This window comes from Pectobacterium betavasculorum, from assembly GCF_000749845.1.
Classification (GTDB): domain Bacteria; phylum Pseudomonadota; class Gammaproteobacteria; order Enterobacterales; family Enterobacteriaceae; genus Pectobacterium; species Pectobacterium betavasculorum.
The window spans coordinates 1,499,457-1,614,799 of sequence record NZ_JQHM01000001.1; the positions used below are offsets into that span (position 1 = coordinate 1,499,457).

Sequence of the window (115,343 nt, forward strand, 5' to 3'; positions counted from 1 at the left end):
GGCCGTTGCGAAAGCCGTGCGACATTTTGCCATCCGGCTTGGGCAGGAGCGCGGCGATACTGCGGTGATTCTGGCCGCACAGTCAATTCGTGCCGTCGCGCTGGGCGTGGTAGTAACGGCCATCGTACAATCAGTGTTAGGCGGAATCGGTCTTGGGCTGTCTGGGATTCCTTACACCACACTATTAACCGTTCTGATGTTTCTGTGTTGTCTGGCGCAACTGGGGCCGCTCCTGGTACTTATTCCAGCCATTATCTGGCTGTATTGGACGGGCGATAACACCTGGGGCACCATCCTGCTAGTCTGGAGTTGCGTCGTTGGAACGATTGATAACGTGATTCGTCCAATGCTAATTAGAATGGGTGCCGATCTTCCTATGTTACTGATTCTTTCCGGCGTGATTGGCGGATTGCTGGCGTTTGGCATGATTGGGCTGTTTATTGGCCCGGTCGTCCTCGCCGTTTCCTATCGTCTGCTGTTTGCCTGGATGCGCGAAATCCCCGAGCCGCAGAGCATCCTCTCGGTTAATGCGGCCAAGACACCCAATAAAAATTCATAGCGGTAAGTCCACCTCTTTTCTTTCCGTGAGCGGTACACCGCTCACGGATTTTCTTCTCTCAACATCGCTTCTTATGACTCTTTCTTTTTGTCTCGATAGGTAAAAATAACTAATGATTAATCATCTATTGCCAGGGATTAGTCCTAAAATTTTTATTACCATTTCTCTAATGCATCAATATTATTGACAATATAAAAACTCTGATAAGAGAACCCTTAAAAAATAATTAACTATTAGGATGATTCTTAATGACTAAGGAGGGCATAATCCATAGGATAAGTATCGAAGCTAGTATTAACCTACTGTTTGTCAATGAGGTTTCCTCCTCGTCAGAGTTAGTAACGAATTGCTGTGTGTAGTCTTTGCCCATCCCCTGAGATGGGCATTTTTTTTCCTTTCATTTCTCTTTCATTCAATTACGCCTGATTCCTTTTTTGCTACTCTCCTGTCTGCCCACCTTCGGTTCAGATTTTTCAGGAGTTTCTCATGACGTCTCTCGCCGCGAAGAGATTACTACTCTGTGGCTTATTCAGCCTTCTGACAGCCTGTGATAACCCGACACCTACAGCACAGCGCCCCTTGTTGACCATCGAAGGCAAAACCATGGGGACGTTTTACAGCGTAAAAATTAGCGGCAATGTCACTGAAGATAAAACACAGTTGCAACGGGAAATTGATGCTCTGCTGGAGCAAGCCAATAACGATATTTCTACCTACCGCGACGATTCCGTCCTATCCCGCTTTAATCAGCATCGGGGAACGGATCCACAGCCTATTAGCAATGGCATGGCAGATATTATTCTGGCCGCGCTGCGTATCGGTAAAGCCACTCACGGCGCGATGGATATCACAGTCGGCCCGTTGGTTAACCTCTGGGGATTCGGCCCGCAGAAACAGCCGACACGGATTCCCAGCCAACGGCAGATCGATTTAGCACGGCACAATGTCGGGCTACATCACCTGAAACTGATCGGTGACGAAAAAGGAGAATGGATTCAGAAAGATCTGCCGGATTTGTACGTCGATCTCTCCACGCTGGGTGAAGGATACGGCGCAGACGTTCTGGCACAGTTGATGGCGCGTAAAGGAATCACCAACTATCTGGTTTCCGTTGGCGGTGCGATTTCCAGCCGTGGCGTGAACGCCGAAGGAACGCCGTGGCGCGTAGCGATTCAGAAACCCACCGATCAAGAAAACGCAGCGCAGGCGGCAGTGAATTTGCAGGGTTACGCGATTAGCACGTCTGGCAGCTATCGAAATTATTTTGAACAGGACAGCAAGCGCTATTCTCACGTTATCGATCCCGAGACGGGTAGGCCGATTACCCATCAGTTGGTTTCTGCCACCGTGATTGCGCCTACCGCGCTGGAAGCGGATGGTTGGGATACGGGTTTGATGGTGCTGGGAACGGAGAAAGCATTAAAGCTGGCGGAGCAGCAGGGATTGGCGGTTTACCTGATTACCAAAACGGATAAGGGTTTTAGTGCCGTGATGACGCAACAGTTTAAGTCATTCCTGATTTCAGCACCGTAAGAAACGCCAAAACCAACAGCAACCCCATCGCGATGAGATCGAGATACACGGGGCGACCACGAAGTGAGGCATCCCTGCGGGAACCTCATCTCCGTGTTTCCCCTAAAATCTGACATCGTCGGTTACCATGACGCCCGGCAATCACCGAGCGTCATAGCTCTCACCGTACTAATTACTTTTGCTCAGCCAAATTCAGCCAGGTTTGCACCACGGTATCCGGGTTGAGTGACAGGCTATCGATGCCCTGCTCCATCAGCCAGATCGCGAAATCTTCGTGGTCTGATGGGCCCTGCCCGCAAATACCGACGTATTTACCCTGTTTCTTCGCCGCTTTAATTGCCATCGATAGCAGCGCTTTCACCGCATCGTTGCGTTCATCAAACAGCGCCGATACCACGCCGGAGTCGCGATCCAGACCCAGCGCCAGCTGCGTCATGTCGTTTGAACCGATGGAGAAGCCATCAAAGTGTTGCAGGAACTCATCAGCCAACAACGCGTTGGACGGAATCTCGCACATCATGATGATTTTCAGACCGTCTTCGCCACGGCGCAAACCCTGACTCGCCAACTCAGCAATCACCGCTTCCGCTTGCGCCACGGTACGAACAAACGGGATCATGATTTCTACGTTCTTCAGACCCATCACGTTGCGCACGCGTTTGACCGCTTCACATTCCAACGCGAAACAGGCTTTAAAGTCTGGTGATACGTAGCGACCTGCGCCACGGAAGCCTAGCATCGGGTTTTCTTCTTCCGGCTCATAGCGCTCGCCACCGACCAGATTGGCGTATTCGTTCGATTTAAAATCGGACAGACGGACAATGACGCGCTTCGGCGCGAATGCCGCAGCCAGCGTCGCAATCCCTTCCGTCAGGCGACCTACATAAAACTCGATCGGATCGTCGAAGCCCTGCATCAGCGTTTTGATTTCACGTTGCAGTTCTGGAGTTTGTTGGTCGAATTCCAGCAGCGCACGCGGGTGCACGCCAATCATGCGGTTGATGATGAATTCCAGACGCGCCAGACCGACGCCATCGTTTGGCAAGCAGGCAAAATCAAACGCGCGGTCAGGGTTACCGACGTTCATCATGATTTTCAGCGGTAACGTAGGCATTTCATCAATCTGTGAGCTCTTCACGGAGAAGTCCAGCAGATCCTGATACACATAGCCCGTGTCGCCTTCCGCACAGGAGACCGTCACTTTCTGCCCTTTGCGCAAACGTTCGGTCGCATCGCCGCAGCCCACAACCGCCGGAATGCCCAGCTCACGCGCGATAATCGCTGCGTGGCAGGTACGTCCGCCGCGATTGGTAACAATCGCGGCAGCTTTCTTCATGATCGGTTCCCAGTCTGGGTCGGTCATGTCGGTCACCAGCACATCGCCCGCGTTGATCAAATGCATCTCGCTGATGTCCTGAATCACTTTCACTTCGCCTGCACCGATACGGTGACCGATCGCACGGCCTTCCACCAGCACCGTCCCACTGGCTGGCAGGTGGTAGCGCTCCATAACCTGTCCGTTAGAACGTACCGTTTCAGGACGTGCCTGAACGATATAGAGTTTACCGGTGTGACCATCTTTCGCCCATTCGATGTCCATCGGGCGGCCGTAGTGTTTCTCAATCAGCAGAGCCTGACGCGCCAGCGCCTGCACTTCGTCGTCTGTCAGGCTGAAACGCGTCGTTTGTTCTGTCGGTACATCTTCAATCCGCACCTGCTTGCCATGTTCCTGACTCGCGGCATACACCATACGGATTTTTTTCGATCCCATGTTACGGCGCACAATTGCAGGCTTGTTGTTCTGCAAGGTCGGCTTGTGAACATAAAACTCATCTGGGTTCACTGCCCCTTGCACCACCATTTCACCTAAACCGTAAGCCGACGTAATGAACACGACCTGATCAAAACCGGATTCGGTATCAATGGTAAACATCACACCCGCGGAAGCCAGATCGGAGCGCACCATGCGCTGTACGCCTGCCGACAGCGCCACGCCACGGTGGTCATACCCCTGATGCACGCGATAGGAGATAGCGCGATCGTTAAACAGCGATGCAAAGACGTGCTTCACCGCGACCATCACTGCGTCAATGCCTTGCACATTCAGGAAGGTTTCCTGTTGGCCAGCAAAAGATGCATCTGGCATATCTTCCGCGGTGGCGGAAGAACGCACGGCAAACGAGGCCTCTTTTTCGCCATCAGCCAGTTGCTGATAAGCATCACTGATTGCTTGCTCCAGCTCTGGCTGGAACGGCGTATCAATAATCCACTGGCGAATCTGCGCACCGGCGCTGGCCAGTTGGCTCAGATCGTCAATATTGGTGCGATCGAGCAGCTCATAAATACGCTGGTTAATCCCGCTTTGATTAAGAAAATCATTAAACGCCTGCGCCGTTGTCGCAAAACCGTTGGGAACGGCTACGCCTAAATCTGAAAGGTTGGTGATCATTTCACCCAAAGAGGCATTTTTGCCCCCCACCCTTTCAACATCGTGCATACCGAGCTGGTTATACCAAAGGACATTACGCAAATCAGGGCCGTTATTGGACATCGAAAATAATCCTTTCTGCATACAATTAGGGTATGAAAGAGTTCGGTTGAGAATCGCCTCAACGCAATCAGGTTAGCATAGCGTTTTGATGAACATGGACAGGTGAATCGATCAACCTATGAAAAAAAACTGATTTCACGGCAAACGATTGCTTAACGCGGTAAAAATCCAATATCGTAGAGGATTAGTATTCTTTATCATGAAGATAATGAAATGCTGTTTTAATAAAAGTATTCTTGAAACGCAATTTTTGACGAGGTTGACGTGTTCGAGCTGTCGGAAATATCACAAGGGGGTTATGTGGAAAGAAGCGTGTTTTATGTCTCGGATGGTACGGCCATTACGGCAGAAGTGCTGGGTCATGCAGTGCTGTCCCAATTCCCCGTGAACACGGTTAGCTATACCTTACCTTTCGTTGAAAGTGAAGTCCGTGCTAAAGCGGTGTGTGAACAAATCAATACGCTGTATCAGCAAACTGGCGTACGCCCGCTGGTGTTTTACTCCATTGTCACGCCGACCGTTCGTAATATTATTACCAGCAGCGAAGGATTTTGTCAGGATATCGTACAGGCGCTAGTTGCCCCCTTGCAGGAAGAATTGAACACCCCGCCAACACCGATTGCTAACCGCACTCACGGTTTGACGGCCAATAACCTGAGCAAATACGACGCCCGTATCGCCGCCATTGATTACACGCTGGCACATGATGACGGTATTTCGCTGCGCAACCTCGATCAGGCTCAGGTTATTCTGCTGGGCGTGTCACGCTGCGGTAAAACACCGACCAGCCTGTATCTGGCAATGCAATTTGGTATTCGTGCTGCCAACTACCCTTTCATTGCCGATGATATGGACAACCTGCGCCTGCCCGATGCACTGAAACCGTTCCAGCATAAGCTATTCGGGCTAACCATTGATGCCGAACGGCTAGCAGCAATCCGTGAAGAGCGCCGGGGCAATAGTCGCTATGCTTCCCTGCGCCAGTGCCGTATGGAACTCAGCGAAGTCGAAGCGCTATTTCGCAAACATCAAATTAAATATCTCAATACCACCAATTATTCTGTTGAGGAAATCTCCGCCAAAATCATCGACATTCTCGGCATGAGCCGAAGGATGTACTAGTACATGGTGGTTTTTTTGTTTTGATGCGGTTGTAATGTGCGCTATTTCGTTTATTGTGTGCTCCATCACTTCCCGGCATTTCGCCGCTGCGAAGCAACCCTTTAGTTGAAAATATCGCTTGAAAACAGGGTCTGAAACACGTTCAGGTCAATGCTTTTTCGGTGAACACAGATTTTCGACTTGACCGTATTCAGAGACAAAAAATGCTACAAACAGATGAACTGCGGAGCACGCGCATCGAGAGTCTGGTTACGCCCCAAACGCTACTTGCCAGACTCCCGATTACCCCTGACGTTGCCGAAAATGTCACCTCCTCACGCAAGAAAATTGAAGCCATTCTCACTGGCCACGATCCCCGTTTACTCGTTGTGATTGGCCCCTGTTCGATCCATGACACCGACAGCGCTTTGGACTATGCACGTCGTCTGGCTGCGCTACGCACGCAGTATCAGGACAGGCTGGAAATTGTCATGCGCACTTATTTTGAAAAGCCGCGCACCGTCGTCGGCTGGAAGGGACTCATTTCCGATCCCGCGCTTAATGGCTCGTTCCAGGTGAACGAAGGGCTGGAAATTGCGCGTCGCCTGCTGCTGGACGTCAATCAGCTTGGATTGCCGACCGCAACGGAATTCCTCGATATGGTCACCGGCCAATATATCGCCGACCTAATTAGCTGGGGGGCGATTGGCGCGAGAACCACGGAAAGCCAAATCCACCGCGAGATGGCATCTGCACTATCCTGCCCTGTCGGCTTTAAAAATGGGACAGATGGCAATACGCGCATCGCCGTCGATGCAATCCGTGCCGCACGCGCCCAGCATATGTTCCTCTCGCCGGATAAGCGGGGTTTCATGTCAGTCTACAAAACCCAAGGCAACCCGTTTGGCCATATTATTATGCGCGGCGGAAAAAAGCCGAACTACCACTCGGAAGATATTGTCGCCGCCTGTGCTCATCTCAGCGAGTTTTCTCTGCCCGAGCATCTGGTGATCGATTTCAGCCATGCCAACTGCCAGAAACAACATCGTCGCCAGCTTGATGTTGCCGATGACGTCTGTCAGCAAATTCGCGCCGGTTCACGCGCCATTGCGGGCATCATGGCGGAAAGTTTCTTAATCGAAGGGAGCCAGCCTGCAATCAATCCTCTGGCGTTGACATATGGGCAATCTATTACCGATCCTTGCCTGAGCTGGCACGATACTGAAACGCTATTGGCGCGTCTGTCAGACGCTGTCGATAGCCGATTCCAAGCTTGATCCCTCCCCTGTGGTTCACCGCCACAGGGGATATAGAGCATGCATTCCCTCCGATGGCAGCGCGACGCACTCATCTTTCCTCCCTCTTTCAGTTGATGAATAATATGACAATATTAGTTTTCAGACTTATTTTTCGCAGGAAAACAATGTTCGGGCGTAGTGTTTCCCTGAAAACTATAAGTTGACCATATAAAACCATAGAGTAAAGTCATTAATAGAATCCAGAATAGGATTCATAACTTATGTTTATTTGTCCATGCACGACAAGGCTTATTCTTATTTCTGTACAGCGGCCTACTGGTGATATGGCATGGCTGTTCTCATTCAGCCAAATTATAATTTAAAATATGTGGTTTAATTACTATGACGATACTGACTACTCGAATGACGCTCAGCGCAATGCTAGCGGCAGGATTATCATTCTCAGCCGTTAATTACGCAGCAACAGATCATAATCAGCAAGATACTCAGGCGGTAGTAGCCGTTAATGATGGCGTTTCTGCGCATCCAGTGTGGTGGAAAGAGGCCGTGTTCTATCAGGTTTATCCCCGCTCATTTAAAGACAGTAACGGTGACGGGATTGGCGATCTGAAAGGGCTGACTGAAAAGCTCGATTATTTAAAAGCGCTTGGCATTAATGCTATCTGGATTAATCCCCATTATGATTCGCCGAATACCGATAACGGATACGATATTCGTGATTATCGCAAGATAATGAAAGAATATGGCACAATGGATGACTTTGACCGCCTCATTGCAGAAATGAAAAAGCGTGATATGCGATTAATGATAGATGTTGTCGTTAATCACAGCAGTAATGAACACAAATGGTTTATCGAAAGTAAAAAATCAAAAGATAATCCTTATCGCGACTATTATATTTGGCGTGATGGCAAAGATGGCACACCGCCTAATAATTATCCTTCCTTCTTCGGTGGCTCCGCCTGGCAGAAAGATAACGCAACACAGCAATATTATCTGCATTATTTTGGCGTACAGCAACCCGATCTGAATTGGGATAATCCCAAAGTACGTGAAGAAGTGTACGACATGCTGCGTTTCTGGATTGATAAAGGGGTTTCCGGGCTGCGTATGGATACCGTGGCAACCTTTTCCAAGAACCCCGCTTTCCCCGACCTGACGCCAGAGCAGCTGCAAAACTTTGCCTACACCTACACGCAAGGCCCTAATCTACATCGTTACATTCAGGAAATGCACCAGAAAGTGCTGGCAAAATATGACGTCGTTTCCGCAGGTGAAATTTTCGGTGTACCGCTGGAGGAAGCAGCACCGTTTATCGATCAGCGCCGTAAAGAACTCGATATGGCCTTCTCATTCGATCTTATCCGTCTCGATCGCGCCGTAGAGGAAAGATGGCGACGGAATGACTGGACGCTGTCCCAGTTCCGTCAGATCAACAATCGACTGGTCGACATGGCCGGGCAACATGGCTGGAATACCTTCTTCCTGAGCAACCATGACAACCCGCGTGCGGTATCACACTTCGGTGACGATCGCCCCGAGTGGCGCACCCGTTCCGCTAAAGCGCTGGCGACGTTGGCATTAACGCAGCGCGCAACTCCGTTTATCTATCAAGGGGACGAATTGGGCATGACCAACTACCCGTTTACGTCCTTGTCTGAATTCGATGACATTGAAGTTAAAGGCTTCTGGCAGGACTTTGTAGAAACCGGAAAAGTGAAACCTGATGTCTTCCTGGAAAACGTGAAACAAACCAGCCGTGATAACAGTCGCACACCGTTCCAATGGAGCAATACGGCACAGGCAGGCTTTACTACAGGTACTCCCTGGTTCCGTATTAACCCCAACTATAAGAACATCAATGCAGAGGAACAAACGCAAAATCCAGACTCCATCTTCCATTTCTATCGTCAACTGATCGCATTACGTCATGCCACGCCAGCGTTCACCTACGGAACTTATCAGGATCTCGATCCGAATAATAACGAGGTACTTGCTTATACTCGTGAACTCAACCAGCAACGTTATCTGGTTGTGGTGAACTTTAAAGAGAAACCCGTACATTACGTTCTGCCGAAAACGCTTTCCATCAAACAGCCTTTACTGGAAAGCGGGCAAAAAGATAAGGTAAAACCGAACGCGACGACGCTTGAGTTACAACCGTGGCAATCTGGTATTTATCAATTGAACTAATCGGTACGCCCGCACGTCGCATTGCGGCGAGCGGGCAAATTTACAGCGAAAGCTTATTACGCTGCATATAAAAGCTAACCTGATAATCATGTACGTTATAAATCATAATCGAAAAATCAAGGTACGCACCCTCAACCGATTGCGATAAAGATGTCATTTGTAGCAACGGTGCGCCCTCGCTCACGCTCAATAAGCGCGCTACCGACGCATCGGCCAAAATCGGCGAGAAAACCTCGTAGCAACCGGCAATCTCAATATGTTTTTCGTCCTCAATATAAGCGAATTTCGATCCCTGCAAATGCTTTACCGATAGCTCAGGAAAGGGAGCAACCGGTAAATAGCTGTCTTCCAACATACAGGATTTACCGTCCACGTAGCGAATACGGCGGGCAAAGTAGATCTTTTCATCTGCCCGAAGCCGCAACTGTCGGGCAATCGCTGGCGGCGCGGGGATAATACGAAAATCCACGACGTCATTGGTCGTCGTACGACCAATCAAACGCATATGTTCGGCAAAACTGTTCAGCGCGTGACTCTCATGCTGAACATCTTTTTGCAGAATATAGGTTCCACTGCCGTGGCGACGATCCAGTAACCCTTCAGCCACCAGCAGTTCTAGCGCTTTACGCACGGTCATTCGCGAAACAGAGAATTCTGCCGCCAGATGTTTCTCCGCTGGTAACGCTTCACCAACGCGAAACTCTGCGGAATTAATGCGTGAACGAATCTGTTCAGCAATAAATTTATAGATCACTTTTAGACCTCCCTTTCCTCTTGCCAATGCCATCAGATTCACCTGACGTCCTTGATTTTTATTTTCTAATCATAGTATTACGTTTATCTCATCGCCAACGCTTTCTCACATAGAATAAACAGGTCTGCAAGACGACCAAAAGCTGTACCTCTTCCCACGCGCCAACATGTTGATTGAGTTCACAAATCATCGATACATATTCTGTTTGTGTAAACCAACCTGCTTATTCTCACTACAGAACGCGTTATCTAGGCCAAAAAAATAAATTTCCCTACAAACATAAAAATGAAGGACACCATTATGCTCAGTCAAATTCAGCGGTTTGGTGGCGCCATGTTCACACCCGTGCTGCTATTTCCTTTTGCCGGTATCGTCGTCGGATTAGCGATCATGCTGTCGAACCCCATACTTGTCGGTGAGTTAGCCAACCCGGACAGTCTATTTTTCCAGATAGTTTATGTGATTGAAGAAGGCGGATGGACCATCTTTCGTAATATGCCACTGATTTTTGCGTTTTGTCTGCCGATTGGGTTAGCAAATCACTCACCTGCCAGAGCGTGTCTTGCAGCACTGGTTTCTTACCTGACTTTTAATTATCTTATTCAAGCAATGGCGACCCAATGGGGCGGCTATTTCAATATTGATTTCAGCGCTGAGATCGGCGGCATCAGTGGATTAACGTCGATCGCAGGTATCAAAACGCTGGATACCAGCATTATTGGCGCTATCGTCATCTCCGCCTTTATCACCGCACTTCACAACCGTTATTACAATAAAACGCTGCCAGTTTATCTCGGTATATTTCAAGGCACTGCTTTTGTAGTGATCATCAGCTTCCTACTGATGCTACCAGCCGCCTGGTTGACCTTACTTGTCTGGCCTAAAATCCAGATGGGAATCGCATCCCTTCAGGGATTGCTTCTGGCATCGGGCGCTGCCGGAGTCTGGGTATACACGTTTCTGGAACGCATTTTAATCCCCACCGGACTGCATCATTTCGTTTATGGTCCTTTTATCTATGGCCCAGTCGCAGTAGAAGGCGGTATTCAGGTTAACTGGATCGCAAACATTCAGGCTTTTAGTCAGTCCACACTGCCACTGAAGACGCTCTTTCCCGTTGGTGGATTCGCGCTGTTTGGCAACGCTAAGATCTTTGGTGCCATTGGCATCGCCGCAGCCATGTACGCCACAGCCAGCCCTGAAAACAAAAGCAAAGTTGCTGGCCTATTGATCCCCGCCGTACTGACTTCCGTGCTGGTTGGTATCACCGAACCACTTGAATTCACGTTCTTGTTCATCGCCCCAGCTCTGTTCGCGATACATGCTGTGTTGGCCGCTACGATGGCAACCGTGATGTATATGCTGGGTGTAGTCGGCAATATGGGCGGCGGACTGATTGAAATCGCTACGCAAAACTGGCTCCCCATGTTCCACCATCACGCCATGAATATGGTCATCCAAATTAGCGTCGGCATCCTGTTCTCCTTTCTCTATTTCCTGATTTTCCGCGCCGTGATTTTGCGTTTCAACATCAAAACACCGGGACGGGAAGACAGCGAAATTCGCCTCTATTCAAAAGCGGATCTTGCTGGAAAAACTACGCCTCAACACGCAGCACAACAGGACGAAGCCAAAGCCTACCTGACCGCGTTGGGCGGAACGGAAAACATCACCAGCCTCACCAACTGCGCCACCCGTTTACGCATCACGCTGGCAGACCCAGCGCTAATGCAGTCCGATGACGTATTCCGCCAACTCGGTGCACACGGCGTCGTCCGCAACAGTCACGCCATTCAGATTATCGTCGGCCTGTCGGTTCCTCAGGTACGCGATCGTCTGGAAACTCTCATGCAAAACACACACCCTATGGAGGTTCAACCATGAAAAAATTTTCAATTTTAATCGCAGGCGGCGGCAGTACTTTTACCCCTGGCATTGTTCTTATGCTGCTGCAAAATCAGGATCGTTTTCCGATCGGTACGCTGAAATTTTATGACAACGACAGCGCGCGTCAGGAAACCGTCGCCGAAGCCTGCAAAATTTTGCTGCAAGAGCAAGCGCCCGAAATCAAATTCAGCTATACCACCGATCCACAAACGGCATTTACCGACGTGGACTTTGTGATGGCACACATTCGCGTTGGTAAGTACCCCATGCGCGAACTGGATGAAAAAATTCCGCTGCGTCACGGCGTGGTTGGGCAAGAAACCTGTGGCCCAGGCGGGATTGCCTACGGTATGCGCTCCATTGGAGGCGTGCTTGAATTAGTGGATTACATGGAACAGTACTCACCACAGGCGTGGATGCTAAATTACTCCAACCCAGCGGCGATCGTAGCAGAAGCCACCCGCAAGCTACGTCCTAATGCAAAAATACTCAATATCTGTGATATGCCAATCGGTATAGAAGGCAGAATGGCAGACATTCTTGGCCTGAAATCACGCAAGGAGATGACGGTACGCTACTACGGGCTGAATCACTTCGGCTGGTGGACATCGATTCAGGATAAAGACGGTAACGAGTTACTGCCAACTATCCGCGAACATGTCGCGCAACATGGCTATATTCCACTGACGGTTGAGAACCATAACGAAGCAAGCTGGAACGACACGTTCGCCAAAGCGAAAGATGTCTGCGCACTCGATCCGCAGACGCTGCCCAATACCTACCTGAAATATTATTTCTTCCCCGATTATGTCGTGGCGCATTCCAATCCTGACTATACGCGAGCCAATGAGGTTATGGCCGGACGGGAAAAACAGGTGTTTGGTGCCTGCCACGCCATCACTGAAGCGAAATCGGGTTCGGCTGGCGATCTCGAAATCGATGAACACGCGTCTTATATTGTCGATCTGGCACGCGCTATCGCATTTAACACGCGAGAAAGAATGCTATTGATTGTTGAGAACAACGGCGCGATACATAACTTTGATCCTAGCGCGATGGTGGAAATTCCGTGTCTCGTCGGCAGCCACGGGCCAGAGCCGCTGCAAATAGGCGACATCCCTACATTCCAAAAAGGATTGATGAGCCAGCAGGTTGCCGTCGAAAAACTGGTGGTTGAAGCCTGGGAAGAAGGATCGTATCAAAAACTGTGGCAAGCGCTGACATTGTCCAAAACGGTTCCTAGCGCAAGCGTCGCCAAAGCCATTTTGGACGACCTGATTGATGCCAACCGCGATTTCTGGCCTGAATTACACTAATCGTAAACAACTTCCCGCCCCTTCTTATCGCGAAGGGGCTTTCTCCTGCCACTCTTCGCGTTATTTCGCGACACATAGACTCCTCTCCCAATTTCCCTTATACCACTTATTAAGAAAACTTCACTTGAGGTTGCGTTTTTGTTACATGAAAATGATTCTCATTCATTGCTATAATCTCTACGACAACGATTAAGGGAACGAACGAGATGCAGACGTCCATTTACCAACAGTACCTCCAGGCTAAAGTTGAACACCCGCGTAAATACGCACGCGATCTGGCTGCACTACTCGGCATTAGCGAAGCGGAATTGACGCATGCTCGCGTTGGACACGATGCGCAGCGCCTACAGGGTGACGCCAAAGTTTGGTTAAGTGCGCTGGAGCAGGTTGGTAATACCAAGTCGATCACTCGCAACGAATACGCCGTGCATGAGCATACTGGTTACTACCAAAACCAGACGCTTGATGGCCACGCCGGTCTTATCCTCAATCCGCGCGAGTTGGATCTGCGTTTGTTCCTTTCTCAATGGGCATCCGCCTTTGCGCTACGTGAAAATACCGCACGCGGTGAGCGTCAGAGCATTCAGTTCTTCGATCATCAGGGTGATGCCATTCTGAAGGTCTACACAACCGACACCACGGACATGGCCGCCTGGCAGCTATTCGTTGAGAAATTTACCAGCAGCGAAAACCCGGCGTTGGCGTTTCGTCCAGCAGGTAACAATGCAGCAGCCAAGCAGGCCGTTGCCCACAATTCTCAGTTTGAAGCAGACTGGCGGGCGATGACAGATGTACATGATTTCTTCATTCTGCTTAGGCGCTATAACCTGACACGTCAGCAGGCGTTTAACTCGGTCGCTGACGATTTAGCTTACCGCGTAGAAAACGATGCGCTGTCACAAATTCTGTTTGCCGCACGTGAAGATCAGAACGAGATCATGGTGTTCGTTGGTAACCGTGGCTGTGTGCAAATCTTCACCGGCACGCTTGAACGTGTAGAGCGCATGGAGCAACACGCAGAATGGATTAATATCTTTAATAAAGATTTTACTCTGCATCTGATCGAAGGCGCGATTGCTGAAAGTTGGATTACACGTAAACCGACGGCCGACGGTATCGTGACCAGTCTCGAACTGTATGCCGCAGACGGTACTCAAATTGCACAGCTCTTCGGGCAACGTACCGAAGGGACGCCGGAACAACAACAGTGGCGCGACCAGATCGACGCCCTGAAACCGCGTAAGGATCTTGCCGCATGAAAAACTGGCTATTCCCCCTGTTATTAACACTCCCCCTGGGAGTGTCGGCTACCGAACGTGTCGTTTCTATCGGTGGCGACGTCACGGAAATCATCTACGCGCTGGGCGCAGAGAAAAATTTGGTTGCACGCGACAGCACCAGCCTGCACCCGGAAGCCGTGAAGAAGTTGCCTGATGTGGGCTACATGCGTCAGCTCAACACCGAAGGCATTCTGGCAATGAAACCTTCTCTGGTTGTCGCCAGCGATCTGTCTCAGCCATCTCTCACCTTGCAGCAGGTTGCGGACAGCGGTACTAAAGTAGTTCATGTGACCGCCGAGCCGTCGCTGGATGCGGTGCCGAAGAAAATCGGTGCTATCGCTCAGACGCTAGGAAAAGAAGCAGAAGGTAAAAAACTGGCGGAAGCCTATCAGCAAAAATTAGCGGCAGTAAAAACATCACCACTGCCGGTTAACGTGCTGTTCATTCTCAGCCACGGCGGTATGACCGCGCTGGCGGCGGGTAAAAATACCCCGCCAGACACCATTATCCGCAGTGCTGGATTGAAAAATGCCATGCAAAACGTTGAGCGCTATCAGCCGCTGTCGCAGGAAGGCGTGATTGCGAGTGCGCCGGATCTGATTCTGATTTCCAGTCAGGGGCTGAAAACGCTGGGTGGTGAAGCGCAAGTCTGGAAATTACCCGGTCTGGAACTGACGCCTGCGGGCAAGAACAAGCGTCTGTTGGTGGTCGACGACATGGCGATGCTCGGCTTTACGCTAGAAACCCCAGCGCTGATGGCAACGCTGCGTCAGACAGCCGAAGCGATAAAATGACATCACGGTTTCACCCGCGCTCTTGGTTGATCGCACTGCTGTTACTGATGGTGGCACTGATGGTTGGTGCCGCCAACATGGGCGCACTGAGCCTATCGCTCAACCTGCTCTGGCAGACGCCGTTTGACGACCCAATCTGGCATATTTGGCTGAATATCCGCGTTCCCCGCGTGCTGCTGGCGATACTGGTCGGCGGGGCGTTGGCCTGTTCCGGCGCGATTATGCAAGGGTTGTTTCGTAATCCGCTCGCTGACCCCGGCCTGCTGGGTATCAGCAGCGGTGCCGCCCTCTGCGTAGCGCTGACTATCGTGCTGCCGCTCGGCCTGCCTCCCCTGTTGGCGCTTTACGGTCCGATGTTCGCCGCTTTCGTGGGTAGTCTGGCAATTACAGCTATCATCTTTATCCTCAGCCGTTCCGAACAGGGTGGGTTAACACGACTGCTGCTGGCAGGTATCGCGCTCAATGCGCTGTGTCTTGCTCTCATCGGCGTCTTGACCTACCTCAGTACCGATCAACAACTGCGCCAGTTCTCACTGTGGGGTATGGGAAGTCTTGGACAGGCACAGTGGCCCATGCTGCTCGTCGCCAGCACGCTCGTTATTCCTGCCATGGTTGCTACCTTATACTACGCGCGCCGTCTGAATCTATTGCAGTTAGGGGATGAAGAGGCGCACTACCTCGGCGTTAACGTGAAGCGCACCAAATACACGTTACTGTTGCTAAGTTCACTGCTGGTTGGTGTGGCAGTCGCGGTCAGCGGCGTGATTGGGTTTATCGGGCTCATCATCCCGCACCTGATGCGCATGCATCTGGGTGCTGACCATCGCTGGCTCCTCCCTGGTTCTATCCTCGGCGGTGCCTGCCTGCTGTTGTTTGCCGATACGCTGGCACGCACGTTACTTTCTCCGGCAGAAATGCCCGTTGGCCTGTTAAGTAGCCTGATTGGTGGACCCTATTTCTTATGGCTGATCGTTCAGCATAAAGGACGCGGCAATGACTGACTCAGCGCTCGACAGAACCTTAGTCGCCCGAAAGCTACGCTTTCAGACCAACGGACGCTACCTGACCGATGATGTTTCTCTGGAACTGAACTGCGGGGAGATCGTGGCAATTATTGGTCCTAACGGCGCGGGAAAATCTACCCTGCTCCGTTTACTGACCGGATATTTGACTCCCGATGAAGGCGAGTGCCTGTTAGCCGGACACCCCTTTTCGCACTGGCAGCCCGGCGCACTGGCAAAAACGCGGGCGGTGATGCGTCAGTATAGCGGCATGGCGTTTGCGTTTAGCGTGCAGGATGTCGTCGCGATGGGGCGATCTCCACATGGGCGTTACCCGAAAAATGATGACGTTGTTCAACAGGTCATGGCGCAAACGGGCTGTCTGGAACTGGCGACGCGCGACTATCGCCATCTTTCCGGCGGAGAGCAACAGCGCGTGCAACTGGCTCGTGTGCTGGCACAGTTGTGGCACCCAGAACCAACGCCGGGCTGGTTATTTCTCGATGAACCGACCTCGGCGCTGGATCTGTACCATCAGCAGCATCTGTTGCGACTGCTCAAGCAGCTGACGCGTGAACAGCCCCTCGCCGTGTGCTGTGTGCTGCACGATCTGAATCTGGCGGCGCTGTATGCCGACCGCATTCTCCTGCTGCACGAAGGCAAACTGGTCGCACAAGGCTCGCCTGTGGACGTGCTACAAGCAGAGACGCTGGCTCACTGGTATCGCGCCGATCTTAGCGTGGGTTCGCATCCTGACTACGCCATCCCACAGGTTTATCTGCGCCAATAGTCTGCCCCCCTGCTCCGGCTTAGCTGGAGCAGGATATCTCCAGATGCTTACCCCACTCTGGCGGTAGCGCCGCCAAATCATTGTTATCCGGTTGTTCATCAAACGGCCGACACAGTGTCTGATGCAGACGTGACAGCACGCTGGTGTCATCACTTTCCGCTCGTTCAATCGCCATTTGTGCCAGATAATTACGCAGAATATATTTCGGGTTCGTCGCATTCATCAGACGACGACGTTCCTCATCGCCCTGCTCTTCCTGCATTAGCCTCTGGCGATAGGTAGCAAACCAGCTATCGAATGCCGCTCTGTCGATAAACTCATCACGCAGCGGCGAATGTGGTGCCAGCTTCTCGCTGTCTGCCAGTAGACGGAACGTACGGGTGTAATCGCTGCCTTCCTGCTGCATCAGACGTAACAGCCCAACCAGCACGTCATTGTCGTCAGCACTCGCGGTAAATAAGCCCAGCTTGGCGCGCATCAGCGTGCCATAGTGTTGCATCAATGCCGATTCATAGCGAGCAAGCGCGCGCTCCAGCGTGTCGGTATCCATCAACCCCGACAGCGCTTGCGCCAGACGATGCAAATTCCACAACCCCACAGCGGGCTGATTATCAAACGCGTAGCGACCGCGATAGTCGGAGTGATTGCAAATGAAGCCCGGCTGATAGGCATCTAAAAAACCATAAGGCCCGTAGTCGATGGTCAGCCCCAGAATCGACATATTGTCCGTGTTCATGACACCGTGTGAGAACCCGACCGCCTGCCAGTGTGTAATCAGCCGGGCAGTACGTTCTACCACATCGCCAAACCACAGCTCATAGCGACGTTCGTCGTTTTCCCACTGCGGCCAATGACGGGCAATCACATACTCCGCCAACTGACGTACTTTTTCCGGCTCACGCCGATAGTAGAAGTGTTCAAAATGACCAAAGCGCACATGGCTTTCCGCCACGCGCAGCAGCATTGCGCCCTTTTCTTCCTGCTCACGCTGCACCGGATGTTCGCTGGTGACAATCGTCAGCGCCCTTGTAGTAGGAATTCCCAGATGGTGCATCGCTTCCGAGGCCAGAAACTCACGTATCGCCGAACGCAGCACGGCACGACCATCTCCCATACGCGAATATGGCGTTAGCCCGGCACCTTTCAAGTGCCAGTCCATGCTGCGACCATCCGCCAGCTGTTGTTCCCCCAGCAAGATGCCACGCCCGTCGCCCAGTTGACCGGCCCACATGCCAAACTGATGGCCACTATACACCTGCGCCAGCGGCTCCATTCCCGGCAGCAAACGTTCGCCGCTCCAGATGGCATCCTGTTCTGGCGTAAACCAGTCGGAAGATAAACCAAGCTCAGCAGCCAGGCCTTCACTGTGATAAAGCAGGCGAGCCCCCTGTAAAGGCGTCGGCTGTAACGCGGTATAGAACCCCGGCAACTGATGAAAGTAGTGGTTTTTAAATAACGGTGTTTGCTGCATCTTGTCCCCCTAATACCACCCTGCTCAGGTGAAGAGAGCCACACGCTCACCACACAACGACTAACGGGTATGCAGAAAGTGTAGAGGGATGGCAACGAAATTAACACGGAGGAAACACAGGGGTATTATTTTCACAGCTTATATTCATGGGGAGCCATCGCCCTGAACGCGGTGGATCTATTGCATTAGCCGATAAGCGCCGTGCGCTGCTCAAGTCGCTCGAAATGCACGGCTGGCCACATCTGACCTTGTACGGCATCAATGTTCAACTGTTTCATTTTATTGAGGATCGTCAGAGTATCGATCTCCTGGGCGACGATACTGATGCCTGAATAGCTGTTTTTAATTGCCCGTAATAACGGCTCCATCATCAGCGTATTGGTCGGCCGCGACAAAAGTTGCCCGATAAACTGACGATCCAGCTTCACGCCACGCACTAACCCATCGTGCAAAGGTTTAAGCGTGCTCTTTCCAGAACCAAAATTATCCAGCCATAACGGAACCGATTGACTCAGATTCAGCAAGGCAGCGTTTTCTTTTCCCTGCGATAGCTGCGGGAAAAGCTCATTAATCTCCAACAAAACAAAATCGAGGTGCTTAATTTCGCCACGCAGTACGTCGGACTTAATTAACATTTCTGTTATCTGACACCCTACCTTCAGCACCAGTTGAATGTGATTATCGATAAACCATGCGGATTTTTCTTTGATAAAAAGAAGCTGTTCGTGAATAAAATCATATTGTTGTTGCGGACTTAACTGCATGAGGAGAATATCGGCGGGCATGCTCAACTTACCCGCGAGGCCGTTAAAATGGCTTATCATTTCCACAGCCAATAGCGTTCCATCCAGCCTGAATATCGGCCAAAAAACGTAATCACTGGTGTAATCAACAGCTAGATGAATACGCATGATTCTGTACTACACAGAAAAAATAATAATCACATTAAGTTATTATTATAGGCAAATCTACAACACTCGTTCGTACTAAGCACGAAAAGCGCCTTTCTGTCATGCTGCCCGTTTATTCAGAGTTTGACCTATCATTCTAGCGTAAGCTTTGCGTCAGCCAATCCGCCAGTTCCTGCAATTCGTTTTGCTGTTCAGGAAAAGCAGTAATCAGTTCCTGGCACGCAGCCGTCAACGCTTCCGGACGATACGGCGTTCCCTGTAATATCGACGCCAGTGCTTCTAACGGCGCGGGATTCAGGCTATCAGTATAAATTTGCGCCCGAACAATCACGCCGCGTTCCACATCGAAATGTAATTCAACGCCGCCCCAGGTAAAGCGATTGTCGAGTAAGTGAGAGAAATCCGGTGCCTGACCGAAGTTCCATTCCCAACTACTTTGGCGTGCAAATTGTTCACTGAACCCCGGTAAATCCGGGTAGGCAGAAGGCGAGATGATTTCCGGTTCGCACTGTTCGCCAAAATAATCAAAAAAGGCCTGCGTTACGGCCTGACAAATTACCGGATGATCGACAGAAGGCAGTAATTCCACCAGATTGGCGACACGGGAACGTACGGACGTAATCCCTTTCGCCTGTAACTTTTTAATATCTGGGTTCAAATAATCCGCTAAACGATTGAGATCTGCGTTCAGCAGCAGTGTGCCATGATGGAAACCGCGATCTTTCGTTTCGCGATACGCAGAGCCGGACACCTTGCGCACGCCGTCAGCAGTTTCCACCACCAGATCGTTACGCCCAGACGCACCGGCCTTTAACCCAAGCGAGCTGAGTGCATCCAGAACAATCTGCGTTGAGACGCTTTTATCGTATTCCGGCTTACCGGCCATAAAGGTAAAGCAGGTATTGCCGAGATCGTGAAAGACCGCCCCGCCGCCGCTGCTGCGTCGCGCCAGCTTGATGCCATCCTCTTCCATCCGCCGCGTATTACACTCCTTCCACGGATTCTGGGCGCGGCCAATGACTACGGTTTCTGCATTCCTCCACAAAAACAGCACCCGCTGCGTGGTGGGCATCTGGCGAAAGATGCACTCCTCAACGGCTAGGTTAAACCAGGGGTCGTAAGAGTCGGAGATGAGTAAACGCAAAGAGGACGAGGACATGAGCAGCTCGAATTATCTAGGGTATATAAGTAAAATAAGGAAGGCGTTAGATACGGCGAGCCTGCCAATAAGCCCGTTTCCAATATACGTTATCCAGCGACGAGCGGATGACGCCCTGACTGGTAGACGCGTGAATGAACTGGTCGTCTTTATCATATATTCCAACATGCAACCCGCTGCTACCGCTGCCTGTTTTGAAAAAGACCAAATCGCCCGGCAGCAGATTATCGCGATCAATGCGCTCACCCAGTTCGGTTTGTTCTTCCGTGGTGCGCGGCAACTGCAAGCCAAATTTATCGCGAAACGTTAGGTAGACGAAACCGGAGCAATCGACGCCGTTACGATCCAGACCGCCATAGCGATAAGGCGTTCGGTACCATTGTCCCAGTTGATCGTTTAGCTCCACCATCACCATGATTGAATCGCTCAGTCGCGCATTCGGCGGCGGGTTATTATGCCGACTACTGCTACAGCCGACCAAAATCAGGCTGGCGAGGAGCAACCCATATCGTAGGGTCAAACTATATCGTAGGGTCAAACTATATCGTAGGGTCAAACTATATCGTAGGGTCAAACCCTGTCGTAGAGAAAAACCAGGCCGTAAACGTATCATGCGCAATTACCATAAAAACCGCCGAGGCCAGGAGCCTCTCGCGTTCGAAATGCTAGGTATTGGATTAATTTAGCGTTTAATCAGTGCGACTGGCAAGTAAAGGCGATTTTTCCTATTTCTGGCGGCACCTATTTTCTAACGATAAAGGTTAGGCGCTGCGAGTAATGATCCAATTTCTGCCATCAACCACGTGACGCTGAAATTCAACACCGAAGACCGGAGACAGCACCTCCGGCAGCATGACATCCGCCGTTTTACCCTGTGCCACCAGCACGCCCGCTGACAGCAGCCACACGCGATCCGCATGGTGGGCGCTGTGATTGAGATCGTGTGCGCAAACCACGGCGGCAACCCCTAAGCGACAGAGTTCGCTCAGTAACGAATCCAGTGCCACCTGCTGAGCCACATCCAGACTGTTGGTGGGTTCGTCCAGCAGCAGCAGACGCGCGTGCGGGTTGATCGTCGGCCAAATCTGCAACAGCGCCGCCACCAGCCGAACTCGCTGCCACTCACCGCCCGACAGTTGCGTAAGCGGACGCGCCAGTTTGTCGGTTAACATCAGGCGTTCCGCCAGAAAATGCACCACCTTTTCAACCGCGTATTCGTGAGCCAGCGGCGGTTGATGAAGTTGCCAATACTGAAACACTGGCATCAGCGCCAATGGCGGTTGCTGCTGTGCCAGATAGGCGCGCCGCACGGCAAGATCCGCTGCCGTATACTGCGACAGCGCCGTGCCAGCCAGATAGACCTCGCCCTCACCCGCCAATAAACCAGCCGCTCTTGCCAGCAAGGTGCTCTTTCCCGCGCCATTCGGGCCAATGATGTGAAGCAGTTCACCGCAATGAAATTCCGCTGTCGTTGGCGATAAACGCGGCAAGACGCTAGCCTGCCGCAGTTGCAATACCGGGGAAGTCTGCTGCGTCAATTATTTTGCCAACGCCGCTTCTATCGCTTTGACGATGGTGTCATGGTCAGGCGACATATCCGGTGCAAAGCGCTCAATCACGCGCCCTTCGCGATCCACCAGAAACTTCTCGAAGTTCCACAGGATGTCTTCTGGATTCTTGGGTTTACGGCCTTTGTTGACCAAACGAGCAAAAAAATCACTCTTCCAGGTGCCGTTGGCCTCGGGTTGCTGGCGAATCAACAGTTGATACAGCGGGTGGCGATTCTCGCCGTTCACTTCAATCTTGCTGAACATGGGGAATTGAACACCAAACGTTCCACGGCAGAATTCTTGAATCTCTTCTTCTGAACCCGGTTCTTGCCCCGCAAATTCATTGGAGGGGAATCCCAGCACGACCAGGCCTTTGTCGCGATAGGTTTCGTAGAGTTTTTCTAATGCATCGTATTGCTTAGTCAGGCCGCATTGAGAGGCGACATTGACGACTAAAGCAACCTGCCCTTTAAACGCGTCGAACGTTGTCGCTTTCCCGTCAATGGTTGTCAGCGGAATAGCATAGATTTCAGTGCTCATCGTTTTGCTCCCTTCAGTGATAAAACAGCGTTGATCAAACAAGAGTAGGTAACACAAGACGTATCGCTACAGTCGATTACGTAACAACAGCCAGATAAACCATGGCGATCCCAGCGTAGCGGTAACCACGCCTATCGGCAACTCGGCTGAACTCAACGCCACGCGCGCGACCGTATCCGCCAGCAGCAGAACACCACCACCGGCTAACGCACATCCAGTCAATAAATAGCGCTGATCGGTCAGCCCGCACAGTCGCAACATGTGCGGAATCACCAATCCAATAAACGCGATGATACCGGCAAGTGCCACACTCAGCCCAACCTGTACGCCCATGACCAGCACCAGAACTGTCCGCCAGCGGTAAACCGGGATGCCCAACTGACGCGCCTGAATCTCACCCAGCGTCAACCTATTCAGCATCGCACCCTGACGACTCAGCCACAAGAGCAGCGGTAAGAGCGTCAACATCAACCAGCCGTGTCGCCAGTCAATGCCGCTGAAACCGCCCATCATCCAGTACATTAACTGGCGCAAATCAAGGCTGGTACTGAAGTAGACCGCCCAGGTCATTACCGCGCTACAGATAATCCCGAGCGCAATGCCGATGAGTAACAAACGGGTATTGGAAATATGACGACGGGAAAAATGGAGTAATAGAAAGGTAATCAGCAGCGCACCGGCAATGGCGCTCAAGCTTAACACCCAGACAGGCAGTAATCCCTGCCCCAGCAGTACCGCTAGCACCAAGGCTACGCCTGCGCCGTTCGCCACACCCAACAGCCCCGGTTCAGCCAACGGATTATCAAAGACGGCCTGCATGACAGTGCCAGACATGGCCAGACTAGCGCCCACTAGCATCACGGCCAGCGTTCTGGGTAACCGCAGTTGCCAGACAAAGAGTTGCTCAGCATCATCCAGCCAGGCAGTCGGCCAAATCCAGCGTTCCCCGGCGCACAGGCTTACCACCAGCGTTAACAAGAGAAATGCCAACAGCAGTGCCAGACTCCGACGATCGCGCCTGCACTGCTGTTGTTTTAGCTGGCTGTAATGGGGCAATGGCGTCGCGTGTTTTCGCGTGATATCACCCGGCGGTAATGGCTGCATTGTTCACCGTAACAAAGAATTCAGCGCAATAAAAAAGCGCAATTAAGAGAACGCACGATGACAATTGCAACCGCACAAGACTTCTCTAAATACTGTCACGTATGGTAAACGATTTCGCCCGCCTTACACGCTTTTTCCTTGTTACCGCTATGCAATCAAAATGAATAAGATCACTACTTCGTGCTGCATACCGCAATATAGTTAAGCTGGTTTCTATTGCGGCGGAAGGTATGAAACATGTTGAAGAACATGCTGCGGTTTTCTTTTTTCAGCGCATTTTTTACGATGCGCACCGCACCCGCTACGCCTTCATCATAAATCAGCCCTTGTGGCGTCAGCAGCGTCATCGCGCCGTTATCATAGTTAACCTTGCTAAAACCACACTCCTGAAACAGCGTAACCCAGCGTTCACGCAGCATCGGCTGCGCGTGTACATTGATCGCTTTATGCATCTGCTCCACCGCCTGCAATGCTCCGGTATCCTTTTCGGAAAGCAGCATGATGTCGTGGGTAATCAGGCGACCGCCCGGCTTCAGCACGCGATAATACTCGGCAATAATGCGGCTCTTGGCCTTGTCGGCATACATGGTCAGCATGGCTTCATTAATCACCACGTCAAAGTGATTATCGGGAAAAGGCAGTTCCAGCGCATTCGCCTGCATAATCGTGACCTGCGAGGCCAGACCGTTCGCTGCGACATTTTCCTGCGCCTTTTGTAACGCCACTTTATCCATATCCGCACCGATGACCTGACAGCCAAAACGACGCGCGATTTCCATCGCCGTCGTGCCCATATTGCAGGCGACTTCCAATACTACGCTGTCCTGCCGGAACCCCGCCTGACTCAGCAACCACTCCGTTGCCTTTCTGCCGCCGGGGCGCAGGCGTTTTTTCCCCAATCGAGCCAGGAATTTATGTCCTGCTTCATGATCGCTCATACTGTCACTCCTTCATTCAGCGTTATCGCAGTAGCCATTTACTGAGCTTTCAGCGTCTTCAACATGGTCAGCAACATCCGTGACGACTGCTGCGCATCGACGGCGTGAGGGATATTGGCAGGCATACGTACCAGCGTGCCGGGCTGTGCGACGATGGGTTCCCCCCCGATCGTCAGCAATAATTCACCTTCAAGTACCATAACCAGTGCATCATAAGGCGCACTGTGTTCGCTCAACCCCTGCCCTTGGTCGAAGGCAAACAGCGTGACATTGCCGCCGTCGGTACGGGCCAGCACGCGGCTGGCGATACCGTGTTCAGTTGGGGTAATCAACTCATGGATAGCCAGCGCTTGTGCCGCCGGAAGGGTATTGTCTTTCATGGAAACGCTCCGCTATTTTCGATTCAGCGTGCCGTATTTTGCTTGCTGAATTCATGCAAGTGATTATTATTTTCATTTACTAGTTTGATGGTAATACCAGGCTCTGGGAGGGCAAATGACATTTGTCAAAAAGGCACTATCGCCCGATGAATACGGCGACGTGTTGTTTCAGCATGACTGGATGCGCGGTGAACCCAGCGACGTGGTGTGTGAACTATTAGCCAAAAGCGAGCGCCTGTTTTTCCGGCAGGATGACGTTCTGTTTCGCGAAGGCGACAAAATGCAGCACTGTTTGCTGGTTGAAACGGGAAAATTGCAGGCTTTTCGCCATACCTATGGCGGAGACGAGAAAATTTTCGGGCAGTTTGAATGTGGAGAGTTTGTCGCGATTGCCGCCGTCTTTATGGATCACGGCCGCTTCCCGATGAATATCCGTGCGCTAAGCGATGGCCACACGCTGATGATTCCGCGGCAGGATATTCATCAGTTTTGTTTGCAACGCCCGGAACTGGCGCTGCGTCTGCTCAACTACCTGGGCAAAAAACTCTACTCGACAATCAACCAAATCGACTGGCTGACCTCCAGCTCCGCGCCACAGCGTCTGGCAGATTACCTTCTGCGGCAGCATCACATTCAGCAAACTCAGCACCTGACATTGCCAGTGAGCCGCGGCCAGCTCGCCACGTCATTGGGGATGCGTGGTGAAACATTGAGTCGATTAATGTCGGACTGGAAGCGACAGGGCCACATTACCTATCGGGGCCATCAGGTGGAATTGTGCGATCTGAATTATCTGAAAGAACTGGCTGCCGAGGCCAGAAGGACATTCTGACGGAGATAACTGGTGGTGCTAAGGCTTAGTAAAATGAAGCATAGCGGTTCTATAGAACAATTTTGGATATGTATTTTGACAATTGTCATTCCCCCATCATCGGATTATCAACTACGCTTAGCTTACATTGATGAGAGCGATTTACATATGTAAGTAATTCTCATTAACATCGTAATGAGATACCGTGAGGGTAACGCTATGCTGGGCTTTTTCCGACGAACCTTATCTCTTCATGGAGCACGGTCACCCCATGCACTGTCACGTCATGACAGCCAGCAGCCACCGCAGACGGTCTCCCCGACGGAAACCGCTGCGCATGCTCGCTGTAGCGAGAGTGAATATTGTTTCTTTAACCACGCCGCCATGTTGCCATTCGATCAACTTGACGAATGTTGCTACAGCAACGATCGGCAAGAGAAAACGTCATCCTCACACGATTAATGACGCTTTCACTTTTTGTTGGCGCTTAAAACGTGATGCTTTTGCCACGCGTCAGCCAGGCACTGACAAACTCGGGCACCACGGTACTCGCAGGACCGTAAATTTTTTCATCAAACTGGCTTTCTACCTGGCTAGGCTCCAGATTCAGCTCCAGCGTGTAGGCACCGTGCGAGTGGGCTTCATGGACAAAACCAGCGGCGGGATAGACGTGCCCGGACGTGCCAATCGCGATAAAGTAATCCGCCTGCGACAGCGCCTGGTAAATCTTGTCCATGTGCAGCGGCATTTCACCAAACCATACAATATGCGGGCGTAACGGCGCGGGAAATTGACAGCAGTGACAGCGTTCACCGACGGCAAGATCGTCCGTCCACTCAAAAATCTGTCCACTTTGGCTACAGCGTATTTTCAGTAGCTCGCCGTGCATGTGGATCACGCGCTGGCTACCAGCACGCTCATGCAGATTATCGATGTTCTGTGTGATCAGTTGGAAATTGTCTTCCAGCATCGCTTCCAGATTCGCCAAGGCCAGATGCGCGGCATTCGGCACAATTTCCGGCTGCTGTAGTTGACGACGACGGGCATTATAAAATTCTTGCACCAGCTCGGGGTTGCGCTGAAAACCTTCAGGTGTAGCGACATCCTCAACGCGGTGTTCTTCCCACAGGCCATCGGCTGCGCGAAAGGTACGAATGCCCGACTCCGCCGAAATGCCTGCGCCCGTCAATACCACAACGCGCGGCTTTTTCACTTCGCTTGCGGCCAGATAATCACGATGGAAAATACGCGCCCGAAGACGCTGTTGCCGCATACGCTTTCCCTTGTGAAAACGCCCTAATCGTTGACGCGTATACATACTTTCTCCAGCTAGTTATCCATTAAATGTAGCAACGCCGCACCACGGACACCGCCCGCATCGCCATGACGCGCCTTCTCTATGCGTGGCAGTTTCGCAATCGGTAAAAGCCGCGAAGGAAGACGCGTTGGCAAAATTTGATAGATTTCGTCAAAATTCGACAAACCGCCGCCCAATACCAACAAATGCGGATCAAACAGGGTCAGCAGATTGCCCAGACAGGCCGCCAGCAAATCCATAAAACGGTCAACAAACTCCCGCGCTTTTTCCTCTCCGCCACGATAGTGCCGGATGATGGTCACAGCAGGCAGGGCTTCGCCATACAAGTGCTCGTATAGCCATTCAAAGCCACGGCCAGAAATATAATTCTCGATGCAGCCCAATTGTCCACAGCCGCACTTCACACGGGGAATATCCACACCGATGATATCCAACGCGTCGGACGGCAGGCGGAAATGACCGAATTCACCCGCGATGCCGTTACGCCCCTCCACCAGACGCCCGTTAATGACCAGACCACCACCCAGTCCCGTGCCAAGAATCAAACCTAGCACGACAGGATAGGTACGAAATTCTGCGTCCCAGGCCTCCGACAGCACAAAGCAGTTGGCATCGTTGCTGATACGAATATCTCGCTGCAAACGCCGTGACAAATCCGTACGCAGCGGTTTTCCCATCGTCGCAGGCAGATTAGCAGTGAATAGCGCCGCGTCCTCTCCCGCCTCCATTCCCGGTACGCCGAGACCGACCTTCCCTTGTACGCCAATCTGTGCGTCAGCTTCATGCACCAGATCGACCAACGTGGTGAGCAGGTCATCATAATTATTGCGCGGTGTCGGCACTCGCTTTTGCCACACCTTGTTCAACTCTGCGTCGAACACGCCCAGCTCAATTTTTGTGCCGCCCATATCAAAACCGTAGTACATGACTGCTCCTTAGGGTGTGTTTGCTTTCCCACACGATAGGGAATATCCCCGTCATATATCAAGCCGCATGTACGTTCGCTTACTGCCCACTCAACACACGGGCAGGATCAATCCGGCTGGCGCGCCGCGCCGGATACCAGCTGGCAATCAAACTCAGCACCAGCGATGTTCCTAATACGCTAAAAACATCCATCAGATGCAATTCCGACGGCAGAAAATCGATAAAGTAGATATCACCGGACAATAATTTATGGCCAATAAGCGCTTCAATACCGTGAATAATCGGCGTCAGTTGCAAGGTCGCGATCACGCCGACCACAGCCCCTATCGCGCTACCCAGCAGCCCGGCCAATAGACCGTACCAAACAAAGATAGCTCGAATCAGTCCGTCTGACGCCCCCAGCGTACGCAGAACGGCGATATCGCTGCTTTTATCCTTCACAGCCATCACCAGCGTTGACACAATATTAAAACAGGCCACGCCGATCACCAATATCATCGCCAGATACATGATGGTTCTCACCATCTGAATGTCCCGATACATATAACCATAGGTGCCAATCCAACTGCGAATAGTGACATAAGCATTCGTAACCATACCCGCATCACGCACCAGCTTATTAGCGGAGAACACATCGTGGGCTTTGATGGCGATACCCGTTACGCTCTGCCCCATGTCAAGATATTGCTGGGCATCCGCAAGCGGAATCAGCGCTAAACCGTGATCGAGCTGACCACTCAATTGTAAAATGCCGCTAACATGGAGCCGGATGCGTTTAGGCTGCATCAGTTTCATTTCCGGGTCGCTATTAGGGATCATTACCGTAACCCAATCCCCTTCTGCCACATTCAACGTTTTCGCCACGCCCTGACCGATAATGACCTGCTGCTCGCCTGCGCGAAATCGCTGCCAGGCATTGTTGATAACATAATTGGGCAGCGCGCTGAGACGTTTCTCCTGCTGCGGATCGACGCCTTTTACCTGCACCGCCTGAAGTTTGGCACCGTTCTCCAGCAGCCCGGTGAAATTGATATAAGGCGCTGCGGCCGCAACGCCAGGCACCTGTTCTATTTTCAGAAGAATGTTCTGCCAGCCAGCAAAAGGCTGATTAACGGGTGCAATCTCGCCATGCGGTACCACCGCGAGGATACGGTTATTCAGTTCGCGCTCAAACCCATTCATCGCACTAAGACCAAGAATCAACACCGCCACACCGAGGGCGATACCCAGCGTCGAAATGACTGAAATCAGCGAAACCATGCCGCCACGCCGACGGCCACGGCTAAATCGCAGGCCAATCTGCAACGAGAGCGGAGGAAATGTCATTGCCGCGCCCCCATCAGGGTCAGTTCCTGCTGCAACTGACCGTCACGCATTTCAAGTTGGCGATTCAGTCGGCTAGCCAGTTGCAAGTCATGCGTCACCACCAGAAAGGCGGTTCCCTGCCGGACGTTCAGTTCCCCCAGCAGTTCAAAAATAGTGTCTGCCGTACGCTGGTCGAGGTTGCCAGTCGGTTCATCCGCCAGTACCAGCGATGGGCTGTTGACCAGCGCTCTGGCAATAGCAACACGCTGCCGCTCACCGCCGGACAGTTCCGACGAACGGTGATGGCTGCGCGCCTCCAGCCCAACGGCAGCCAACATTTCACGTGCTTTATCCTGCGCCTGTGAAGTCGGCACTTTGCCAATCAGCAACGGCATCGCCACATTTTCCAGTGCGGTGAAATCCGGCAGCAGGTGGTGGAATTGATAAATAAAGCCCAGTTCACGATTGCGCAAATCTGCTTTTGCTGCCGCCGAGAGCGTGCTCAGCGGTTGACCTTTGAAGATAACCTCACCTGACGTTGGGGTATCTAATCCGCCCAGCACATGCAGCAGCGTACTTTTGCCCGAGCCAGAACTCCCGACTATCGCCATCATCTCTCCGCAGCTCATCTCAAAAGAGACATCACGCAGCACGTCGGTAGACAGCTTGCCGTCCTGATAACGCTTGGACAGATTAGTACACTGCAATAATGATAAATCACTCATAACGTAAAGCCTCAGCGGGTTGAACGGTGGCAGCGCGCCATGATGGGTAAAGTGTCGATAAAAGGGCAATCACCATCGCAGAAATGGCGATCGTCACCACCTGCGTAGGGTCAATATCCACTGGCAGCGCGGCACCATCCAGCAATACGCCCAGCACGGGCATCAGCGTATTCAGTTGGCTGGCCAATAATGCCCCCAGCAATGCGCCTAGCAATGCGCCAACAACGCCAGCGCTGCCCCCCTGCACCATAAACACCGCCATAACCTGACGTTGAGTCAGCCCCTGTGTTTGCAGAATGGCGACTTCTCCCTGTTTTTCCATCACCAGTAAACCCAGCGAGGTAATAATATTGAAGGCAGCCACGGCCACGATCAGGCTAAGCAACAGCCCCATCATGTTTTTCTCCATGCGCACGGCCTGAAAAAGCTCACCTTTACGCTCGCGCCAGTCTTTCCAGACCGTGCCTTCCGGCAACGTTTGCGTACTCAACGTATCAACCGACAGTGGCTTTTCCAGCCACAAACGCCAACCGGTAATCTGGTTCGCCGGATAGCGCATCAGCCGTGAGGCATCCTGTTGGTTCACCAAGAGTTGGTAGCTATCCACTTCACTGTTGGCGGCAAAGGTTCCGGCAACGGTGAAGATACGCTGGCTGGGAATACGCCCCATCGGCGTCAGTTGGCTAGCGCTCGTCACCATCATGCGCACCTGATCGCCCGTCTTCACACCCAGTTGTTCAGCCAGTTTCTCACCCAAAATGGCCTGATACTGACCGGGTTGAAGCTGCTGCTGTTTGACGTTGACCAGATAGCGTGAAAGCGGTTCCTTTTCGTCAGGGTCAATCCCTAACATCACGCCAACGGCGACGCTGCGGGCGCTTTGCAGCACCACATCGCCCGTCGTCAACGGCGCAATACGCGTTACGCCGTCCAGCGAGTCTAAGGAGGAAGCGGGAATCAGCTCCGGGTTCAGTGAACCTTGCGGCGTAGAGATCACCGCCTGAGGCATCACGCCCAGAATGTTGCCTTCCAGTTCACGCTCGAAGCCATTCATGACGGAAAGCACGGTGACCAGCGCCATCACACCCAGCGTGATACCAATGGCAGATAGCCAGGAGACAAACCGGCCGAAGCGGTCTGATGCACGCCCACGCATATAGCGCAGGCCAATAAATAAAGCGACAGGTTGATACATGAAATCCGTCTGGATAAGGTTGCCAAAGCAAAGTGATCAAGGATAATAAAGGGTAGTACTGCTTTATGGAACCCTAACACCCTCACTCTACGGCTTTTTCTTGGCCGGATGCAGGGAGGCGAGACCCGATAATCAGATGATGCCTGAAAATTACCGTTATTCGTTGCCACCCAAAGCGGGCGAGCAACGCCTGTTGGGCGAGTTAACCGGCGCTGCCTGCGCCGTTGAATGTGCAGAGATCATTGAACGCCACGCCGGGCTGGTGGTGCTTATCGCGCCCGATATGCAAAACGCCCTGCGATTGCGTGATGAAATTCAGCAATTTACCGACCAGCACGTCACCACCCTGCCTGACTGGGAAACGCTGCCCTACGATAGTTTCTCACCACATCAGGAAATTATTTCGACTCGACTTTCCACGCTCTATCAATTGCCCAACATGACGCGCGGCGTTCTGATTCTGCCGGTCAACACGTTGATGCAGCGCGTTTGTCCGCACAGTTTCCTGCACGGGCATGCGCTGGTGTTGAAGAAAGGCCAGCGCCTCTCGCGCGATAAGCTACGTTCACAGTTGGAACAGGCGGGCTATCGTAGCGTCGACCAAGTGATGGAACATGGTGAATATGCCACGCGTGGCGCGTTGTTGGATCTATTCCCAATGGGGAGTGAAGAGCCCTACCGTATTGATTTTTTCGACGATGAGATCGACAGCCTGCGTCTGTTCGATGTGGATACGCAGCGAACGCTGAATGAAGTGCCGCACATTAATCTGCTGCCCGCACATGAATTCCCGACTGATAAAACCGCAATCGAACTTTTCCGCAGCCAATGGCGCGAACAGTTCGAGGTACGACGTGATGCTGAGCACATTTATCAGCAGGTCAGCAAGGGCGTCTGGCCCGCCGGGATCGAATACTGGCAGCCGCTATTCTTCAATGAACCACTGCCGTCGCTATTCAGCTACTTCCCGAACAACACGCTGATCGTCAACACGGGCAATATTGAACAGAGCGCCGAACGCTTCTGGCAGGATATTCAGCAGCGTTTTGAAAGCCGCCGCGTCGATCCGATGCGCCCCCTGTTGCCATCGGACTCACTCTGGTTACGCGTCGATGGCCTATTCACAGAGCTAAAAGCGTGGCCGCGCGTGCAGCTAAGAACCGATACGCTGCCAAAAAAAGCCGCCAACGTGAATCTGGCCTACCTGCCGCTACCGGATCTGGCAATTCAGCATCAGCAAAAATCACCGCTGGATGCACTACGCCGTTTTATCGAACAGTTCGATGGTCAAGTCATTTTCTCCGTTGAGAGCGAAGGCCGTCGCGAAACGCTACAAGAACTGCTGGCACGCATCAAACTGAACCCTAAGCTCATCAATACGCTAGAGCAGGCACAAGGGCGTGGCACTTATCTGATCATCGGTGCCAGCGAACATGGTTTTATCGACACGCTACGTCAGCGCGCCTTAATCTGCGAAAGCGATCTGTTGGGTGAGCGCGTCAGCCGTCGCCGTCAGGATAGTCGCCGCACAATTAATACCGATACGCTGATCCGCAACCTGGCAGAGCTGCGTCCGGGGCAGCCCGTTGTTCACCTCGAACACGGCGTTGGTCGTTATGTCGGGCTGACCACGCTAGAAGCCGGTGGCATCAAAGCCGAATACCTGATTTTGACCTATGCGGGTGAAGACAAGCTGTACGTCCCCGTATCTTCGCTGCATTTGATCAGCCGCTACGCGGGCGGTGCCGATGAGAATGCGCCGCTGCACAAACTGGGTGGTGAAGCCTGGTCACGTGCGCGGCAAAAAGCGGCAGAAAGAGTGCGTGATGTCGCCGCCGAACTGCTGGATATTTATGCTCAGCGTGCGGCGAAAAGCGGCTTTGCCTTTAAACATGACAAAACGCAGTACCAACTGTTCTGCGAAAGTTTCCCTTTCGAAACGACGCCCGATCAGGCTCAGGCCATCAACGCTGTACTGAGCGACATGTGCCAGCCGCTGGCGATGGATCGTCTGGTGTGTGGCGATGTCGGCTTTGGTAAAACCGAAGTGGCAATGCGTGCCGCGTTTTTAGCGGTTGAAAATCATAAGCAGGTTGCCGTTCTGGTACCGACAACGCTGTTGGCACAGCAGCATTTTGACAACTTCCGCGATCGCTTTGCCAATTGGCCGGTGAAGATTGAAATGGTCTCCCGTTTCCGCAGCGCACGTGAGCAAACCCAGATTCTTGAGGAAACCCAGGAAGGCAAAGTCGATATTCTGATCGGCACCCATAAGCTGTTGCAGAGCGACGTACGCTGGCGCGACTTAGGGCTGCTCATTGTCGACGAGGAACACCGCTTCGGCGTGCGCCATAAAGAGCGCATCAAAGCGATGCGGGCGGATGTCGATATCCTGACGCTGACCGCTACGCCAATTCCGCGAACGCTCAACATGGCAATGAGCGGGATGCGCGATCTGTCGATCATCGCCACGCCTCCAGCACGCCGTCTGGCGGTGAAAACGTTCGTGCGCGAATATGACAATCTGATGGTACGTGAAGCCATCCTGCGTGAAACTCTGCGCGGTGGGCAAGTGTACTATCTGTATAACGACGTCGAAAATATCGAGAAAGCCACCCAACGGTTGGCGGAACTGGTGCCGGAAGCACGCATCGCTATCGGTCACGGCCAGATGCGCGAACGCGAGCTGGAACGGGTCATGAACGACTTCCATCACCAGCGTTTTAACGTGCTGGTGTGTACCACCATCATCGAAACCGGGATCGATATACCGAGCGCCAACACCATCATCATTGAGCGTGCCGATCACTTCGGTCTGGCACAGTTGCACCAGTTGCGTGGTCGTGTGGGCCGTTCCCACCATCAGGCTTATGCCTATCTGTTGACGCCGCCGCCCAAAGCAATGAGCACTGACGCGCAGAAACGGCTGGAAGCGATCGCGTCATTGGAAGACCTCGGCGCAGGTTTTGCGCTGGCAACACACGATCTGGAAATTCGCGGCGCGGGCGAGCTCCTCGGTGACGATCAGAGCGGACAGATGACCAGCGTCGGTTTCTCGCTGTATATGGAACTGTTAGAAAGCGCCGTAGACGCCCTGAAAGCAGGTCGGGAGCCATCACTGGAGGATTTGATTAACAGTCAGACCGACGTCGAACTGCGTTTGCCTGCCCTGCTGCCCGACGATTTCATCCCCGACGTCAATACGCGCCTGTCGCTATACAAGCGTATTGCCAGCGCGAAAACCACCGCCGAGCTGGATGAGTTGAAGGTTGAGCTGATCGATCGCTTCGGTCTCCTTCCCGATGCAAGCCGCCATCTGTTGCAGATTGCCGCTCTGCGTCAGCAGGCACAGGCGCTGGGTATTCGCCGTATAGAAGGGAATGAAAAAGGTGGTTTTATCGAATTCAGCGAGCAAAACCGCGTCGATCCGTCCCACCTTATCGGCCTGTTACAGCGCGATCCGGGCACCTACCGCCTTGATGGCCCGACTCGTCTGAAATTTATGAAGGATTTGAGCGACCGTCCGCAACGCATCGAGTTTATCGGTTCACTGCTGGGGAACATGGCGCAGCATACGCTGGCGGCGTAATCCACCTTCACGATAAACAAACGGGAACCTTTGGGTTCCCGTGAGGTTGCTGACAAAGTCCGCGGTTCGGTAAATAGGTTTGTCATCAGTCTTCCGTTGCATCCACCTTTACAAGCACTGCCTTAACGCAGTAAAGTCGCCAACCTTTTTTAGGGCTCGCCATCCTTGGCGGCACCCTTCCGGGCCGTCGCTGGTGCGACGTTAAAAGTTTCTCCCGGAAATTTTTTCATGGCATGGGACCTCACTATGTTTATCGGTTTTGACTACGGCACCGCCAACTGCTCCGTGGCGGTTATGGATGCAGGGACACCTCGCCTCCTGTCGCTGGAAAATGGCTCGCCTTATCTTTCTTCCCTGCTGTGCGCACCCGTGCGTGAAGCCGTTAGCGAATGGTTATGGCGACACCATCAGGTCAATGCCGAGGGCGAAAACGCGCTGCTGCTAAAACGTGCCATCAGCTACAACCGCGAAGAAGATATTCGCGTACAGGCCGATAGCGTGAAATTTGGGCGCGAGGCGTTACGCCACTATATGGATGACCCTGAAGAGATATGGTTCGTTAAATCGCCGAAATCCTTCCTCGGAGCCATCGGGCTGAAAGCACAGCAGATCGCACTATTTGAGGATTTGGTCTGCTCCATGATGCTGCATATCCGCACGCAGGCAGAAAACCAGCTTGATCAGCCGATTCGTCAGGCCGTCATCGGCCGCCCGATTAACTTTCAAAGTATCGGCGGCGAAGACGCTAACCAGCAGGCACAAGGAATTTTAGATCGTGCCGCACACCGCGCCGGGTTTGAAGACGTCGTCTTCCAGTTTGAACCCGTGGCTGCCGGGCTGGATTTTGAATCTACACTGACGAAAGAAACGCGGGTACTGGTCGTGGATATCGGCGGCGGAACCACCGACTGCTCCATGCTGCTGATGGGGCCAGAGTGGCATAAGCGGCACGAACGTTCGCAAGGTCTGTTAGGCCACAGCGGCTGCCGCGTTGGCGGTAACGATTTGGACATCATGCTCGCGTTCAAACAGCTAATGCCGCTGCTTGGCATGAATAGCGAATCAGAAAAGGGCATCGCCCTTCCGATTATGACCTGGTGGAATGCGGTCGCCATTAACGATATTCCGGCGCAAAAAGAGTTTCATAGCACCACCAGTCGCACGTTAATCAACGAAATGATCCGCGATGCTCGCCAGCCCGAACTGGTGAAAAGATTGTTGACCGTTTGGCAAAAACGCCTGAGCTACCGCCTGATCCAACTGGCGGAAGAGAGCAAAATCGCGCTTTCCAACCAATCGGAAACAGCAGCCGATTTGCACTTCATCGAATCAGGTCTGGCAACGCGCATTCATGCTGATGAGCTTAACGCCGCGATCGATAATCCGCTCACGCGCATTCAGCAACAGGTAACACTGGCCTTAGAAACTAGCCAGACCCGACCGGAAGTCATCTACCTGACCGGCGGTAGTGCAAAATCCCCCCTGCTGCGTCAGGCGATTCAGCAGTTACTGCCTGATATTCCTATCGCTAGCGGCAACGATTTTGGCTCCGTTACCGCCGGGCTGGCACGCTGGGCGGAAATAATCTTTCGCCGCTAAACCAAGATCGTGCTGTAGGCTGGTATTTGCAATGCTGGTATCGTGCATGAAAAAAACCGCGAGTACCTTATTCAGGCATCTCGCGGTTTTTAGAGATGGTGCCAGCGCAAAAACGTAGACGTCAGGGTAAATCAGCTCTGTTGATTCAGTACTAACTGACCGTTCCTATCCACTGGAATTTGTGTACCCGGATCGCGATCCATACGGATTTTACCTTGCTGGTCGCCGATTTTATAGGTGACATCATAGCCAAGAACTTTTTGTGATTTGTCGTACACCGTCTGACAACGCTGCTGCTGTGTCGTGTATGTATCATTTTCCTGCATGCCGCTTTGTACACGGTTACCCGCGTAGCCGCCTGCCAGCGCACCCGCTACCGTCGCGACATCTTTACCGCGTCCGCCACCGAACTGATGCCCCAGAACACCACCCGCCACAGCACCCAGTACCGATCCGGCAATCTGGTTTTCATCCTGCACCGGACGACGGTGGGTCACGTTTACGTTACGGCACTCTTGGCGAGGCGTTTTGACCGTTTCTTTAATAGGTGTTGCCGTAAGCACCTGTGCATACTGAGGTTTAGAGGAAAAGACATCCATACTCGCCACCGCCGCAACACCCAATGCCGCAGCCACACCAATACCTACACCCGCTAACATTGATTTGTTCACAGGATACCTCCCGAATCTATTCTCACGCATTCCCCATCTGCAACCCTGTCGTAAGATTTGCTTTACGTCAGCTCGCGTTTAACGCGATGAGTCCAATGGTTCCTTCTGAATAACAACACTCAGAATTTTCGGCGTGCGTGCTACGCCATCTGTAAACAGTGGGAAGTCTGCACAATGTTTCACGCTCTCGCAATAAGACTAACTAACCAAAAGTGTCGGATTCGTAACATAAAACCGTTATTTGGGAATTGTCTTAACTGGAATTGCTAATAGGACAATATTTTATACTGTTATTTCAAGGTGCTCAGTGGCATAGCGAAAAGACGCTAACTTAGGGGACGGAGTCTTATGAAAACGTTAATGGCAAGGCACGTCTTTCCAAACAACCAGAACAGGCTGGTGGTAAAAAGAATACGGGCGCGAAATCGCGTTCACGCCCGTAATCAGCAGGATGTCAGTCGTTGCGAATTAATGCAGTTTGAGGCGCGGGCGTATCACCCTGTTGATGCCACCGACCAACATCATCAAGCCCGTTTTAACATAGCCGTGCAGGGCAACCTGGTGCATACGATAGAGGGAGATGTAAACGAAGCGAGCAATCCGTCCTTCTACCATCACAGAACCCCGCATCAGATTCCCCATCAGACTACCTACCGTACTGAATTTAGACAGCGAAACCAGCGAGCCGTGATCTTTGTAGACGTAAGATTTCAGCGCCTGCCCGTTCAACAACGCGATGATGTTGCTGTGACACCGCGATGCCATCTGGTGAGCCGCCTGTGCGCGCGGCGGCACGAAACCGCCGCTTTCCTGCGGGCAGGATGCACAGTCGCCGATGGCAAAAATGTTCGGGTCGCGTGTCGTCTGCAACGTAGGTTCAACGACGAGCTGATTAATCCGGTTCGTTTCCAGACCAGCAATATCTTTCATTGCATCCGGCGCTTTGATTCCTGCCGCCCAAACCATCAGATCGGCTTCGATAAATTCACCGTCTTTCGTATTCAGACCGCCGCTTTCCGCACTGGTCACCATGGTTTTCGTCAGCACGCGGACGCCAATATTATTCAGCTCCTGATGTGCTGCCGCTGAAATACGTGGCGGCAGCGCTGGCAAAATACGTTCGCCCGCTTCAACCAGCGTCACATTCAGTGTTTGATTATCTAACCCGTCAAAACCATAACTGTGGAGTTGTTTCACCGCATTATGCAATTCCGCAGACAGCTCGACGCCAGTCGCCCCACCGCCCACAATCGCAATATTTACTCGCTCTTTTTCATCCTGATTTGCTGTGAATTTCAGGAATAAATTCAGCATTTCATTATGGAAGCGACGGGCTTGTTTCGGGTTATCCAGGAAAATACAGTGATCTTTCACACCCTGCGTACCGAAGTCATTTGAGGCGCTGCCTAATGCCACCACCAGAATGTCATAGGGGATGCGGCGCGCCGCAACCAGTACGTCACCTTGATCATCACACACTTCGCCCAGTTGAATCTGCTGCTGTTCACGATCGATATCCGTCAGCATGCCCAGTTGGAACTGGAAATGGTGATTGCGAGCATGCGCCAGATAGCTCAGCGCATCCATATCGTCGTCCAGCGAGCCCGTCGCCACTTCATGTAACAATGGTTTCCACAGGTGGCTATGGTTACGATCCACCAGCGTGATGTCCGCTTTTTTCTTGCGTCCTAACTTGTGACCCAAACTCGTTGCGAGTTCAAGACCGCCAGCTCCCCCGCCGACAATGACAATTTTTTTGGTTGGTGATGTCAAAATGACCCCCTAAAATGTGAACCAATCGTTAATAAAGAGTAAAAACAATATCCTTATATAACATAGGGTTCGCGTAAGTTAAGCCTGATATCTGCTGCAAGAATAGCACGCTAGGTTATTTGGTCATACCAAAATTGATATATATCAATTTATTTTACGGCGCGGGTTTTTACCAAGAAAATTCCATCTTTATTTCAGTCAATTAGCGGAAGTCTGCGTGAAGGGAAAATGCTGAATCGTGCGCTTATGCACGTTTGTACGAACGAAGAAAAGTAATTAATTGCGTCATTCCCCCTGATATCCCTCTCAAACAGAGACATCAGAAGGAATACCAAGCCATTAACGCCGCATGCTAACCGAGTGTTTTGAACGCTTTTATTCGTTGTAGATGGGGAGAGATACTTTTAAATTTATGCGTCTGTATATCGTCCCAAACGATCTCATAATATTCTCCCAGCGCTTGCGCACTACGCTGGCTGTCGAGCATTTCATCCTGGCGGGAAAGCATTACCATGCAGCGATCGCGATTCTTTTCACGAAAATTCGCGACACACTTCGTGGCGATATCCAGATACTCTTCCGGCCGATCAATTTTCCCGCTCATATTTTCCTGCGGGAAAAGGTTAGGATTGACGATGACTTGTCGTATATCACACAGAAAACCGACGCGCTCGGCCCAAAAACCGCCCAATCCCACGCCACAAATCAGCGGACGATCGTCATTAGAATGCTGCATCATCTTATCCACCTGCTTTAGCAGATGTTGCATATCATGGCGCGGATGCAGCGTGCTATAGCTAATCAGCCGAACATCTTCATCGATAAACTGAAGTTGCAAGACTTTTTCATGGTTACCGGGGCTGGTCGAGTCAAAACCGTGTAAATAGATAATCATCTTTTATCCTCACCACTGACTAGGTTGCCTATTTCTCGCCATTTTTATATCCGTCATACTTCAAGCTGCTTGTGCGTTGGCAATACTCGGCTCATCTCCGAGCCTCGCCCTTAGAGGGCCAACGCTTTGGCGTTGTTCAAAACGCTAGCGTTTTGTCACGCAACTCGAATTATTTAGTGTATATGCGCCTGCCAGCGCTCGCTGAGCAATGTGAGCGCCTGATTTGCCTGCTTCCAGCGCGACGAATCCAGCAGTTCCCGACGAGAAAACGAACCCTGATGATATAGGCGCGTTAGTTGCTCCGCTTTGACCGGGGACAGGTTATCCAGCACGCTGACCGCTCCTTCACGATGATTGCAAACCAGAATCATGTCACATCCCGCCTGCAACGCGGCCTGCGCCCGCTCTGGGTAACTTCCCATTACAGCCGCACCTTCCATCGACAGGTCGTCGGAGAAAATGATGCCATCAAAGCCTAACTCTTCACGCAGTACGGTTTTAAGCCAATAGGGAGAACCGCTGGCCGGACGTGGATCGGCCTCGGTGTAAACCACATGGGCAGGCATGATCGCATCTAATTGCTGGTGCTGGATCAGTGCTTTAAAAATCAACATATCGTGAGCACGAATCTCTGTGAGCGGGCGTGGGTCGCGCGGCGTCTCCTTATGTGAATCGGCGCTGACAGCACCGTGACCGGGGAAGTGCTTACCCGTGACCTTCATGCCTGCGCTATGCATACCGCGAATAAAGCTCTGTGCTACAGCCAACGCAGTCACGGGCTGTTCGTGAAACGAACGCTCACCAATCGCCGCACTCTGGTGACCGATATCCAGCACGGGTGCAAAACTGATGTCGATATCCATCGCGATCATTTCTGCCGCCATCAGCCAGCCGCCCTCTTCCGCCAACTTTTGAGCCTCTGACAGGCTATTTAATGCAGCGAACGCCTGCGCGGCAGGCAACCGGGTAAAACCGTCACGAAAACGCTGAACGCGCCCACCTTCCTGATCCACGGAAACCACGAGACGTTCGCGCGACGCAGCGCGGATTTGGCGTACTAATTCACGTAGCTGCGCCACATCATGAAAATTACGAGTGAACAGAATAACGCCGCCAACCAGCGGGTGTTGCAGCACTTCACGATCTTCTGCATCCAGCTCGTAGCTGGCGACATCTAACATTACCGGACCCACAAAAACCTCATTCTTTAGATAGTACTACTGAGTAAAATGACCACTACCGCAAATGCTACTGGGATAATTCACACCATCAGCCTAGCTTTAACCGATGGCGTAACGTGGGAATTTCCGCTAAAAATTCCGGGTTCTTCGTTTGCTGCCAGCGTATTTCAAACCACATCAATACCAGATAATCAACCCAGGGAAACCACTGCTTCACCTGTTGCTGAAGACGGCTCACGGAAAATCCTCGTCGGTGTCGCTGGTAGCTCTGTAGAAAATACGTTTGCGCCACACTGTCCATCTGGCTGGCTCGGACAATGAACGCCAGTTCAAAGGCGATATCGCCATCTGAGGCATATTCCCAGTCGATCAGCATGGTTCCTTGCTGCGTAATCAGTAGGTTCTCAGCATGCACATCCAGATGGAGGGGAGCCAACGCCATAGAAGTGGGTAGCGCAGCACGTTGAAAATGATGGTGGGCACGCAACAACGCTGGCGAACGACGGTGCGGATCCATCAGTTGCCAGTGTTGAGCAAATAGCGTTTTGAGATCGAGAGGGTAGCCACTAAGCGGCTGACGATGAAGCTGAGATAATATGCTCGCCACTTCTCCATTAGCCAGCATCATCAGGAACTCATCTGTTGTGGCAATACGTCCCGGCACCCACTCGACGATTAGCCAGCCGTCACGCCACAACAGTGGATGTGGCGCGAGCCCTATCGCAGACATTTTCCGCAGTAGAGCACACTCTCGCTGGCGATCGACGCCCATCTTTCGCTCGGCTGACGACTGTCGTCGCGCCAGCCATTCGATGCCCGCCCCATGAATACGCCAGCTTTTACTACTTAGCCCACCAATCAGTTCAAAGCGAATATCCGCCATTTCCAAGGCAGGGAAATGTTTCTGGATTGTCGCAGTCAGCTGTTGCTGGATGCCTGCCAGTTTAATGCTGAACGGCGCCATTGCCTGACCAAACAATTTCGCCGGTCTGCACCAGCATCAATTGCATGTCGATTTGCGGTGATTTCACGTCACCACTGACGTCGCTGTACAGCACATACTGCGCACTGACATAACGTGCCAGGCCAATCGCCTTGCTGCGCGATCCTAAGCTGTCATCAACTGACAGGCCCAACGTTTGTTTCGCAGCGGCCAGTTGCTCGCGTGGTACCAGCGTAAAGGCCTTGCCGGAGGATAACGCGTTGTACAGCGCGCTTGTCGCTTTCGCTATTGGCAGTGAACCATTGGTGTTGTTTTTCACGCTATCCACCAACAGTATGCTGCCCGGCGTAACGCCATCGGCTTTCAGCATCTGTGCCACCAGCGGGTTGATGCTGGCTTCCCAGTTCAACGTCTGGATTTTAGGCGGTTGCGGTACAGACTCACCCGGCGGCAACGTTGGCGTAGTTGGCACTTGAGGCTCAACTGGCTCAATAGTTGCTGGTGGCTCAGTCGGTTCCGGCGGACGACTGGGGCACCCTGTTAGTACCAATGCCGCCAGTATCACCCCTAGATACTTTTTCATATTTTCTCTCTCAAGACACCATTACAAAAACAGATGAAGACGAACCTGACGCGCATTAGGACTGCTACGCGTTGAAAAAACCGTCATTTCCGTCTGTGACGGGATTTCAATGGACTGCACCTCTTCAAAAGGCAGCACATCCAGCCCGTTTTCATCATACCAATAGAAACGGTAATGCACTGCCACCGCGTGTGGGGCATCGTTGCTGACAGCGGAAGAAGCCCGCAGCCTGCCATTTTCTGAATCCAGCGACGGATTCCCCGCCGTAATGCCAGCCGACAACACAGGAGCATCCAATACCAGTGTTTGTCGTTCATTGATAGTCAGCACTTTTGGCGCACTACAGCCCGCCAGCAGTCCCACCATCAGACATGTAGACAGAAAAAGCATCAGGTTACGCATGGTTTACTCGCATGATGGTTTTCTCATCTGATTATCAAACTTAATCCGCCAGCAAAGGCCCTAATGCACGACCGCCAACCAAATGCATGTGGATATGATATACCTCCTGCCCGCCGTGTCGGTTGCAGTTAATAATCAGGCGATAGCCGTCCTCTGCAATGCCTTCCTGCTGTGCAATCTTACCCGCAACCGTCACCATACGTCCCAACGCTGCTTCATGCTCTGGCGCCGTATCGTTAACGGTTGGGATTAATACATTCGGGATAATCAGAATATGTGTTGGCGTGCGGGGCGCGATATCACGGAAAGCGGTGACCAGTTCATCCTGATACACGATATCGGCAGGAATTTCCCGGCGGATGATTTTACTAAAGATGGTTTCTTCAGCCATGATTGATTTCCTTGTTAGCTGGCATTGAACGACGTCATGTAGGCAGTATGAGTGACATATTCCATTTCTTTCAACCTTCTTCGTCTATTTCTGGTGCAGGTGGTCAAAATACGACTCTTAGAAAAAATCTGTCTGATACCGAAACAATCACGCAATCGCTGCTACGGCAAGGGTTTGACCTCACTTAACAAATTTCCACCCTTTCCGTTGCTTTGTTAGTTAGACGACTGCGGCGTTCTCACCAACATCATCAACAGGATGCAAACCAGCAAAGCGGCACCTACGTTATAGAGCATCCCCGTAACAAAGGCCGAAACGTATTGACCCGCTTGCGCAACGGCACTATCGCCTTCGGCCAGCACGGTGCCAAACAGGATGCCAACCACAGCGACGCCCAACGCCGCCCCAACCTGCTGAACCGTCGAGATTACACCTGATGCCATACCTGCCTTAGCTTCATTTACAAAGCCCAAAACCAGATTCAATAGCGGGGTCATGATAAAACCCTGGCCAGCACCGACGACCACAAGCACAGGAATCAGCCGTATGGCCACCAGATTCGCCCCCGCTAGCTGCACCTGCATAATCAATAGCCCGATGGAAGCAGTATATACCAGCGCCCCCGCGACGATGGCAACGATCCCCCAGCGGGCGACCAGACGCGGCGCAACCAGCGATGCCAGAACGAATCCCACACTGCAAGGTGCAAAAATACTACCCGCGAGGAAGGGATCAAGCCCCAACCCAGTTTGCACCAGCAGGGCAAAACACAAGAAAAATGAGCTGGATGTGGAATACACCAGCAGCACGAGTAACACGCCCAACAGGAAACGACGCTGCGCGAGCAGACGCATATCAACCAAGGGAAGATGCCCCGCCAGTTGGCGCTGTTCCTGCTGACGGTAAAAAATGATCAACAGGATAGCCGCAGTGGCAAGCATCCACAGGCTCCATGCAGGCCACCCTTGTCCCGGCCCTTCAATCAGCGGCACCAGCAGCAGCGTAAGCCCAACGCTGACCAGCAGCACCCCCATCCAGTCCAGTGAAGGACGCAGCGACGTACAGGATTCAGGAATAAATCGCGCCGCCGCGATCGCTAACAGACCAATAGGAACATTGATAAGAAAGATGCTGCGCCAGCTCAGCCCGAACAGATTAGCATGTACCAGCCATCCTCCCAGTACCTGACCCGCGATAGCAGCTAACCCCAGCGTCATCCCCAGCAGACCGAAGGCTCGGCGACTATCGTTCCCATCGAAATTGACGCGGATAGAAGCATAGACCTGTGGGAACAATAACGCAGCCGCAAGTCCCTGCAAGATGCGAGCGCTAATCAGAAACCCCGCGTTAGGCGCTAAACCACACAGCGCAGAAGCAATCGTAAATCCAGCCATGCCCACGATAAACAGGCGGCGTCGCCCAAACACATCCCCCAATCGGCTCCCCGTAATCAGCAGCACACCGAAAGCCAGTTCGTAACCTGCTACGATAAAGCCGATCTGAGCGAAGCTGGCTCCCAGATCGACCTGCATACTCGGGATCGCGATATTAACCACGAACAGATCGAAGATCGTAACAAAGCCCGCCATGAGTAGCACAGACAGCCCGAGCCAAGGCGGACTCTTGGCCGTCGTCGCTAAAGCCGAAGCACGATAAGTTGAGTTCATTTTGTCTATCCTTGTGTATGGTAGATTTTTGTATGAAGAGTCATCGCGTCATCATTCTCAAATCCTTTTTAAACAATTACAATTTAACCATTTATGCTATTACTAAAAGCAATGCGGTAACCGATGAGAACATTGGAAAGAACTCGCCATGATCTGGCTGCATTTTTGCGCGCGCGTCGAGAACGAGTGTCACCCGCTGACGTGGGCTTGCCCAGCGGTGGAAGACGACGTACGCCAGGGCTGCGACGCGAGGAAGTGGCCGCACTAGCCGGGGTTGGCGTGACCTGGTACACCTGGCTCGAACAGGGGCGCGATATTGGTGTATCAGCAGCATTTCTGGACAGCCTGGCACGAGTGCTTAAACTTGATGCGGCCGAACGCCGGCATCTATACCTGCTGGCACACGAACGGCCACCTGTCGAGCCGGGTAAGACGTGGTGCGTGGTTCCACCACTAGTACGGCGTCTGATGCACGATCTGGCTCCCCATCCGGCCTATATTCTCAACCTGCGCTGGGATGTGCTGACCTTCAATGAACCGGCGAATCAGCTTTTCAGCTTCGACGCTCATCCTTCCGAAAGGCGTAATCTGCTCTGGCTCTTGTTTACCGATCCGTTACTGCATGAACGATTCATCGGCTGGGAGCAACAGGCTCCGCAGATGCTGTCGAGTTTTCGCCGCGATTTCGCACGTGCGACGCAGGAAGCGGACATTCATGAACTGGTGGACGAACTGGAGCAGGTATCGCCAGATTTCAAAACGTGGTGGCGCCAGCATGATGTGCATGCCCCGTGCAGCGGCGTGCGTCAACTGATGATCGACGGCAAAGCTGAAGCCTTTGAGCATACGTCGCTAACCATCGATGAAGTTCGACATCTGCGTTTGGTGGTTTATGCTCAGCAATCTCAGAGAGAGGAGTGATGTTGCGGTATCAGAAAGATAGACAAATTATGTTGCAGGATCTCGCTACTTAAGCAGATAAAAGCCTCGCCGTTTAGCACGAATGTTTTGGAGGCAGTTTGATGCTAACCATAAAAAAAGGGGCTTTCGCCCCTTTTTGCCACTCCCCAACAACCCATCAGTGGTTACGGATGTAGTCGTCCATATCGGTTTTCAGGTTATCGGATTTCGTACCGAAAATTGCCTGAACGCCGGAACCTGCCACAACCACACCGGCTGCACCCAGTTTTTTCAGGCCAGCCTGATCAACTTTAGTCACATCGCCTACGCTAACGCGCAGACGGGTGATGCATGCATCCAGATTAGTGATGTTTTCTTTACCACCAAACGCGCTAACCAGTGCAGCAGCCATTTCGGTGCTGTCCTGCGAAGTTTGCTCAGATGAGCTATCTTCACGACCCGGCGTTTTCAGATTCAGCTTGGCAATCAGAACGCGGAAGATAGTGTAGTAAATCAACGCATAGCACAGGCCCACAATCGGGAACAGCCACAGGTTGCTACCGTTGCCGCTCAGTACCACGAAGTCGATCAGACCGTGAGAGAAGCTTGTACCATCACGCATACCCAGCAGGATACAGATTGGGAACGCCAGACCCGCTAGAATCGCATGGATCACATACAGGATCGGCGCAACAAACATGAATGAGAACTCAATTGGCTCAGTGATACCCGTCAGGAACGAGGTCAGCGCCGCAGAGATCATAATACCGCCCACTTTCGCGCGGTTTTCTGGTTTCGCAGAGTGCCAGATAGCAATAGCCGCTGCCGGCAGACCGTACATTTTAAACAGGAAGCCGCCAGACAATTTACCCGCAGTCGGGTCACCAGCAATGTAACGCGGGATATCACCGTGGAAAACCTGACCCGCCGCATTGGTGAATTCACCCACTTGCATTTGGAAAGGTACGTTCCAGATATGGTGCAGACCAAACGGTACCAGAGAGCGTTCAACAACCCCGTAGATACCGAATGCCAACATCGGGTTCTCATTCGCTGCCCAATGTGAAAATGTTTGGATAGCGCTACCGACCGGTGGCCATATGAAAGACAGCACCACACCGGTAACGATCGCAGTCAGACCGGAAATGATTGGCACAAAGCGCTTACCGGCAAAGAAGCCCAAATACTCAGGCAGTTGAATGCGGTAGAAGCGATTAAACATATACGCGGCAATCGCACCGGCAATGATCCCGCCTAGAACACCGGTATCCGCCAGGTGCTTCGCTGTAATCTCGGCAGCCGGTAGATTAAGAACCAGCGGTGCAATCGCAGCCATGGTTTTCACCATGATGCCATAAGCGACCACTGCCGCCAGTGCGGAAACACCGTCGTTATTAGTGAAGCCCAAGGCAACACCAATAGCAAAAATCAGCGGCATGTTGGCAAACACCGAATCACCGGCCTGTGCCATGACGCTGGAGACAATTTCAGGTAGCCAGCTAAAGTTGGCCGAACCGACACCCAGCAGAATACCTGCAATAGGGAGTACGGATACGGGCAGCATTAGCGACTTACCTACTTTTTGCAGGTTTGCGAATGCATTCTTGAACATAATTGAGTGTGCTCCTGAGTAATAGTGCTTTTACTTCTGATACTTCATATAAGCAAAGACGGGGAGGATGGCCCTTGCGAGTTGGGGTGTCTTAGCCCCCTTTAATTTTTACGCAGAGTAAAATAAATAGCGTTCGCAATGTTTGATTGCTATCACGTTTCCACAAGCCAACAGGTTAAGATCGAACAGATATTGCACTTTTCAGTGATATATCGCTAAAAAACACGTTCCCCTGAAGAGGAAAAACCTAATCAAGGGATTTATGGAGCGCTATTAATTACACGGGTAAAAAAAACTCGGCTATTCTCAGCCACTATTGCGCTGCGGTCAACCGAGTTGGATCGATGTGAAACAGGCGGGAAAAGTTTTCTGTCGTGGCAGCGGCGAGAGTTTCCAGCGACGTGCCTTTCACTACGGCAAGGTATTCCGCTACATCACGCACATACGCAGGCTGGTTTTCCTGACCCCGGAACGGGACAGGTGCTAACCAAGGGGAATCCGTCTCAATCAGCATCCGATCCAACGGCACGTAGCGCGCTACGTCACGCAATTCTTCTGCATTACGGAATGTCACGATCCCAGAAAACGAGATATAGAATCCCATATCCAGCAAGGCTTTTGCCGTGACCAAATCTTCCGTAAAACAGTGCAGAACGCCGCTGCATTTTTCCGCGTGCTCCTCACGCAAAATCGCCAGCGTATCTTCACGGGCGGAACGTGTATGCACGATGACAGGCTTGTTCAGATCATTGCCAATACGAATATGTTCACGAAACGACGCCTGCTGCTGGGCTTTTGTCTCCTGCTGATAGAAATAATCCAGCCCCGTTTCCCCCATCGCCACCACACGGCTGGCGGTGGCTAGCTCGCGCAACTCGGCATAATCGTAAGGGGCTTCCTGATTGAGCGGATGAACGCCGCAGGAAAAGACCACGTTATCGCGTTCGCCGATTAACTCCACCATCGCCCGATAGCCGGGCAGCGTTGTCGCCACAGCCAGAAGGAAACCGACATCACGACGCTTCGCTTTCTCCAGCACGTCGGAGACATCTTTATGCAATGACTGATAATCCAAACCGTCAAGATGACAGTGGGAATCCACTAACAACATGATATTTACTCGATATTAATTAAACAGAAAAAGGATGGCTGTCGCGCTTAACTGACGAAGCAAGCGTACGCTCACCATCGAGCAACCGTTCCGTCAGCAGTAACTCGCGGTTAACCCCCGTGACGGTCAGCAATTTTTGTCGGCAAGCCATCCACTGTTGCAACTCATACAGCCAATGTCCAGACGGCTCGCGTGCCAGACGCTCAACCAGTTCGATCTGATCCTGATTCACCAAATGCTCACTGGCTCCCTGCTGCCACTTCATGGCATCCAGCAGTAGCGCGGCCAGCCAGTGAATTCGCACATCCGCATCATCATGATTCAGTTGAGGTATCAACGAAAGCAGATCCCGCGAAGTCAGCGCGGCAGAAAATGCCTGACACAGCCCGGAACGCTGCTTCCAGCGTTCCGGCTGCAATAACGCTTCGGCAGCCAAAGGGGCGCCCGATTGCAATCTTAATGCCGTACGCAATGCCTTACTATCATGACGATGACGCGCATTCAGCCAGAGCACGCTCTGCGTCTCATTCGGCACATCCAGATAGTGATATAAGCAGCGACTGCGTAAAGTTGCTAACAAACGCGCAGGCTCACGGCAGCCGAATAAAAAGAAGGTATTCTGTGGCGGTTCTTCCAACGTTTTTAGCAGCGCGTTCGCTGCCGCTTCAGTCAGTTGCTCAGCGGAAGCCAGCCAGATCACTTTTGCTCCGCCTTGTCGGGAGTGTTGATACACTTTTTCCACGACGTCACGCACCGGATCGACGCCCAGACTCTGTTTACCTTTCTCCGGGCTAAGCACATGCCAGTCTGGGTGCGTACCCGCTGTCATCAGGTTACAAGAGTGGCACTGGCCGCAGCTTTTCATTCCATCTGGTCGCTGGCAGATCAGCCAACGACTCAGCGCATAAATAAGCGATTCATCGCCCATGCCCGGCAACGCATGCAACAACACCGCATGGTGGCCTCTACCCGCCTGATATTGACCGATAAGCTGCCGATAAGAGGCATTCAGCCACGGATACCAATCCATCAGTGCTGTCCCTGCTCGACAGGCTGCAATCCTTGTTGCTGCAACCACTGCTGTAATGCGGCCTGAATATCTGCACTGACAGCATCAATAGATTGTGAGGCATCGATCGTCAGGATGCTGCTATCCTCCGCCGCCAGTTCCTGATAGCGGGAGCGGGTACGATCAAAGAAAGCCAGCGACTCCTGCTCGATTCTATCCAGTTCGCCGCGTTGACGCGCGCGCTGCAAACCGATAGCTGGCGGTAAATCAAGATAAAGCGTCAGGTCGGGACGAAAATCGCCCAGCACGGTATCGCGCAGTGAGCGTAGCAGTTGCTGATCGATCCCACGCCCTCCCCCCTGATAAGCCTGTGAAGAGAGATCGTGCCGATCGCCGATAACCCATTTTCCATCTGCCAACGCAGGTTTAATGACGTTATCCACTAGTTGCACTCTGGCAGCGTAGAGCATCAGCACTTCCGCTTTGTCGGTGACCTTCTCATCGGCCATCCCTTGCTTAATGAGTTCTCGCAGTTTCTCCGCCAGCGGTGTGCCGCCGGGTTCCCGCGTGAACACCACCTCTTGCACACCGTGTGATCGCAGTGTTTCTACGACGATATTGCGCGCGGTGGTCTTCCCTGCGCCTTCCAATCCTTCAATAACGATAAATTTACTGTTCATCCCGTTCCTTTAACGCTGAGCGGTATACCTTTACAGCACGATTATGGTCTGCAAGGTTAGTGGTAAAACTGTGCCCACCTTTTCCATCCGCCACGAAATACAGATACGACGTTTTGGCTGGATGTGCTGCCGCATCCAATGACGCTTTCCCCGGCATCGCGATCGGCGTCGGCGGCAAGCCGGAGATGACATAAGTATTGTAAGGCGTCGGCGTATCTAATGCTTTACGAGTTATCACGCCTTTGTAGTCATCCCCCATGCCATAAATCACCGTGGGATCCGTTTGCAACCGCATACCAAGCCGTAAGCGATTGACAAAAACGGAGGCGACCTGCGTACGCTCTTCATTGATTGCCGTTTCTTTTTCAATGATTGACGCCATCGTCAGCAACTCGTCTGGTGTCTTGTACGGTAAACCTTCTTCACGCCCTTTCCATACGTCATCCACCGTTTTTTTCATACGCTGATGCGCACGCTGCAATAGGGCGCTATCACTCGTGCCAGCCGTGTATGAATACGTGTCAGGATAAAACCAACCTTCCGGGTTCGCCTTATCTTTGATTTCCAACTGAGTGGCGATGTCCTGTTCAGTTTTCACGGCCAGAGCATGCTTGATATAAGGTGCCTGCTGTAATGTGACGAGCCACTCTTTCAGGCGCGAACCTTCGACGAAGCGAATGGTGAATTGCGCTTCCTTTCCGCTGGACAATAAGGCCAACATCTCGCGGACGCTCATACCGGCAGTAAAGCGGTACGTACCCGCTTTGAATTTTGCCAATTCCGGCTCGATACGCAACAGCCACGGAAAAAACGGCCCATCGGTAATAATTTTCTGATCGAGAAGCAGTGTTTCCAGCCCTTCTCTTCCCGTACCAGCCGGAAGCGTAAAGATAGTTTCCTTTTCGATAGCCAATGGAGAATCAGCAAAACGCTGCATTTTCTGCCACACGACCAGAACTACCAGCACAACGGCAGCGATAATCAGCAAACCAATTTTCTTTTTCTTCATAAATCAACCATCTACTAGCAGTCAGGACTTAGGAATTGATAAAGCTCTCGGGAGTGATAACGCCAGACATGCGCCTGATTCACGGGGACTATCGGCATCAATGCGTTACAAATCAGCACTTCATCCGCATCGGTCAGTGTAGTAACAGGCTCACTGACGATTTGTAGCGCGAAGTCAGACTCTGCCAGTAAGGCAATAATATGCTGTCGAGCAACGCCATCCACACCTGACTGAGATAAATCCGGCGTATAGACCCGATGTCCCTTACGCCAGAATAAATTAGCGGCACAGCATTCCACTAGCGCATCTGAGGTGTCAAGCACGAGGGTCTCATCGGCTGAGGTCTGGTCAAGATGCGCACGAATCAACACTTGTTCAAGCCGATTCAAATGTTTTATTCCCGCCAACAGCGGGTTTTTAGCTAACGCCACAGGACTCAGATTCAGGCTAATACCTTGCTCACGCCAGTCGGCATAATGCGCAGGATAATCTGCCTGCATGACTATTCGGGTTGGCTGTACACAACCTTGCGCACCATAACCACGCCCACCGACGCCACGCGTTAGCATGACTTTCACTACGCCGCTCGATAGTCCCTGCGCTGACAAAATCATTTCAGCACGCAGATTTTCCCAGTCAATGAGTGGAAATAATAAGCGGGTAGCAGCCTGTTGCAGCCGCGCAATATGCCGTTCTAGCCAAACAATCTCGCCATTACATACTCTGGCTGTCGTAAAGCAGCCGTCACCATACTGTATTCCCCGATCGAGAGCAGAAAGCTGTTCTGTTAACTTGCCATTAATCCACAACATAATAAGCTCCGCGTCATTCATCGTCGTCAGCTTGCCAGTAAAGCAACATCGCACACAAGCAGGTGTGTCTGATTTTATTAAGGCAAAAAAAAACCCGGAAACCGGGTTTTTTAATACGCTATTGCAATCACACTTTACGGAAGATCAGAGAACCGTTGGTTCCACCGAAACCGAAAGAGTTGCAGAGTACGTATTCCAGGTTGCTGACCTGACGAGCCTCGTGCGGCACGAAATCCAGATCGCAGCCTTCATCTGGATTATCCAGATTAAGCGTTGGCGGAACAGCCTGATCGCGCAGCGCAAGAATACTGAAGATTGACTCTACCGCACCTGCCGCACCGAGCAAGTGACCCGTCATAGATTTTGTCGAACTAACCAGCACACTGCTGGCGTCTGCACCAAATACGGACTTCACTGCCTGTGTTTCGGCTTTATCACCCGCCGGCGTAGAAGTGCCGTGCGCGTTGATATAACCGATCTGGCGCGTTGACACACCCGCGTCACGCAGCGCGTTTTCCATCGCCAGGGCTGCACCCGAACCGTTCTCCGGCGGAGACGTCATATGATACGCATCGCTACTCATGCCAAATCCAACGATTTCTGCATAGATTTTCGCACCGCGCTTTTTCGCGTGTTCATACTCTTCCAGCACAATGAGGCCAGCGCCGTCGCCCAACACAAAACCATCACGACCTTTATCCCACGGACGGCTTGCCGCCTGAGGATCGTCATTGCGTGTTGACAACGCACGAGCGGCACCGAATCCGCCGACACCTAATGGCGTACTGGCTTTTTCTGCCCCACCGGCCAACATGACATCCGCATCATTGTAAGCAATGATGCGTGCTGCCTGACCAATATTGTGCACGCCAGACGTACAGGCCGTAGCAATAGAGATGCTCGGGCCACGCAGTCCGTACATGATAGTAAGATGCCCAGCCACCATATTGACAATGGTTGACGGCACGAAGAACGGACTGATTTTACGCGGGCCGCCGTTCACCAGCGCAGTGTGGTTCTCTTCAATAAGACCCAGACCGCCGATGCCGGAACCAATCGCCGCACCGATACGCGGGGCGTTCTCTTCCGTTACTTCTAAACCGGAATCCTGCATGGCCTGAACGCCCGCAGCAACACCGTATTGAATAAAGGCATCCATTTTGCGAGCTTCTTTACGCGAAATGAATTCTTCAGAATTAAAATTCTTTACTAAGCCAGCAAAACGCGTTGCGTAGGCACTAGTATCGAAATGGTCGATCAGGCTGATACCACTCTGACCGGCAAGAAGAGCACTCCAGGTAGACTCAACTGTATTGCCGACAGGAGATAACATGCCAAGTCCGGTCACAACTACTCGACGCTTAGACACGCTTATCCTCCAGGGAGGGAAAAAAGACACTGCGGGACAAAAAAAACTTAGGCGGTCGAATGACCGCCTAGATATGTTCGCTTACTGCTGGTTAGCCTGAATGAAATCAATGGCTGCCTGAACAGTCGTGATTTTTTCAGCTTCTTCGTCTGGAATCTCAGTATCAAATTCTTCTTCCAGAGCCATAACCAGCTCAACAGTGTCAAGAGAATCAGCGCCGAGGTCATCAACGAAAGAAGCATTGTTTACGACTTCTTCCTGCTTAACACCAAGCTGTTCAACGATGATTTTCTTAACGCGTTCTTCGATAGTGCTCATACTCTTAAATTTCCTATCAAAACTCGCTTTCGCGATGGTTTTCGTAGTGTATAAAATGTTTGAAAAGATGCAACAAAATCTCGGCTGGTCGAACCACGATTTTGTGCTATTTTGCGGTTATCACCGCAAATAATGCAAATAGTTTTCGAGCTTTTTAGATCATATACATGCCGCCATTGACATGCAATGTTTCGCCAGTAATGTAAGCAGCTTCATCAGAGGCTAAAAATACAACAGCACTGGCGATTTCTTTAGCATCACCGAGTCGGTTAGCTGGAACCGACGTCAAAATGCCTGCTCGCTGTTCTTCTGTCAATGCCTGAGTCATATCTGTTTCGATAAAACCAGGCGCGACCACGTTGACCGTAATACCACGAGAAGCCACTTCACGCGCGAGGGATTTACTGAACCCAATCAGTCCCGCCTTCGCTGCCGCATAGTTAGCTTGTCCTGCATTGCCCATCGTTCCCACAACGGAACCGATGGTAATGATCCGGCCAAAACGTTTCTTCATCATGGCACGCATCACTGCTTTAGACATGCGGAATACCGACGTTAAATTGGTATCCAGAATATCGTGCCATTCATCATCTTTCATACGCATCAGCAGGTTATCACGAGTGATGCCCGCGTTATTGATAAGAATATCAACTTCCCCGAATTCTGCGCGAATTTCTGCTAACACGCTTTCTACTGACGCTGCATCAGCAACATTCAGCATATAGCCTTTACCGTTCTCACCCAGCCAGTTGCTAATAGCTTCAGCACCCTTTTCGCTGGTCGCAGTACCAATGACTTTTGCCCCGCGGGCAACCAACGTCTCGGCGATGGCACGTCCTATACCACGGCTTGCACCGGTAACCAGTGCAATTTTCCCCTCAAAACTCATTGTCTTCTCCGTTCTTATTTCTCAATCGCCGCTGATAGAGAAGCAGGATCGTTCACCGCAGCTGCTGTCAGGGTATCGACGATTCGTTTGGTTAATCCTGCCAATACTTTACCCGGCCCGACTTCTAACAGTGATTCAACGCCCTGAGAGGCTATGAATTCAACACAGTCAGTCCAACGCACTGGACAATAAAGTTGGCGCACCAGCGCATCGCGAATAGCTTCTGGTGTGGTTTCGATGCTTGCATCGACATTGTTTACCACTGGGATGGCCGGAGAATTAAAGGTCACGGACTCCAGCGCCACAGCAAGTTTCTTCGCGGCGGGTTCCATCAACGCACAGTGTGAAGGCACGCTGACAGGCAGCGGCAGCGCACGCTTGGCACCGGCAGCCTTACACGCAGCGCCTGCACGCTCAACGGCGTCTTTATTGCCCGCAATGACTACCTGACCCGGTGAATTGAAGTTTACTGGCGACACCACTTGCCCCTGCGCGGATTCTTCACACGCTTTGGCAATGGCATCATTATTAAGTCCGATAATGGCATACATCGCGCCTGTGCCTTCCGGCACCGCTTCCTGCATCAGTTTGCCACGCAATTCAACCAAGCGAACGGCCTGTTGGAAATCCAGAACACCAGCGCAAACCAGGGCTGAATACTCACCGAGACTATGGCCAGACATCAACGCAGGCGTTTTTCCTCCCTGCTGCTGCCAGATACGCCAGATAGCAACAGAAGCGGTCAGTAACGCAGGTTGTGTCTGCCAGGTTTTATTCAACTCTTCAACTGGCCCTTGCTGGGTAAGCTGCCACAAGTCATAACCTAATGCTTCAGAAGCTTGAGCAAACGTTTCGGTGACGATCGGGTATTCTGCCGCAAGCTCAGCCAACATCCCTATCGTCTGCGATCCCTGACCGGGAAACACCATTGCAAATTGCGTCATATCACAATCCTGTTTAATTAAAAACGAACCAGCGCGGAACCCCAGGTAAAACCACCACCGAAGGCTTCAAGCAGCACCAGTTGCCCTGGTTTAATACGCCCATCGCGTACCGCTTCATCAAGCGCTGAAGGCACGGAAGCCGCAGAGGTATTACCATGACGATCCAGCGTCACAACCACTTTGTCCATCCCCATGCCCAGCTTTTTCGCCGTGGCGCTGATGATTCGCAGGTTAGCCTGATGAGGCACCAGCCAGTCTAATTCACTTTTGTCCAATTGAGCCGCTTGCAGCGTTTCTTCAACAATGTGTGCCAGTTCAGTCACAGCCACTTTAAAGACTTCATTACCTGCCATCGTCAGGTAAGCAGGCGTATCCTGGTGGGTACGATCCTGATGCGGCAGCGTCAACAACTCGCCATAGCGACCATCGGCATGCAGATGGGTAGACAGAATACCCGGTTGCTCAGACGCCGTTAATAACACAGCACCCGCGCCGTCGCCAAATAGAATCAGCGTGCCGCGATCTTCAGGATCCAATGTTCGAGACAACGTATCGGAACCGATCACCAGCGCGTATTTCACCGCACCACTTTTAACATATTGATCGGCAACGCTCAGCGCATAGGTAAAACCCGCACAGGCAGCGGCCAGATCGAAGGCGATCGTGTCTTTGATCCCTAATAAGTGCTGAACCTGGCAGGCTGAGCTAGGGAAAGCGTGGCTTGATGAGGTTGTAGCAACAATAAGAAGGCCAACCTCAGAAGGATCGACGTTCGCCATTTCCAGCGCTTTCTGCGCAGCATGGTGTCCCATGGTCGCAACGTTTTCATCCGGCGCAGCAATACGGCGCTCACGGATTCCAGTTCGTGTGACGATCCACTCGTCCGTTGTTTCCACCCTCTTTTCTAAATCAGCGTTCGTCCTGATTTCTTCAGGCAGGTAGCTGCCCGTTCCGATTATTTTTGTATACATGTACGCTTAGTCACTCTTGGGTAATACCGCTTCTAGACGAGCGGCAATCCGCTCGGGAAGCTGCCGCCGTACCGTCTGCATTGCCTGTTCAATAGCAACCGCAAACGCTCTCTGGTTTGCTGCGCCGTGGCTTTTGATTACAGTTCCCCGCAATCCTAGCAGGCATGCGCCATTATATTGATCGGGATTCAAATGACCGAAACGCTTTGATAAGCGTTTTTGTAACAAACGTCCCAGCCATTTCAACCACCAGGATCGCTTTTGTTTTTGCTCTGGACCTGAAGCCGGAGACTTCAGCAGTGACAGGAACATCCTTACCACGCCTTCCACCGTTTTCAGTGTGACATTACCCACAAAGCCGTCACAGACCATCACATCCGTTTTTCCCGTCAGCAGATCGTTGCCTTCCAGATAACCGATATAATTTATTGATGGTGCCTCTTTTAGCTGTGCCGCGGCTTCACGGATAGTGCTTAACCCTTTGCTTTCTTCTTCACCGATATTCAACAACGCGACCCGGGGATTAGTCAGTTCCAGCACTTCTTCCGCCATCACTGATCCCATCACAGCAAACTGAACCAACATCGTACTGTCACAGTCAACATTTGCTCCCAGATCCAACACGACGGTTTTTCCGTGTTGCTGATGAGGTAACACTGACACCAACGCGGGTCGCTCAATTCCTTCCAGTGGCTTAATCAGGAGCTTAGCCAGCCCCATAAGTGCCCCTGTATTGCCAGCACTCACGCAGGCCTGTGCTCTACCGTCCTTAATCAACTCAAGTGCAATGCGCATTGAGGTACCACGGCTGGCACGAATAGCCTGCGACGGCCTCGCATCACTAGCAATAACCGACTCCGCCGGAACAATTTCTAAGCGGGAGAGTAAATCAGAATCGATTTTGGCAAGTAATGGAGTAATCGCGGCAGGATCGCCGACTAATAACAAATTGAGAGCTGGATTAGAAGCCAGTGCCTGCAATGCAGCAGGCACTGTGACGCAGGGACCGAAATCCCCACCCATCGCATCTAACGCCAGAGTTAGGCGTGTCAAAGTATTGCCTTGCAAATAATTCGCAAGAATTACTTAGCAATGACCTTGCGACCGCGGTAGTAACCATCCGCAGTGATGTGGTGACGCAGGTGAGTTTCGCCAGAAACTTTATCTACGGATACAGAAGCGGTAGTCAGCGCATCATGTGAACGACGCATACCACGTTTGGAACGGCTAGGTTTGTTTTGTTGTACGGCCATGGACCTTACTCCTTAATTACTTACGCTTTAAACTGGCTAATACGGCAAACGGATTTGGTTTTTCCGCCTCTGCAGGCAGTTGACCAAAAACCATGTCCGCTTCGGACACTTCACAGTGTTCAGAATCATGCACCGGGGCGATAGGCAACATCAGAATAATTTCATCTTCAATCATTGCCAGCAGATCGACTTCGCCAAATTCATCAACGCCGATCGGCTCATACGCTTCCGGTAACGCTTCGGCCTGTTCATCATTGACGACCGGGCTGAAACAGAATGTCGCATGGACTTGATGTTCAAACGGCTTGCCGCAACGCTGACACATCAGTGTGACCGTAACGTCAGCGTTACCGTCAATCACCGCCAGACGCTGATTATCAATATTGAAAGATAAAGAGGCCTGAACATCACTATCCACACTCACCACTGATTCGGCAACACGCTCTACTTGTTCAGCTGAATAGATACCAACGTAATCTAAACGCTTCTGAGCAGTGCGGACCGCATCAAGAGTTAAGGGTAATTTTACCTTTTGCATAGGGCGCGCATATTAACGTCGTAACGACATAGAGTCAAAGAAAAAGGCAGTGATACACCACCTTTCACCAATATTCGCTTCCAGAGCGGCGCACAGTTTAAAATGCCTTTCATCATTACGCTACGGTTTATCAAAAAATTATGCAGCAGATTATTCTCGCCTCGACCTCACCTTATCGCCGGGCCTTGTTGGAAAAGCTGGCGATCCCCTTCGTTTGCGCATCGCCAGACATCGATGAAACCCCTCATCCCGGCGAAAACGCCATCGATCTTGTGATCCGTCTTGCTGAAAACAAAGCGCAAACGCTGGCCGCGCACTACCCTAATCATCTGATTATTGGTTCCGACCAAGTTTGCGTGCTGGGGGATTCCATTACCGGAAAACCGCATAATAAGATTAACGCAACAAGGCAACTACAACAGGCTAGCGGAAAATGCGTGTCCTTCTTTACTGGGTTAGCGCTCTTTAATAGTGCAACCCGTTCTATACAAAGCATCGCAGAACCCTTTGATGTGTATTTTCGTACACTAACGGAAGCAGAAATTGACGGCTATCTGGAGAAAGAACAGCCGTGGAACTGCGCGGGGAGTTTTAAAAGTGAAGGATTAGGCATTACCCTCTTCGAACGATTATCCGGGCGAGATCCTAATACGCTGATTGGATTGCCGCTGATCGCGCTGACGCAAATGTTGCAAAAGGAAGGTCTGAATCCATTAACGGTTTGAAATAAATCGGGATAGTTCGATGAAACGCTATCCCGATAGATAAAACATGCAAGAAATGAGTAGTTAGATTTTTGTCTTGCGTAACACCTGTAGACAGCGACGTAATCCACTATCCAATGGTGCTTCGACTCTCAATGTCTCGCCGGTGTTTGGATGTTCAAAACGCAGCGCCTGCGCATGCAGAAAAAGACGTTTTAAGCCCGTCTCCGCCAGTTGCTGATCGAATTCACGATCGCCGTAACGGTCATCAAACGCTATCGGATGCCCGGCATACTGGGCGTGTACACGAATTTGATGTGTACGCCCAGTAACAGGGCTTGCCCTCACCAGGGTCGCATGTTCAAAGCGTTCTTCTATTTTAAAACGTGTTTCTGATGGTTTACCTTCGCTGTTTACCCGAACGATGCGTTCACCGCTCTGTAAAATATTTTTCAACAGCGGTGCCTGAACAACCTTGCAGTGAGACTGCCACTGGCCGCGAACCAGCGCCAGATAGTCTTTTTGCATACCTTTCAGCCGTAACTGTTCGTGCAGAGAACGTAAAGCCGAGCGTTTTTTTGCGACCAGCAAAACACCCGACGTATCGCGATCGAGACGGTGTACTAACTCCAGAAAACGCGCTTCGGGACGTAAAGCACGCAGCCCTTCAATCACGCCGAAACTCAGACCACTGCCGCCATGCACCGCAGTACCTGAAGGCTTATTCAGCACCAACAGGTAGTCATCTTCATAAATAATGCACTCGGCCAATGCCGCCACTTTGCCAAGACTGGCAGAAACAGGAGTTTCATCGCGTTCTGCTTGTCGAACCGGCGGAATACGAATGACATCACCATCGAGCAATTTATACTCAGGCTTGACCCGTTTCTTATTTATCCTTACCTCACCTTTTCGCAAGATACGGTAAACCATGCTTTTAGGCACACCCTTTAAGTGGGTATGCAAAAAATTATCGACGCGCTGCCCCGCTTCATCTGCGGATATCGTCACAAATTGTACTGAAGGATTATCTGTTTTCATGATGCGCGATTCTAAATAGAGCAACCGGATAGCGCCACTTCTTTTTCTGTGCTTAACTGTGTGTCTGACTTATGAAGATATTGTTGCACTATCGGGAGAGTAACGGGTGAATTGCGCTCTAGCATCAAACCCTGTCCTTTTTGGTGATAACAAAAGAACTATCTTTATACAGACAGGCAAAGTCACCTTGCTATAACGGTATCAGCAGTGGAATAATGCTTTTGCGTTTCCCACGCGGATTTCCGATAAAACACGGGGAAATTGCGAAATTATTAAATTTGCCTGATGACGCACACACGCAGCAATGGCGTAAGACGTAATGCGAAATCAAGCAGTTAGCGGGCTGCGGATTGCAGCTTGGCCGGCAAATGGAATCAGATCTGGCGACATTCTTCAGAAGCTGTTCCCTCAGTAAATGTGCTGTTTTCCATCAGGAAACACAGGCTACCGAAACATGCGTCTCTATGCAGGCGACAACCGGGAGGTTGACGTCCCTGCGATAAGCCACGAGGCCATCGGTTCACTCCGGTCATGCGGTTCTTTTGTCCGCAGCTCTATCAATAATGCAAGTAAAAATAACGAGTAAGTTGAAGATGAAAAGAATGTTAATTAACGCAACTCAGCAGGAAGAGTTGCGTGTTGCCTTGGTTGATGGTCAACGGCTGTATGATTTGGATATCGAAAGTCCAGGTCATGAGCAGAAGAAAGCAAATATCTACAAAGGTAAAATCACTCGCATCGAACCCAGTCTTGAAGCGGCTTTTGTTGATTACGGCGCGGAAAGACATGGTTTCCTTCCTCTTAAAGAAATCGCCCGCGAATACTTCCCCAACAATTATGCTTCCCATGGCCGTCCTAACATTAAAGACGTGTTACGTGAAGGTCAGGAAGTTATTGTTCAGGTAGACAAAGAAGAGCGTGGCAACAAAGGCGCAGCGCTGACCACGTTTATCAGTCTGGCTGGTAGTTATCTGGTCTTAATGCCGAATAACCCTCGAGCAGGCGGCATTTCACGCCGAATCGAAGGAGACGATCGTACAGAGCTCAAAGAAGCTTTGGGATCGTTGCAACTGCCTGATGGCATGGGACTCATTGTTCGTACTGCTGGTGTGGGTAAATCCGCTGAGGCACTGCAATGGGATCTAGCTTTCCGTCTGAAACACTGGGACGCGATCAAAAAAGCCGCTGAAGGTCGCCAGGCACCGTTCCTGATTCATCAGGAAAGTAACGTGATCGTTCGTGCTTTCCGTGATTATCTACGCCCAGACATTGGCGAGATTCTGATCGACAACCCAAAAATTCTCGATCTGGCGAAAGAACATATTTCTGCACTGGGTCGCCCCGATTTCAGCAGCAAAATCAAATTGTATAGTGGTGAAATCCCACTTTTCAGCCACTATCAGATCGAATCGCAGATTGAATCGGCTTTCCAACGTGAAGTTCGCCTGCCGTCCGGTGGCTCTATCGTTATTGATACTACCGAAGCGTTGACGGCCATTGATATCAACTCCGCCCGCGCAACGCGCGGTGGTGACATTGAAGAAACCGCATTCAATACCAACCTTGAAGCGGCAGACGAAATTGCCCGTCAGCTGCGTTTGCGTGACCTTGGTGGCCTGATCGTTATCGACTTCATCGATATGACTCCGGTTCGCCACCAGCGTGAAGTGGAAAACCGCCTGCGCGATTCCGTTCGTCAGGATCGCGCACGCATTCAGATTGGCCGCATTTCCCGCTTTGGTCTGCTGGAAATGTCACGTCAGCGTCTGAGTCCTTCGCTAGGCGAATCCAGCCATCACGTCTGCCCACGCTGTAGCGGGACAGGTACGATTCGTGACAATGAGTCGCTCTCACTGTCGATTCTTCGCCTGATTGAAGAAGAAGCGCTGAAAGAAAATACCAAAGAAGTTCACGCTATTGTTCCCGTCCAGATTGCCTCTTATCTGCTGAACGAGAAGCGTGATGCGGTTAACGCCATTGAGACACGTCAGGGTGGTGTGCGCGCTATCATCGTGCCACACGACGGCATGCAAACACCGCACTACTCCGTGCTTCGTGTCCGTAAAGGTGAAGAAAAACCGACGCTCAGCTATTTGTTGCCTCAGCGTTTGGAAACAGAAACGCAGCAGCTGCAAGACGAACAAACGATCGAGCGTAAACAGCCTGAACAGCCTGCTTTAGCAACGTTCAGCATGGCTGAAATGCCAGAAGAAACCACGCCATCGGTTGCCAAAGCGACTCCTGCTGTAGCAAAAACGGCAGAAGAAGCTCAACCAGGTATAATTAGCCGTTTCTTCAGTGCGTTAAAAGGCGTCTTTGCTTCTGAACCAGCCGTAAAAGCAGTCGATAGCGTTGACGAGAAGAAAGCCGAAGAAGAGAAAACTAGTGAAGGTCAGCGTTCTGAACGTCGGAATTCACGCCGTCAGGGTAATAATCGCCGCGACCGCGGCTCTCGTGACAATCGTGACAATCGTGACAATCGTGACAATCGTGACAATCGTGAACAGCGTGATGATCAGCGCCGTAATAAGCGACAAAACGACGAAGCAGTTGCTGACAGCCGCGCTGCGGAAAATGTGGAGAAAGCCGGTTCGGAAGAACAGTCACGCCGTGAACCACGTGCTGAACGTCAGCGTCGTCGCCAAGACGAACGCCGTCAGCCTGCTACTGAGGCAAAAACGCAGCCACCAGCGGATGATTCAGATGACAATGCAGCCGAGCAGGATAAACCTGCCCAGGTGATGCAGCGTCGCCAACGCCGTCAGTTGACTCAGAAAGTACGCGTCCAGTCTGAAACTCAGCAGGATACCCTTTCTGATAACACGGCACCGGTTGCTGAAGCACCTGAGCTGGTCCAATCTTACGTTAAGCCAAACGACGTTACGGTAGACAATAACGAGAGCGACAACGAGCAAAACGATGCAAATCGTGCCAATGGCGAAAATGGCGGTATGCCGCGTCGTTCACGTCGTTCTCCTCGCCACCTACGCGTCAGCGGTCAGCGCCGCCGTCGTTATCGTGATGAGCGTTATCCGTCCCAGTCGCCGATGCAGTTAGAGTTTGCCGCCGCGTCACCGGAAATGGCATCAGGAAAAGTGTGGGTTAGCTACCCTGTTGCACAGTCACAACAGGCTGAAAATCACCAGTTGGAAGAAAATGCAACGGCCATCGAAACACCGCTGTTGCCAGCCGTTGTCGACGCTACAGTGACAGCACAAGCTGATACAGCTGAATCCAACGTGATTGAAAACGTTGCGATTACTGAACCCGTCGTTCAGGAAGAGGCCGTTGTAACCGCAACAGCGCAATCCGCGGATGTTATTCAGGATAGCAACGTAGCGGATGTCGAAGTGAGCACTGCCGACGAAGATACTGTCGTTGAGCCAATCACCGAAAACACGGCTATCGATGATGTCATCGCTGCGGTTGCCGTGAGCGCGGTTGAGGAAGCTAAAACCGTTGAGGCTGATGACATTGCGATGCAGGTAATCGAAGACGCACAGACCGTTGAAACTGCTGTTGCTGAAGAAAAGCAGGCAGATAACAGTGGGGAAGTGACTGAGACAGCTAATGTTGCAGAGCCGATTTCTACCGCGGAGATTCCAGCAGTAGAGGAAGTCCACCAGCCACAAAGCGTCCAGGATGAGCCAGTAGTCGCTGCCAGTTCACAGCCTACTGTGGAAAATCCCGTCTCGGTCGTGACAAAATCAGCGCCTGTTGTTGATAATCATGCTGTTGTTGAACCGCCCCGCTATAAACTCCATGCAACGGCACCCATGACTAAAGCTCCGGCTCCGGCATACAACGCAGAGCCTGCTCGACACAGTGATTGGGTACGCCCGGCCTATCCGTTCTCAGGAAAAGGCTCGGCAGGCGGCCATGCTGCTGTGAATCAATCCACTGCACCAGCAACCAAGCCTACGCCAGTCAACGAGTAATTTTGACCTTTATAGAAAACACCCGCCAGTTGGCGGGTGTTTTTTGCTAAAGAACGGCTATTAGCCTAAAACATTCAATAGCTTGATATCTACGCTCTCTGTTTTGCCATCCAGTTCCGCGAGCAAATTTTTAAAGTGAGCGCTCTGCTCATGTAATGCCAGAGCATCACGATCTTTCCAGCGTTCGAAGAATACAAACGAGCCGAGTTTATCCATAACGGCATGCAGATCATACTGCACATTACCCGCTTCCTGTCGACTGGGCGATACGACACGTTGTAGCGTAGCGGTAACATCAGCAATAAACTCAGCCTTAGCCTGAATAGTGGCAACAATACGAATTTCCATATACATCCCTTATTTATCAATGAAAAGATAGAGCATATCAGATGCCAATCTGCGTTTAATTTCAAGCATTCATCAACAAACGGATGCATTCAAATGGCTTTACGCTTATCCTTATCCCCCGCCGTATCAGTCCCAAAACCAACCGAAAGACGATGTTTTTCTACTGACCGCCGGAGCGCAATTCCATGACCGCACAGCCTACTATTCTTAAAATCCGTCGCCCTGACGATTGGCACATTCACCTGCGTGACGATCGGATGCTGGAAACCGTCCTCCCCTATACCAGCCGTTTCTTCGGCCGTGCGATTGTTATGCCTAACCTGACGCCACCGATTGCTAGCGTAGCCAGCGCTATCGCCTATCGTCAGCGTATTTTAGCCGCGATCCCGCAAGGCGATGACTTTCATCCGCTGATGACGTGCTATCTGACTGATGCGTTAGATGCCAATGAGATCGTGAGTGGTTTTGAGCAAGGCGTCTTTACCGCAGCCAAACTCTATCCAGCCAATGCCACAACAAACTCCAGCCATGGTGTCACTAGCGTCGCCAATATCTCCGGCATTCTGGAGAAAATGCAAAAAATGGGTATGCCGTTACTCATTCACGGTGAAGTCACCGATCCCGCTATTGATATTTTCGATCGAGAAGCTCGCTTCATCGAAACCATTTTGGAACCGTTGCGTCAGAATTTCCCTGAACTGAAGGTCGTCCTCGAACACATTACGACGAAAGAAGCAGCGCAATATGTTGTTGCAGGTAATGATTATCTCGCTGCAACCATTACACCTCAGCACTTGATGTTTAACCGCAATCATATGCTGGTCGGCGGCGTTCGCCCTCACCTGTATTGTCTGCCTATCTTAAAACGCAACACACACCAGCAAGCATTGCGTGAAGCCGTCGCCAGCGGCTGCGACCGACTTTTCCTCGGTACAGACTCAGCACCTCATGCAAAGCACAGAAAAGAGTCCAGTTGCGGCTGTGCTGGCGTGTTCAATGCTCAGGCAGCATTAAGTACCTACGCCACCGTTTTTGAAGAAATGCACGCACTTGATAAACTCGAAGCATTCTGTTCCCTGAATGGCCCACGATTTTATGATCTGCCGGTAAATGACGGCTGGATTGAACTTCATCGTGAAACCGTCACATTCCCGGAAGAAATCTCTCTCGGCGACGAATCGCTAATCCCCTTCTTAGCCGGGCAAACCCTTAATTGGTCAGTTCGCTAGAAAACAAGCCCATTTGCATGATGCTGATGGGCTAAATTTTATTGCGCGTATTGTTCTCCACATGCAATAACTGTATAAATAAACAGTTTGAAATTTGGAGGTCAGCATGCGCGTAGAAATCACACTTACAAAGACAACACCGTTACCTGCCGGTGCCATTGAAGCGCTCAGGCATGAGCTGGAAAAGCGTATTCACAAAATTTACCCTGATACGCCCATTCAGGTTCGTTATGCAGCCACAAATAACCTGACCGTGATGGGAGCAGGTAAAGATGACAAAGATCGTATCTCTGAAATTTTGCAAGAAACATGGGAAAGTGCCGATGACTGGTTTACTGCAGAATAATCTAAAGCTTGAAAGATAATGAAGATATAGGCTGTAATGGCAGTTTAAAGCGGCATTTCGCCATGTGTTATGACCGAGGATATCTGTGATGACGGTAGAAAAACCAGAAGAAGCAATGACATTCGGGGAACTGCTGGAGGTGATTGGCGAGCAACAACGCAAGATCGATGCTCTGGAACTCGCCTTTTCGTCTCTGGCTTTCTGCCTCGATGAAAAAGCAAACAAGCTGATGATTCACAATTTAACATTAGAATCTCAAAATGAGAATCGTGATCCAGCAATGAAAAAATATCTTGCCCGTATTGCTGCCGCATTGGAGAAAAATTCAGGGACTGCTGTGGAATAAAGTTCTATTGTACCTGTAACAACATCTTCGGGATGAAGATCTATTCGTCCCGATATTTTAATTTTGCCCTTCGCCATACCTGCTGGTGTAATGTTTTTTACGAAAAATTGAAAATATTTCCCATAAATTAAATAAGCCACAGTATACTGATAATGCTTGTTTAAAAATGATGAGCCACCTGAAGCCTCGTTAGTCACTCATGTTAGTAACTAGTCAATAAGGGGTATTTATGGATAGAAAAAATGAAGTTATTCAGACACATCCTCTTGTAGGTTGGGACATCAGCACCGTTGACAGTTATGATGCCATGATGATCCGGTTACACTACTTATCCACCGCGGATCAAGCACCAGATGAAACGCACGTAGACCGTACGCTTTGGCTAACGACCGATGTTGCAAGGCAACTGATATACATCCTTGAAGCAGGTATTGCAAAGATCGAATCAACAGACTGTGACGTCAGTGATTACCGGAAACATTAGTAATTGATAACGTTATTAATAATATATTCACTACTGATTAATTTCTCTCAATCATATCGGTTTTAATCGCACTTACGCTCATAACAACACCGCTTTATTAGCGGTGTTGTTATTTTAGGTATATTCTCATTTATTTTTATATTTACTAAGCAATTAAGTCATGTTCAACGACGTTTAACCAATAATCACTCACTACATAGTTATTCAACTAACAGAGCGTTTTCCGTCGCTTTAATTTGTTTTGCTATCGTCTTTATTCACCCTTCATCTAAAAACAGGCATCAGAAACATTTATTCCATTAAAGAACTTCCATAATCAAATTGAATAAATTATGAAATTAAATTCAAAAAAACTGCTCACACTTATGATAATGTTATGATTTGAAAGTTTATATTGCTTTTATGTTTCTTCCTGTTAAATTTTTTCCGGATTAACTACGTTACCGTTTTGATAAGGAACTATCACTATGCTTTGGCGTAATACCTCCTCCCGTTATGGCCATATCAGCATTCTTTTGCATTGGATTGCAGCGTTGACCGTTTATGGCATGTTCGCCTTAGGTCTTTGGATGGTCACATTAGGGTACTACAATATCTGGTATCACCGAGCCCCGGAGATCCACAAAGCCATTGGCGTGTTGCTCTTTGCCATCATTATTTTTCGCGTGGTGTGGCGCTTTATTTCCCCACCGCCGCCACCGTTAAAAAGCTACTCCACATTGACTCGCGTCAGCGCGACACTGGCGCATATTGCGCTTTATGTCATCCTTTTCGCCATTCTCATTAGTGGATATCTCATTTCCACGGCAGAAGGGCATGCAATCTCAGTTTTTGGCTGGTTTTCTATTCCGGCCATTGTCAGCGGCTTGACGGATCAGGCCGATATAGCTGGCGACGTGCATCTTTATCTTGCATGGGCGGTGGTTGCCTTATCAGCGCTGCACGGTTTAGCCGCATTAAAACACCACTTTATCGATGGTGATAACACGTTGAAACGGATGTTGGGCCGCAACGTTCCTTAACTTTCTGGATTTATGGAGAAATACTAATGCTGAAGAAAACACTACTGAGCCTGACCGCAGTATCCATGCTTGCTTCTGCCGGTTCTGCACTGGCGGCAGAGTACAAGTTCGATAAAGAAGGCCAGCACGCGTTTATTGAATTCCGCATTAAACACCTCGGTTATAGCTGGCTTTATGGCAGCTTTAATGACTTCGACGGTGCTTTTACCTTTGATGAGAAAAACCCAGCAGCGGATAAAGTCAATGTCACTATCAACACCAACAGCGTTGACACTAACCACGCTGAACGTGACAAGCACCTGCGCAGCGCAGAATTCTTAAACGTGTCCAAGCATCCGCAGGCAACGTTTACCTCAACGCAAGTGAAGAAAGACGGTGAGGATTACGATATTACCGGTAATCTGACGTTAAATGGCGTGACCAAGCCTGTTAAGTTGGATGCCAAACTCATCGGTCAGGGGGATGACCCGTGGGGTAACTATCGTGCAGGATTTCAGGCCGAAGGGACTATCAAGTTGAAAGACTTCAATATTACGACCGATTTAGGTCCCGCTTCACAGGAAGTTGAGCTGATTATTGCCGTTGAAGGCGTTCGTCAGAAATAAGGCACCGCCACGCGGCTAACAGCAAAAAGCCCTTTCCTTTGGAAAGGGCTTTTTATTATTGATGAACGCCAGTTGGCTATTCAGCGTTATCTTTCGCTACAGGTGCCGAAATATGTAACGTTGACTGCAATAATCCTTTGGATTTATTGAAAATCTTCATTCCATTTTCACGCCCGCTGCGTATTGCTCTTTGTTCTTCTAACGGCAATTTCATCTCATCCTGACATTGCGTGCTACAACAACCTTCGTATTTTGCGGCACAGCTCGGACATTGGATAAATAGAAGGTGGCACCCTTCATTGCGACAGTTAGTGTGGCTATCACATGAAGCACCGCACTGATGACAATGTGCGATAACGTCGTCAGAAATACGTTCTCCCATACGTTCATCAAACACGAAATTCTTACCAATAAACTTCAGCGGTAATCCTTGTGCTTTAGCCTGGCGTGTATATTCAATAATACCGCCTTCTACGTGATATACATTCTTAAAACCATGGTGCAGCATGTAGGCGCTGGCCTTCTCACAGCGAATACCACCGGTACAATACATGACAATATTTTTATCACGCGCATCATCAAGCATATCCACTGCCATCGGTAGCTGCTCACGGAAAGTATCCGATGGCACTTCCAGTGCATTCTCAAAATGACCGACTTCGTATTCGTAGTGGTTACGCATATCGACGAATACGGTATCAGGATCGTCGGCCATCGCATTAACCTGATCGGCCTTCAGATATTGTCCAACATTCGCTGGATTAAATGTGGGATCATCGATTCCATCGGCGACAATCCGTTCACGTACTTTCATACGCAATACCCAGAATGACTTTCCGTCATCTTCCAGAGCGATATTTAAGCGAATCTGATCAAGTGCTGGATGCACCTTGAACAATGCGGCTTTAAAAGCGTCGAACTGATTATTGGGTACACTGATTTGGGCGTTAATCCCTTCTGTTGCAATATAAATACGTCCGAAGACCTTATATTGTTCAAGCTGGATATACAGGCGATCGCGAAATGCTTTTGGATCGTCAATCGTAAAATATTTATAGAAGGAAACTGTGGTACGTGGCTCGGTTTCCGCAAGCATACGCGCCTTCAGTTCCTCATTGGAAACCCGGTTATGTAACACTGGCATGGTGTACGTTCCTGTCTTCATTGAGGTTAGCGTGTAACATTCATTGCCGGGCTATAGCCTGACATATTGAATCGCCCGGCATCATACCTGATAGCGGAGAAGCTGTCAGGGCATGAAATGAATAGCGAAACGATAAAGAGTGATCTACCGTAAACAAATGACTTCTGGGATTCACTTGCGCTTTCATGAAGTATCATCATCGAAGGATCTGTCATTATGAGCCAGCTTTTCTCCCCCGTATCTCTTGGTAAACTCGAACTGCCCAACCGAATATTGCTCCAATGTCAATATTCGGCTGAGGACGGTAAGGCGACAGCTTGGCATACCATGCACTTAGGTAACCTGTCGCATTCTGGAGCAGGGCTGCTCATCACGTTACGCCAGAGACATTTTCAAGCAATAGCGGTAAATATGATACGTGGGAGCTCCTATTAGAGTCGCCCCTTACCCCGCACCACCACGTGGTATGCCACCAAAGGTCAAAACTCATTCTCTGGGCATGATACGATCAAGTGTTTTTTGCATAAAAATCAGTCAATAAGATGGCAATAATTTGTTTTATTGGCAAAGCACCGCAATAATCTATCTTGCACTTAACCATTAGCTCGATTCTTTTTAACGATTCGCGTGCTGACCAGCACCAAAATATTGATACTGAGGCCATGACACAAATCCCGACTTTTAATCGTTCATTGCTACATCCGCGCTACTGGCTCACCTGGCTGGGCATCGGCATCCTCTACCTTATCGTTTTGCTGCCCTATCCCGTTCTTTATCGTATCGGTAATGCACTCGGCCATCTGGCTATGCGCCTTCTGCCAAAACGCGTCAAGATCGCCGCCCGCAACCTTGAGTTATGTTTCCCAGAAATGCCGCAAGCCGAGCGCAATATGCTACTCAGAAAGAATTTCGAATCGGTCGGCATGGGCGTAGTTGAAACAGGTATGGCCTGGTTTTGGCCGAATTGGCGTCTCGAACGCTGGTTTACGGTAACAGGTCTTGAACACATACGCCCTGAGAACGAGCGGAAGCAAGGAGTCTTACTTATCGGGCTGCATTTTTTAACGTTAGAACTCGGTGCGCGAGTTTTTGGTATGCACAACCCGGGGATTGGTGTGTATCGTCCGAATGATAACAAACTGATTGATTGGTTACAGACGTGGGGTAGGCTGCGTTCCAATAAATCCATGCTGGACCGGAAAGATCTTAAAGGCATGATACGCGCACTCAAACAAGGTGACATCATCTGGTATGCGCCGGATCATGATTATGGTCCGCGCAGCAGCGTATTCGCGCCTCTCTTTGCCGTAGACACCGCGGCGACAACTCGCGGGAGCTATATGCTAATAAAAACGGCGCACCCAGCGATCATCCCGTTTGTGCCACGCCGACTTCCCAAAGGGAAAGGTTATGAACTGCTGATTCAGCCAGTTGAACAGGGTGCACCTGTAGACAATGAAACGGTGACCGCAGCCTGGATGAACAAAGTGGTTGAAAAGAATATCCTGCTCGCACAGGATCAATACATGTGGTTGCATCGCCGTTTCAAAACCCGTCCAGAAGGCGAACCATCACTTTATTAACTCACACGTTTCGTGTTGTTTATTTCAGGAATAAACAGAGCCTTGTGACAAGCTAAAAAAAAGCAACGGCCGCGGCCGTTGCTTTTTCTTTCACGCTACCAATCTTTCACACTATAAACAGTTAGCTTTTGATATGCACTGCGGGAAGTTTTTGGTAAGACTCAACCCACGCCGCATATGCTTCCGGTTTTTGCCACACATGGTAGTGCAAGCGCGAGATCGTAACAGGATCGCTAAGCAGTGCCAGGCGCTGATTATTGCTCACCTCTTCCGGTTTACGATTCAAGGCATCACGTACATTCTGCTCACGCACATCTTCAATCGCTCGACTGAAACGATGTCGCGCCGTCGCCATTGCGCTGGCAAGGGCATTAACAGACGGATCAAAGACAGCCTGCATAAAGCCGTTATCGAGTCTACGCTGGTGGTTCAATCGGCAATACTCATCCGTAGCGACCAGTTCACGCGGCGGATTGAACTCTTCCGGTATCATCAGCAGCTTCGCACGCTTACAACCCAGTCCCAATGCTGCACGGCTTGAATAAACCGACACAAACGGTGACAAAATCAGGGAGAAGACAATCGGCGACAGCCACCACAAGAAGCGCAGATCCAGCCATGCCATACCAATCGCCCAAACCAGCCCCAGAATCAACTGAGAACCGTGGCGCACAAATGCCTCGCTCCATGGTGTCGCATCATCGTCACGCTGTGGAGAATTCCACTGTACTGACCAGCCGAGGAACGCGCTGACAACAAACACCGTGTGAAACAACATACGAACCGGTGCCAACAGAACTGAGAATAACATTTCCAGCAACAGGGAAAGGAATACCCGGAAAACACCACCGTACTCTTTTGCCCCTTTCGCCCAAACCAGAATTACGCTCAACAATTTTGGTAAGAACAGCAACACCAATGTCGTTGAGAAGAGAGCGATAGCCAGTTCCGGCCGCCACTGTGGCCAGACGGGGAACAGTTGTCGTGGCTGCAAGAAGTACTGGGGTTCCATCAGCGTATGCACAACCTGCAACGCGGTAGAGAGCACCAGGAACATAAACCACAACGGTGCAGACAGATAAGACATCACGCCAGTAAGGAACACAGCACGATGAACCGGATGCATGCCTTTAACCAGGAACAGCCGGAAGTTCATCAGGTTACCATGGCACCAGCGGCGGTCACGTTTCAGTTCATCCAACAGGTTAGGCGGCAGCTCTTCATAACTTCCAGGGAGATCATAGGCAATCCACACGCCCCACCCTGCACGACGCATCAGCGCTGCTTCAACGAAGTCGTGAGAAAGAATCGCACCCGCGAACGAACCTTCACCCGGCAGCGGTGCCAGTGCACAGTGCTCGATGAACGGTTTAACACGAATAATCGCGTTATGCCCCCAGTAATGCGACTCACCCAACTGCCAAAAATGCAGGCCCGCGGTGAACAGCGGACCATAAACACGCGTCGCAAACTGCTGACAGCGCGCATACAGAGTATCCATGCCAGAAGCTTTCGGAGAAGACTGGATGATACCAGCGTTCGGGTTCGCTTCCATCAGCCTGACCAAAGACGTCAGACATTCGCCACTCATCACGCTATCGGCATCCAGAATCACCATGTAGCTATACTGGTTACCCCAGCGACGGCAGAAATCATCGATATTGCCGCTCTTACGTTTGACGCGGCGACGGCGACGGCGATAAAAAATGTGCCCTGCGCCACCAACATCACGGCACAGTTCCATCCAGGCTTTTTGCTCTGCTACACAGATATCGGGATCGTTACTGTCGCTCAGAACGTAAATATCAAAATGCTCAAGATTACCCGTCGCTTCAACCGATTCATACGTCGCCCGTAATCCCGCAAACACACGTTCTACGTCTTCGTTACAGATCGGCATAATTAATGCCGTGCGGTGCTCAGGATTCAGGGCCTCGTCACCAACTGTCGTGGAAGAGATACTGTATTTATCTCGACCAATAAGCAGTTGCAGGAACCCCATCAGCGCAGTCCAGAACCCGGCCGATACCCAGCAGAACAACACCGCAAACAAAACAAGTATCCCGCTTTGCAGCACGTAAGGCAGCAACTGCATCAACGAACGCGTCCAAGGCTGCCCCGCCATTTCAAACGGATCGATCAGCGCCCACCCCTGATAAGGCAGGATGGTTTTCATGTACCACGTTGCGATCGCGGTCTGGAACAACGTCAACGCCAGCAGAATATAGCGACGGATTGTTCCCACCAGACGCCAGCGGTTCTCGGAAATTTTCTCTTCCGGGCTGTAATGAGGGCGAGGCGGTACGGTTCGTCCTAGCAAACTTTCCCACCAGCGAATCAATGGGTTCGTCCGCCAAACATCAGGGAACATCGAGGCGCGGGTAATGACGGGCATCGCTTTTAATGCCGTCCGCCCTTCTCTGTCTGTACCGAGTTGCTTACCGTTGTCCAGACCATCAGCCCAGGCCATTTCAAGACGTGCCTGCACGGAATGCAACGCTGCATCGTCTTCGGCCTGAACCTTAACCTGATTACTTTCCTGCTCGCTACCTTCAGACAGAGCCTGATGCAAAACGGCCTGATCGTTCCAGGCCGCTTGCGGTAATTTTTCGCGAAGAACCTCTGCCTGCTCGGCAGGCAGAGGTAGTTTCTCAATATAATCGAGAGAAGAAGTTGACTTATTCATTAGCAGGTAGCTGATTGCTCCAGGTTTCAGTCAATGTCGTCTCGCCATTAACCAACGCAGCTCTCATTTCAGTCGGCTGTTTCGCATCTTTCACACGCACACGCAGCGTCAGACGCCAACCATGAGTTACTGGGTTATAGCGAACATTATTTTCTACAATCTCGCCGTTATCGCCAATGCTGGCCTGAGAGGCTACCGGAGCGTTCTCATCCAACTCTTTCAAATTCGGTCCAATGAAGTCAACAATATAAGCGATCGTGCCATCGGGCTGGCGGATCAAGTTTGATTGTTTAACATCACCGGCAGAACGCCGAGTCTGTTGGACATAAGCAATATTCGGGGAATGTAATTGATCTTCATCGCGCGTAAAGTGCAGACGATATTTAACATCCAGAGGTTTGCCCGTTTCTGGCAACACATCAGGCGTCCAGAAAGCAACGATGTTGTCGTTGGTTTCATCTGCGGTAGGGATTTCAACCAGCTCAACCTTCCCTTTACCCCACTCGCCTTTCGGCTCAATCCACCCGCTTGGACGCAGATCGTAACGGTCGTCAAGATCTTCATAGGCAGTAAAATCACGTCCACGTTGCAGTAGACCAAATCCTTTCGGATTTTCTACCGCATAAGTGCTCACTGACAGGTGCTTAGGATTATTCAGCGGACGCCAAATCCATTCACCATTACCAGCATGAATTGACAGCCCGTTAGAATCGTTCAATGCCGGACGATAATTTAGCGTCGGAGACGGCTGGTTCGGCCCGAACAGATACATACTGGTCAGCGGCGCAATACCCAGTTTGCCCACTTTATCACGCAGGAAGACTTTAGCCTGAACGTCTACTACGCTGTCACGCCCCGGATAAACGGTAAAGCGGTAAGCACCGGCGGCCCGCGCAGAATCCAGCAGCGCATAAATAACCAGATGTTTATCATTTGGTTTTGGGCGTTCAATCCAGAACTCACGGAAACGAGGGAATTCTTCACCGGAAGGCAACGCAGTATCGATAGCCAGACCACGGGCAGACAAGCCATAAATCTGGCCTTTTCCTACCACACGGAAGTAGCTGGCGCCCAGCATACTGACAATTTCATCGTTCTTATCGGCTTTATTGATCGGATAGAGAACTTTAAAACCGGCAAAGCCGAGATTTTTAACGGCTTCAGGATCGTGGTTAACGGAACCAAAATCAAAATACTCAGGAGAGTATTTAATCTCATCAACCGTTGTCGCCGTGACTTCATTAATTTTCACCGGGGTATCGAAATACATCCCCTGATGGTAAAACTGGAGCTTGAATGGCGTCTGTACATTATTCCAGTACGACTTATCGTTATTGAAACGAATTTGCTGATAGTCCGCAAATTTCATATCACGGAATTGCGCGGGAAGATTACTTTTCGGCGCTTCAAAACCCTTTTGTGCCAGCTTTTCAGCCTGCTGCGCTACATCATCAATAGAAAATGCCCAAGCAGGCACTGCGCTTACAGACAGCATAATGGCGGCTGACAGCAAGCTAAGGCTAGCAACCCGCTGTTTAAACCCAAATTTATTATCCAGCACAGCTCCCCCTGTTGGTGTGCTTCAATCAACTAAAATCCATATTAATGGATAAGTTAGCTTTCCTACAACTTGATAAAGATATTGTTCATCATAATAGGTCAGCGTTTAAACAACGAGAACGCTGAAGCATGATAAACCGGGTTGTAAAAATGGAAAACAGCCACGGACTATAGCGAATATCGGCCTGCACGGGCGTAGGATTATTCCGTTTACGCCCACACCGTTTCCCATTGCCACACCCACAAAAGGTCTGACGAACAGTGACATTGGTTCCCATACCGCTTGAAGTATGGCGTGTATAAAGATTTGTGTCACAATGCAGGGGCAAGTAAAGTACACTCCCAGACTGAACCCAGTATTGTTGAATTAAGACTGCTATGCTTTTGTCCGCATTACGACGGCGAAGTTTCCCAGCCTGGGTTGGCATCTTCGCTATTTTGACCATCTTCATTGCCCCGGTGATTTCACAAACACGTGTGCTTCACGAGCATGGGCTTTATGACGATGGTACCGCTACAAACAGTGCGGCCACCACACATCGTTCTACTCGTGCTATCGCGCATGATACAACTGCACACGCCGATCACAACGGCAGTATAGCGGAACCACACTATAATCCTACCGCTCGCGTGATGCCTGGGCATCACGCGACGCAATTACACCATTCTCCCTCATCGCCATCCATGATGATGGATCATGCTGCGTGTGGCTACTGTGTACTTTTTTCGTATACGCCAGCGCTGTTCGCAACTGGCTCCCTCAATCTCATACTGACGTCATCGTTATCTAAAGCGTTGGTTATTCATTTTGTTTCTCGTATTGTCCTGCCTGAACGTTATGCCTCTCCTGTAGTACGCGCGCCGCCTTTCTGAATTATGCAGCATCATGCCTGCGGGCATTTATAACGCATCGCGCTATATCCTTTTCGGTATGGCGTTCGATCATTTTTTGCTAAATGATTTCAGAGGGTTTTATGTCACACCCTAATCAGGCATCGGCCACCACTGCTGCCTCCGGCACACGTCCAGCCAGAGAAACTGCGCGCGATAGCGGCGCATTGGATAAAGTATCGCCACGCACCGCTATTGTTGCTCTGTTCATCCGGCTTCATTTCTACATCGGTATTTTTGTCGGTCCTTTTATCTTCGTCGCTGCCCTGACAGGAACGCTGTACGTCCTGACACCGCAGATTGAAAACCATCTGTATTCGCACCAGCTTTTCACTGAAAGCCAAGGCACGCCGCATTCACTGGCTGAACAAATTCGATCTGCTCAGGCAGGTCTCATTCACCATCAGGATGCAAAACTGCTTGCGATACGCCCTGCGTCCACCGCAGGAGAAACCACTCGCGTCATGTTTGCCCTGCCGGAGTTAGGGCCGTCAGAAAGCCGCGCTGTTTTCGTCGATCCCGTTTCGCTGGAAAATCGTGGCAGTGAGATTGTTTACGGCACCAGCGGCATCCTGCCATTTCGTACCTGGCTTGATTATCTGCACCGCGGGCTGCTGTTAGGCGATGTCGGGCGTAATTACAGCGAGCTGGCAGCGTCCTGGCTGTGGGTCGCTGCACTGGGCGGTGTTGTCATCTGGTGGTCAACCCGGCATATGTCGTCCGCAACCCGGCGGCGGAAATTGAAAAATAGCCAGACGACGGCAGCAAAAACACAGCGACTGCGCCACTGGCACGCCACGATGGGGCTCAGCCTTATACTTGGTTTGCTATTCTTCTCCGCGACAGGATTAACCTGGTCGCAGTGGGCAGGCAGCAACATTTCTGTCGCACGCACCGCGTTAGGGTGGCAAACGCCATCGGTGAAAACGCAATTGCCTACACCGATGTCTAACCACGATATGATGCACAGTCATGACATGGCGATGGATGAACACGCCGAGCACCACGCGCCAATGCCAATGGAGGATATCGAAACCTATTCGCCAACGTTATTTGATGAGGTGCTGACTGCCGCACGTCATGCGGGTATCGATGCCAGTAAGATCGAAATTCGTCCTGCAACCAGGCCACACCGCGCCTGGACTGTCAGTGAGATCGATCGATCCTGGCCAACTCAGGTTGATGCCGTGTCGGTTAATCCAGATACGCTGGAGATTGTGGACAAAACCGATTTCAACACCTTTCCGCTCGCCGCCAAACTCACCCGTTGGGGGGTGGATGCGCACATGGGCGTGTTATTCGGTTTGCCCAATCAATTGATTCTCGCAGCATTTGGCCTTGGACTCTGTGCGATGATCGGATGGGGCTATCGGATGTGGTGGATTCGTCGTCCAAAAACTCGTCATGACGTAAATCCGGTCAATACGCTGACAGCGGCATTGCTGCTGATTCCTGCCTTTCACCGGATTCTCATTGCGCTCATTACGCTGCTGCTGGCAGTGAGTTTACCCGTTATGGGAATCAGTCTGCTCATCTTCCTGCTGATTGACGTTGTCCGGTGGTATATGAGCCAGCCCAGACAGGCTATCGCCAAAAACTAATTTCCTCACTGCCATCACAGCAAAAAACCGCCATTGTGCAACACAATGGCGGTTAATCAACAACACACGATTAGCGATAAAAGGTTAGAACGTCGTCCAGTCCGCCAATTCACCTTTAGCAGACGTTTTTTCTGCACGACTATTTTTAGGTCCAGCCAGCGCAGGTGTTTCCATTTTCCTATTTTTTAACACAGCATTTTTATAAGATGAGCCGAGGTTGAATACGCTAACCGTCCGCGCAAGGCTATCAGCCTGATCCTGTAAAGAGAGAGCAGCCGCTGCGGATTCTTCAACTAGCGCTGCGTTTTGCTGAGTTGTGGTATCGATCTGTCCGACAGCCAGATTAATCTGGTTGATCCCATCACTTTGCTCACGGCTGGCCTGTGCAATTTCGTTGATGATTCCCGTTACCCCCTCTACGTTTGTCACCAGTGAATTCATCGTGACGCCGGTTTCTTCTACCAGCCCCATACCGTCCTGTACTTTCTTGAACGAGTCGTCGATCAGTTCTTTGATTTCTTTTGCCGCCGTAGCGCTTCGCTGAGCCAGCGCTCGGACCTCACTGGCGACGACAGCAAATCCTCGACCCTGTTCACCAGCACGCGCGGCCTCAACGGCCGCATTCAGCGCCAGGATATTGGTTTGGAAAGCAATTCCATCAATCACGCCGATAATTTCCGCCATACGCTGTGACGAAGCGCGGATACCGCGCATTTCCTGCGTTACCGTTTCCATCATCGCGCCGCTTTTCTTCACCGTTTCAGACGCGCTGGCAGCAAGGTCTGTCGCCTGACTCGTATTATCCGCGGTATTTCTTATCGTTGACGTCAGTTGTTCCATTGATGACGCCGTTTCTTCCAGTGAGCTAGCCTGCTCTTCCGTTCTGGCTGATAAATCCTGATTCCCCGCTGCAATTTGCGAGGCTGCACTGGAGATCGTTTCTGCACCGTCACGCACCTGGCTGACAATTTCTCTCAGGCTACCATTCATATTATTCAAGGCAGATAACAATTGACCCGTTTCATCTTTGCGATCGGTATAAATTTCAGAGGTCAGATCGCCTTTCGCGACATTTTCTGCAACACCCAGAGCTTCTTTTAGCGGTTGGGTTACGCTGCGGGTGATCAATAACGCAATAATCAACCCAGCCAGTGCACTGATTAAAATGATCGTTGCGAGCACCATCAGTGCATTTTTATAACTGTCACTCACTTCTTGAGCGGAGGATGACATTTTATCATCCTGTATATCGATGAATTCGTTGACTTTACTAGTATATTTCGCCTGAGTCACACGCGTTACGTTGAAGTATTCTTCAGCAGCGGCGTCGGTATTCCCAGCCGAAATCAGTGAAGAGAGTTTATTCGCTGACCCAAGGAAATCGCGTCGGATGTCACCGATATCACGCAGTACAGCAACAGACTTACCGTCATTTACCGATTTATTTAAATACTCCATAAGTTCAGATATCTTTCCTGAACGCTCCTTGTTTAGCGCCAACTGTTTATTGATTTCACTTTCTGATTTGAGTAATAGCAACAATTGCTGATTATTGAGGTAACCATTCAACTCATCAATTAGCTTATTACTTTTGACGGTTAGTGGATAATTTTGAGAAACAATATCATCCATTTTTTCGTGAAAATCACTTAGCTTTGAAATTGCAACGCTGCCAATGATCAAAAGCATTAATACCAGAAAAGAAAACCCCGCTCCTAATCGATATCCTATACGCCAGTTGGATAAACCCATTAACATCTCCTTAATTAATTTTTCCTATCTGCATAAATATATAATTTAAATAATCAATATTCATTCAACAAATACAGATAGCTCCAATAACTTTTCATAACAAAACTCACATATCAGGACAGATCATTTATATGCCCTGGTGAGAAACATAAACAATATGTAGGTAGAGATGTCCATAAAACTACTTCCACCGTGGCGCAGTAGAATTGGTCTAACCAGATACAGCGTGCGATACCAGACTTCTGCACAGACTGGCAGTAGAAAAAACGTCATCCTTTACCTCTCATCTTTCACTACACTTTCCCGTACCATAGTCTGACTGTTTACATTCCCATATCCTATAAAACTCAGGATAATTACCGCCACTAAAATTATGGTTTAATAGCCGCGGTAAGAACGAATAAAAATCAGAACACATTCTCCTTACGCCGAAGGCGGTATCGGCTTTTTGTAGATAATCTTTATATTTTCTAACTTATAACACCAATATCTATTTAATCGATCATTTTGAAAAAATCTATCTATTTACGAGATATATGTATTTTAGAGAAATAAATATTATATTTAGGATGTGACAATGAAATCAAAAATAAAAAAAATCACCCAGCCACCTTTTCATAAAAGTGGCTGGGTGATTTAAGTTTTGTTATCTATTCTTTGGAACAATCAGAAAGTAAAAACACACTCCTGCATTACTTTTTCTTGGAAGTCGCTTTGGATTTACCTTTAAGCAATTCCCGGAGTTTCTTAAGTTCTTTCTGCGTCAATGGCGCTTCTGCACCCACTTCTTCCGTACCCTGGCTATCCACCGATTTAGAATACAGCTCAGAGGATTGGTGACTCTCATCAAAGCTTCTCAGCAGCCGGGCACTGACTTCTGCACTAAGAGATACTTCATTTTCCAGGGCAGCGGCTTTGATTTTTTCTTTCAACTCAGAGGAAATTTTCAGGGACAGGCTAGATATCTCACTCATTTTATTACCTTTCTCATGGGGTAAAATAGTAAGCTATGACAGCCAGCTTATAATGTCCATACTGAAATAAAAATTTAATATTTCTGTCACAAAAATAGTTTAATTAACTTCTTAGCGAAGAAGTTATTATTCGGCTATTTTAATTTTCCTGCCAAATGTTATTTATTTCCATTTTTCATTCTCCAGTCGTCAATCATCATTCTGGTTACATCATCTTTGTAACAAATTGGCGAATAGCCTCCAACCCGGCTCCATGCGCTACGCTTACCGCACTTGCTACCATTACGCGCTGAATTATAAGGACATGGGCAATTACCGGAATAAGACGAAATCGATTCCTGAATAATCTTTTCTTTGATCTGCTCGTCAGAAATCCGAGAATTTTTCGCCATACTAGACGTAGAAACAGAAAGCAGAGCCATAGCACATACCATCGCAACAGCCAGCGTTGTTTTCATATCAAAAGCCTCACTTTAACCAGAGGATAATAACTGTAGTACAAAATACACGCAGCATTACGATGTATCATGTCTGCCGCATGGGTTAAAAAATTGATCATAAAATATTAACAACATAAAATGCAGGCGCTTCGAGAATAAAAGGAAACAAACGTGCCACATCACTCCTTCTGGGAACTCATTAAACTTACCTACATGAGCGGTTTTGTCGTTTCTCTGATCGTTACTTTCTTGTTAAGTAAAGACAAATCCCTGTTCATCCGATTCTTTGCTTCGTTAATAGTCGGTCTAACCTGGCCGTTGAGTTTTCCTGTCGTACTGCTGTTCTCCATTTTTTGAAGCCGTGTTTATCTTCAAGACAACATACTTTATGACTCACATGCAGCAACGCCTATACTCGCCTTTTAGAGGAAAAGCCCCACGATGAGTAACATTCTGATCAGCGCCTGCCTTTCCGGCTTTCCCGTTCGTTATAACGGTACTGAAAAGAAATCTGTCGGCGACTATCTCGCTCAGTGGCGTAAACAGGCAAGACTGATTACGTTTTGCCCAGAATTAGCCGCAGGTTTCCCAACTCCCAGACCTTCAGCGGAGATTATTCCGGCCTCCGGTAGCAATTCGGTTATCCAGGCTGGAGCCAAAGTTATCGAAGCAACTGGCGGTGATGTGACCGAGCGTTATATTCTTGGTGCATGGCTAGCGCTGCAAATGGCACAGCAGCATAACTGCCGCTTCGCTCTCCTTACGGAAGGGAGCCCATCCTGCGGTAGCAACATCATATATAGCGGGCGATTTGATGGTTCACAAACGGCAGGCAATGGCGTTACCGCAGAGTTGCTGCGTCACCACGGTATCGAGGTATTTTCCGATCGCGAGATCGGCCAGTTGATCGAACGTGTTGAATATTGCGATCGCCATGCTAACGCATAGCGTTGCTACTGCCCGTCACCAATCCTAAACGCAGCAGCAACGTCATGTAAAAACTAACGAACGACAAGTACTGACATGGTTGCATGGCGAACGATCGCGGCAGCATTTGAGCCAAGCAGATAAGTCTTCACACCCGGTCGACGTGAACCGATTACGATCAAATCCGCATTAATCTCTTCTGCCAGCGATAACACTTCGTCTCTCGCCGAGCCGAAGCTGACACTACATGACAACTGCGATGCGGGAAGATCAATCGTTTTCATTAGTGATTTCAGCTTGTCATTCGCTTTCACCACCGCTTCATTCTCAAATTCTTTTATGCCAAAAGAATAAGCAGATAAAAATGCCGATGCATCCGGGAGGGAATGAAAGAGGTGTATTGCGGCACCCGACATTTTGGCCAACCTGACTGCTTGCATCAATGCGTGTGTGGTGAGTTCATCTTCTTCTATATCGACTGGCACCAAGATGCTTGTGTACATAATCGCCTCCCCTACGTGGATAACTGATTACCTGTCAGTATGTAGGAAGCGTAGTATGCTCAGCAGCAACAGAATATGATCCCGTTCACTTTTACGCATGTTGCACGCAATTTTTAACCAGATAGACGCGCAACATGCGCCGTTACCCCCCTATTTACATTTAAATCGGTCGAGTATAAATGCGTGATGATTCACCCCAGGGGTGATAGCCCATTCCAGTAAAGTGAAACCCATAGCGTTCATAAAAATCGAGCAGTTCAGTGCATAAATGCAGCTTAGAAAAACCAGCGCGGTGGGTTCGCTGAACAATATGTTCGATCAACTGCCCTGCATAACCCTTACCACGATGACTCTCTTCAACATAAAGCGCACACAGCCACGGATAAAGATCCATACGGCTGATAAAATCATTGGTAATTAACCCTGCACCACCAATGATATGTCCTTCTTTTTCCATCAAATACCAATCAGGTAATGGATTGTCGGCATCAATGCAGTGGCTGATACAATCTTCATAAAGCATCAGCGTTTCATCTGACGCCCAATGGCGTTGGAAATAATGGATCGCCAGCTCTTTGTATTCGGGGCGATTTCTGACAGAAATAATATTCAACATAGAGCTAGCGGCTCGCATTCCATGAAGCAACAATGTTTTCCGTTGTTTCTACCGTAATTGTGTTACCTGGAATAATAAAATTCCGCCACACATCATTGTAGTGCGTAACTAATTGCTCTGCTTTCAGCTCACCGCGATTGGACGTCGTGTGTGCATCTGAAGCTATCGTCAGCCCATAACCGCGGCTGGCCGCATTTTTAATAGTTGCATCAACGCAATAATCCGTCGCACATCCGCAAATCGTCAGGTGGTTAACACCCAAATCAGCCAACACATCGGCTAGCGGTGTGCGATAAAATGCATCGCACGCCATTTTGGTGATAGACAGGCTTCCTTCTGGCTGATGTAAGTCAGGTAATAACTGCCATCCCTCGCTGCCCGACAGCATACCGCCACCTTCGTGCTGAATAAAAATCGTCCGATCTGCTGCGCCTGAAAGCTGGTTTATCAACGCTACTGTCTGCGCTTGTCGCGCTCTTGGCATAGCAAACACCGCATTCTGCATATCAATGACTAACAAAACCTGCATTTTTTTCCTTAGTGTCAGCACTTAGCATCGACACTCATTATCATCACGGAGTCAACAGGAAAAAGACAAACTGCTTTTGCTCTGCTCTTTTGCATGCCAGCGCTCCAGGTAAACTACGGCAGTACATGTCGGTGTAACAGACATGTTGATAAACAACGTGTACTACAGAAAAATGTCATCACCCTGTACAGATCAAAATCTGATAGGACTTAATAAAAATGCATTAACCGTTTTTATGTTCAGTTAATGTTTTTCCCTGCCTCCTCTCACCTCATCATGTTTAACTTATTGAAGTTATACATCTCGCATAATTATTTCAAACATAATATTGGAGGGAAATGATAAATTCATATTTATCCGCCTGACCATTGATGATCGCCGCCATCCTTTCGCACACGCAAGGATCGCTAAGTGACACGGTGCTTATTTAGCTTATCGACTGGTTTTATGCGTACAATCGACTAAAGTTAACTAACCATTTATTCATGTCTGGCGGACAGCCCATTCACGCTGTCTGGTGTTGTGTGCATAAACAATGTTCAAAACACGAAAGGGAGGAGAAGCAATGCATTCAGAGATGCCCCAAAACGAGCTTCCACTATCTGATGTCCTTGGCCTAGGCTCTCAGATCAGCGATATGGAAATGCTCGGCAACATTGTGGAAGAGATCATCCAATCAGGCCATTCCGTCAGCAACAAGGCCATCATTGCTAAATTAATTCACAAAATGGAGACAGAGGCTAATGCTGCTTTTCAGGAAAAATATCGCACACTGCTGGATTTGATAGTTTATAAAACCCAGGATGATTTCCTGATTTAATACTTCGTGAATACATTCAACCGACTTCGGTAAGATTTGTATCTTGCCGGGATTATTTTGTTTAACGAATAGTGCCGTTGATAATGAATAGATTGTTGCGAAAGAATGGGGATACATTGATTGCCATACTTTTGTTATTCAATAAATGGCATATTTAAAACCCAGCATGATATAGCTATTATTTTGCTAATCGTTAGTATTCATTTCCGAGTGAATACCAGACGGAAAAACCCCCGCACGCCTCTCACGCATATTTTAGTCACATAAAATCGACTAAACAGAAGTAAAAAACCGTAATGTGAAACGCGATGCCTACCCGACAGCAGAAACGAAAATGGGCTAGCCGAAGCTAACCCATTGAATTTTTTGGCGGAGGAGTAGAGATTCGAACTCTAGAACACTTTCGCGTCGCCGGTTTTCAAGACCGGTGCCTTCAACCACTCGGCCACTCCTCCGCAATGACGCGAACTATAAACAGTGTGTGGGATCTTGTAAAGCATCACAGCGCTCAATTGGCTGAAAAACAACCTAACGCAACGTAATTGAACGCAAAATCGCCTTGCGATGCACAAAATCGCATAATTTTCCCCACCCTCATAAAAATTGCAGGACAAAATACGAGCACTGACACGGAGTATGGATAATTTGCAGCGTAAAGAAGGGTAAACCATCTTTAATAACGTCCTGCAACTATTTATTCTTTGACATTGGATAATAGCACCCTGAAGAGAGAGTCGCTGATATGGATCGTATTGTTGTTTCCTCTACCCGTGAAAGTTCGCTACTCAGCACTCACAAAGTGCTGCGTAATACTTATTTCCTACTGTCGCTGACGCTGGGTTTTTCCGCCGTTACCGCGACAGCAAGTACTGTACTTAACCTGCCTGCCCCTGGCTTAATTCTGATGCTGGTTGGGTTTTATGGTCTGATGTTCCTGACCCATAAACTGGCGAACAGCCCTGCGGGTATTTTGGCAGCATTCGCACTGACCGGATTTATGGGTTATACGCTGGGCCCAATTTTAAGCTCGCTGATTTCTTCCGGCGCAGGGGATATTGTCATGTTAGCGCTGGGCGGTACGGCAGTCGTGTTCTTCTGCTGTTCAGCCTATGTATTAACGACACGTAAGGATATGTCCTTCTTGTCTGGCATGATGATGGCTGGATTCGTTGTCCTGATTGTTGCTGTCATTGCCAATCTGTTCCTACAGATTCCAGCCTTGCATCTGGCGATCAGCGCTCTGTTTATTCTGTTCTCTGCGGGTGCCATCCTGTGGGAAACCAGTAACATCATTCACGGTGGCGAAACCAACTACATACGCGCAACAGTTAGCCTGTATGTCGCGATATACAACATCTTCGTTAGCCTGTTGAGCATTCTGGGCATCATGCGTAACGACTAAGTTTCGCTTATCACCGCACTGAGAAAGCCCCAATTTTGGGGCTTTTTTTACTCCGGTACAGACAGAAAAATTTGTTAAACTGCAAACTGAGATATCGCAGGCGGGGAAAAAGATGTTGGAGTTTGAAGGGCGAACAATCGCAACAGACGCGCAGGGTTACCTGATGGACAGCACAGCGTGGAGTGAAACGTTGGCTCCTGTGTTAGCTGAGCAGGAAGGCATCGAGTTGACAGACCCACATTGGGAAGTTGTCCGATTTGTGCGAAGTTTTTATCAGGAGTTCAACACCTCGCCCGCTATACGCATGTTAGTTAAAGCGATGGCGCAAAAATATGGTGAAGATAAAGGAAATAGTCGCTACCTGTATAAACTGTTTCCCAAAGGTCCGGCAAAACAGGCAACCAAAATCGCTGGCTTACCCAAACCAGTGAAATGCATCTAATCCTCAGTATCAATAGCGGATCGTGAAACCTTTATAGTCCGTTTTGCCGTGTGGCTCAATAAGCACCTTATCCACTCTGGCGCTTCGAGGGCCTCCTTGCTTTAACCACTCAATCAACGCCTCTACTGCATGAAGCTCGCCGCTCGCCACGACTTCTACGCTACCATCATCACAATTGCGCACATACCCACTGAGTCCGAGCTGTGTGGCTTGGTATTGCGTGCTGTAACGAAAACCGACGCCTTGAACCACACCGTAGACATAAGCCGCTGTCGCTATCTTTTCCATCTTTCCCCCTTCTCGGCACAGGCAACCAAACAACATTTCATTAGCCAGACTGTATCTTCTAAAAATTTACACCATACTGTTAATAGTGTGTTTAACCAGTGATTCAACGACGAGCACATGGAGTATCGCTTCAAAAACCCTTTACGCTACAAGACGTTATCGAATGCGGTTGTCCTCCCTCCGCAAAGTCCGCAACGAGTAGAAAGTGTAAACAATTTCCAGGGGGCTGTATGATCATTAGTAAATTTGGCATTGGACAACATATTCGTCATAGACTTCTGGGATTTCCTGGCGTCATTATTGATATCGATCCCGAATACTCTTTAGAAACGCCCGCCTGGGAAGAAATTAGCGGCAATGACACACCGCGCTCCGAGCCGTGGTACCACGTTGTTATGGAAGATGACGAAGGTCAACCAATACATACTTATCTGGCGGAGGCACAGTTGATGAAGGAAGAGCTTTCTGAGCACGATCACCCTTCACTAAACGAATTGGCCGAGGTCATTCAACGCCGCGCACCACAACTGCGCCATTAACTCTCATCAAAGCAGATATTGACCACCACAGTCAGCATTGGCAATGTTGTGATACTCAGCATCGCCAATGTCTGCAACTTATTTTCCCAAACCCAGCCGTGGGATTTCAATTTTCGGACAACGATCCATCACGACTTTCAGCCCTGCATCGTGCGCCAAAATTGCCGCCTGCTCGTTAATAACACCGATTTGTAACCACAGAACGGATGCACCGATAGCAATCGCCTCTTTGGCAATCTCATAAGCCGCTTCCGGCTGACGAAAGACATCGACCATATCAACGGGTTTAGGAATATCCGCTAAGCTGCCATACGCAGCTTGACCCAAAAGCGTCTGTCCGGCCAGCTTGGGGCTGACGGGAATAACGTCGTACCCTTGCTCAAGTAAGTACGCCATGACGCCATAGCTCGGACGGGATGGCTTATCGCTAGCACCCACTAATGCAATGGTTTTTACTGTTTTCAGCACAGATTCAATATCACCGTCATTCATCCTCTTCTGCCTCTCTTGCGTGATTTATTAGAGTGTATCGCACATTCAAGAAATAGCTGGAAATGGCGCAAAGAATCCGCAACCTGATGCCGTACGGGACGAAAAATGCCATAACAGCCTGTTTCAAATTGAAATCTTTGACACATTCAGACAATTCCTCAACAATACTTAAATTACGTTCCATCTGGGAAAATTATGAAATTCGGCTTCATCACTGCCTGCCTTTTTATTGCGGGTTTAAGTACCTCAGCAATCGCGGCAACAACGTTGAAATTAGATCAGAAGATCAATCTCCTGATGGTTGACGGGCAGAGAATGTCAGGCTCGTTGCTGAAAGGTGCCGATAGCCTCGAACTTGGCAGCGGGCAACATCAGATTTTGTTCAAAGTTGTCGATACTGTCGATGCTCAGACCGGTGCACCAACGACCTATTTTCCTTCAACATTTATTGCGACATTCAACACAGAAAAAGTGATATCGGTGTCATTTAAACTGCCGCCGCTGCAAACTCTTAAGGATCGCAAAAACTTTACCGACCTTCCCCAATATCAATTTCTTGATGAAAAAAATCAGGTTATCCCTGCACGTACTGATGCGCTTGTCATCGCTGATAATGAATTGCTCGATATAGAGCGTAAAATGTCGGAATACAACGCATCGGCTAAAGGTGCTTCAGTTGCAGGTTTTGCTAGCGTGCTGAATGAATCTGTAACCTGGTGATTTTACGCGCAGCCACATCAGATTTTTGATACCCGTTCGCCTTTTCCAGCTTTTATCGCTTTGCACTGAAACAGCGTTTCCGTAATCTGTCCCTACCCTAGCGTCAGCTTTACTACACCAGATTGAAGGACGTAACCATGGAGTTCACCACCCGTACCATCGCCGCACAAAAACATATCGCGCTAGTAGCGCACGACCACTGTAAACAATCTTTATTGGATTGGGTTGGTACGAATAAACAACAACTCGCAGAGCACTCGCTTTACGCCACCGGGACCACCGGGAACCTGATTCAGTTGAATACTGGACTGCCCGTAAAAAGCATGCTGAGTGGACCAATGGGGGGTGACCAGCAGGTTGGTGCGCTGATCTCCGAAGGGAAAATAGACTTGATGATTTTCTTTTGGGATCCTCTTAACGCCGTACCTCACGATCCCGATGTAAAGGCGCTACTGAGACTCGCAACCGTTTGGAACATTCCTGTTGCGACCAACCGTGCAACGGCGGATTTCCTGGTCAACTCTGCGCTATTTAAAGAACCGGTTCAAATAGCCATTCCTGATTATCAGCGCTACCTGCAAGATCGTCTGAAATAATATCAGTACATCAAAATGGACCAGCGGCGTGCGGCATATCTCGCGCTGGTCTCCGCTGTTTCCCTTTAGTTATCCTGGCTCAGTTATCCCAGCCGAATTAGTTCAACTTAGCTATCCCGGCTTACGTTGCGTCGGCACCCCTAAACGATGAAGATGTTCAACAAACACCGACGGATTCATCACGTCCTGTAGCAACCAGACGCGATGTTTCGCCCTCGTCAACGCCACATACAGTAAGCGACGTTCTTCCGCATCGGGGAAATCCTCAGGTTCAGGTAATAGCACAGCCTCAATAACAGACTCTCTTGCCGGAGCAGGGAAACCATCTTTCCCTTCATGCATCCCCACAATAATGACATATTCAGCCTGCTGCCCTTTACTGGCATGCACTGTCATGAAATCAATATGTAGCTTCGGCCATTTAGTCGCCGCCTTTTCTAACATTGCTGGGCGCAAATGGTGGTAACGGGCAAGCATGAGAATGCGTTCATCGGCCTTAACAAAGCCGCTCAGTTTATCCAGAAGTGGCTCAAGCTGCTCCTGAGGCAGAATGGTTACCGCTTTTTTGTCCCCTTTAGTCAGGCTATTCAGCGGTTTCTTTAACTGAAATGGATTCTGCTGTATGAACGTGTTGGCAATTTCACCAATCCGTTCATTAAAGCGATAGGTCGTATCCAACGCACACTGTTCACTTACACCGAAATGCTGTTCAAACGCCGTCGTCAATGCCAACTCAGCACCGCTAAAACGATAAATTGCCTGCCAGTCATCCCCTACGGCAAAAAGGCAGGTCCGGCTATTTTGTCGGCGCAGTGCCGCTAGCAAACTCGCACGCTGTGGAGAAATATCCTGAAATTCATCGACCAGAATGTGTTTCCATGGGCTCACAAAACGCCCTTTATCCAGTAAATTCACCGCCTGATGGATGAGGCCGGAGAAATCGACCGCATTTTCGTCCTTAAGCACTTTTTTCCAGGCTTTCAACAACGGTGCCATCAGGCGAATACGTTGCTGAAACTCCGTCCGGATGGATTCAGGTGCTTGTTCAACCATTTCACTTTGGCTGCCACCATGCATACGCATCAATCCTAGCCAACGCTCAAGTCGCCCAGCCAGCCGCCCAGCCAGCTTCTGATCGTTCCAGAAATCACCGTCTGGTATATCCCACTCTAGCTCCTCCGTTAACCAACGTCGCCATCCGTTAGCCTGCGTTTTTTTCTCGGCACATTGCTGTTGCCAGTGAGAAACAAGCAATTCACGACGCTGTTTTGCATCACTTTCTAGCTGGCTTATCATCGGAGCTTTACGACTCGCCTGCTGGATGATGTGCAATGCCAGAGCATGGAACGTCTTAGCCTGAATGTCATCCGTATGAAGCCGCTCGTTGATGCGTTCATTCATCTCTTCTGCTGCTTTACGACCAAATGCCAGCAGTAAAATCTGGTCAGGAGTGGCCTCTTGTCGATGCATTAACCACGCCGCCCGAGCCACCAGCACGGAAGTTTTCCCGCTTCCTGCACCCGCCAGTACCAGTACGCCCTCTTCACCATTAATCACGGCTTTACTCTGCGAGACATTTAATGGCGAGCTCTCAACCGTTTCAAAGAAAGGCTGCTCTGCCGCCAGCGTGCGATCCATCCATGCCTGATTCGCCATAGTGCGCATTTCATCGCCCTGCTCAAGCCAGCGTAAGCAGTGCTGGTAGTTATCACGACAGTTATCAAAGGTTTCTAAACGGGAAACCGGCAGAGGCAGCGCGGCCAGCGAATCACGGATAGCACTCTGCAATGTTGACAGAGCCTGTCGACTACACCATTTATCTTGCTGCGTTAGTGTTTGAATACTGTCCGTTTGGCGCTGTAAAACCTCAGCGCTGATTAGACTCATCTCCTCGCTCCAGTCAAGCCAGGATTTGAGAAGATGGCGGTAAAAAGCCTGCGTTTCCTGCCACTCCGTACCATGTAAACGCACCACTTTTCCAGCCGGCAATTCAAATTCCAGCTCTCCCCATACCAGGCCTCTTTTACAGTGAATACTCAGCAGTTGATTAAAGGGGATCAGGTATTCATGCTTATCGCCACTCACTTCGACACCGGCATTCAGTAACCGCACCCGATTGTAAGGATGCTGGGCCAGATGTTTACCTAACGAGGTAGATTTCAGTTCCATGATGTTCGCGCCATGACTATGTGAGAGGATATTTGTCTATGCTTTGTCGTTTCTCTGTTCCCTAGTTTACCCGTTATCGGACTTCACGCTCTAGCCTTAAAAACAGGTTAGGATATCCTGATGCTTAATGTGATAATTCTTTTACCATCAGCGAGTTTGGTTACCTTAATAAGTACAGGAGAGACTATGCGTACTGTGTTGAACATCCTTAATTTCGTACTGGGTGGTTTTTTCACCACGTTAGCCTGGCTTCTGGCAACAGTCGTCAGCGTGCTGCTGATTTTTACCTTACCGCTAACGCGTTCATGCTGGGAAATCACCAAGCTATCGCTCGTGCCTTATGGCAATGAAGCCATTCATGTTGATGAGCTACGCCCGGATGAAAAGAGCGCTATTCTCAGCGCAGGCGGCTCGCTGCTAAATATCTTCTGGTTCATTTTCTTTGGCTGGTGGCTTTGTCTGTCGCACATCATTACCGGCATCGCTCAGTGCATTACGATCATTGGCATTCCTGTTGGTATCGCCAACTTTAAAATTGCGGCCATCGCGCTGTGGCCGGTAGGTCGTCGTGTGGTTTCCGTCGAACTGGCGCAGGCCGCACGGGAAAATAATGCTCGCCGCCACTATCGCTAACGGCATCTAAGGATATTACGTTGCTCACCTTTGCCCCGGGAATTCGTCGCTATGTGTATAACAGCAGTTGGCTGTATACCATTCGTATCCTCATTGCTCTCAGTGGGGCGGCAGCGGTTCCCTGGTGGTTAGATCAACCGACATCAACCATTCCCGTCACACTTGGCGTCGTCGCGGCCGCTCTTACCGACCTTGACGATCGCCTTACTGGGCGTCTGCGTAATTTGTTCATTACGCTAGCCTGTTTTTTTGTCGCTTCCGTTTCAATCGAACTGCTTTTTCCCTATCCCTGGCTGTTCGGTCTTGGTCTCGCAGTGTCGACCTGTGGTTTTATCCTGCTAGGGGCATTGGGGCAGCGCTATGCAACTATCGCATTCGGCGCACTGCTGATCGCGATTTATACCATGCTAGGCATATCCCTTTACGACAACTGGTATCAGCAACCCATCATGCTGCTGATCGGAGCGTTGTGGTACAATTTGCTGACGCTATTCGGCCATTTGATATTCCCAATCCGCCCGCTACAGGACAACCTCGCACAGTGTTATCAGCAACTGGCCCGCTATCTGGATGCAAAAGCTAATCTGTTCGATCCCGATATTGAAGAGGAAACCGATAAGCCCTTAATTGATGTCGCGATGGCAAATAGCCAACTGGTTGCGACACTCAATCAGACCAAATCATCGTTGTTAACGCGTCTGCGTGGCGATCGTGGCCAGCGCGGAACACGTCAAACGTTGCACTACTATTTTGTCGCGCAGGATATTCATGAACGAGCCAGCTCATCGCATGTTTACTATCCGCAGTTGCGTGAAAAGCTACGCTATAGCGACGTTTTATTTCGTTTTCAGCGCCTACTGAGCATGCAGGCCAAAGCCTGTCAGCAGCTATCACAATCTATTCTGCTGCACCAAAAATACCAGCACGACAGTCGCATTGAGCGGGCTTTCGTGCATCTAGAATCTGCAATTACGCGCATTGCGGGCAACAGTATGGCAGATGCTGCACAAATCAAAGCACTCACTTATCTATTAAACAACCTGCGCGCCATTGATGCTCAGTTGTCGACCATCGAATCCGAACAGGCCATTGAGCAAGAAAACACCGCAGAAAACACGCTGGCAGATGATAACATCACAGGCTGGAGCGATATACGCTTACGCATTAGCCGCCACCTGACACCTCAGTCGGCGCTATTTCGCCATGCCATTCGTATGTCCGTGCTACTTTGTAGTGGCTATGCGTTGATTCAGGTTACGGGCTTACAACACGGCTATTGGATTCTGCTGACCAGCTTGTTCGTTTGCCAGCCCAACTATAACGCCACTCGGCGACGGCTCACGCTGAGAGTTATCGGGACATTGACCGGTATTTTGCTCGGCCTGCCTATTCTGTATTTCGTCCCTTCTCTGGAAGGACAACTGACGTTGATCGTCATTAGTGGTGTACTGTTTTTTGCCTTTCGCAACGTGCAGTACGCGCATGCAACCATGTTTATTACGCTGCTTGTCCTGCTCTGTTTTAATCTATTGGGTGAAGGCTTTGAAGTCGCAGTACCGCGTATTATCGATACATTGTTTGGGTGTGCCATCGCGTGGGCGGCAGTGAGCTTTATCTGGCCAGACTGGCGTTTCCGCGGTTTACCAACCGTTATCAATAAGACATTAAATGCCAACTGCCGTTATCTTGATGCGATCATGATTCAGTATCATCAGGGGAGGGATAATAGCCTGCCTTATCGTATTGCCCGCCGCGATGCGCATAACTGTGACGCAGAACTGGCATCGGTTGTGTCAAATATGTCTTCTGAACCCCACACAACCAAGAAAAAGCTGGATAGTGCATTTCGTTTCATGTGCCTGAATCATACGTTGCTAAGTTATATCTCAACGCTCGGCGCGCATCGTGGAAAAATCACATCGTCGGAAACGCTGCAATTGCTGGATGATGCAGTGTGTTATGTTGATGACGCGCTACATGGCGGCGAAGAGGAGAATTTACATATCAATCAGGGATTGAAAACCATTACCGCCAGCATTCAATCCCTCTCACCCGAATCAGACAGTAAAGAGTCATTAATTATTCAGCAAGTCGGACTGCTCATCGGCCTCTTACCCGAACTCGTACAGCTAAAAAATGACATGATTACACAGTAGAAACAGGGCTGTTTCTTAGTGCTTTGGTCCTTTGACCGCAGCGTTGTTTTTATACCATTCCAACAGTTCGTTGCGGATGCCACGAGGAAGTGCCGCCTGATGCGTGCCACAAATGGCACCAGCAAGCGCCAATAGTACGTTAACGCTCAAATTAGCTCGAACCTTTCGCAACTCAAGGTAGCTGTTTTTCGCACCAAAATGCTGTAATTCATCAACATTCTTTATTCCTGCTTTCCACAGGAGACGTTCAATATCATGGTTAAGATTCGGCAGGTCTTTTAATCGCCCGTTCGTACTTCTGACTTCCTTATCATACTGTGCGCCCACCAGCGCCATTCGGGCGAAATGCAAGAGCTGCACAGGTTCTTGCCATAATACGTCATCGACAAGAAAGTAGTTCAACGGGACTGGCATACCGCGTTTGGTATAAATTAAATTAGGCATATCACGCTGCTGAAAATATTCTTCATCTTTCTTACTGGCGCGAAGATAGAGTTCTCCCTCCGACACCAGTCCAAAAATTGTTTTGTTTGCTGCGATGCTGTAGCCACCAAATTGGGAGCGCGAAGTGATGTTTCCCAAAGATGAAAAAGACTGCTGAGATTGCAAAATCCTTTTTTTGCATAATTGCTTCATTGCCATAATCCTTAGTATTGAAATGATCTCTTCCTGAGCAATTAAAAAATATCTATTGCAGGAACAAATAATTAAGCACAGCCCCGATGCGGCTTCAAACAGTAAATGTGTTTACTGTCTCTTGCATAAGGAATATGCGAAGCGCTTTCAAAAAATCAGGTTGATTTTCACGCGCACAGTAGTTACTGTACATACATACAGTAACACTATGGGTAGAACTCATTATGCGTACGCAATCAATCCGCTCTCACAACATCGAGTCGTCATCATTTTCTGCAAATCAACACACTGCGGAACCCTCGGTTGTCGCTGGTGGGATTATCAGCGAGATCGTATACAACGCCGATCAACCCATAGTCACACACTTGTTATTACCGCTCTTGCAGCAGTTAGGCACGCAGTCTCGTTGGCTGCTGTGGCTTTCGCCTCAGCAAAAATTGAGCCGTCCTTGGGTACAGCAATCTGGGTTACCGCTGGATAAAATGGTACAACTCCATCATATCAACCCTCGGTGTACGGTTGATGCCATGGAAAGAGCGTTACTGACAGGGAATTACAGCGCCGTTTTGTGCTGGTTACCGCACGAATTGACGGAAGAAGAGAGGGTTCGGTTACGTCACGCCGCTCAGACAGGGAATACGTATGGCTTTATTATGCGGTCAGAAGGTATCGATGGGGGCGCCTATAGACTGTTTCCTAGCCTTAAAATTCACTCGACATTGTATCATTAAGTAAATTAAGAATTTTCTCACCCCCTTCTAGTTATATGCCTTGCCGATGCCCGCAGAACGGTATTCCGCGGGCTTTTTGGATGTTTTTAATACAGCCAAAGGACGTAAGTTCTGTCAAAAGCATCTACTATTTGTTAGCAAGTATGTATGAATCGTGCGGTTTTCTTATGACGCAAATCACATCATACTTGTAACTTTCTCATCACGTTGTAGACTTTAACTCGCTGGAGTTGCTCTTTTATAACGTCAGTTGACTGACAGTGAGTCATAAATAAGGGCAAAGTCTCCAACCAAAGGATTTTAACCAAAGGTTTATTAGCCCTCCAGGTTAATTGCCGATTTGGATGATAATGAGGCGTAAAATGAAAAAAACAGCTATCGCAGTTGCAGTGGCACTGGCTAGCTTCGCGACCATCGCGCAAGCAGCTCCTAAAGACAATACCTGGTACACCGGTGGTAAACTGGGTGTGTCTCAATTCCACGATACTGGTTTCTACGGTAATGGTTACACCGGTGTCAACAACAACCCAATCAAAAGCAAGTTAGGCGCTGGTGCGTTCGTTGGTTATCAAGCCAACCCGTACCTGGGTTTTGAACTGGGCTATGACTGGCTGGGCCGCATGAAGTATGCTGGTTCAACTGCATCAAACGATGACAGCGCTAGCTTCAAGGCACAAGGCATCCAACTGGCTGCTAAACTGAGCTACCCAGTTCTTCCTGATTTGGATGTTTATACCCGCTTGGGTGGTATGTTATGGCGCGCTGACAGCCATGCAGCCACATCTGTAAATACCGGTACCAGAGCTGACATCAGCAATGACGACACTGGCGTTTCCCCACTGGCTGCAATCGGTGTTGAATATGCCATCGACAAAAACTGGGCTACTCGTATTGACTACCAGTGGGTAAGCAACATTGGTGATGCAGGCACCGTCGGTGCTCGTCCAGACAACATGCTTATCAGTGCTGGTCTTTCTTACCGTTTCGGCCAGGATGACCGTGTAGCACCAGTTGCCGCACCAGCCCCTGCTCCAGCTCCAGTTGTTGAAACCAAGCGTTTCACCCTGAAATCTGACGTTCTGTTCAACTTCAACAAAGCAACGCTGAAAGCAGAAGGCCAGCAATCACTGGATCAACTGTACACCCAGTTGAGCTCTCTGGATCCAAAAGATGGTTCCGTTGTTGTTCTGGGCTTCACTGACCGTTTGGGTTCAGAGCAATACAACCAAGGTCTGTCTGAAAAACGCGCTCAGAGCGTAGTTGATTACCTGGTATCTAAAGGTATCCCTGCGAACAAAGTCTCTGCTCGTGGCTTAGGTAAATCTCAACCAGTTACCGGTTCTACCTGTGACAACGTGAAACCTCGTGCTGCGCTGATCGACTGCCTGGCACCGGATCGTCGCGTAGAGATCGAAGTTAAAGGCATCAAAGACGTTGTAACTCAGCCTCAGGCTTAAGTTATTAACGAAAAAAACCTCGCTTCGGCGAGGTTTTTTCATGCTTGTTTGCCACTAAATGATAAAAAACCGATCACTTCTCTTCTTTGTTCAGTATGGCCTTAAGATCCTGCTTGAGCAGCGACATCTGGCTGGCATACTTTTCTTTATGCTCAGCGTCTTCGATTAACTGCACAATCGTTTCTGACAAGGTAACGCCACGTCTCTGAGCGAGATCCGCAAGGCGTTGCCAGACCAAATACTCCAGATCGATCGATTTCTTGCGTGTATGCTGGTGTTCCGCGTTGAAATGGCGTTTACGCCGCGCGCGAATCGTCTGCTTCATCCGGTTTTCTAAGGTGGGATTCATACACTGCGCAATCCACTCCAGCACTTTCACTGGCTGGTTTTCCATTTTAAACAATGCCTGTACAGCGTCATCCGCGGCACTTTGCTCAAGAAAACGCGTAATTTCCTCTCCTTCCCGATGCTTCTTCATCAGGTATTTCCATTTCCATCCGCACTCAAGATTTTCTAGTTGTTGATATTTCATATTAAATTCTTTAGTGACCGCGTAACGTTACTTTCAGCATAACAGTTTTCCTTGATTTTGACCGCTTTCTGACGCCTTTCCGATAGCTTTTAAGACGATTAACCAAACACGGCCTAAGCTTCAGCAAATGAAAGATGACGGATTGATGACTCTCCTTATGCGCAGTCGGCATTATTCTTGTATAATCACGCTTTTCCTTTAGACGATTATATTGATACTTTGACCAGTAACCGACTCTCATGGCAGCATTTACTGCCAAATAATACGCCTTATCAAACGTTATTCACTCAGGCAGCTCAGCTTGCTCCTGCTGAATTCTCCGCTATTCAGTCGCGTCTGGCAGACAGTCTGACGCTCTTTTGCCACCCTCGTTCCCCTTCCCGCTTTATGCTATTGAAAGCGCAAGAGAACGATGAATATATGGCATTGATCGCCCGTGCGCTGAGCGCCATCAGGCCAGACTCCGGGGCGATACATGGCAGTAAATATATCATTGAGGGTCGTCATATCCGGGTCGAACCCGCCACACAGCCTGCGGATAATTTTGCCGCACAGCAGTCTTGTGGCTATCAAGAATGGATTGAACCTGAGCAACTCTTCGGCTGCGTGCGCAATTTCCACGATGAAATCACACTACATCCTGGGCTGATTCATCAGGTTAATGGCGGTACGTTGATCCTGTCTGCCAGAGCGTTGCTGGCTCAGCCGTTAATGTGGCTGCGTCTGAAACAAATTATGGCAGAAGGCCTCTATCGCTGGCTGTCGCCAGACGAGCGTAAACCACTTCCTGTTGATTTGCCGCCAATGGCACTTGATATCCGTCTGATCATTCTAGGGGACCGAGAAAGTCTGGCAGATATTCATGATATGGAGCCGGAATTAGGCGAACACGCGATTTATGGTGAGTTCGAAGCGCAACTGCAATTGATTGAAACGGACGACATGGCGCGCTGGTGTACTTACATCAATGCATTATGCAGCGAAAATCAACTGCCACTGCTGGATGCGGATGCCTGGCCAGCATTAGTCAATATTGCCGTGCGCTACAGCGGCGATCAGGGCAATTTGCCATTATGTCCACGCTGGCTAGTCAGTCAGTTAAAATACGCGTCGCTGTACGCGAGAGATGGTCAGATTACGGAGCAGGCGCTGGTTGACGCGATGGCCGCTCGCCAATGGCGTGAAGGTTATCTTCGTGAGCGTATGCAGGATGAGATAGAACTGGGCCAGATCCTGATCGAAACGGAAGGTGAAGTCGTCGGCCAGGTTAACGGGCTTTCCGTACTGGAATTCCCCGGCTACCCCGTTGCCTTTGGCGAGCCGACACGTATCAGTTGCGTGGTTCACGCTGGCGATGGTGAATTTACTGACGTCGAGCGCAAAGCCGAACTTGCTGGTAATTTACACGCTAAAGGCATGATGATCATGCAAGCGTTTCTGATTACCGAACTGGATCTTGACCAACAGCTTCCTTTCTCAGCTTCCATGGTCTTCGAGCAATCATATAGCGAAGTTGATGGCGACAGTGCCTCACTGGCAGAGTTGTGCGCACTGATCAGTGCCCTCTCCTTACGACCAATCAACCAGCAGTTCGCCGTTACCGGTTCCGTCGATCAATTCGGTCGTGTGCAGCCAATTGGCGGTGTGAATGAGAAAATCGAAGGATTCTTTGAGGTTTGCCAGCGTCGTGGGCTAACGGGTACTCAGGGCGTGATTTTACCTGCCACTAACCTACGTCATCTCTGTTTACAGGAAGATGTCGTTGAGGCTGTACGCGAAGGGAAATTCCATTTGTTCCCAGTAGAAACTGCGCCGGAAGCGGTGTCATTACTGACTAATTTCGCTTACGACGATGAGCAGCAGCCAAATCTGTTAGCAGCGATTCGTGAGCGAATTGGACAACTTTTACCGCAGGAACGTAGACGTTTCCCTTGGTTTTTCCGTTAAATCAACTGGTTCAACCAGACGCAACAGACTTGCTCAGCGTACAGGTGTACGCTAATCTGCGTGCTTTATTAAAACAAGGCTTACAGAGACCATGGTAGATAAACGCGAATCCTATACAAAAGAAGACCTCCTTGCCTCCAGTCGTGGTGAACTGTTCGGCCCACAAGGCCCTCAGTTACCTGCCCCTAACATGCTAATGATGGACCGCGTCGTTAAAATGACAGAAGACGGCGGTAAGTACGGCAAAGGCTATGTAGAAGCCGAATTGGATATCACGCCTGATCTATGGTTCTTCGACTGCCATTTCATCGGCGATCCAGTGATGCCAGGCTGCCTTGGTCTGGATGCCATGTGGCAGCTAGTCGGCTTCTATTTAGGCTGGTTGGGTGGCGAAGGCAAAGGCCGCGCACTCGGCGTAGGTGAAGTCAAATTCACTGGGCAAGTTCTGCCAACGGCGAAGAAAGTCACTTACCGTATTCATTTCAAACGCGTAATCAATCGCCGTTTGGTAATGGGTATTGCTGATGGTGAAGTGTTGGTTGACGGTCAACAGATCTATGCCGCTGACGAATTGAAAGTGGGTCTGTTCAAAGATACCAGTTCTTTCTAAGCACCAAACGACACTGCGGGCGAAGCGTTTTTCGCCCGCGTTATCCCTTCCATTTATCCGATTGCATCCAACCGCAAACTAAGTCACTCGCTTATCATGCTGGACTTTTCAGTTCATTGGTGATCGACTGCCGCACGTCTTGCGGTATTTTCAATTCGGTCGCTAACGCATCCAAATAGCTTTTCTCCATGAAGTGATCGACATCAATGACCGCACAGCTTAAGAAGTAGACTTCGAGCGCCTCTTCTTCATTCTTCACGTCTTTCGCCAGCAAGACTGGGTCGAGCGGTTGTTCTATCGCTTCCTGCACCCAGCGCTGCGCATCGCTACCCAGTTGCAGCTGCTGAATATTGTCATCAATGCGCTGTTTCTCAGTCGCATCGATGTGCCCGTCACTCTTGGCAGCAAAAACCAGAGCCTGAATCAAACGTCGTGCACGAATATTATCAGCCGAGGATTGGGTACCAAACTGAGGATCATCCTGATGCGTGTCGCGAACGCGTTTTTTGTACTGATTCCATAACACAACGCCGGCAGCCGCACTACCGCCGATAATCAAAGCATTTTTACCCAATGAGCCCATGATTTTCCGCGTGGATTTATTCGACAACAATACGCCCGCCAAACCACCCAATGCTGCGGGCTTCAGCATATCCCCCAAATTGCCGTTTTTCCCGCCCTGATGATGACTCCCCTGCTTGCTACCGGAGCCTAGTAAGCCCTGAATTTGTTGCAGCCAATTATTCATTTTCATTCCTCAAGGAAAAGTGACATCACAGATGGTGTTGTCATCCATAGTAATGGTGTGGAAGGCATTTGTTTGTCAGATTGTGTATAGCAATGAAAAGTATGGACCGCACTTTCTATGCGATCCATGTGGGAGATTTATATGGCTATTCTGAGAGCGTCAAGACGCGGGTTTTAGCGGTGTTTTCCTCACTGGCGTGTTTCCCGCGACATAATAGCGTGCTTTACTGCGTGGCAGCGGCTGACGGCGGCGGATTAGCACACCGCGCAACCATAAGCCATCGAGCAGCCCCGCTAACCCTTTTGCCGCAATACCGCGCTTTGTCTTTCGGCAGACAGGGGCTGAACTCGACACTCAAGTTAGAGTAAAGCCGCCGCTCGTTAACGATATTTTGGATCAGTACGAACGACACCTGAATTTTCTTCATCTTAATAGAGAAGCACCGGGCAATACGCTCACCTTCCCTGATACATGATGAGTACGCTATGGCGCTAGAATACGGCGCTATTTTTCAATCACTTACCCCTCATTACTCATTTATACGGCATCGTGTTTTTCCCGAATTTATGGGCTGTGCCGCATTCTTTGCTTCCACGATTTGCGCTTTATTTTTGAAACGGTATACTGCATGCATTAAATTGAAATACGGTTTTAAAAAATGTATTTGTCCGTCACAAAAAAGGAACGAACATGAAAATTGCACTGATTAACGAGAACAGCCAGGCTGCCAAAAACGCCATCATCGCCGAGTCTCTGACCAAAGCGGTTGCACCGCTGGGCCACACTGTACATAACTACGGCCAATATGCAGTTGAAGATGCGGCGCAGCTGACTTACATCCAGAACGGCATTCTGGCAGCTATTCTGCTTAACTCTGGCGCAGCTGATTTCGTCGTAACCGGTTGCGGTACTGGCCAAGGCGCCATGCTGGCCTGTAACTCTTTCCCTGGCGTAATCTGCGGTCTGGTTGTTGACCCATCTGATGCTTACCTGTTCTCTCAGATAAACAACGGCAACGCAGTATCCGTTCCTTATGCTAAAGGCTTTGGCTGGGGCGCTGAACTGAACCTGGAAAATCTGTTTACCCAGTTGTTCAAAGAAGAAGGCGGCAGAGGATATCCAAGCGATCGCGTTGCTCCTCAGCAGCGTAACAAGAAAATCCTGGATGCCGTAAAAGCAGTGACTTACAACGACCTGATCACCATCCTGAAAGGTCTCGATCAGGATCTGGTTAAAGGTGCGATTGCTGGCCCTAAATTCCAGGAATACTTCTTCGCTAACAGCAAAGACGAAGCTCTGACCAGCTACATCAAAACGCTGCTGGCGTAATCGTCCGATAGCTGACAAAAAACCACAGGCCATCGCGGTATGTGGTTTTTTATGCGTACTTTTCACTGATTTTGTCTACATTTTTACGATAGGGTTCCATCGACTACCCGTTACCGTTCAATGCTTAACCAGACGGACTGATAGCGCTAAATACCGCTTGACCGGAGCTAAGTGACTCCCTATAGTAGCGCCCCGTTGCCCCTTATAGGTAACCCCCGGTGAGGTGTCCGAGAGGCTGAAGGAGCACGCCTGGAAAGTGTGTATACGTGAAAACGTATCAAGGGTTCGAATCCCTTCCTCACCGCCATATAAAAGAAAACGCCCTTGACGCAAGTCAGGGGCGTTTTCTTTTATGGTGTTGGGACGGGTGAGAAGCCTTGACAGGGTTCGACAAAACGACAGGACTGGCGTTTTGGACCGCCAACGGCGGCCCGCAGGGTGAGCGGCAGGACGCCGCGAGTCAATCCACCAACATATGCACGCTTTAGCTTTAAACGCCCTTGACGCAAGTCAGGGGCGTTTTCTTTTATGGTATTGGCACGAGAAATTTCATTCCCGTGCCACACAAACATCAACCATAGGCATGGAGCGTACGTTGGCACAGCGCCGAGCGCACGCAGTCCTCTTTACCGAAAGAGACCACGCCAATCATATCATCCTCAATAAAACGCTCCAGTGCGTCACGCAGGCCGGATTTAACCCCAGCAGGCAAATCGCACTGCGTCACATCGCCATTGACGATAACCGTGACATTCTCACCTAAGCGCGTCAGGAACATTTTCATTTGGTTCACCGTCACGTTTTGCGCTTCATCCAGAATCACCACTGCATTTTCAAACGTCCGCCCGCGCATATAGGCAAAAGGCGCGATTTCGACTTTGCCTATTTCTGGCCGTAAACAATACTGCATAAAAGATGATCCCAGCCGGCGCAAGAGTATGTCGTAAACTGGGCGGAAATAAGGCGCAAACTTCTCCGAAATATCGCCGGGTAAAAAGCCAAGATCCTCATCGGCCTGTAATACCGGCCGCGTAACAATAATGCGCTCAACATCTTTGTGGATTAGTGCCTCCGCCGCTTTCGCAGCGCTCAGATACGTTTTACCGCAGCCAGCTTCGCCTGTGGCAAAAATCAACTGTTTATTTTCTATCGCAGACAAGTAATGTTCCTGGGCGGCGGTACGAGCCTGAATCACGGAATTATCACGATTCTCACGCGCCATTCCGATTGCTTCAATCCCGCCCATCTGTACCAGAGAAGTGACCGATTCTTCCTCACGCTGACGATGGCTACGCGAATCACGGCGGATAACGCGTTTTGCTTCACGACGGGCTTTGATCACTGCTTTTTGTCTTCCCATAGTGGCACCTTACAGTTTGTTTCACTTACCGCACTGCTTTGCAGCGCGTGACGTTTAACTCACTAACGAGGTTAGGCTTCCTTATTAAGCCAATAGCGGACAGAAAATAGACATGAGTCATCCACGAACCGAGTGAAAAACGGGCCGAGCATTCATGGATAGAAAAAGAAAATAAAGGGAGAACTTGGGTAAAGAGAGAATGACACAGTGTTGAAAATAAGTGGGAGGAAAATCCCTCGCATCGGCGAGTCAGCTGTGTAGAATTTTGGCATCGACTAGAACGTTCACAAAAGGACATTACCATTCGCGTTCCTCACTGTGACAAAAACTATTCCACTGAATAATGATTGCTCGCATCGTAGAACTACTGCTAACCCTTACCTAAAAATTAGTGCCGAATGATTTCAGTAGTATGACAGTGCAATAATTTGCCCCTGCAACGCAAGCATTTTTTACACTGTCATAACATTTACGTATAGTCAGTATTCCATGGTTTAGCAATGTCAGTTTAAGAACGACGTACTACATACGTTAGAAATGCCGCTGCCAGTCTAAATATTGATCGTATTTTCGTAAGGCGCTGCGATAGATATTTTGCTCAATGTTGGGGAGATAGTCGCAAACCCGCTGCTGCACCCCATCACGGTGCCGCGAAAAGGTTTCTGCGGGATAATTATTCGCAGCTAACAGTTGATCCAAGCGCCGAAGACGAATGACATACTCGCGCATCGTGCTATGACGGACTTCAGTTTGCTCTATAAGATATTGTGTGAAAGCTTTAATATCGAAATAGCTAGCAGTGGTATTGCATAATATATCGCTACAAAAGCGGCAAAGTGGGATTAACTCTTGTTGCAGACCAGACCATATTTCATCGTCGATAAGCCTATCGATACTGCCAATCGATTTTTTATTGATAAGTTGATTGCGAAATACCAGTGAAACGCGGTCAAGCTCTTTATCACATTGGGAACAGTTGGTCTGTCTGTGTTTGAAGTCTTTCAGATAGCGGCTTAGCAGCTGTTTCTTCCTAATTGATGGGTGCATGAATCCATTCCATGACAATATATAACTTCAACGTGAAGCGATAGCTCCCTCATTACGTCAGAGAAGTGAGTGCTACAAAACAGGCAATATTGACCATTTAGATACTGATATGACGCTCATCACTATTCAAAAATTGTCACGTTCCTGCTGCTTCAGTGATTGGAGATATATTTTGATAACAATATTCCTACGCAGCGCAATTAAACATCATTCATTAATTTCACGCGCAGGCGCTTTATCGCCTGGCTATGCAACTGACTGACTCTCGATTCTCCGACTTCAAGAACCGCACCAATCTCTTTCAGGTTCAATTCTTCCTGATAGTAAAGCGTCAACACCAACTTCTCGCGTTCTGGCAGGCTTTCAATGGCTTCCATCACACGATGGCGCAAGTTGCCTTCCATCAGTTGATGTAACGGGTTGGCATCTTCATTGCCTTCCAGTAACGCCTCTGCGCTATCACCATGCTCTTCACGCCATTCATCGTAAGAAAAAAGCTGGCTGTTATTCGTATCCAGCAGTATCTGACGATAATCCTCAAGCGTGATATTCAAGGTCTGCGCAACTTCCTGCTCCGTTGGGGTACGACCGAGCTGCTGTTCAGCCTGCTGCATTGCTTGTGCCACTTCCCGCGCATTACGCCGTACACTGCGTGGAGCCCAATCACGACTGCGTAACTCATCCAGCATCGAGCCGCGAATTCGTTGGACGGCATAGGTAGTAAACGCTGTGCCTTGCAACGAATCATAACGTTCAACCGCACTTAGCAAGCCGATACCACCAGCTTGTAGCAGATCGTCAAGTTCAACACTCGCGGGGAGACGAACCTGTAAACGCAAGGCTTCATGGCGCACTAGTGGAACATAGCGCTTCCAAAGGGAATTTTTATCCATTGTGCCTTCGGCGGTATACAAATCGCTCACAGTGACAAATACCTACGATGATAATGTTATCGACACTATTATGCTTTTAGGTAGGGTAGCCAATCGTCTGAATAGCGTCAAAAAAGAAGGGCTATTCCTGCCATGTATGACAAGATTTGGTAAAGAATCTACTGTGGGGAACACAAATGGTAGGCAGATAGTGTGTAATGAGATGCTAAATTTGTGATGTAACTCTCTTCAGGAAAGGGATTCTAATGCAAGCTCTTCGTACCGCAAAGAGGTTTTATAGATGGAGGGACACCATTTTTCATGCGTGGCATCTCGTCATCCGAAACCCTATTTGTTATGACCTGATCTACATGCTTTTTATTACATTTTTAACAGGGTTAATACCGTTTCAGGAACCTGATTCGCCTGTACTAATAGCGACGAAGAAGCCTGCTGTAGTATTTGTTGTTTCGTCATCAGAGACACTTCCCGCGCATAATCCGCATCCAGAATCCGTGAGCGTGTATTGCTTATAGCAATGGAAACGTCGGACAGACTCGCACGGATAGACTCAAAACGATTGATTTGGCTACCATATTCACTGCGATAGCCATTTATTTTCTCTAGCGCCTGATCAAAGGAAGCAATGGCTTTACGTGCTTCTTCAAAAGGATCTAACGCCGTATTTTTCAACCCCAGTGATTCGCTATCGGAAGGCGTTGGGTTAATCGTTACAGCTTCCACACCTTCACCGTAATTAGCACTCACTACAATATCGGTTGCCGTGCTCACCGGAGGTAACGGTGGTGGTGGAACCTGCGATGGATTAGGCAACACATCCCAAGTAGCTACGCCTTCGAATGCGCCCTGACCAATAACCATCACGATCAAATCTTCCGTGGTTTCATCAATGTGTATACGCTCGTGTCGCTCCGCACCATTGACCCCATCATTAAACTTACCATTGCTGTCATTTTCATAGCGATCGCCATCACCGCTGTAAGTAATCGTCATGCCATTATAAGAAGCGGTAGCGCTACCATTTAGATTAAAACTTGCTCCACCTTGCGCAAGATCACTGTCGGAGTAATTTGCCGAGGATAAAAAAGCATTATCTTCCGTTAACACACGTAGTTTTGCCGATGCGGCATCGGTTATTCCATTTTGTTTCCAGACAATATCCGCATCCGCGCCGGTTAATGGCGTCCCCACCAAATGTTTTCCATCACGACTAAATATCTGAATATCATCATCCGCGCCCAATGAATCAATGGTAATCGTTAAATCTTTAGCGCCTACAGGGATATAGGCTAATGAAACAATGCCAGAGGGAAAAGAACGGCTTTCGCCACTTACTGGAAATTTTTCCGCCAGCGGCGGCGTATTCCCTAAATTAATGGGTAATTCACGCTGTGTTGAGGGCGCTAACGGATATTTGCCAAATGCCGTGGTTGAGAATGCAATACGATCAATTTCCGCTCGCACCTGCTGGAATTCCCCATTCAGGCTCGCTCGATCGGTGCTAGACAGAGCTTCATTTGCCGCCTGTACGGCTAATTCTCTTGCTCGTTGTACAAGATTATTGACCTCACTCAATCCCCCTTCTGCTGTCTGCATCAGGCTGATACCGTCATTCACGCCGCGTGCCACAACATCGTTGGCATTTAAATTCGCCAACATCCGGTTAGCAACCGCCTGCCCGGCTGCATCATCCTTAGCACTATTGACTCGTAATCCGGAAGAAAGACGCTCAATGCTTTGAGAAAGTGCTGATGCCGAATGAGAACTTTTATTTTGTACAGTCAGAGAGAGCATATTGGTATTAATGGAAGCCATGATATACCTTTTTGTTATTTTACACGTCACCGCTGAACAATAAAAAACCAGACATAGGCAAAAAACTTTACACTAACAACTGCAATGCAAAAAGTTCGTCATTAGTTTTAACCTGCTCAATTTCTGCTAAAAATTTATCAGTTGATGAGCTGCTATGCTGAGTCAATGTATGGAAGCTGTACATGACATCAATCATTACATCATCATCAATCCCCCCAGCTTCATGTGCATGAGCTGCAAGAAGGGATCTCATAATAAAATACTCAGAAGCCAGTAAATAAAAATTTTCTAGTGGAGTACGCCCTCTTCCATAGGGGAATCCATCGTGATAAAAACGATATAGAAAGTAATTTCTCCACAAATACTCACGCTCCAACAGCCAAGGTCGAACCTTGTCATCATACTCTTGATTAAGCTTTATTATTCTCTCTGAGAAATCGTCAACATCATGAGAAATAAAATGATGTGCTTTATCCAAGTATGCCAGCAGTGTTTGACGTCCACGAGCTACTGGTGACTGCCTCATAAACCCCTGAACCCGAAGCAACAATGCATACTGTGAAATCGTATCTTTTGGCATGGATGCCACATGATCAGCGATTTCATTCATCTCTAATGCCTGTATTAATTGAGAGAAGTATTGCTCTATTTTAGGGAATTTTGTTTCAAAGGATTCGTTATCTTGTTCTGCTTCTTTCAAAAAGAACAAAAATAAAGCAACAGCATACAGATTATGCTCAATTTTGCTTTGGTCAATCATAAGTAAATTTGAACACATTAAATTAATAATTTTCTCTCGCAGAGAAAAATCTGCATTTTTATTCAACGAAGCTCTAATTTCCTTATACTCATCAATATTCATTGCTTCAGGCCCAGATAGCAGTAAACGAACGGCTTCAGGACAAGAGAGTGACAAACTTTTTCTTTCAAGTGTTCGATAAAAAGTATTAGTTCTGGGATAGGTAGTACAGGTATGGCTTAATGCTTTCTCTCCCATTCTTTTATATATATTACATAAGCGTGACTCATCAAGAAATGGGCATTGCCCTTGTTCAGATAGCTTAATTTTAGCCCACTTATCGTGATTTTTTTTCAATGGTAAAATGCTATCAACCGCAATCTGCCGAATTTCAATATCTGCACTTTTAATATATTTATTATAGGTGGTTTTATCTAACACCACATCCCAACGTTGGCAGCAATGATCCCGACATTCAGAGCCAATGCAGCGAAATTGACTCATAAACGCGGGTTGAGTGATAACGAGCTCTTTCATAAAACCACCTATGCACAAAAAATAGTAAAAAGGCGACCGAAGTCGCCTTTAATTCTATCATGAAGATAAAAATTAACGCAGCAGAGACAGTACAGTCTGAGGAACCTGGTTCGCCTGAGACAGCACAGACGTACCGGCCTGTTGCAGAATGTTTGCTTTGCTCATGTTAGACACTTCAGTTGCATAGTCGGCATCTTCAATACGACCACGAGCATTAGAGAGGTTGTTTACCGTATTGTTCAAGTTGGTGATTGTTGATTCAAAACGGTTCTGGATCGCACCCAAGTTACTACGCGCGGTGTCAACTGACTTCAGTGCTGCATCAACTGCGGTTACAACGGCTTGAGCATTAGCGTTAGTGTCAACCTTAGTAGCAGCATCATTAATGGCTAATGTAGTTGTATCTGACTTCAACAAGGAATCATCAGTTATTTCAATAACATAGTCAGCAGTTGCATTTGAGCCAACCTGAATTTTAATAGAAGTGGCAGAACCATCCAGCAATGCAGTTCCGTTAAAGCTGGCAGTTTTAGAAATACGGTCGATTTCATCAAGACGCTGTTGAATTTCAGTACCGATAGAGGTGCGGTCATCCGCAGTGTTAGTATCACTTGCAGCCTGAACAGCCAGTTCACGGATACGCTGCAAGTTATTGTTGATTTCGTTCAGGTTGCCTTCAGCAGTTTGCGTCAGGGAGATACCGTCATTGGCGTTACGCGCAGCCTGAGTCAGACCTTTCACCTGTGCAGTCATACGGTTGGCAATCGCCTGACCAGCAGCGTCATCTTTGGCGCTGTTGATACGCAGACCAGAAGACAAACGCTCAATCGCGGTGCCTAAAGAAGACTGAGATTTGTTCAGGTTGTTCTGGGTAACCAGAGACATAATGTTAGTGTTGATAGCTGCCATGATAAGCGTTCCTTAATCAATGAGGTGTAAGTTTCGGGTTAGACCCACGGGTTCGTCCCCGTCGCTAACATTTATCGGAACACTTTTCAGAAGCTTTAATTTTTTTTGCTAAATTTATTTTTATTGCGCCAAAGGCAATCAGATAGTGGTATTGCGACACGACATGGCGGTATTGAAGATGGGCTATCTTTTAATGCTAAACTTATTTCCTATTCAGCCGATAACGCTTCTATAGACCACTGAACTCTGAATAAAGGATTCGAACATGGCAAGTATTTCTTCATTAGGCGTAGGTTCTGGATTAGATCTGGGTTCATTGTTAACACAACTAAGAACCGCTGAAAATCAGCGTCTTACGCCCATTACTGCTCAACAAAGCAGCTTTAAGGCTCAGCTTACCGGCGTCAGCGCACTGAAAAGCTCACTCGACAAACTCAATACTGCCACCAACGCTTTAGCAAAGTCTGAATCTTTCGGCATCACTTCGGGTTCAATTGATGCGATTACCAATACGAAAGTCTCCAGCACCAATAAAGCCTTTACCGCCACCACTGCCAGTCAAGCTGTAGCAGGGAGTTATAGCATTGAGGTGAAACAACTAGCGCAAGCGCACTCAATAACGTCAGCAGCCAAAACCAGCGCCACAGAGGCGTTAAGCGCGACAGATACCACGCTCACTATCACTCAGGCAAACGGAAAACCACTCACCGTTGACGTAAAAGGGGGGGAAACCTCACTAAACGACGTCCGTGATGCCATTAACAAAGCGAACGGCGGCGTAAGCGCCAGTGTGGTAAAAGCGAAAGACAACGAGTATTACCTGATGTTAACTGCTAGAGATAGCGGCGAAAAAGGGGAAATTACGTTAACGGATAGCGGCAATACTCTGGGTACGACAACGGAAAAAGTGGCGGCGCAAAATGCGTTAATCGTAGCAAACGGTATCGAGATCGAACGCCAGAGCAACACGATTGATGACGCATTTGAAGGGGTAACACTCTCATTGCAGGCAAAAACAGAAACCGACAAACCGGAAACCCTGACCGTCGATCAGGACATTACCGGAATGAAAGACGCAGTCAAAGCCTGGGTTGACGCCTACAACTCACTGCAAGACACGATTAGTGCGCAAACTAAATTTACCGCCGTTGAGGCTGGAGAAGACCAATCCAGTACCAACGGAGCATTGATAGGCGATTCAACGGTTCGTAATATACAGAATCAGTTGAAAGCACAGCTTACTAGTATGCAGACGGACAGTGGCGAGTTCAGAATCCTGGCCGATTTAGGAATCAAACAAAATGCCAAAACTGGCAAACTCGAAATTGACAATACTAAACTCGAAAAAGCGCTTAAAGAAGAGCCGGGTAAAGTACAAGCTTTTTTCGTCGGCGACAATGATAAAACCGGATTTGCTACACAGACCCGCAGTTATCTGAAAGAGGTACTCGATACCACTGAGGGTACGATCAAGACGAAAGAAGATAGTATTAATAAAACGCTAAAGTCACTGGATACTCAATTCACTCGCGTCAGTAACAGCATCGAAGAAACGATCGCACGCTACCAGAAACAGTTTACTGAGTTGGATAAAGCCATGTCTGGCATGAACAGCACCACCAATCAGTTGGCGAGCATGTTCTCTAATCTCTAAATTCTCGATGAAAGAAAATAGGTAATGTGATGTACAACATGAAAGGCAGCCAAGCCTATGCTCAAGTAGGCCTCGAAAGTAGCGTGATGAGCGCAAGCCCACACCAGCTTATCGTCATGCTGTTTGATGGCGCACGCAGTGCAATGGTTCGCGCGCGCATCCTCATGGAGCAAGGCGACATCCCAGGTAAAGGTATGGCGCTATCCAAAGCGATCAATATCATCAGCAATGGATTAAAGGCCGGGCTAGATATGGATAGAGGGGGCGAACTGGTTGAAAACCTGTCTGCCCTTTATGACTATATGACCCAGCGACTGTTGATTGCCAATTTACATAACGATCCCAAAGCAATAGAAGAGGTTGAAGTATTATTGGAAAACATTGCTGATGCCTGGCGGCAAATCGGCCCTAATTACAAACCAGAGCAGGAAGTACGTTAATGGTTTCCCCCCATCGGCTTCTAAAAGATTACCAACAGCTTTTGTCTCTGAGTCAAAAAATTCTTCATCTGGCCATTAGCGGCCAATGGGATACGTTGGTTGAGCAAGAGATTGTTTATGTTCAGTCCGTTGAAGGCTTAGTTAACATGCCGATCCCTGACGAAATCGACAGCGTGATGCGACTGCATCTGCGACAGATTTTGCAGGAAGTGATGGATAATGAGGCGAAAGTAAAACAACTTCTACAGAAGCGGATGGATGAATTAAGTTCGTTAATGGGAAAATCACTAAAGCAAAAGTCAATTAATACGACTTATGGCGAATTTGCAGACCAGAGACTGCTACCTGGTGAGCCCTTACCTGACGAAACTCACTCGTAGCGTTCTATCAATTATACCGATCTCGCCGTGCTTCTCTTTTATGCGAAGCACGTTCTTTTTTATTCATAGCCGAGGTTTTAATATACATCCTCAGCAAGAGCATAAAAAATCAGTACGAGACAAAGGAAATGGACAAACAGACAGGAAATTATCGCAGACAGAGATTGTGCGTAATCCCATTATGTAACAGTGAGATTACGCACAATAACTTTACTACTTACAGTTCGATGTGATTAGACGACATCAAACAGACATATTCATCACTTCCTGATACGCAGATACCAGTTTATTACGTACCTGAATACCCATCTGCATTGAAATGGATGACTTCTGTAAATCTACCATCACATCATTCAATGCTACGCCCGGTACGCCCATGGTGAATTTCTCACCCTGTGTACGAGCGGCCTGCTGCGTATCGCTGATCTTATCGATTGCAGCTTTCAACTCACTGGCAAAACCAGGTTCTACCGATGGTCTGGTTATTGGCGTGTCAGCAGCTTGCAGAGCTTTGACCTGCATCTGTTGCAGAACGCCATCAATACCTTGAACCGACATAACACCTCACTGAACCATACAGGTTAGACTGCTTATGCATTTTCTATGACAGCATTACCCTATCACACTACTTTTCAGATAAATCGCACAATTAGCGCGAAAAATGCCACCTTATCGACCCATCGATTTTTCTTTTACGGAAAATAATGACATGCCGATAAATGTTGGCGAAATGTTTTATTGATTGCGCAATCAGGGAGTTCTGTTTTGTCACGTCACAACGTTCAGTATATCGTTCAACAACCAAGCAGAGAAAGAGTATGAACGCCTCATTAACCGGCTCCGCTACCGGTAAAAATAACTTTGGCGAAATACTCAACCGGCTACGCGCCAATCCGAAGATTCCGCTTTTGATCGCAGCCGCTGCGACTATTGCCATCGTCGTTGCGTTGGCTCTATGGGCCAAAGGCCCAGACTATCGGGTTCTTTATAGCAACATAAACGACCGAGACGGTGGTGCGATTGTCAGTGAATTAACCAAGCTAAATATTCCTTATCGCTTTGCGGAAAGCGGTGGTGCCATCATGATTCCCGCCGCAAACGTCTACGAAACTCGACTCAGACTTGCTCAATTGGGACTGCCAAAAGGCGGCGCTGTCGGCTTCGAACTGCTCGACCAGGAAAAATTTGGCATCAGCCAATTCAGCGAGCAGATTAATTACCAGCGCGCACTGGAAGGCGAACTATCAAGAACGATTGAAACGCTAGGCCCTGTTCAGAATGCTCGCGTCCACCTCGCCATTCCGAAGCCTTCACTGTTTGTCCGTGAACAAAAAGCGCCCTCCTCCTCTGTCACGCTGACATTGCAACCAGGTCGTGCATTAGATGAAGGCCAAATCAATTCCATCGTTTACATGGTTTCCAGCAGTGTTGCTGGCCTGCCGCCGGATAATGTTACGGTAGTCGATCAGACCGGACGCCTATTAACCCAAGCCGGCGGTAGCAGTCGTGATCTAAATGCAGCGCAACTTAAGTACAGCAACGAAGTCGAAGCGATGTACCAGCGCCGTATAGAGTCAATCATCGCGCCAATGGTTGGTATGGGTAATGTCCATGCCCAGGTCACCGCACAAATTGATTTCTCTGCTCGCGAACAAACTGACGAACAGTATCAACCCAACCAACCGCCAGATAAAGCAGCCGTTCGTTCTCAGCAAACCAGCCAAAGTGAGCAGAGAGGAGGCCCGAACGTAGGTGGCGTGCCAGGAGCATTAACCAATCAGCCAGCACCGGCACCAACCGCGCCCATCGCGACGCAGCCAAATAATGCTGCCAACGCGAATGCGAATAATCAGGCAGGCCAGCAGAACCAAAACAACGCAGCGGGTACGCAAGCTAATGCGGCAAATGCCAATAGCGTCATTCAGACATCGAATGTTCGCAATGATGCAACAACCAACTATGAAGTCGACAAGACTATTTTACATACCAAACACAGCACGGGTGGCGTGAAGCGTTTGTCTGCGGCCATTATCGTTAACTACCAGCCGCCTGGTGAAGATGGCAAACCGGTTGCGCTGACAGAAGATCAGATTAAACAGATTGAAACAGTAGCACGTGAAGCAATGGGTTTCTCTGCCGAACGCGGTGATACATTAAACGTCGTTAATACGCCATTTATGGACAGCACCGACGGTTCAGGTGAGCTCCCCTTCTGGCAAAAACAGGCATTCTTCGACCTCCTGATAGAAGCAGGCCGTTGGCTGTTGGTTCTGATCGTTGCCTGGATACTGTGGCGTAAGTTGGTTCGGCCACAATTGCAGAGAAAAGCACAGCAACAAGAAGCGGCACTGGCAGCGGCAACCTTGTCTCAAGGTGCAGATAGCGACGTTATGGTCAACCTGAGTAGCTCGGAAGTTGAACAACAGCGGAAATCGCAACAACGTGTCAATGCAGAAATGCAAAGTAACCGCATACGTGAAATGGCAGAGAACGATCCACGCGTTGTCGCTCTGGTCATTCGCCAATGGATGAGTACTGAACTATGAGCCTGACAGGAACAGAAAAAAGCGCCATCTTATTGATGACCATTGGTGAAGACCGCGCCGCGGAAGTGTTTACTCATCTTTCGACCAAAGAAGTACAGCACCTTAGTGCTGCAATGGCGAACATGAGACAGGTATCACAGCAGCAACTGCTTGAGATCCTGAGAGAGTTTGAAGCTGACTCAGAACAATATGCCGCGCTCAGTGTGAATGCCGGTGACTACCTTCGCTCAGTGCTTGTCAAAGCCCTTGGTGAGGAGCGAGCATCTAGCCTGTTGGAAGATATTCTTGAAAGCCGTGACTCTACGAGTGGAATGGAAACACTCAACTTTATGGAGCCACAGATTGCCGCAGACCTTATTCGCGACGAGCATCCACAGATCATCGCAACAATTTTGGTGCACCTGAAGCGTGCGCAAGCTGCCGATATCTTAGCCCTGTTTGATGAACGTCTTCGTCATGACGTCATGCTGCGTATTGCAACCTTCGGTGGCGTTCAACCTTCAGCGTTGGCAGAGTTGACAGATGTTCTGAATGGCTTACTGGATGGTCAGAATCTCAAACGCAGCAAAATGGGTGGTGTTCGTACTGCGGCCGAGATTATCAACCTGATGAAAACGCATCAAGAAGAAGCGGTTATCGATGCAGTACGCGAATTCGACGGCGAACTGGCACAAAAAATTATCGACGAAATGTTCCTGTTCGAAAATCTGGTGGAAGTGGACGATCGCAGCATCCAGCGCCTTTTGCAGGAAGTCGAGTCCGAGTCCCTTCTGTTGGCACTGAAAGGCGCCGAAGAACCGTTACGCGAGAAATTCCTGCGCAACATGTCTCAGCGTGCGGCAGAAATTCTTCGCGACGATCTTGCAACCCGTGGTCCTGTACGTATGTCGCAGGTCGAAAACGAACAGAAAGCGATTCTGCTTATCGTTCGTCGACTGGCAGACAGCGGCGAGATGATTATCGGTGGCGGCGAGGATGCCTATGTCTAACGCCCCGAAAAATCTGGCCTGGCAGCCTTGGAAGCTCAATGACCTGGCTGAGCCTGT

General features: G+C 49.7%; 111 protein-coding genes, 2 tRNA genes, 1 other RNA gene and 2 pseudogenes (2 of these 116 cut by a window edge). 51 read left to right on the forward strand and 65 right to left on the reverse strand.

The window, feature by feature from the left end:
- From ydiK to apbE, 3 genes are all read left to right on the forward strand, one after another.
- Positions 1 to 559, forward strand: the 3' portion of a protein-coding gene (gene ydiK / locus KP22_RS06840) for an AI-2E family transporter YdiK (RefSeq protein ID WP_039299019.1). 554 nt of this gene lie to the left of the window's left edge; the window shows 559 of its 1,113 coding nt (coding positions 555–1,113); the start codon falls outside the window, past its left edge; the stop codon is at positions 557 to 559.
- Between the two features lie 282 nt (positions 560 to 841).
- Positions 842 to 953: antisense sRNA RprA (rprA, locus tag KP22_RS21550), an RNA gene on the forward strand.
- 92 nt (positions 954 to 1,045) lie between these two features.
- Entirely contained in the window at positions 1,046 to 2,092 is a 1,047-nt protein-coding gene (apbE, locus tag KP22_RS06845; protein ID WP_039299016.1) for an FAD:protein FMN transferase ApbE, read from the forward strand.
- A gap of 172 nt (positions 2,093 to 2,264) precedes the next feature.
- Here the strand turns inward: apbE and ppsA are convergent, their stop codons facing one another.
- Complete coding sequence (gene ppsA, locus KP22_RS06850; protein WP_039299011.1) at positions 2,265 to 4,643, reverse strand: phosphoenolpyruvate synthase; 2,379 nt, start codon at positions 4,641 to 4,643, stop codon at positions 2,265 to 2,267.
- Positions 4,644 to 4,943: 300 nt separating this feature from the next.
- Here ppsA and ppsR point away from each other — a divergent pair, with 300 nt between their 5' ends.
- The 3 genes from ppsR (at position 4,944) to KP22_RS06865 (ending at position 9,196) form a co-directional block, all read left to right on the forward strand.
- On the forward strand, positions 4,944 to 5,765 hold the full coding sequence (gene ppsR, locus KP22_RS06855) for a posphoenolpyruvate synthetase regulatory kinase/phosphorylase PpsR (protein ID WP_039299007.1): 822 nt from the start codon (positions 4,944 to 4,946) through the stop codon (positions 5,763 to 5,765).
- A gap of 203 nt (positions 5,766 to 5,968) precedes the next feature.
- Complete coding sequence (locus KP22_RS06860) at positions 5,969 to 7,021, forward strand: 3-deoxy-7-phosphoheptulonate synthase (protein WP_039299005.1); 1,053 nt, start codon at positions 5,969 to 5,971, stop codon at positions 7,019 to 7,021.
- Between the two features lie 363 nt (positions 7,022 to 7,384).
- Positions 7,385 to 9,196 carry a glycoside hydrolase family 13 protein gene (locus KP22_RS06865; protein WP_039299002.1) on the forward strand — a complete coding sequence of 604 codons (1,812 nt, stop codon included), beginning with the start codon at positions 7,385 to 7,387 and terminating at the stop codon, positions 9,194 to 9,196.
- A 40-nt stretch (positions 9,197 to 9,236) separates the two neighbouring features.
- Here the strand turns inward: KP22_RS06865 and KP22_RS06870 are convergent, their stop codons facing one another.
- Positions 9,237 to 9,950, reverse strand: a complete 714-nt coding sequence (locus KP22_RS06870; RefSeq protein WP_039323203.1) for a GntR family transcriptional regulator — start codon at positions 9,948 to 9,950, stop codon at positions 9,237 to 9,239.
- 300 nt (positions 9,951 to 10,250) lie between these two features.
- Here KP22_RS06870 and KP22_RS06875 point away from each other — a divergent pair, with 300 nt between their 5' ends.
- From KP22_RS06875 to KP22_RS06900, 6 genes are all read left to right on the forward strand, one after another.
- Entirely contained in the window at positions 10,251 to 11,834 is a 1,584-nt protein-coding gene (locus KP22_RS06875) for an alpha-glucoside-specific PTS transporter subunit IIBC (RefSeq protein WP_039323205.1), read from the forward strand.
- The gene (locus tag KP22_RS06880) at positions 11,831 to 13,153 is read left to right on the forward strand and encodes a 6-phospho-alpha-glucosidase (RefSeq protein ID WP_039298994.1); all 1,323 of its coding nucleotides are present in this window, start codon (positions 11,831 to 11,833) and stop codon (positions 13,151 to 13,153) included. Before KP22_RS06875 ends, KP22_RS06880 begins: the two co-directional genes overlap by 4 nt.
- A gap of 206 nt (positions 13,154 to 13,359) precedes the next feature.
- Positions 13,360 to 14,412, forward strand: coding sequence for a hemin-degrading factor (locus tag KP22_RS06885; protein ID WP_039323208.1), 1,053 nt, complete (start codon positions 13,360 to 13,362; stop codon positions 14,410 to 14,412).
- Positions 14,409 to 15,227, forward strand: a complete 819-nt coding sequence (locus tag KP22_RS06890; RefSeq protein WP_039298990.1) for a heme/hemin ABC transporter substrate-binding protein — start codon at positions 14,409 to 14,411, stop codon at positions 15,225 to 15,227. Before KP22_RS06885 ends, KP22_RS06890 begins: the two co-directional genes overlap by 4 nt.
- Entirely contained in the window at positions 15,224 to 16,228 is a 1,005-nt protein-coding gene (locus KP22_RS06895) for a FecCD family ABC transporter permease (RefSeq protein WP_039298986.1), read from the forward strand. The genes KP22_RS06890 and KP22_RS06895 overlap by 4 nt, the downstream gene beginning before the upstream one ends.
- Positions 16,221 to 17,018, forward strand: coding sequence for a heme ABC transporter ATP-binding protein (locus KP22_RS06900; RefSeq protein WP_039298983.1), 798 nt, complete (start codon positions 16,221 to 16,223; stop codon positions 17,016 to 17,018). Before KP22_RS06895 ends, KP22_RS06900 begins: the two co-directional genes overlap by 8 nt.
- 19 nt (positions 17,019 to 17,037) lie before the next feature.
- On the opposite strand, the gene KP22_RS06905 is transcribed toward KP22_RS06900, so the two are convergent.
- The 9 genes from KP22_RS06905 to KP22_RS06945 form a co-directional block, all read right to left on the reverse strand.
- Positions 17,038 to 18,489, reverse strand: coding sequence for a protein adenylyltransferase SelO (locus KP22_RS06905; RefSeq protein ID WP_039323211.1), 1,452 nt, complete (start codon positions 18,487 to 18,489; stop codon positions 17,038 to 17,040).
- A gap of 185 nt (positions 18,490 to 18,674) precedes the next feature.
- Positions 18,675 to 19,400, reverse strand: a complete 726-nt coding sequence (locus KP22_RS06910; protein ID WP_039298977.1) for an EAL domain-containing protein — start codon at positions 19,398 to 19,400, stop codon at positions 18,675 to 18,677.
- A 136-nt stretch (positions 19,401 to 19,536) separates the two neighbouring features.
- Positions 19,537 to 20,559 carry a lipoate--protein ligase gene (lplA, locus tag KP22_RS06915; RefSeq protein WP_039298974.1) on the reverse strand — a complete coding sequence of 341 codons (1,023 nt, stop codon included), beginning with the start codon at positions 20,557 to 20,559 and terminating at the stop codon, positions 19,537 to 19,539.
- 46 nt (positions 20,560 to 20,605) lie between these two features.
- Positions 20,606 to 21,079, reverse strand: coding sequence for an NlpC/P60 family protein (locus KP22_RS06920; RefSeq protein ID WP_039298971.1), 474 nt, complete (start codon positions 21,077 to 21,079; stop codon positions 20,606 to 20,608).
- A gap of 241 nt (positions 21,080 to 21,320) precedes the next feature.
- The gene (btuD, locus tag KP22_RS06925; protein ID WP_039323213.1) at positions 21,321 to 22,097 is read right to left on the reverse strand and encodes a vitamin B12 ABC transporter ATP-binding protein BtuD; all 777 of its coding nucleotides are present in this window, start codon (positions 22,095 to 22,097) and stop codon (positions 21,321 to 21,323) included.
- Positions 22,098 to 22,649 carry a glutathione peroxidase gene (locus tag KP22_RS06930; protein ID WP_039323215.1) on the reverse strand — a complete coding sequence of 184 codons (552 nt, stop codon included), beginning with the start codon at positions 22,647 to 22,649 and terminating at the stop codon, positions 22,098 to 22,100.
- Positions 22,650 to 22,715: 66 nt separating this feature from the next.
- On the reverse strand, positions 22,716 to 23,753 hold the full coding sequence (btuC, locus tag KP22_RS06935) for a vitamin B12 ABC transporter permease BtuC (protein ID WP_039323217.1): 1,038 nt from the start codon (positions 23,751 to 23,753) through the stop codon (positions 22,716 to 22,718).
- A 173-nt stretch (positions 23,754 to 23,926) separates the two neighbouring features.
- The gene (locus KP22_RS06940) at positions 23,927 to 24,691 is read right to left on the reverse strand and encodes a class I SAM-dependent methyltransferase (protein ID WP_039298960.1); all 765 of its coding nucleotides are present in this window, start codon (positions 24,689 to 24,691) and stop codon (positions 23,927 to 23,929) included.
- Positions 24,692 to 24,729: 38 nt separating this feature from the next.
- Positions 24,730 to 25,071: a cupin domain-containing protein gene (locus KP22_RS06945; RefSeq protein ID WP_039298957.1), complete on the reverse strand. Its 342-nt coding sequence runs from the start codon at positions 25,069 to 25,071 to the stop codon at positions 24,730 to 24,732.
- 115 nt (positions 25,072 to 25,186) lie between these two features.
- Here KP22_RS06945 and KP22_RS06950 point away from each other — a divergent pair, with 115 nt between their 5' ends.
- Positions 25,187 to 25,903: a Crp/Fnr family transcriptional regulator gene (locus tag KP22_RS06950; protein ID WP_039323219.1), complete on the forward strand. Its 717-nt coding sequence runs from the start codon at positions 25,187 to 25,189 to the stop codon at positions 25,901 to 25,903.
- 198 nt (positions 25,904 to 26,101) lie between these two features.
- Positions 26,102 to 26,344 carry a hypothetical protein gene (locus KP22_RS21555; RefSeq protein WP_072012543.1) on the forward strand — a complete coding sequence of 81 codons (243 nt, stop codon included), beginning with the start codon at positions 26,102 to 26,104 and terminating at the stop codon, positions 26,342 to 26,344.
- Positions 26,345 to 26,369: 25 nt separating this feature from the next.
- On the opposite strand, the gene cobB is transcribed toward KP22_RS21555, so the two are convergent.
- From cobB to lolC, 5 genes are all read right to left on the reverse strand, one after another.
- The gene (gene cobB, locus KP22_RS06955) at positions 26,370 to 27,200 is read right to left on the reverse strand and encodes a Sir2 family NAD+-dependent deacetylase (RefSeq protein WP_039298951.1); all 831 of its coding nucleotides are present in this window, start codon (positions 27,198 to 27,200) and stop codon (positions 26,370 to 26,372) included.
- An 11-nt stretch (positions 27,201 to 27,211) separates the two neighbouring features.
- On the reverse strand, positions 27,212 to 28,126 hold the full coding sequence (nagK, locus tag KP22_RS06960; protein WP_039323222.1) for an N-acetylglucosamine kinase: 915 nt from the start codon (positions 28,124 to 28,126) through the stop codon (positions 27,212 to 27,214).
- Positions 28,127 to 28,205: 79 nt separating this feature from the next.
- The gene (gene lolE / locus KP22_RS06965; RefSeq protein WP_039298945.1) at positions 28,206 to 29,453 is read right to left on the reverse strand and encodes a lipoprotein-releasing ABC transporter permease subunit LolE; all 1,248 of its coding nucleotides are present in this window, start codon (positions 29,451 to 29,453) and stop codon (positions 28,206 to 28,208) included.
- Complete coding sequence (gene lolD, locus KP22_RS06970) at positions 29,450 to 30,157, reverse strand: lipoprotein-releasing ABC transporter ATP-binding protein LolD (protein ID WP_039323225.1); 708 nt, start codon at positions 30,155 to 30,157, stop codon at positions 29,450 to 29,452. Before lolD ends, lolE begins: the two co-directional genes overlap by 4 nt.
- Positions 30,150 to 31,352: a lipoprotein-releasing ABC transporter permease subunit LolC gene (gene lolC, locus KP22_RS06975; RefSeq protein ID WP_039298938.1), complete on the reverse strand. Its 1,203-nt coding sequence runs from the start codon at positions 31,350 to 31,352 to the stop codon at positions 30,150 to 30,152. The genes lolD and lolC overlap by 8 nt, the downstream gene beginning before the upstream one ends.
- Before the next feature lie 136 nt (positions 31,353 to 31,488).
- Here lolC and mfd point away from each other — a divergent pair, with 136 nt between their 5' ends.
- Positions 31,489 to 34,941 carry a transcription-repair coupling factor gene (gene mfd, locus KP22_RS06980; RefSeq protein ID WP_197061533.1) on the forward strand — a complete coding sequence of 1,151 codons (3,453 nt, stop codon included), beginning with the start codon at positions 31,489 to 31,491 and terminating at the stop codon, positions 34,939 to 34,941.
- Positions 34,942 to 35,187: 246 nt separating this feature from the next.
- Positions 35,188 to 36,540 (forward strand): molecular chaperone, encoded by a 1,353-nt coding sequence (gene yegD / locus KP22_RS06985; RefSeq protein WP_039323228.1) that lies wholly within the window; start codon positions 35,188 to 35,190, stop codon positions 36,538 to 36,540.
- Positions 36,541 to 36,671: 131 nt separating this feature from the next.
- Here yegD and KP22_RS06990 read toward each other — a convergent pair whose 3' ends face one another.
- From KP22_RS06990 to KP22_RS07030, 9 genes are all read right to left on the reverse strand, one after another.
- On the reverse strand, positions 36,672 to 37,211 hold the full coding sequence (locus tag KP22_RS06990; RefSeq protein WP_005970476.1) for a glycine zipper 2TM domain-containing protein: 540 nt from the start codon (positions 37,209 to 37,211) through the stop codon (positions 36,672 to 36,674).
- 468 nt (positions 37,212 to 37,679) lie between these two features.
- A complete protein-coding gene (locus KP22_RS06995; protein ID WP_039298932.1) occupies positions 37,680 to 38,984 on the reverse strand; it encodes an NAD(P)/FAD-dependent oxidoreductase in 1,305 nt (434 codons plus the stop codon).
- Positions 38,985 to 39,336: 352 nt separating this feature from the next.
- Entirely contained in the window at positions 39,337 to 39,879 is a 543-nt protein-coding gene (gene ycfP, locus KP22_RS07000; RefSeq protein ID WP_039298929.1) for an alpha/beta hydrolase YcfP, read from the reverse strand.
- A 173-nt stretch (positions 39,880 to 40,052) separates the two neighbouring features.
- A complete protein-coding gene (gene nagZ / locus KP22_RS07005) occupies positions 40,053 to 41,072 on the reverse strand; it encodes a beta-N-acetylhexosaminidase (protein ID WP_039323230.1) in 1,020 nt (339 codons plus the stop codon).
- Between the two features lie 76 nt (positions 41,073 to 41,148).
- On the reverse strand, positions 41,149 to 42,024 hold the full coding sequence (gene thiK, locus KP22_RS07010) for a thiamine kinase (protein WP_039323232.1): 876 nt from the start codon (positions 42,022 to 42,024) through the stop codon (positions 41,149 to 41,151).
- Positions 42,005 to 42,586: a penicillin-binding protein activator LpoB gene (lpoB, locus tag KP22_RS07015; protein ID WP_039298920.1), complete on the reverse strand. Its 582-nt coding sequence runs from the start codon at positions 42,584 to 42,586 to the stop codon at positions 42,005 to 42,007. Before lpoB ends, thiK begins: the two co-directional genes overlap by 20 nt.
- 21 nt (positions 42,587 to 42,607) lie before the next feature.
- Entirely contained in the window at positions 42,608 to 42,988 is a 381-nt protein-coding gene (locus KP22_RS07020; protein ID WP_039298917.1) for a YcfL family putative periplasmic lipoprotein, read from the reverse strand.
- A gap of 40 nt (positions 42,989 to 43,028) precedes the next feature.
- Entirely contained in the window at positions 43,029 to 43,379 is a 351-nt protein-coding gene (hinT, locus tag KP22_RS07025; protein WP_039323234.1) for a purine nucleoside phosphoramidase, read from the reverse strand.
- 215 nt (positions 43,380 to 43,594) lie between these two features.
- On the reverse strand, positions 43,595 to 45,046 hold the full coding sequence (locus KP22_RS07030) for an MFS transporter (protein WP_039323237.1): 1,452 nt from the start codon (positions 45,044 to 45,046) through the stop codon (positions 43,595 to 43,597).
- Positions 45,047 to 45,169: 123 nt separating this feature from the next.
- Between KP22_RS07030 and KP22_RS07035 the strand changes: the two genes are divergently transcribed.
- Positions 45,170 to 45,967 carry a helix-turn-helix transcriptional regulator gene (locus KP22_RS07035; protein ID WP_039323240.1) on the forward strand — a complete coding sequence of 266 codons (798 nt, stop codon included), beginning with the start codon at positions 45,170 to 45,172 and terminating at the stop codon, positions 45,965 to 45,967.
- Between the two features lie 157 nt (positions 45,968 to 46,124).
- Here KP22_RS07035 and ptsG read toward each other — a convergent pair whose 3' ends face one another.
- From ptsG to yceD, 14 genes are all read right to left on the reverse strand, one after another.
- A complete protein-coding gene (gene ptsG / locus KP22_RS07040) occupies positions 46,125 to 47,558 on the reverse strand; it encodes a PTS glucose transporter subunit IIBC (RefSeq protein WP_039323244.1) in 1,434 nt (477 codons plus the stop codon).
- A 313-nt stretch (positions 47,559 to 47,871) separates the two neighbouring features.
- The gene (locus KP22_RS07045; RefSeq protein WP_039323247.1) at positions 47,872 to 48,669 is read right to left on the reverse strand and encodes a metal-dependent hydrolase; all 798 of its coding nucleotides are present in this window, start codon (positions 48,667 to 48,669) and stop codon (positions 47,872 to 47,874) included.
- A 19-nt stretch (positions 48,670 to 48,688) separates the two neighbouring features.
- The gene (holB, locus tag KP22_RS07050) at positions 48,689 to 49,699 is read right to left on the reverse strand and encodes a DNA polymerase III subunit delta' (protein ID WP_039323250.1); all 1,011 of its coding nucleotides are present in this window, start codon (positions 49,697 to 49,699) and stop codon (positions 48,689 to 48,691) included.
- A complete protein-coding gene (tmk, locus tag KP22_RS07055; protein ID WP_039298897.1) occupies positions 49,699 to 50,358 on the reverse strand; it encodes a dTMP kinase in 660 nt (219 codons plus the stop codon). Before tmk ends, holB begins: the two co-directional genes overlap by 1 nt.
- Positions 50,348 to 51,367: an endolytic transglycosylase MltG gene (mltG, locus tag KP22_RS07060; RefSeq protein WP_039323253.1), complete on the reverse strand. Its 1,020-nt coding sequence runs from the start codon at positions 51,365 to 51,367 to the stop codon at positions 50,348 to 50,350. The genes tmk and mltG overlap by 11 nt, the downstream gene beginning before the upstream one ends.
- Before the next feature lie 14 nt (positions 51,368 to 51,381).
- On the reverse strand, positions 51,382 to 52,179 hold the full coding sequence (gene pabC / locus KP22_RS07065; RefSeq protein ID WP_039323256.1) for an aminodeoxychorismate lyase: 798 nt from the start codon (positions 52,177 to 52,179) through the stop codon (positions 51,382 to 51,384).
- 127 nt (positions 52,180 to 52,306) lie between these two features.
- A complete protein-coding gene (gene fabF / locus KP22_RS07070) occupies positions 52,307 to 53,548 on the reverse strand; it encodes a beta-ketoacyl-ACP synthase II (protein ID WP_039323259.1) in 1,242 nt (413 codons plus the stop codon).
- A gap of 81 nt (positions 53,549 to 53,629) precedes the next feature.
- Positions 53,630 to 53,866, reverse strand: a complete 237-nt coding sequence (gene acpP, locus KP22_RS07075; protein ID WP_005970506.1) for an acyl carrier protein — start codon at positions 53,864 to 53,866, stop codon at positions 53,630 to 53,632.
- A gap of 154 nt (positions 53,867 to 54,020) precedes the next feature.
- Positions 54,021 to 54,755, reverse strand: coding sequence for a 3-oxoacyl-ACP reductase FabG (fabG, locus tag KP22_RS07080; RefSeq protein ID WP_039298883.1), 735 nt, complete (start codon positions 54,753 to 54,755; stop codon positions 54,021 to 54,023).
- A 14-nt stretch (positions 54,756 to 54,769) separates the two neighbouring features.
- Positions 54,770 to 55,699: an ACP S-malonyltransferase gene (gene fabD, locus KP22_RS07085; RefSeq protein WP_039298881.1), complete on the reverse strand. Its 930-nt coding sequence runs from the start codon at positions 55,697 to 55,699 to the stop codon at positions 54,770 to 54,772.
- 17 nt (positions 55,700 to 55,716) lie between these two features.
- On the reverse strand, positions 55,717 to 56,670 hold the full coding sequence (locus KP22_RS07090) for a beta-ketoacyl-ACP synthase III (protein WP_039298878.1): 954 nt from the start codon (positions 56,668 to 56,670) through the stop codon (positions 55,717 to 55,719).
- A gap of 6 nt (positions 56,671 to 56,676) precedes the next feature.
- Positions 56,677 to 57,723: a phosphate acyltransferase PlsX gene (gene plsX / locus KP22_RS07095; protein WP_039298875.1), complete on the reverse strand. Its 1,047-nt coding sequence runs from the start codon at positions 57,721 to 57,723 to the stop codon at positions 56,677 to 56,679.
- A 29-nt stretch (positions 57,724 to 57,752) separates the two neighbouring features.
- Positions 57,753 to 57,923, reverse strand: coding sequence for a 50S ribosomal protein L32 (rpmF, locus tag KP22_RS07100; protein ID WP_005970518.1), 171 nt, complete (start codon positions 57,921 to 57,923; stop codon positions 57,753 to 57,755).
- Between the two features lie 16 nt (positions 57,924 to 57,939).
- Positions 57,940 to 58,461 carry a 23S rRNA accumulation protein YceD gene (gene yceD, locus KP22_RS07105; RefSeq protein ID WP_005970520.1) on the reverse strand — a complete coding sequence of 174 codons (522 nt, stop codon included), beginning with the start codon at positions 58,459 to 58,461 and terminating at the stop codon, positions 57,940 to 57,942.
- 140 nt (positions 58,462 to 58,601) lie between these two features.
- Here yceD and KP22_RS07110 point away from each other — a divergent pair, with 140 nt between their 5' ends.
- On the forward strand, positions 58,602 to 59,186 hold the full coding sequence (locus tag KP22_RS07110; protein ID WP_039323262.1) for a Maf family protein: 585 nt from the start codon (positions 58,602 to 58,604) through the stop codon (positions 59,184 to 59,186).
- Between the two features lie 63 nt (positions 59,187 to 59,249).
- Here KP22_RS07110 and rluC read toward each other — a convergent pair whose 3' ends face one another.
- Complete coding sequence (rluC, locus tag KP22_RS07115; RefSeq protein WP_039323265.1) at positions 59,250 to 60,206, reverse strand: 23S rRNA pseudouridine(955/2504/2580) synthase RluC; 957 nt, start codon at positions 60,204 to 60,206, stop codon at positions 59,250 to 59,252.
- Between the two features lie 593 nt (positions 60,207 to 60,799).
- Between rluC and rne the strand changes: the two genes are divergently transcribed.
- Positions 60,800 to 64,144 (forward strand): ribonuclease E, encoded by a 3,345-nt coding sequence (rne, locus tag KP22_RS07120; RefSeq protein ID WP_039323269.1) that lies wholly within the window; start codon positions 60,800 to 60,802, stop codon positions 64,142 to 64,144.
- Between the two features lie 60 nt (positions 64,145 to 64,204).
- Here the strand turns inward: rne and KP22_RS07125 are convergent, their stop codons facing one another.
- Positions 64,205 to 64,492 (reverse strand): putative quinol monooxygenase, encoded by a 288-nt coding sequence (locus tag KP22_RS07125; RefSeq protein ID WP_039298863.1) that lies wholly within the window; start codon positions 64,490 to 64,492, stop codon positions 64,205 to 64,207.
- A 185-nt stretch (positions 64,493 to 64,677) separates the two neighbouring features.
- On the opposite strand from KP22_RS07125, the gene pyrC reads away from it, so the two are divergent.
- The 6 genes from pyrC (at position 64,678) to KP22_RS07155 (ending at position 68,524) form a co-directional block, all read left to right on the forward strand.
- A complete protein-coding gene (gene pyrC, locus KP22_RS07130) occupies positions 64,678 to 65,721 on the forward strand; it encodes a dihydroorotase (RefSeq protein WP_039323271.1) in 1,044 nt (347 codons plus the stop codon).
- Positions 65,722 to 65,827: 106 nt separating this feature from the next.
- Positions 65,828 to 66,067: a DNA damage-inducible protein I gene (dinI, locus tag KP22_RS07135; RefSeq protein WP_039298857.1), complete on the forward strand. Its 240-nt coding sequence runs from the start codon at positions 65,828 to 65,830 to the stop codon at positions 66,065 to 66,067.
- 88 nt (positions 66,068 to 66,155) lie between these two features.
- Positions 66,156 to 66,413 carry a hypothetical protein gene (locus KP22_RS07140; RefSeq protein ID WP_039298856.1) on the forward strand — a complete coding sequence of 86 codons (258 nt, stop codon included), beginning with the start codon at positions 66,156 to 66,158 and terminating at the stop codon, positions 66,411 to 66,413.
- A 229-nt stretch (positions 66,414 to 66,642) separates the two neighbouring features.
- Entirely contained in the window at positions 66,643 to 66,897 is a 255-nt protein-coding gene (gene bssS / locus KP22_RS07145) for a biofilm formation regulator BssS (protein WP_039298854.1), read from the forward strand.
- A 467-nt stretch (positions 66,898 to 67,364) separates the two neighbouring features.
- On the forward strand, positions 67,365 to 67,919 hold the full coding sequence (locus tag KP22_RS07150) for a cytochrome b (RefSeq protein ID WP_039323274.1): 555 nt from the start codon (positions 67,365 to 67,367) through the stop codon (positions 67,917 to 67,919).
- A 29-nt stretch (positions 67,920 to 67,948) separates the two neighbouring features.
- Positions 67,949 to 68,524 (forward strand): YceI family protein, encoded by a 576-nt coding sequence (locus KP22_RS07155; protein WP_156103715.1) that lies wholly within the window; start codon positions 67,949 to 67,951, stop codon positions 68,522 to 68,524.
- A 76-nt stretch (positions 68,525 to 68,600) separates the two neighbouring features.
- Here the strand turns inward: KP22_RS07155 and trhO are convergent, their stop codons facing one another.
- A complete protein-coding gene (gene trhO / locus KP22_RS07160) occupies positions 68,601 to 69,668 on the reverse strand; it encodes an oxygen-dependent tRNA uridine(34) hydroxylase TrhO (RefSeq protein ID WP_039323277.1) in 1,068 nt (355 codons plus the stop codon).
- Positions 69,669 to 69,884: 216 nt separating this feature from the next.
- On the opposite strand from trhO, the pseudogene KP22_RS07165 reads away from it, so the two are divergent.
- Positions 69,885 to 70,040: pseudogene (locus KP22_RS07165) on the forward strand (oxidoreductase); the annotation flags it as partial.
- Between the two features lie 290 nt (positions 70,041 to 70,330).
- Positions 70,331 to 71,251, forward strand: coding sequence for a Kdo(2)-lipid IV(A) acyltransferase (locus tag KP22_RS07170; protein WP_039298840.1), 921 nt, complete (start codon positions 70,331 to 70,333; stop codon positions 71,249 to 71,251).
- Positions 71,252 to 71,372: 121 nt separating this feature from the next.
- Here KP22_RS07170 and mdoH read toward each other — a convergent pair whose 3' ends face one another.
- Both mdoH and KP22_RS07180 read right to left on the reverse strand, forming a co-directional pair.
- A complete protein-coding gene (mdoH, locus tag KP22_RS07175) occupies positions 71,373 to 73,937 on the reverse strand; it encodes a glucans biosynthesis glucosyltransferase MdoH (RefSeq protein ID WP_039298837.1) in 2,565 nt (854 codons plus the stop codon).
- Positions 73,930 to 75,432: a glucan biosynthesis protein G gene (locus tag KP22_RS07180; RefSeq protein ID WP_156103714.1), complete on the reverse strand. Its 1,503-nt coding sequence runs from the start codon at positions 75,430 to 75,432 to the stop codon at positions 73,930 to 73,932. Before KP22_RS07180 ends, mdoH begins: the two co-directional genes overlap by 8 nt.
- Before the next feature lie 443 nt (positions 75,433 to 75,875).
- On the opposite strand from KP22_RS07180, the gene KP22_RS07185 reads away from it, so the two are divergent.
- Together KP22_RS07185 and KP22_RS07190 are read left to right on the forward strand one after the other, a co-directional pair.
- Positions 75,876 to 76,370, forward strand: a complete 495-nt coding sequence (locus KP22_RS07185; protein ID WP_039298830.1) for a DUF2946 domain-containing protein — start codon at positions 75,876 to 75,878, stop codon at positions 76,368 to 76,370.
- 101 nt (positions 76,371 to 76,471) lie between these two features.
- Entirely contained in the window at positions 76,472 to 77,989 is a 1,518-nt protein-coding gene (locus KP22_RS07190; protein ID WP_039323509.1) for a PepSY-associated TM helix domain-containing protein, read from the forward strand.
- A gap of 84 nt (positions 77,990 to 78,073) precedes the next feature.
- Here the strand turns inward: KP22_RS07190 and KP22_RS07195 are convergent, their stop codons facing one another.
- The 3 genes from KP22_RS07195 to KP22_RS07205 all read right to left on the reverse strand — a co-directional run bounded on the left by KP22_RS07195 (position 78,074) and on the right by KP22_RS07205 (position 81,173).
- On the reverse strand, positions 78,074 to 79,741 hold the full coding sequence (locus KP22_RS07195; protein WP_039323280.1) for a methyl-accepting chemotaxis protein: 1,668 nt from the start codon (positions 79,739 to 79,741) through the stop codon (positions 78,074 to 78,076).
- Positions 79,742 to 80,433: 692 nt separating this feature from the next.
- The gene (locus KP22_RS07200; protein WP_039298821.1) at positions 80,434 to 80,715 is read right to left on the reverse strand and encodes a hypothetical protein; all 282 of its coding nucleotides are present in this window, start codon (positions 80,713 to 80,715) and stop codon (positions 80,434 to 80,436) included.
- A gap of 158 nt (positions 80,716 to 80,873) precedes the next feature.
- Positions 80,874 to 81,173, reverse strand: coding sequence for a hypothetical protein (locus tag KP22_RS07205; protein WP_039323283.1), 300 nt, complete (start codon positions 81,171 to 81,173; stop codon positions 80,874 to 80,876).
- 153 nt (positions 81,174 to 81,326) lie between these two features.
- Between KP22_RS07205 and KP22_RS21560 the strand changes: the two genes are divergently transcribed.
- Entirely contained in the window at positions 81,327 to 81,512 is a 186-nt protein-coding gene (locus KP22_RS21560; protein WP_072012544.1) for a GhoT/OrtT family toxin, read from the forward strand.
- 84 nt (positions 81,513 to 81,596) lie between these two features.
- Positions 81,597 to 82,103, forward strand: a complete 507-nt coding sequence (locus KP22_RS07210) for a 2-thiouracil desulfurase family protein (RefSeq protein WP_039323287.1) — start codon at positions 81,597 to 81,599, stop codon at positions 82,101 to 82,103.
- A 53-nt stretch (positions 82,104 to 82,156) separates the two neighbouring features.
- Here the strand turns inward: KP22_RS07210 and KP22_RS07215 are convergent, their stop codons facing one another.
- The 3 genes from KP22_RS07215 to KP22_RS07225 form a co-directional block, all read right to left on the reverse strand.
- Positions 82,157 to 82,585 (reverse strand): universal stress protein, encoded by a 429-nt coding sequence (locus tag KP22_RS07215; protein WP_039298813.1) that lies wholly within the window; start codon positions 82,583 to 82,585, stop codon positions 82,157 to 82,159.
- Between the two features lie 160 nt (positions 82,586 to 82,745).
- Positions 82,746 to 83,201: a GNAT family N-acetyltransferase gene (locus KP22_RS07220; RefSeq protein WP_039323290.1), complete on the reverse strand. Its 456-nt coding sequence runs from the start codon at positions 83,199 to 83,201 to the stop codon at positions 82,746 to 82,748.
- A 4-nt stretch (positions 83,202 to 83,205) separates the two neighbouring features.
- Positions 83,206 to 83,730: an isochorismatase family protein gene (locus KP22_RS07225; protein WP_039298807.1), complete on the reverse strand. Its 525-nt coding sequence runs from the start codon at positions 83,728 to 83,730 to the stop codon at positions 83,206 to 83,208.
- A 565-nt stretch (positions 83,731 to 84,295) separates the two neighbouring features.
- Between KP22_RS07225 and KP22_RS07230 the strand changes: the two genes are divergently transcribed.
- Complete coding sequence (locus KP22_RS07230; RefSeq protein ID WP_039298804.1) at positions 84,296 to 84,550, forward strand: biofilm/acid-resistance regulator YmgB/AriR; 255 nt, start codon at positions 84,296 to 84,298, stop codon at positions 84,548 to 84,550.
- Between the two features lie 367 nt (positions 84,551 to 84,917).
- Here KP22_RS07230 and KP22_RS07235 read toward each other — a convergent pair.
- Positions 84,918 to 85,005: transfer RNA gene (locus tag KP22_RS07235), tRNA-Ser, on the reverse strand.
- A 287-nt stretch (positions 85,006 to 85,292) separates the two neighbouring features.
- Between KP22_RS07235 and yccA the strand changes: the two genes are divergently transcribed.
- Together yccA and tusE are read left to right on the forward strand one after the other, a co-directional pair.
- On the forward strand, positions 85,293 to 85,952 hold the full coding sequence (yccA, locus tag KP22_RS07240) for an FtsH protease modulator YccA (RefSeq protein WP_039298801.1): 660 nt from the start codon (positions 85,293 to 85,295) through the stop codon (positions 85,950 to 85,952).
- A 112-nt stretch (positions 85,953 to 86,064) separates the two neighbouring features.
- Entirely contained in the window at positions 86,065 to 86,394 is a 330-nt protein-coding gene (tusE, locus tag KP22_RS07245; RefSeq protein WP_039298798.1) for a sulfurtransferase TusE, read from the forward strand.
- 9 nt (positions 86,395 to 86,403) lie between these two features.
- On the opposite strand, the gene yccX is transcribed toward tusE, so the two are convergent.
- Positions 86,404 to 86,682 (reverse strand): acylphosphatase, encoded by a 279-nt coding sequence (yccX, locus tag KP22_RS07250; protein WP_039298795.1) that lies wholly within the window; start codon positions 86,680 to 86,682, stop codon positions 86,404 to 86,406.
- Between the two features lie 230 nt (positions 86,683 to 86,912).
- On the opposite strand from yccX, the gene hspQ reads away from it, so the two are divergent.
- Positions 86,913 to 87,221 (forward strand): heat shock protein HspQ, encoded by a 309-nt coding sequence (hspQ, locus tag KP22_RS07255; RefSeq protein WP_039298793.1) that lies wholly within the window; start codon positions 86,913 to 86,915, stop codon positions 87,219 to 87,221.
- Between the two features lie 78 nt (positions 87,222 to 87,299).
- On the opposite strand, the gene KP22_RS07260 is transcribed toward hspQ, so the two are convergent.
- A complete protein-coding gene (locus tag KP22_RS07260; protein WP_039298790.1) occupies positions 87,300 to 87,713 on the reverse strand; it encodes a CoA-binding protein in 414 nt (137 codons plus the stop codon).
- 195 nt (positions 87,714 to 87,908) lie between these two features.
- On the opposite strand from KP22_RS07260, the gene KP22_RS07270 reads away from it, so the two are divergent.
- A complete protein-coding gene (locus KP22_RS07270) occupies positions 87,909 to 88,433 on the forward strand; it encodes a DUF2057 family protein (protein ID WP_039323294.1) in 525 nt (174 codons plus the stop codon).
- 137 nt (positions 88,434 to 88,570) lie between these two features.
- A complete protein-coding gene (locus KP22_RS07275; RefSeq protein ID WP_039323296.1) occupies positions 88,571 to 89,029 on the forward strand; it encodes a methylglyoxal synthase in 459 nt (152 codons plus the stop codon).
- Between the two features lie 111 nt (positions 89,030 to 89,140).
- Here the strand turns inward: KP22_RS07275 and helD are convergent, their stop codons facing one another.
- Positions 89,141 to 91,198 (reverse strand): DNA helicase IV, encoded by a 2,058-nt coding sequence (gene helD, locus KP22_RS07280; RefSeq protein ID WP_039323298.1) that lies wholly within the window; start codon positions 91,196 to 91,198, stop codon positions 89,141 to 89,143.
- 186 nt (positions 91,199 to 91,384) lie between these two features.
- Here helD and KP22_RS07285 point away from each other — a divergent pair, with 186 nt between their 5' ends.
- Entirely contained in the window at positions 91,385 to 91,831 is a 447-nt protein-coding gene (locus KP22_RS07285) for a YccF domain-containing protein (RefSeq protein WP_039298775.1), read from the forward strand.
- Positions 91,832 to 91,851: 20 nt separating this feature from the next.
- Entirely contained in the window at positions 91,852 to 93,987 is a 2,136-nt protein-coding gene (yccS, locus tag KP22_RS07290; protein WP_039298772.1) for a YccS family putative transporter, read from the forward strand.
- A 15-nt stretch (positions 93,988 to 94,002) separates the two neighbouring features.
- Here yccS and KP22_RS07295 read toward each other — a convergent pair whose 3' ends face one another.
- Positions 94,003 to 94,623 carry a TfoX/Sxy family DNA transformation protein gene (locus KP22_RS07295; RefSeq protein ID WP_039323300.1) on the reverse strand — a complete coding sequence of 207 codons (621 nt, stop codon included), beginning with the start codon at positions 94,621 to 94,623 and terminating at the stop codon, positions 94,003 to 94,005.
- A gap of 224 nt (positions 94,624 to 94,847) precedes the next feature.
- Between KP22_RS07295 and sulA the strand changes: the two genes are divergently transcribed.
- Together sulA and ompA are read left to right on the forward strand one after the other, a co-directional pair.
- Complete coding sequence (sulA, locus tag KP22_RS07300) at positions 94,848 to 95,354, forward strand: SOS-induced cell division inhibitor SulA (RefSeq protein WP_039323302.1); 507 nt, start codon at positions 94,848 to 94,850, stop codon at positions 95,352 to 95,354.
- Between the two features lie 362 nt (positions 95,355 to 95,716).
- The gene (gene ompA, locus KP22_RS07305) at positions 95,717 to 96,811 is read left to right on the forward strand and encodes a porin OmpA (protein ID WP_039298764.1); all 1,095 of its coding nucleotides are present in this window, start codon (positions 95,717 to 95,719) and stop codon (positions 96,809 to 96,811) included.
- Between the two features lie 73 nt (positions 96,812 to 96,884).
- Here ompA and matP read toward each other — a convergent pair whose 3' ends face one another.
- On the reverse strand, positions 96,885 to 97,343 hold the full coding sequence (matP, locus tag KP22_RS07310; RefSeq protein WP_039298761.1) for a macrodomain Ter protein MatP: 459 nt from the start codon (positions 97,341 to 97,343) through the stop codon (positions 96,885 to 96,887).
- Between the two features lie 177 nt (positions 97,344 to 97,520).
- Between matP and KP22_RS07315 the strand changes: the two genes are divergently transcribed.
- Complete coding sequence (locus KP22_RS07315) at positions 97,521 to 99,290, forward strand: AAA family ATPase (protein ID WP_039298759.1); 1,770 nt, start codon at positions 97,521 to 97,523, stop codon at positions 99,288 to 99,290.
- 91 nt (positions 99,291 to 99,381) lie between these two features.
- Positions 99,382 to 99,900, forward strand: coding sequence for a bifunctional 3-hydroxydecanoyl-ACP dehydratase/trans-2-decenoyl-ACP isomerase (gene fabA, locus KP22_RS07320; RefSeq protein WP_039298757.1), 519 nt, complete (start codon positions 99,382 to 99,384; stop codon positions 99,898 to 99,900).
- Between the two features lie 94 nt (positions 99,901 to 99,994).
- Here fabA and KP22_RS07325 read toward each other — a convergent pair whose 3' ends face one another.
- The gene (locus KP22_RS07325) at positions 99,995 to 100,648 is read right to left on the reverse strand and encodes a tellurite resistance TerB family protein (protein WP_081926228.1); all 654 of its coding nucleotides are present in this window, start codon (positions 100,646 to 100,648) and stop codon (positions 99,995 to 99,997) included.
- A gap of 255 nt (positions 100,649 to 100,903) precedes the next feature.
- Positions 100,904 to 101,033 (reverse strand): annotated as a pseudogene (locus KP22_RS21565) (TetR family transcriptional regulator C-terminal domain-containing protein); the annotation flags it as partial.
- A gap of 305 nt (positions 101,034 to 101,338) precedes the next feature.
- Here KP22_RS21565 and KP22_RS07330 point away from each other — a divergent pair.
- Positions 101,339 to 101,977 carry an RpiB/LacA/LacB family sugar-phosphate isomerase gene (locus KP22_RS07330; protein ID WP_010287191.1) on the forward strand — a complete coding sequence of 213 codons (639 nt, stop codon included), beginning with the start codon at positions 101,339 to 101,341 and terminating at the stop codon, positions 101,975 to 101,977.
- Positions 101,978 to 102,194: 217 nt separating this feature from the next.
- Positions 102,195 to 102,284 (forward strand) — tRNA-Ser (locus tag KP22_RS07335).
- Between the two features lie 264 nt (positions 102,285 to 102,548).
- Here the strand turns inward: KP22_RS07335 and phoH are convergent.
- The 6 genes from phoH to KP22_RS07365 all read right to left on the reverse strand — a co-directional run bounded on the left by phoH (position 102,549) and on the right by KP22_RS07365 (position 109,277).
- Positions 102,549 to 103,337 (reverse strand): phosphate starvation-inducible protein PhoH, encoded by a 789-nt coding sequence (phoH, locus tag KP22_RS07340; protein ID WP_039298752.1) that lies wholly within the window; start codon positions 103,335 to 103,337, stop codon positions 102,549 to 102,551.
- Positions 103,338 to 103,868: 531 nt separating this feature from the next.
- The gene (fliZ, locus tag KP22_RS07345; RefSeq protein WP_039323306.1) at positions 103,869 to 104,384 is read right to left on the reverse strand and encodes a flagella biosynthesis regulatory protein FliZ; all 516 of its coding nucleotides are present in this window, start codon (positions 104,382 to 104,384) and stop codon (positions 103,869 to 103,871) included.
- A 200-nt stretch (positions 104,385 to 104,584) separates the two neighbouring features.
- Positions 104,585 to 105,307: an RNA polymerase sigma factor FliA gene (locus KP22_RS07350; RefSeq protein WP_039298748.1), complete on the reverse strand. Its 723-nt coding sequence runs from the start codon at positions 105,305 to 105,307 to the stop codon at positions 104,585 to 104,587.
- Between the two features lie 330 nt (positions 105,308 to 105,637).
- Entirely contained in the window at positions 105,638 to 107,092 is a 1,455-nt protein-coding gene (locus KP22_RS07355) for a flagellin N-terminal helical domain-containing protein (protein ID WP_039323307.1), read from the reverse strand.
- A gap of 67 nt (positions 107,093 to 107,159) precedes the next feature.
- Positions 107,160 to 108,368 (reverse strand): flagellin lysine-N-methylase, encoded by a 1,209-nt coding sequence (gene fliB / locus KP22_RS07360; RefSeq protein WP_039323308.1) that lies wholly within the window; start codon positions 108,366 to 108,368, stop codon positions 107,160 to 107,162.
- Between the two features lie 72 nt (positions 108,369 to 108,440).
- Complete coding sequence (locus KP22_RS07365; protein ID WP_039323309.1) at positions 108,441 to 109,277, reverse strand: flagellin N-terminal helical domain-containing protein; 837 nt, start codon at positions 109,275 to 109,277, stop codon at positions 108,441 to 108,443.
- A gap of 265 nt (positions 109,278 to 109,542) precedes the next feature.
- Between KP22_RS07365 and fliD the strand changes: the two genes are divergently transcribed.
- The 3 genes from fliD to fliT are packed head-to-tail and all read left to right on the forward strand — an operon-like array spanning position 109,543 to position 111,751.
- A complete protein-coding gene (gene fliD, locus KP22_RS07370) occupies positions 109,543 to 110,931 on the forward strand; it encodes a flagellar filament capping protein FliD (RefSeq protein ID WP_039323310.1) in 1,389 nt (462 codons plus the stop codon).
- Between the two features lie 29 nt (positions 110,932 to 110,960).
- A complete protein-coding gene (gene fliS / locus KP22_RS07375; protein WP_039323312.1) occupies positions 110,961 to 111,371 on the forward strand; it encodes a flagellar export chaperone FliS in 411 nt (136 codons plus the stop codon).
- A complete protein-coding gene (gene fliT, locus KP22_RS07380) occupies positions 111,371 to 111,751 on the forward strand; it encodes a flagella biosynthesis regulatory protein FliT (protein WP_039323315.1) in 381 nt (126 codons plus the stop codon). Before fliS ends, fliT begins: the two co-directional genes overlap by 1 nt.
- Before the next feature lie 243 nt (positions 111,752 to 111,994).
- Here the strand turns inward: fliT and fliE are convergent, their stop codons facing one another.
- On the reverse strand, positions 111,995 to 112,309 hold the full coding sequence (gene fliE / locus KP22_RS07385) for a flagellar hook-basal body complex protein FliE (RefSeq protein ID WP_039298737.1): 315 nt from the start codon (positions 112,307 to 112,309) through the stop codon (positions 111,995 to 111,997).
- Positions 112,310 to 112,569: 260 nt separating this feature from the next.
- Between fliE and fliF the strand changes: the two genes are divergently transcribed.
- The 3 genes in view from fliF to fliH are tightly spaced (each overlapping or abutting the next) and all read left to right on the forward strand, a layout consistent with a single transcriptional unit that may run on beyond the window.
- Positions 112,570 to 114,297: a flagellar basal-body MS-ring/collar protein FliF gene (gene fliF, locus KP22_RS07390; RefSeq protein ID WP_039323317.1), complete on the forward strand. Its 1,728-nt coding sequence runs from the start codon at positions 112,570 to 112,572 to the stop codon at positions 114,295 to 114,297.
- Positions 114,294 to 115,286, forward strand: a complete 993-nt coding sequence (gene fliG, locus KP22_RS07395) for a flagellar motor switch protein FliG (RefSeq protein ID WP_039298734.1) — start codon at positions 114,294 to 114,296, stop codon at positions 115,284 to 115,286. The genes fliF and fliG overlap by 4 nt, the downstream gene beginning before the upstream one ends.
- On the forward strand, positions 115,279 to 115,343 hold the start of the coding sequence (gene fliH, locus KP22_RS07400; RefSeq protein WP_039298732.1) for a flagellar assembly protein FliH. The gene runs 658 nt beyond the window's last position; the window shows 65 of its 723 coding nt (coding positions 1–65); its start codon is at positions 115,279 to 115,281; its stop codon lies off the right edge, out of view. The genes fliG and fliH overlap by 8 nt, the downstream gene beginning before the upstream one ends.

Coding starts and splice junctions, on each gene's coding strand:
- KP22_RS06860 (WP_039299005.1), top strand. CDS start 5,969: ATGCTACAAACAGATGAACTGCGGAGCACGCGCATCGAGAGTCTGGTT.
- KP22_RS06895 (WP_039298986.1), top strand. CDS start 15,224: ATGACATCACGGTTTCACCCGCGCTCTTGGTTGATCGCACTGCTGTTA.
- KP22_RS06875 (WP_039323205.1), top strand. CDS start 10,251: ATGCTCAGTCAAATTCAGCGGTTTGGTGGCGCCATGTTCACACCCGTG.
- KP22_RS07210 (WP_039323287.1), top strand. CDS start 81,597: ATGAGTAACATTCTGATCAGCGCCTGCCTTTCCGGCTTTCCCGTTCGT.
- dinI (WP_039298857.1), top strand. CDS start 65,828: ATGCGCGTAGAAATCACACTTACAAAGACAACACCGTTACCTGCCGGT.
- KP22_RS07195 (WP_039323280.1), bottom strand. CDS start 79,741: ATGGGTTTATCCAACTGGCGTATAGGATATCGATTAGGAGCGGGGTTT.
- KP22_RS07045 (WP_039323247.1), bottom strand. CDS start 48,669: ATGTTGTTAGTGGATTCCCACTGTCATCTTGACGGTTTGGATTATCAG.
- KP22_RS06865 (WP_039299002.1), top strand. CDS start 7,385: ATGACGATACTGACTACTCGAATGACGCTCAGCGCAATGCTAGCGGCA.
- KP22_RS07170 (WP_039298840.1), top strand. CDS start 70,331: ATGACACAAATCCCGACTTTTAATCGTTCATTGCTACATCCGCGCTAC.
- KP22_RS07220 (WP_039323290.1), bottom strand. CDS start 83,201: ATGTTGAATATTATTTCTGTCAGAAATCGCCCCGAATACAAAGAGCTG.
- KP22_RS06880 (WP_039298994.1), top strand. CDS start 11,831: ATGAAAAAATTTTCAATTTTAATCGCAGGCGGCGGCAGTACTTTTACC.
- apbE (WP_039299016.1), top strand. CDS start 1,046: ATGACGTCTCTCGCCGCGAAGAGATTACTACTCTGTGGCTTATTCAGC.
- matP (WP_039298761.1), bottom strand. CDS start 97,343: ATGAAATATCAACAACTAGAAAATCTTGAGTGCGGATGGAAATGGAAA.
- lplA (WP_039298974.1), bottom strand. CDS start 20,559: ATGTCCTCGTCCTCTTTGCGTTTACTCATCTCCGACTCTTACGACCCC.
- lolC (WP_039298938.1), bottom strand. CDS start 31,352: ATGTATCAACCTGTCGCTTTATTTATTGGCCTGCGCTATATGCGTGGG.
- KP22_RS21555 (WP_072012543.1), top strand. CDS start 26,102: ATGCTGGGCTTTTTCCGACGAACCTTATCTCTTCATGGAGCACGGTCA.
- tusE (WP_039298798.1), top strand. CDS start 86,065: ATGTTGGAGTTTGAAGGGCGAACAATCGCAACAGACGCGCAGGGTTAC.
- trhO (WP_039323277.1), bottom strand. CDS start 69,668: ATGCCAGTGTTACATAACCGGGTTTCCAATGAGGAACTGAAGGCGCGT.
- ycfP (WP_039298929.1), bottom strand. CDS start 39,879: ATGATTATCTATTTACACGGTTTTGACTCGACCAGCCCCGGTAACCAT.
- KP22_RS07125 (WP_039298863.1), bottom strand. CDS start 64,492: ATGGAAATTCGTATTGTTGCCACTATTCAGGCTAAGGCTGAGTTTATT.
- yegD (WP_039323228.1), top strand. CDS start 35,188: ATGTTTATCGGTTTTGACTACGGCACCGCCAACTGCTCCGTGGCGGTT.
- KP22_RS06945 (WP_039298957.1), bottom strand. CDS start 25,071: ATGAAAGACAATACCCTTCCGGCGGCACAAGCGCTGGCTATCCATGAG.
- KP22_RS07190 (WP_039323509.1), top strand. CDS start 76,472: ATGTCACACCCTAATCAGGCATCGGCCACCACTGCTGCCTCCGGCACA.
- yccA (WP_039298801.1), top strand. CDS start 85,293: ATGGATCGTATTGTTGTTTCCTCTACCCGTGAAAGTTCGCTACTCAGC.
- ptsG (WP_039323244.1), bottom strand. CDS start 47,558: ATGTTCAAGAATGCATTCGCAAACCTGCAAAAAGTAGGTAAGTCGCTA.
- KP22_RS07030 (WP_039323237.1), bottom strand. CDS start 45,046: ATGAACTCAACTTATCGTGCTTCGGCTTTAGCGACGACGGCCAAGAGT.
- fabG (WP_039298883.1), bottom strand. CDS start 54,755: ATGAGTTTTGAGGGGAAAATTGCACTGGTTACCGGTGCAAGCCGTGGT.
- KP22_RS06885 (WP_039323208.1), top strand. CDS start 13,360: ATGCAGACGTCCATTTACCAACAGTACCTCCAGGCTAAAGTTGAACAC.
- KP22_RS07205 (WP_039323283.1), bottom strand. CDS start 81,173: ATGAAAACAACGCTGGCTGTTGCGATGGTATGTGCTATGGCTCTGCTT.
- btuC (WP_039323217.1), bottom strand. CDS start 23,753: ATGCAGCCATTACCGCCGGGTGATATCACGCGAAAACACGCGACGCCA.
- yccX (WP_039298795.1), bottom strand. CDS start 86,682: ATGGAAAAGATAGCGACAGCGGCTTATGTCTACGGTGTGGTTCAAGGC.
- KP22_RS07090 (WP_039298878.1), bottom strand. CDS start 56,670: ATGTATACAAAAATAATCGGAACGGGCAGCTACCTGCCTGAAGAAATC.
- phoH (WP_039298752.1), bottom strand. CDS start 103,337: ATGGGAAGACAAAAAGCAGTGATCAAAGCCCGTCGTGAAGCAAAACGC.
- hspQ (WP_039298793.1), top strand. CDS start 86,913: ATGATCATTAGTAAATTTGGCATTGGACAACATATTCGTCATAGACTT.
- lolE (WP_039298945.1), bottom strand. CDS start 29,453: ATGACATTTCCTCCGCTCTCGTTGCAGATTGGCCTGCGATTTAGCCGT.
- rluC (WP_039323265.1), bottom strand. CDS start 60,206: ATGAAAACAGATAATCCTTCAGTACAATTTGTGACGATATCCGCAGAT.
- mdoH (WP_039298837.1), bottom strand. CDS start 73,937: ATGAATAAGTCAACTTCTTCTCTCGATTATATTGAGAAACTACCTCTG.
- KP22_RS06905 (WP_039323211.1), bottom strand. CDS start 18,489: ATGCAGCAAACACCGTTATTTAAAAACCACTACTTTCATCAGTTGCCG.
- fliS (WP_039323312.1), top strand. CDS start 110,961: ATGTACAACATGAAAGGCAGCCAAGCCTATGCTCAAGTAGGCCTCGAA.
- KP22_RS07200 (WP_039298821.1), bottom strand. CDS start 80,715: ATGAGTGAGATATCTAGCCTGTCCCTGAAAATTTCCTCTGAGTTGAAA.
- KP22_RS06940 (WP_039298960.1), bottom strand. CDS start 24,691: ATGAGCGATCATGAAGCAGGACATAAATTCCTGGCTCGATTGGGGAAA.
- KP22_RS07270 (WP_039323294.1), top strand. CDS start 87,909: ATGAAATTCGGCTTCATCACTGCCTGCCTTTTTATTGCGGGTTTAAGT.
- KP22_RS06930 (WP_039323215.1), bottom strand. CDS start 22,649: ATGAGCACTGAAATCTATGCTATTCCGCTGACAACCATTGACGGGAAA.
- fliF (WP_039323317.1), top strand. CDS start 112,570: ATGAACGCCTCATTAACCGGCTCCGCTACCGGTAAAAATAACTTTGGC.
- KP22_RS07260 (WP_039298790.1), bottom strand. CDS start 87,713: ATGAATGACGGTGATATTGAATCTGTGCTGAAAACAGTAAAAACCATT.
- holB (WP_039323250.1), bottom strand. CDS start 49,699: ATGGATTGGTATCCGTGGCTGAATGCCTCTTATCGGCAGCTTATCGGT.
- KP22_RS07035 (WP_039323240.1), top strand. CDS start 45,170: ATGAGAACATTGGAAAGAACTCGCCATGATCTGGCTGCATTTTTGCGC.
- KP22_RS07275 (WP_039323296.1), top strand. CDS start 88,571: ATGGAGTTCACCACCCGTACCATCGCCGCACAAAAACATATCGCGCTA.
- cobB (WP_039298951.1), bottom strand. CDS start 27,200: ATGTATACGCGTCAACGATTAGGGCGTTTTCACAAGGGAAAGCGTATG.
- fliD (WP_039323310.1), top strand. CDS start 109,543: ATGGCAAGTATTTCTTCATTAGGCGTAGGTTCTGGATTAGATCTGGGT.
- KP22_RS07365 (WP_039323309.1), bottom strand. CDS start 109,277: ATGGCAGCTATCAACACTAACATTATGTCTCTGGTTACCCAGAACAAC.
- lolD (WP_039323225.1), bottom strand. CDS start 30,157: ATGAGTGATTTATCATTATTGCAGTGTACTAATCTGTCCAAGCGTTAT.
- ompA (WP_039298764.1), top strand. CDS start 95,717: ATGAAAAAAACAGCTATCGCAGTTGCAGTGGCACTGGCTAGCTTCGCG.
- KP22_RS07110 (WP_039323262.1), top strand. CDS start 58,602: ATGCAGCAGATTATTCTCGCCTCGACCTCACCTTATCGCCGGGCCTTG.
- KP22_RS07185 (WP_039298830.1), top strand. CDS start 75,876: ATGCTTTTGTCCGCATTACGACGGCGAAGTTTCCCAGCCTGGGTTGGC.
- fliT (WP_039323315.1), top strand. CDS start 111,371: ATGGTTTCCCCCCATCGGCTTCTAAAAGATTACCAACAGCTTTTGTCT.
- lpoB (WP_039298920.1), bottom strand. CDS start 42,586: ATGAAAAAGTATCTAGGGGTGATACTGGCGGCATTGGTACTAACAGGG.
- KP22_RS07230 (WP_039298804.1), top strand. CDS start 84,296: ATGCATTCAGAGATGCCCCAAAACGAGCTTCCACTATCTGATGTCCTT.
- hinT (WP_039323234.1), bottom strand. CDS start 43,379: ATGGCTGAAGAAACCATCTTTAGTAAAATCATCCGCCGGGAAATTCCT.
- KP22_RS07325 (WP_081926228.1), bottom strand. CDS start 100,648: ATGAATAATTGGCTGCAACAAATTCAGGGCTTACTAGGCTCCGGTAGC.
- fliG (WP_039298734.1), top strand. CDS start 114,294: ATGAGCCTGACAGGAACAGAAAAAAGCGCCATCTTATTGATGACCATT.
- bssS (WP_039298854.1), top strand. CDS start 66,643: ATGGATAGAAAAAATGAAGTTATTCAGACACATCCTCTTGTAGGTTGG.
- pabC (WP_039323256.1), bottom strand. CDS start 52,179: ATGTTGTGGATTAATGGCAAGTTAACAGAACAGCTTTCTGCTCTCGAT.
- fliE (WP_039298737.1), bottom strand. CDS start 112,309: ATGTCGGTTCAAGGTATTGATGGCGTTCTGCAACAGATGCAGGTCAAA.
- tmk (WP_039298897.1), bottom strand. CDS start 50,358: ATGAACAGTAAATTTATCGTTATTGAAGGATTGGAAGGCGCAGGGAAG.
- helD (WP_039323298.1), bottom strand. CDS start 91,198: ATGGAACTGAAATCTACCTCGTTAGGTAAACATCTGGCCCAGCATCCT.
- KP22_RS07180 (WP_156103714.1), bottom strand. CDS start 75,432: ATGCTGTCTGTAAGCGCAGTGCCTGCTTGGGCATTTTCTATTGATGAT.
- sulA (WP_039323302.1), top strand. CDS start 94,848: ATGCGTACGCAATCAATCCGCTCTCACAACATCGAGTCGTCATCATTT.
- KP22_RS07140 (WP_039298856.1), top strand. CDS start 66,156: ATGACGGTAGAAAAACCAGAAGAAGCAATGACATTCGGGGAACTGCTG.
- rne (WP_039323269.1), top strand. CDS start 60,800: ATGAAAAGAATGTTAATTAACGCAACTCAGCAGGAAGAGTTGCGTGTT.
- mfd (WP_197061533.1), top strand. CDS start 31,489: ATGATGCCTGAAAATTACCGTTATTCGTTGCCACCCAAAGCGGGCGAG.
- mltG (WP_039323253.1), bottom strand. CDS start 51,367: ATGAAGAAAAAGAAAATTGGTTTGCTGATTATCGCTGCCGTTGTGCTG.
- KP22_RS07285 (WP_039298775.1), top strand. CDS start 91,385: ATGCGTACTGTGTTGAACATCCTTAATTTCGTACTGGGTGGTTTTTTC.
- KP22_RS06950 (WP_039323219.1), top strand. CDS start 25,187: ATGACATTTGTCAAAAAGGCACTATCGCCCGATGAATACGGCGACGTG.
- KP22_RS06890 (WP_039298990.1), top strand. CDS start 14,409: ATGAAAAACTGGCTATTCCCCCTGTTATTAACACTCCCCCTGGGAGTG.
- KP22_RS07215 (WP_039298813.1), bottom strand. CDS start 82,585: ATGTACACAAGCATCTTGGTGCCAGTCGATATAGAAGAAGATGAACTC.
- KP22_RS07355 (WP_039323307.1), bottom strand. CDS start 107,092: ATGGCTTCCATTAATACCAATATGCTCTCTCTGACTGTACAAAATAAA.
- nagK (WP_039323222.1), bottom strand. CDS start 28,126: ATGTACTACGGTTTTGATATGGGCGGCACAAAAATTGAGCTGGGCGTG.
- KP22_RS07330 (WP_010287191.1), top strand. CDS start 101,339: ATGAAAATTGCACTGATTAACGAGAACAGCCAGGCTGCCAAAAACGCC.
- rpmF (WP_005970518.1), bottom strand. CDS start 57,923: ATGGCCGTACAACAAAACAAACCTAGCCGTTCCAAACGTGGTATGCGT.
- fliZ (WP_039323306.1), bottom strand. CDS start 104,384: ATGCACCCATCAATTAGGAAGAAACAGCTGCTAAGCCGCTATCTGAAA.
- KP22_RS06900 (WP_039298983.1), top strand. CDS start 16,221: ATGACTGACTCAGCGCTCGACAGAACCTTAGTCGCCCGAAAGCTACGC.
- KP22_RS07225 (WP_039298807.1), bottom strand. CDS start 83,730: ATGCAGGTTTTGTTAGTCATTGATATGCAGAATGCGGTGTTTGCTATG.
- fabD (WP_039298881.1), bottom strand. CDS start 55,699: ATGACGCAATTTGCAATGGTGTTTCCCGGTCAGGGATCGCAGACGATA.
- pyrC (WP_039323271.1), top strand. CDS start 64,678: ATGACCGCACAGCCTACTATTCTTAAAATCCGTCGCCCTGACGATTGG.
- acpP (WP_005970506.1), bottom strand. CDS start 53,866: ATGAGCACTATCGAAGAACGCGTTAAGAAAATCATCGTTGAACAGCTT.
- yceD (WP_005970520.1), bottom strand. CDS start 58,461: ATGCAAAAGGTAAAATTACCCTTAACTCTTGATGCGGTCCGCACTGCT.
- ppsA (WP_039299011.1), bottom strand. CDS start 4,643: ATGTCCAATAACGGCCCTGATTTGCGTAATGTCCTTTGGTATAACCAG.
- KP22_RS07295 (WP_039323300.1), bottom strand. CDS start 94,623: ATGAAGCAATTATGCAAAAAAAGGATTTTGCAATCTCAGCAGTCTTTT.
- fliB (WP_039323308.1), bottom strand. CDS start 108,368: ATGAAAGAGCTCGTTATCACTCAACCCGCGTTTATGAGTCAATTTCGC.
- thiK (WP_039323232.1), bottom strand. CDS start 42,024: ATGGCGCCGTTCAGCATTAAACTGGCAGGCATCCAGCAACAGCTGACT.
- KP22_RS07020 (WP_039298917.1), bottom strand. CDS start 42,988: ATGCGTAACCTGATGCTTTTTCTGTCTACATGTCTGATGGTGGGACTG.
- fabA (WP_039298757.1), top strand. CDS start 99,382: ATGGTAGATAAACGCGAATCCTATACAAAAGAAGACCTCCTTGCCTCC.
- KP22_RS06910 (WP_039298977.1), bottom strand. CDS start 19,400: ATGCGTATTCATCTAGCTGTTGATTACACCAGTGATTACGTTTTTTGG.
- KP22_RS07150 (WP_039323274.1), top strand. CDS start 67,365: ATGCTTTGGCGTAATACCTCCTCCCGTTATGGCCATATCAGCATTCTT.